Source organism: Pseudomonas sp. NCIMB 10586, assembly GCF_023127895.1.
GTDB classification, from domain to species: Bacteria; Pseudomonadota; Gammaproteobacteria; order Pseudomonadales; family Pseudomonadaceae; genus Aquipseudomonas; species Aquipseudomonas synxantha_A.
Window position 1 is genome coordinate 56,736 of the sequence record NZ_SPKQ01000053.1, and the last position, 94,304, is coordinate 151,039.

91 protein-coding genes, 3 tRNA genes and 4 pseudogenes (1 of these 98 only partly in view) are annotated in these 94,304 nt (G+C 59.7%); 34 read left to right on the forward strand and 64 right to left on the reverse strand.

What is annotated here, in order from left to right:
* A protein-coding gene (locus E4P01_RS27265) for an SDR family oxidoreductase (RefSeq protein ID WP_216091785.1) crosses the window boundary here: on the forward strand, positions 1-66 show its 3' end. It extends 738 nt beyond the left edge of the window; the window shows 66 of its 804 coding nt (coding positions 739-804); its start codon lies beyond the left edge, outside the window; its stop codon occupies positions 64-66.
* Positions 56-808 carry an SDR family oxidoreductase gene (locus tag E4P01_RS27270; protein ID WP_078821796.1) on the forward strand — a complete coding sequence of 251 codons (753 nt, stop codon included), beginning with the start codon at positions 56-58 and terminating at the stop codon, positions 806-808. Before E4P01_RS27265 ends, E4P01_RS27270 begins: the two co-directional genes overlap by 11 nt.
* A 67-nt stretch (positions 809-875) precedes the next feature.
* On the opposite strand, the gene feaR is transcribed toward E4P01_RS27270, so the two are convergent.
* The 3 genes from feaR to E4P01_RS27285 form a co-directional block, all read right to left on the reverse strand.
* Positions 876-1,817 carry a transcriptional regulator FeaR gene (gene feaR / locus E4P01_RS27275; RefSeq protein ID WP_216091786.1) on the reverse strand — a complete coding sequence of 314 codons (942 nt, stop codon included), beginning with the start codon at positions 1,815-1,817 and terminating at the stop codon, positions 876-878.
* Between the two features lie 228 nt (positions 1,818-2,045).
* Entirely contained in the window at positions 2,046-2,612 is a 567-nt protein-coding gene (locus E4P01_RS27280) for a DUF3156 family protein (protein WP_216091787.1), read from the reverse strand.
* Positions 2,575-4,074 (reverse strand): APC family permease, encoded by a 1,500-nt coding sequence (locus E4P01_RS27285; RefSeq protein ID WP_122733803.1) that lies wholly within the window; start codon positions 4,072-4,074, stop codon positions 2,575-2,577. The genes E4P01_RS27280 and E4P01_RS27285 overlap by 38 nt, the downstream gene beginning before the upstream one ends.
* Before the next feature lie 217 nt (positions 4,075-4,291).
* Here E4P01_RS27285 and E4P01_RS27290 point away from each other — a divergent pair, with 217 nt between their 5' ends.
* Positions 4,292-5,614: an alginate export family protein gene (locus E4P01_RS27290; protein WP_216091788.1), complete on the forward strand. Its 1,323-nt coding sequence runs from the start codon at positions 4,292-4,294 to the stop codon at positions 5,612-5,614.
* Positions 5,615-5,646: 32 nt separating this feature from the next.
* Here the strand turns inward: E4P01_RS27290 and E4P01_RS27295 are convergent.
* Positions 5,647-6,120 (reverse strand): annotated as a pseudogene (locus E4P01_RS27295) (flavin reductase family protein); the annotation flags it as partial.
* Positions 6,121-6,178: 58 nt separating this feature from the next.
* Complete coding sequence (locus E4P01_RS27300; protein ID WP_216091789.1) at positions 6,179-7,348, reverse strand: p-hydroxyphenylacetate 3-hydroxylase oxygenase component; 1,170 nt, start codon at positions 7,346-7,348, stop codon at positions 6,179-6,181.
* A gap of 236 nt (positions 7,349-7,584) precedes the next feature.
* Between E4P01_RS27300 and E4P01_RS27305 the strand changes: the two genes are divergently transcribed.
* Both E4P01_RS27305 and E4P01_RS27310 read left to right on the forward strand, forming a co-directional pair.
* Positions 7,585-9,072: an aldehyde dehydrogenase family protein gene (locus E4P01_RS27305; RefSeq protein WP_032880359.1), complete on the forward strand. Its 1,488-nt coding sequence runs from the start codon at positions 7,585-7,587 to the stop codon at positions 9,070-9,072.
* Between the two features lie 563 nt (positions 9,073-9,635).
* Entirely contained in the window at positions 9,636-9,911 is a 276-nt protein-coding gene (locus E4P01_RS27310) for a DUF6124 family protein (protein ID WP_078821802.1), read from the forward strand.
* Between the two features lie 222 nt (positions 9,912-10,133).
* Here E4P01_RS27310 and E4P01_RS27315 read toward each other — a convergent pair whose 3' ends face one another.
* From E4P01_RS27315 to E4P01_RS27350, 8 genes and pseudogenes are all read right to left on the reverse strand, one after another.
* The gene (locus tag E4P01_RS27315; RefSeq protein ID WP_216091790.1) at positions 10,134-11,021 is read right to left on the reverse strand and encodes a pyridoxamine 5'-phosphate oxidase family protein; all 888 of its coding nucleotides are present in this window, start codon (positions 11,019-11,021) and stop codon (positions 10,134-10,136) included.
* Positions 11,022-11,100: 79 nt separating this feature from the next.
* Positions 11,101-11,985, reverse strand: a complete 885-nt coding sequence (locus tag E4P01_RS27320) for a LysR family transcriptional regulator (RefSeq protein ID WP_216091791.1) — start codon at positions 11,983-11,985, stop codon at positions 11,101-11,103.
* The gene (locus E4P01_RS27325) at positions 11,985-12,905 is read right to left on the reverse strand and encodes a LysR family transcriptional regulator (protein WP_216091792.1); all 921 of its coding nucleotides are present in this window, start codon (positions 12,903-12,905) and stop codon (positions 11,985-11,987) included. The genes E4P01_RS27320 and E4P01_RS27325 overlap by 1 nt, the downstream gene beginning before the upstream one ends.
* Positions 12,906-12,921: 16 nt before the next feature.
* Positions 12,922-13,548, reverse strand: a complete 627-nt coding sequence (locus E4P01_RS27330; RefSeq protein WP_216091793.1) for a glutathione S-transferase — start codon at positions 13,546-13,548, stop codon at positions 12,922-12,924.
* Between the two features lie 140 nt (positions 13,549-13,688).
* On the reverse strand, positions 13,689-14,936 hold the full coding sequence (locus tag E4P01_RS27335) for an ATP-grasp domain-containing protein (RefSeq protein ID WP_032880344.1): 1,248 nt from the start codon (positions 14,934-14,936) through the stop codon (positions 13,689-13,691).
* Complete coding sequence (locus E4P01_RS27340) at positions 14,933-15,850, reverse strand: DMT family transporter (RefSeq protein WP_248090266.1); 918 nt, start codon at positions 15,848-15,850, stop codon at positions 14,933-14,935. Before E4P01_RS27340 ends, E4P01_RS27335 begins: the two co-directional genes overlap by 4 nt.
* A 22-nt stretch (positions 15,851-15,872) precedes the next feature.
* On the reverse strand, positions 15,873-16,433 hold the full coding sequence (locus tag E4P01_RS27345; protein ID WP_005789578.1) for a phosphoribosyltransferase family protein: 561 nt from the start codon (positions 16,431-16,433) through the stop codon (positions 15,873-15,875).
* Positions 16,411-17,388 (reverse strand): annotated as a pseudogene (locus tag E4P01_RS27350) (cysteine synthase family protein). Before E4P01_RS27350 ends, E4P01_RS27345 begins: the two are co-directional and overlap by 23 nt.
* 346 nt (positions 17,389-17,734) lie before the next feature.
* On the opposite strand from E4P01_RS27350, the gene E4P01_RS27355 reads away from it, so the two are divergent.
* Both E4P01_RS27355 and E4P01_RS27360 read left to right on the forward strand, forming a co-directional pair.
* Positions 17,735-18,811, forward strand: coding sequence for an aldo/keto reductase (locus E4P01_RS27355; RefSeq protein WP_216091796.1), 1,077 nt, complete (start codon positions 17,735-17,737; stop codon positions 18,809-18,811).
* Positions 18,812-19,034: 223 nt separating this feature from the next.
* The gene (locus E4P01_RS27360; RefSeq protein WP_216091797.1) at positions 19,035-20,240 is read left to right on the forward strand and encodes a DUF1835 domain-containing protein; all 1,206 of its coding nucleotides are present in this window, start codon (positions 19,035-19,037) and stop codon (positions 20,238-20,240) included.
* A 15-nt stretch (positions 20,241-20,255) separates the two neighbouring features.
* On the opposite strand, the gene E4P01_RS27365 is transcribed toward E4P01_RS27360, so the two are convergent.
* Positions 20,256-20,771: a chemotaxis protein CheY gene (locus E4P01_RS27365; RefSeq protein WP_078821812.1), complete on the reverse strand. Its 516-nt coding sequence runs from the start codon at positions 20,769-20,771 to the stop codon at positions 20,256-20,258.
* 208 nt (positions 20,772-20,979) lie between these two features.
* On the opposite strand from E4P01_RS27365, the gene E4P01_RS27370 reads away from it, so the two are divergent.
* The 12 genes from E4P01_RS27370 (at position 20,980) to E4P01_RS27425 (ending at position 37,170) form a co-directional block, all read left to right on the forward strand.
* Positions 20,980-21,663 carry a molecular chaperone gene (locus tag E4P01_RS27370; RefSeq protein ID WP_248130201.1) on the forward strand — a complete coding sequence of 228 codons (684 nt, stop codon included), beginning with the start codon at positions 20,980-20,982 and terminating at the stop codon, positions 21,661-21,663.
* A gap of 22 nt (positions 21,664-21,685) precedes the next feature.
* Positions 21,686-22,672: a fimbrial protein gene (locus tag E4P01_RS27375; protein WP_216091799.1), complete on the forward strand. Its 987-nt coding sequence runs from the start codon at positions 21,686-21,688 to the stop codon at positions 22,670-22,672.
* Positions 22,673-22,728: 56 nt separating this feature from the next.
* Positions 22,729-25,524: an ATP-binding protein gene (locus E4P01_RS27380; RefSeq protein WP_078821815.1), complete on the forward strand. Its 2,796-nt coding sequence runs from the start codon at positions 22,729-22,731 to the stop codon at positions 25,522-25,524.
* On the forward strand, positions 25,511-26,704 hold the full coding sequence (locus tag E4P01_RS27385) for an EAL domain-containing protein (protein ID WP_216091800.1): 1,194 nt from the start codon (positions 25,511-25,513) through the stop codon (positions 26,702-26,704). Before E4P01_RS27380 ends, E4P01_RS27385 begins: the two co-directional genes overlap by 14 nt.
* An 83-nt stretch (positions 26,705-26,787) precedes the next feature.
* Complete coding sequence (locus E4P01_RS27390; protein WP_216091801.1) at positions 26,788-29,937, forward strand: hybrid sensor histidine kinase/response regulator; 3,150 nt, start codon at positions 26,788-26,790, stop codon at positions 29,935-29,937.
* Positions 29,938-29,960: 23 nt separating this feature from the next.
* On the forward strand, positions 29,961-30,608 hold the full coding sequence (locus tag E4P01_RS27395) for a response regulator (RefSeq protein WP_078821818.1): 648 nt from the start codon (positions 29,961-29,963) through the stop codon (positions 30,606-30,608).
* A 192-nt stretch (positions 30,609-30,800) separates the two neighbouring features.
* Positions 30,801-31,403 (forward strand): fimbrial protein, encoded by a 603-nt coding sequence (locus tag E4P01_RS27400; protein ID WP_078821819.1) that lies wholly within the window; start codon positions 30,801-30,803, stop codon positions 31,401-31,403.
* Between the two features lie 76 nt (positions 31,404-31,479).
* Positions 31,480-32,220, forward strand: a complete 741-nt coding sequence (locus E4P01_RS27405; protein ID WP_078821820.1) for a molecular chaperone — start codon at positions 31,480-31,482, stop codon at positions 32,218-32,220.
* A gap of 85 nt (positions 32,221-32,305) precedes the next feature.
* Positions 32,306-34,816: a fimbria/pilus outer membrane usher protein gene (locus tag E4P01_RS27410; RefSeq protein ID WP_078821821.1), complete on the forward strand. Its 2,511-nt coding sequence runs from the start codon at positions 32,306-32,308 to the stop codon at positions 34,814-34,816.
* Positions 34,817-34,875: 59 nt separating this feature from the next.
* The gene (locus tag E4P01_RS27415) at positions 34,876-35,712 is read left to right on the forward strand and encodes an HAD family acid phosphatase (protein WP_216091802.1); all 837 of its coding nucleotides are present in this window, start codon (positions 34,876-34,878) and stop codon (positions 35,710-35,712) included.
* A 241-nt stretch (positions 35,713-35,953) separates the two neighbouring features.
* Positions 35,954-36,511 (forward strand): helix-turn-helix transcriptional regulator, encoded by a 558-nt coding sequence (locus E4P01_RS27420; protein WP_122733824.1) that lies wholly within the window; start codon positions 35,954-35,956, stop codon positions 36,509-36,511.
* Between the two features lie 86 nt (positions 36,512-36,597).
* The gene (locus E4P01_RS27425; RefSeq protein WP_005789605.1) at positions 36,598-37,170 is read left to right on the forward strand and encodes an HD domain-containing protein; all 573 of its coding nucleotides are present in this window, start codon (positions 36,598-36,600) and stop codon (positions 37,168-37,170) included.
* 9 nt (positions 37,171-37,179) lie between these two features.
* On the opposite strand, the gene E4P01_RS27430 is transcribed toward E4P01_RS27425, so the two are convergent.
* The 18 genes and pseudogenes from E4P01_RS27430 to E4P01_RS27515 all read right to left on the reverse strand — a co-directional run.
* Entirely contained in the window at positions 37,180-37,602 is a 423-nt protein-coding gene (locus tag E4P01_RS27430; protein ID WP_005789607.1) for a RidA family protein, read from the reverse strand.
* Between the two features lie 11 nt (positions 37,603-37,613).
* Positions 37,614-39,197: an FAD-dependent oxidoreductase gene (locus E4P01_RS27435; protein WP_216091803.1), complete on the reverse strand. Its 1,584-nt coding sequence runs from the start codon at positions 39,195-39,197 to the stop codon at positions 37,614-37,616.
* A 10-nt stretch (positions 39,198-39,207) separates the two neighbouring features.
* Positions 39,208-40,131 (reverse strand): ABC transporter substrate-binding protein, encoded by a 924-nt coding sequence (locus E4P01_RS27440; protein WP_216091804.1) that lies wholly within the window; start codon positions 40,129-40,131, stop codon positions 39,208-39,210.
* 18 nt (positions 40,132-40,149) lie between these two features.
* A complete protein-coding gene (locus E4P01_RS27445) occupies positions 40,150-40,923 on the reverse strand; it encodes an amino acid ABC transporter ATP-binding protein (RefSeq protein ID WP_216091805.1) in 774 nt (257 codons plus the stop codon).
* Entirely contained in the window at positions 40,916-41,887 is a 972-nt protein-coding gene (locus tag E4P01_RS27450; protein WP_078821826.1) for an amino acid ABC transporter permease, read from the reverse strand. The genes E4P01_RS27445 and E4P01_RS27450 overlap by 8 nt, the downstream gene beginning before the upstream one ends.
* A gap of 19 nt (positions 41,888-41,906) precedes the next feature.
* Positions 41,907-44,300, reverse strand: coding sequence for a TonB-dependent receptor (locus E4P01_RS27455; RefSeq protein WP_216091806.1), 2,394 nt, complete (start codon positions 44,298-44,300; stop codon positions 41,907-41,909).
* A gap of 915 nt (positions 44,301-45,215) precedes the next feature.
* Positions 45,216-47,342: a type II secretion system secretin GspD gene (gene gspD / locus E4P01_RS27460; protein ID WP_216091807.1), complete on the reverse strand. Its 2,127-nt coding sequence runs from the start codon at positions 47,340-47,342 to the stop codon at positions 45,216-45,218.
* A gap of 5 nt (positions 47,343-47,347) precedes the next feature.
* Complete coding sequence (locus E4P01_RS27465) at positions 47,348-47,848, reverse strand: general secretion pathway protein GspN (RefSeq protein ID WP_032880312.1); 501 nt, start codon at positions 47,846-47,848, stop codon at positions 47,348-47,350.
* Positions 47,845-48,447 carry a type II secretion system protein GspM gene (gspM, locus tag E4P01_RS27470; RefSeq protein WP_005789622.1) on the reverse strand — a complete coding sequence of 201 codons (603 nt, stop codon included), beginning with the start codon at positions 48,445-48,447 and terminating at the stop codon, positions 47,845-47,847. The genes E4P01_RS27465 and gspM overlap by 4 nt, the downstream gene beginning before the upstream one ends.
* On the reverse strand, positions 48,422-49,414 hold the full coding sequence (locus E4P01_RS27475; RefSeq protein ID WP_216091808.1) for a PilN domain-containing protein: 993 nt from the start codon (positions 49,412-49,414) through the stop codon (positions 48,422-48,424). The genes gspM and E4P01_RS27475 overlap by 26 nt, the downstream gene beginning before the upstream one ends.
* Positions 49,411-50,112 (reverse strand): general secretion pathway protein GspK, encoded by a 702-nt coding sequence (locus E4P01_RS27480; RefSeq protein ID WP_216091809.1) that lies wholly within the window; start codon positions 50,110-50,112, stop codon positions 49,411-49,413. Before E4P01_RS27480 ends, E4P01_RS27475 begins: the two co-directional genes overlap by 4 nt.
* Positions 50,109-50,717: a prepilin-type N-terminal cleavage/methylation domain-containing protein gene (locus E4P01_RS27485; protein WP_032880305.1), complete on the reverse strand. Its 609-nt coding sequence runs from the start codon at positions 50,715-50,717 to the stop codon at positions 50,109-50,111. Before E4P01_RS27485 ends, E4P01_RS27480 begins: the two co-directional genes overlap by 4 nt.
* Positions 50,714-51,046: a prepilin-type N-terminal cleavage/methylation domain-containing protein gene (locus E4P01_RS27490; RefSeq protein WP_216091810.1), complete on the reverse strand. Its 333-nt coding sequence runs from the start codon at positions 51,044-51,046 to the stop codon at positions 50,714-50,716. The genes E4P01_RS27485 and E4P01_RS27490 overlap by 4 nt, the downstream gene beginning before the upstream one ends.
* Complete coding sequence (locus E4P01_RS27495) at positions 51,043-51,468, reverse strand: GspH/FimT family pseudopilin (protein ID WP_078821833.1); 426 nt, start codon at positions 51,466-51,468, stop codon at positions 51,043-51,045. Before E4P01_RS27495 ends, E4P01_RS27490 begins: the two co-directional genes overlap by 4 nt.
* Positions 51,469-51,475: 7 nt before the next feature.
* Positions 51,476-51,886, reverse strand: a complete 411-nt coding sequence (gene gspG / locus E4P01_RS27500; RefSeq protein ID WP_087945255.1) for a type II secretion system major pseudopilin GspG — start codon at positions 51,884-51,886, stop codon at positions 51,476-51,478.
* Between the two features lie 20 nt (positions 51,887-51,906).
* Positions 51,907-53,103: a type II secretion system inner membrane protein GspF gene (gspF, locus tag E4P01_RS27505; protein ID WP_103733803.1), complete on the reverse strand. Its 1,197-nt coding sequence runs from the start codon at positions 53,101-53,103 to the stop codon at positions 51,907-51,909.
* Positions 53,100-54,797, reverse strand: coding sequence for an ATPase, T2SS/T4P/T4SS family (locus E4P01_RS27510; protein ID WP_216092180.1), 1,698 nt, complete (start codon positions 54,795-54,797; stop codon positions 53,100-53,102). The genes gspF and E4P01_RS27510 overlap by 4 nt, the downstream gene beginning before the upstream one ends.
* A 225-nt stretch (positions 54,798-55,022) precedes the next feature.
* Positions 55,023-55,586, reverse strand: a pseudogene (locus E4P01_RS27515) (substrate-binding domain-containing protein); the annotation flags it as partial.
* Between E4P01_RS27515 and E4P01_RS27520 the strand changes: the two are divergent.
* Positions 55,536-55,877: pseudogene (locus E4P01_RS27520) on the forward strand (nitrilotriacetate monooxygenase); the annotation flags it as partial. The pseudogenes E4P01_RS27515 and E4P01_RS27520 overlap by 51 nt on opposite strands.
* 40 nt (positions 55,878-55,917) lie before the next feature.
* On the opposite strand, the gene aqpZ reads toward E4P01_RS27520, so the two are convergent.
* The 3 genes from aqpZ to E4P01_RS27535 form a co-directional block, all read right to left on the reverse strand.
* The gene (gene aqpZ / locus E4P01_RS27525) at positions 55,918-56,610 is read right to left on the reverse strand and encodes an aquaporin Z (RefSeq protein ID WP_078821835.1); all 693 of its coding nucleotides are present in this window, start codon (positions 56,608-56,610) and stop codon (positions 55,918-55,920) included.
* A 235-nt stretch (positions 56,611-56,845) separates the two neighbouring features.
* Entirely contained in the window at positions 56,846-57,109 is a 264-nt protein-coding gene (locus E4P01_RS27530; protein WP_078821836.1) for a hypothetical protein, read from the reverse strand.
* 129 nt (positions 57,110-57,238) lie between these two features.
* Positions 57,239-57,436 (reverse strand): hypothetical protein, encoded by a 198-nt coding sequence (locus E4P01_RS27535; protein WP_032880294.1) that lies wholly within the window; start codon positions 57,434-57,436, stop codon positions 57,239-57,241.
* A gap of 248 nt (positions 57,437-57,684) precedes the next feature.
* Here E4P01_RS27535 and E4P01_RS27540 point away from each other — a divergent pair, with 248 nt between their 5' ends.
* Positions 57,685-59,181, forward strand: a complete 1,497-nt coding sequence (locus E4P01_RS27540; protein ID WP_216091811.1) for a trypsin-like peptidase domain-containing protein — start codon at positions 57,685-57,687, stop codon at positions 59,179-59,181.
* A 593-nt stretch (positions 59,182-59,774) separates the two neighbouring features.
* Here E4P01_RS27540 and E4P01_RS27545 read toward each other — a convergent pair.
* The 9 genes from E4P01_RS27545 to thrS all read right to left on the reverse strand — a co-directional run bounded on the left by E4P01_RS27545 (position 59,775) and on the right by thrS (position 67,231).
* Positions 59,775-59,851: transfer RNA gene (locus E4P01_RS27545), tRNA-Pro, on the reverse strand.
* Between the two features lie 90 nt (positions 59,852-59,941).
* The gene (locus tag E4P01_RS27550; RefSeq protein WP_003174972.1) at positions 59,942-60,298 is read right to left on the reverse strand and encodes a MerR family transcriptional regulator; all 357 of its coding nucleotides are present in this window, start codon (positions 60,296-60,298) and stop codon (positions 59,942-59,944) included.
* Entirely contained in the window at positions 60,279-60,581 is a 303-nt protein-coding gene (gene ihfA / locus E4P01_RS27555) for an integration host factor subunit alpha (RefSeq protein ID WP_002553164.1), read from the reverse strand. Before ihfA ends, E4P01_RS27550 begins: the two co-directional genes overlap by 20 nt.
* Before the next feature lie 3 nt (positions 60,582-60,584).
* Positions 60,585-62,963 (reverse strand): phenylalanine--tRNA ligase subunit beta, encoded by a 2,379-nt coding sequence (gene pheT, locus E4P01_RS27560; protein ID WP_216091812.1) that lies wholly within the window; start codon positions 62,961-62,963, stop codon positions 60,585-60,587.
* A 26-nt stretch (positions 62,964-62,989) separates the two neighbouring features.
* On the reverse strand, positions 62,990-64,006 hold the full coding sequence (pheS, locus tag E4P01_RS27565) for a phenylalanine--tRNA ligase subunit alpha (RefSeq protein ID WP_003192486.1): 1,017 nt from the start codon (positions 64,004-64,006) through the stop codon (positions 62,990-62,992).
* A 109-nt stretch (positions 64,007-64,115) separates the two neighbouring features.
* Positions 64,116-64,472 (reverse strand): 50S ribosomal protein L20, encoded by a 357-nt coding sequence (rplT, locus tag E4P01_RS27570; protein WP_005789679.1) that lies wholly within the window; start codon positions 64,470-64,472, stop codon positions 64,116-64,118.
* Between the two features lie 30 nt (positions 64,473-64,502).
* Positions 64,503-64,697: a 50S ribosomal protein L35 gene (gene rpmI, locus E4P01_RS27575; RefSeq protein WP_002553160.1), complete on the reverse strand. Its 195-nt coding sequence runs from the start codon at positions 64,695-64,697 to the stop codon at positions 64,503-64,505.
* 60 nt (positions 64,698-64,757) lie between these two features.
* Positions 64,758-65,309 carry a translation initiation factor IF-3 gene (gene infC, locus E4P01_RS27580; RefSeq protein ID WP_169851780.1) on the reverse strand — a complete coding sequence of 184 codons (552 nt, stop codon included), beginning with the start codon at positions 65,307-65,309 and terminating at the stop codon, positions 64,758-64,760.
* The gene (thrS, locus tag E4P01_RS27585) at positions 65,309-67,231 is read right to left on the reverse strand and encodes a threonine--tRNA ligase (RefSeq protein ID WP_005789682.1); all 1,923 of its coding nucleotides are present in this window, start codon (positions 67,229-67,231) and stop codon (positions 65,309-65,311) included. Before thrS ends, infC begins: the two co-directional genes overlap by 1 nt.
* A gap of 366 nt (positions 67,232-67,597) precedes the next feature.
* Here thrS and E4P01_RS27590 point away from each other — a divergent pair, with 366 nt between their 5' ends.
* Positions 67,598-67,912 (forward strand): hypothetical protein, encoded by a 315-nt coding sequence (locus E4P01_RS27590; protein WP_078821838.1) that lies wholly within the window; start codon positions 67,598-67,600, stop codon positions 67,910-67,912.
* 289 nt (positions 67,913-68,201) lie between these two features.
* Positions 68,202-68,414, forward strand: coding sequence for a cold-shock protein (locus E4P01_RS27595; protein ID WP_003234260.1), 213 nt, complete (start codon positions 68,202-68,204; stop codon positions 68,412-68,414).
* A 72-nt stretch (positions 68,415-68,486) separates the two neighbouring features.
* Here the strand turns inward: E4P01_RS27595 and E4P01_RS27600 are convergent, their stop codons facing one another.
* Both E4P01_RS27600 and E4P01_RS27605 read right to left on the reverse strand, forming a co-directional pair.
* Entirely contained in the window at positions 68,487-68,807 is a 321-nt protein-coding gene (locus E4P01_RS27600; RefSeq protein ID WP_032880290.1) for an I78 family peptidase inhibitor, read from the reverse strand.
* A gap of 144 nt (positions 68,808-68,951) precedes the next feature.
* Entirely contained in the window at positions 68,952-69,257 is a 306-nt protein-coding gene (locus tag E4P01_RS27605; protein WP_032880289.1) for a hypothetical protein, read from the reverse strand.
* 153 nt (positions 69,258-69,410) lie between these two features.
* Between E4P01_RS27605 and E4P01_RS27610 the strand changes: the two genes are divergently transcribed.
* Positions 69,411-69,611, forward strand: a complete 201-nt coding sequence (locus E4P01_RS27610) for a hypothetical protein (RefSeq protein ID WP_032880288.1) — start codon at positions 69,411-69,413, stop codon at positions 69,609-69,611.
* Positions 69,612-69,645: 34 nt separating this feature from the next.
* Here the strand turns inward: E4P01_RS27610 and E4P01_RS27615 are convergent, their stop codons facing one another.
* The 7 genes from E4P01_RS27615 to E4P01_RS27645 are packed head-to-tail and all read right to left on the reverse strand — an operon-like array spanning position 69,646 to position 76,611.
* A complete protein-coding gene (locus E4P01_RS27615; RefSeq protein WP_148854418.1) occupies positions 69,646-70,674 on the reverse strand; it encodes a nucleoside hydrolase in 1,029 nt (342 codons plus the stop codon).
* 27 nt (positions 70,675-70,701) lie between these two features.
* Positions 70,702-71,106 (reverse strand): D-ribose pyranase, encoded by a 405-nt coding sequence (rbsD, locus tag E4P01_RS27620; protein ID WP_005789692.1) that lies wholly within the window; start codon positions 71,104-71,106, stop codon positions 70,702-70,704.
* The gene (gene rbsK / locus E4P01_RS27625; RefSeq protein WP_005789694.1) at positions 71,103-72,020 is read right to left on the reverse strand and encodes a ribokinase; all 918 of its coding nucleotides are present in this window, start codon (positions 72,018-72,020) and stop codon (positions 71,103-71,105) included. Before rbsK ends, rbsD begins: the two co-directional genes overlap by 4 nt.
* Positions 72,021-72,043: 23 nt before the next feature.
* Positions 72,044-73,066, reverse strand: coding sequence for a LacI family DNA-binding transcriptional regulator (locus E4P01_RS27630; protein ID WP_216091813.1), 1,023 nt, complete (start codon positions 73,064-73,066; stop codon positions 72,044-72,046).
* A 3-nt stretch (positions 73,067-73,069) separates the two neighbouring features.
* Entirely contained in the window at positions 73,070-74,047 is a 978-nt protein-coding gene (locus E4P01_RS27635; RefSeq protein WP_032880283.1) for an ABC transporter permease, read from the reverse strand.
* On the reverse strand, positions 74,044-75,597 hold the full coding sequence (locus tag E4P01_RS27640) for a sugar ABC transporter ATP-binding protein (protein WP_005789698.1): 1,554 nt from the start codon (positions 75,595-75,597) through the stop codon (positions 74,044-74,046). The genes E4P01_RS27635 and E4P01_RS27640 overlap by 4 nt, the downstream gene beginning before the upstream one ends.
* Positions 75,598-75,654: 57 nt before the next feature.
* Positions 75,655-76,611 (reverse strand): sugar ABC transporter substrate-binding protein, encoded by a 957-nt coding sequence (locus E4P01_RS27645; protein ID WP_005789700.1) that lies wholly within the window; start codon positions 76,609-76,611, stop codon positions 75,655-75,657.
* Between the two features lie 554 nt (positions 76,612-77,165).
* Here E4P01_RS27645 and E4P01_RS27650 point away from each other — a divergent pair.
* From E4P01_RS27650 to E4P01_RS27660, 3 genes are all read left to right on the forward strand, one after another.
* Positions 77,166-78,254: an asparaginase gene (locus tag E4P01_RS27650; protein ID WP_005789702.1), complete on the forward strand. Its 1,089-nt coding sequence runs from the start codon at positions 77,166-77,168 to the stop codon at positions 78,252-78,254.
* A 168-nt stretch (positions 78,255-78,422) separates the two neighbouring features.
* Positions 78,423-78,674, forward strand: coding sequence for a DUF1654 domain-containing protein (locus tag E4P01_RS27655; protein WP_005789704.1), 252 nt, complete (start codon positions 78,423-78,425; stop codon positions 78,672-78,674).
* Positions 78,675-78,676: 2 nt separating this feature from the next.
* On the forward strand, positions 78,677-79,366 hold the full coding sequence (locus tag E4P01_RS27660) for an endonuclease I family protein (protein ID WP_005789706.1): 690 nt from the start codon (positions 78,677-78,679) through the stop codon (positions 79,364-79,366).
* A 31-nt stretch (positions 79,367-79,397) separates the two neighbouring features.
* Here E4P01_RS27660 and E4P01_RS27665 read toward each other — a convergent pair whose 3' ends face one another.
* Complete coding sequence (locus E4P01_RS27665; protein WP_032880279.1) at positions 79,398-79,763, reverse strand: hypothetical protein; 366 nt, start codon at positions 79,761-79,763, stop codon at positions 79,398-79,400.
* A 261-nt stretch (positions 79,764-80,024) separates the two neighbouring features.
* Here E4P01_RS27665 and csrA point away from each other — a divergent pair, with 261 nt between their 5' ends.
* The gene (gene csrA / locus E4P01_RS27670; RefSeq protein WP_003192511.1) at positions 80,025-80,219 is read left to right on the forward strand and encodes a carbon storage regulator CsrA; all 195 of its coding nucleotides are present in this window, start codon (positions 80,025-80,027) and stop codon (positions 80,217-80,219) included.
* 210 nt (positions 80,220-80,429) lie between these two features.
* The gene (locus tag E4P01_RS27675) at positions 80,430-80,690 is read left to right on the forward strand and encodes a hypothetical protein (RefSeq protein ID WP_078821843.1); all 261 of its coding nucleotides are present in this window, start codon (positions 80,430-80,432) and stop codon (positions 80,688-80,690) included.
* A 14-nt stretch (positions 80,691-80,704) separates the two neighbouring features.
* Here E4P01_RS27675 and E4P01_RS27680 read toward each other — a convergent pair whose 3' ends face one another.
* Positions 80,705-81,382, reverse strand: a complete 678-nt coding sequence (locus tag E4P01_RS27680) for an HAD-IA family hydrolase (RefSeq protein WP_216091814.1) — start codon at positions 81,380-81,382, stop codon at positions 80,705-80,707.
* Positions 81,383-81,598: 216 nt separating this feature from the next.
* Between E4P01_RS27680 and E4P01_RS27685 the strand changes: the two genes are divergently transcribed.
* Genes E4P01_RS27685 through E4P01_RS27695 form a run of 3 tightly spaced genes read left to right on the forward strand, consistent with a single transcriptional unit; the run spans position 81,599 to position 83,970 of the window.
* Positions 81,599-81,859 (forward strand): DUF2790 domain-containing protein, encoded by a 261-nt coding sequence (locus E4P01_RS27685; RefSeq protein WP_032880274.1) that lies wholly within the window; start codon positions 81,599-81,601, stop codon positions 81,857-81,859.
* A gap of 42 nt (positions 81,860-81,901) precedes the next feature.
* Positions 81,902-82,573: a heavy metal response regulator transcription factor gene (locus tag E4P01_RS27690; protein ID WP_122734617.1), complete on the forward strand. Its 672-nt coding sequence runs from the start codon at positions 81,902-81,904 to the stop codon at positions 82,571-82,573.
* Positions 82,570-83,970, forward strand: coding sequence for a heavy metal sensor histidine kinase (locus tag E4P01_RS27695; RefSeq protein ID WP_216091815.1), 1,401 nt, complete (start codon positions 82,570-82,572; stop codon positions 83,968-83,970). The genes E4P01_RS27690 and E4P01_RS27695 overlap by 4 nt, the downstream gene beginning before the upstream one ends.
* Positions 83,971-83,982: 12 nt before the next feature.
* On the opposite strand, the gene E4P01_RS27700 is transcribed toward E4P01_RS27695, so the two are convergent.
* The 5 genes from E4P01_RS27700 to E4P01_RS27720 form a co-directional block, all read right to left on the reverse strand.
* A complete protein-coding gene (locus tag E4P01_RS27700; protein WP_078821846.1) occupies positions 83,983-84,480 on the reverse strand; it encodes an anti-virulence regulator CigR family protein in 498 nt (165 codons plus the stop codon).
* A gap of 78 nt (positions 84,481-84,558) precedes the next feature.
* A complete protein-coding gene (pcp, locus tag E4P01_RS27705; protein ID WP_078821847.1) occupies positions 84,559-85,173 on the reverse strand; it encodes a pyroglutamyl-peptidase I in 615 nt (204 codons plus the stop codon).
* Between the two features lie 7 nt (positions 85,174-85,180).
* A complete protein-coding gene (locus E4P01_RS27710; protein WP_032880266.1) occupies positions 85,181-86,131 on the reverse strand; it encodes a DUF979 domain-containing protein in 951 nt (316 codons plus the stop codon).
* The gene (locus E4P01_RS27715) at positions 86,128-86,844 is read right to left on the reverse strand and encodes a DUF969 domain-containing protein (RefSeq protein ID WP_005789724.1); all 717 of its coding nucleotides are present in this window, start codon (positions 86,842-86,844) and stop codon (positions 86,128-86,130) included. Before E4P01_RS27715 ends, E4P01_RS27710 begins: the two co-directional genes overlap by 4 nt.
* A 638-nt stretch (positions 86,845-87,482) precedes the next feature.
* Positions 87,483-87,559: transfer RNA gene (locus tag E4P01_RS27720), tRNA-Val, on the reverse strand.
* A 184-nt stretch (positions 87,560-87,743) separates the two neighbouring features.
* On the opposite strand from E4P01_RS27720, the gene E4P01_RS27725 reads away from it, so the two are divergent.
* Positions 87,744-89,027, forward strand: a complete 1,284-nt coding sequence (locus tag E4P01_RS27725) for an FAD-binding oxidoreductase (protein WP_248130195.1) — start codon at positions 87,744-87,746, stop codon at positions 89,025-89,027.
* Positions 89,028-89,090: 63 nt separating this feature from the next.
* Here E4P01_RS27725 and E4P01_RS27730 read toward each other — a convergent pair whose 3' ends face one another.
* From E4P01_RS27730 to E4P01_RS27740, 3 genes are read right to left on the reverse strand one after another with little or no spacing between them, the layout of a single operon-like run.
* Entirely contained in the window at positions 89,091-90,326 is a 1,236-nt protein-coding gene (locus tag E4P01_RS27730; protein ID WP_078821849.1) for a cytochrome c, read from the reverse strand.
* 2 nt (positions 90,327-90,328) lie between these two features.
* Positions 90,329-90,868, reverse strand: coding sequence for a (2Fe-2S)-binding protein (locus tag E4P01_RS27735; protein WP_005789732.1), 540 nt, complete (start codon positions 90,866-90,868; stop codon positions 90,329-90,331).
* On the reverse strand, positions 90,861-93,692 hold the full coding sequence (locus E4P01_RS27740) for a xanthine dehydrogenase family protein molybdopterin-binding subunit (RefSeq protein WP_216091816.1): 2,832 nt from the start codon (positions 93,690-93,692) through the stop codon (positions 90,861-90,863). Before E4P01_RS27740 ends, E4P01_RS27735 begins: the two co-directional genes overlap by 8 nt.
* Here E4P01_RS27740 and E4P01_RS27745 point away from each other — a divergent pair.
* Positions 93,691-93,870 (forward strand): hypothetical protein, encoded by a 180-nt coding sequence (locus E4P01_RS27745; protein WP_032880254.1) that lies wholly within the window; start codon positions 93,691-93,693, stop codon positions 93,868-93,870. The genes E4P01_RS27740 and E4P01_RS27745 overlap by 2 nt on opposite strands.
* A gap of 206 nt (positions 93,871-94,076) precedes the next feature.
* Here E4P01_RS27745 and E4P01_RS27750 read toward each other — a convergent pair.
* Positions 94,077-94,153, reverse strand: a tRNA-Asp gene (locus E4P01_RS27750).
* Between the last annotated feature and the right edge of the window lie 151 nt (positions 94,154-94,304).

Consider the following 94,304-nt stretch of genomic DNA (forward strand, 5'->3'; position numbering starts at 1 on the left):
GGGTCCAGCATCGTCGACGTGCCGACGCTGGCGTTTACGCGCCTGGAGCCTGCTCATGCCCAATGACCTGGATTTCAGCGGCCAAGTCGTGCTGGTCACCGGCGGCGCCCAAGGGATTGGCCTGGGCATCGTCCAAGCCTTTGCCGAACGCGGTGCGCGGGTGGTGATTGCTGATCGCCTGCTGGAACAAGCTGAAAGGGTGGCCGCTGGGTTGTGCGCGCAGGGCTATCAGGTCGAGGCCGTGGGCGTTGACCTGGCGCAAGCCGAGGCGGTATTCGCCTGCGTTCAAGGGTTGGCGCAGCTGGATATTGTGGTGCACAACGCCGGGTATTTCCCTCTGACAGCCTTTGCCGACATCACCCCGGCGATCTTGCAACGCACCTTGGCGGTAAACCTTTCGGCGCTGTTCTGGCTGACCCAGGCGGCGTTACCGATGTTTCGCGCGCAAGGCCGGGGTTGCGTGCTGGTGACGTCTTCGGTCACCGGCAATCGGGTGGGTTATCCGGGGCTGAGCCACTATGCGGCGTCAAAGGCTGGGGTGAATGGGTTTATCCGCAACGCGGCGCTGGAACTGGCGCCGTTGAATGTGCGGGTCAATGGCGTGGAACCGGGCATGATCGCCACGCCGGCGATGAGCAACCTGGGCGATGCCGCGCTGAATGAGAGCATCGCCAGCCGTGTGCCACTGGGGCGTTTGGGCGCGGCTGCGGATATTGCCGGCGCCATGCTGTTTCTGGCTTCTGACCTGGCTGGCTATATCACCGGGCAGACATTGGTGGTCGATGGTGGCTCCACCCTGCCCGAATAACGGGGACCCATGTGGGAGGGGGCTTGCTCCCTCCCACATTGGATCTCCTGCAGCCTGAAGGACCTGTTTATGCCCCCACCGCCTGCAACCGGCTGGAGCGAAAATCCTTGGGCGACACCTCGAACTGCTTCTTGAACGACCGGCTGAAGTGCGCCGAGTCGGTAAAGCCCCACTTGTAGGCAATCGAGGTGATCGACTCGCTACGCAGGAAGGGGTTGGTCAAGTCGTCCGCACTGCGCTTGAGCCGCGCCCGCTGGATGTAGCGGCAGACGCTGTCGTCCTGCTCCTCGAACAAACGGTACAGGTGCCGCACCGAGATATTCAGGCGATTGGCCAGGCCAATCGGGCTCAGGCCAGGCTGGCCCAATGACTCATCAATGACCTTTTGCACATAGCTGCGCAGATTATTGCCCTGCAACGCAGCAACGCCCTCGCGGCACTCATCACCCTGCTCCAGCGCCGAGCCCAGCAGCGACACAAAGGCCGCCTGCAGCGCGTCCACTTGCGTGGCGTCGTCGTCAGTGTCGTCCTTGCACAGTTGATCCATCAGCACATGCAACATACGCCCACAGGCTTTGGTCGAGGAGATCTTGCCGAACGCCCGCGCCTGGCCGCCCAGGTGCTTGCACACCTCGGTGCGCGACAACGACAGCGAGGCATGTTCGATCAAACCAAAGGGGGTGATTTCGATCGAGCCCACCGAGTCCATCAACAGCATCTCGCCGGGGGCCAGCTGCACGGTCTGCTCGTTCTGGGTGATCTGCGAATAGCCGCTGCGCTGGCTGACCAGGAAGCACTCCTGGTCATTGTCGTGATCGGCGTGGTGCGTCGGGCGTTTGATCAGCCCGGCATTGGTGCGCAGGATGGCCAAGCCACGAGGCAAGTTGTGGATCTCGCCAATAAACAGCGAACGGTTGAAGGCCAGTTCGGTATCGAAGTGGCCGCACGCGGCGCGCAGTTCGCGGTTCCAGCTGTCGAGCCCGTCGGGTGCATGCTGTGGGATGCTCATGGGGGTGTCTCCGCAGTGGCGTTCTTTTTGTTGTTCTGATGCAATAGTTAACATGTTATCTATATGCACGCAACAACAACCTGTTTGCCCTTTGCAGAAGCACTAATGATGCCAAACGGTATGTGGGAGGGGGCTTGCTCCCGATAGCGGTGGGCCAGCCAACACATTCATTGGATGACCCGCCGCTATCGGGAGCAAGCCCCCTCCCACAGAGGTGCGTCATTGGTTTCACAGGCCAGACATCACCCGCTGCAACCCACCTATGGCTGCCAATAGATACCTGCGTTGCTCGGTGCTCAACGCAATGTAACGCCGAAACGCAGGCATCCGGTTGACCACCTCACTCCCGCCCATATGCTCCAGGCGCACACACCATTGCCGGTCCTTGAGATCAATGCGCAGGCGCTTGAAATCCAGCGGCATCAGCGCCTGGAACAACCCGCTGTCGGCCAGCAAACGCGACTGTAGCTCACACGCCAGAGCCTGGCTGCCGGAGCGCCGGCGCACGCGGATACCGTTGCGCCGAATAGCGCCGCCATGGTGCACCTCGAAGCTGCCAGCACCACTCGCTGAAGCAGGTACGCGCAGGACGCACTCGGTCAGCACCAGGTGCATCAACAACTGCGACTCGGTGCGCTCGACAATCTCGAAGTTCACACCGTCCACTTCAAGCGTCGCCAGGCCTAGATCACGCCGTAAGCGCGCCAGGGTCACCCCAGGTCGATAACCGCTCGGTGCACGGTCTGCGCTGAACAGCTCATACAGTTTTTGCCGCAAAGTCGTTATAACCGTCATGGGCAGGCCCCGGTTCGTGGCTGAATTCCTTGGCCAACACCTCCTCAACGCAGGCTGGCTTGAAGGGGTTGACCTTCTGCACCACCAGGGTCCAGAACAACGCATAGGTGGCGGTCACGCCGAGCATCACCCCAAACGGCACATAAATGTCGGCCGGGTTCATGCCTGGCGGGGTGATAAACCACATGCCCAGCAGGATGCCGATGCTGGAGACGATCTGCGGCAGCGGGAACCACGGCGAGCGATAGGCCCTGGGCAAATCCGGACGGCGAATGCGCAGGATCACCACCGACAGCGTCACCAACAGGTAAGCAAAACTCCACGCGCACACCGCCGCCAGCACCAGGTGCATGATGTTGTCGGTGTTGCCGCCCAGGTACAGCGCATGCAGGCACGGGATCAGCATGGCCACCAGGATGCACAGCAGCGGTGTCTTGAAGCGCGGGTGCAGGTAGGTGAACACCTTCGGTAACGCGCCATCCACCGCCATGCCATAGAGGATGCGCGGTACGCCAGCCATCAGGGTATTGATGGTTGCAGCGCCGGCAAACAGGAAGCCAATGCCCAGCCACAGCGGCCCGATCTGCCCCATCACCTGCTCGGCGAACCGTGGGATGGCCATGGGTGTATCCAACAGGTGCACGCCGGAGGCGGCGTCGAGCACCACGTTTTCCACCTGGCGTTTCATCGCGGCGCCATAGATGAACATGCATGTCGCCACGCCCATCAGCCCGAGCATCATCGCCCGTGGCATGACCTTGGCCGATTGGCGCAGGTCAGGTGCCAGCGGGGTGACGAACTCGCAGCCGACGAACATGAACATCGCCATGCCCACCAGCGACAGCACGGTGACCAGGTCGGTGCCCACCAGTGATTCCCCGAACCAGCCATCCAACTGCACCGCCGGCGCGGCGATCAGGCCCAGCACGCCGAACACCATCAGGGTGGTCCACATGCCGAACGTGAGGATAATCTCTGCCCGGCCAAACGCGCTGACCCCAAAGGCATTCAGCACCCCGAACACCAGCACGAACCCCACGCCCAGCAGCCACGAGCCGCCGGCCGATTCTGCCAGGGTATTGAGGTGTTCGAAGTTCACCAGGGCCATGACCCCGGCGAGGATGGTTTCGGCGGTACCGGCGAACACATGCACGATCAGATACGCCGACAAAGTGCCGGTAATCGCAAAGAACCGGCCCATGCCGCAGTTGATGTAGTCGTACACCGAGCCCGTGGTGGGCAGTATCGAGGCGGCCTCGGCGAAGGTGGTCGCCTGGGCCAGCATCATCACCACGGCGATCAGCATCGCCAGGGCAAAGGCGCTGCCACCAATGCCAAAACCCATGGTGGCGGTGAGGATCACCGGGCTTGCCATGATCAGCCCGATGGTGCTGGCCAACGCGGTGGGGAAACCTACCGTGCCCCGGTTTAGGTGCGCGGTGAGTCGGTCGTTGATCGACATGGTGGGGTCCTCGAAAGCGGTTTTTTTAGTGTGTCGGCACTCTGCGCCCCACCTGGCTCGATCGTCTTGCCCCTGTCTGCCGAAGGTTTTGTTGCTGCCTGCCACGGCGTATCGCCTGGCGGCCAGGGTCAACTGCCTGGCACGCATATGAAAGACTTGGCCTGCGACCGCTCGCCCTAATGCGCCCTCACTCTTAACCAAGATGGGGACAATAATAATGGAGCACACACTGAAAAACCGCCGCCTGCGCCAGGCGGTCGGCCTCGGCATTGCACTGCTGGTCGGCCAGGCCCAGGCCATCGAGTTGTATGCCGATACCGACACCCAGCTCACCGGCAACTTCCTTGCCGTCTACGGCCTGTTCAACAGCCCGAAGAACTACGATGGCCGCAGCGGCGGCTCCACCTGGCGCGAGGGGTTCATCAAGTACGGCCTGAGCGTCGAGCAGAGCCTGGGCAACCTGGGCGGCGTATACGGCACGGCGAACCTGGTGAGTTCCGGCACCTGGGGCGACGGCGATGCGTCGGGGTTGACCAACGGCACCGAGCGCACCACCAAGTTTGACGAAGCCTTCGCGGGCTGGCGCTCCGGCGAGCTGTTCCCGGCGCTGGGCAAGGATGGGGTAGACCTGTCGTTTGGCCGCCAGATCATCATGTTGGGCGACGGCTTCATCATCAACGACGACGGCCCCAACCTCGGCAATGGCGTAGGCGACGGCGAGTTCAATCGCGGCGGCGCCTACTACATTGCCGCGCGCCATGCCTTCGACAAGACTGCGGTGATTCGCCTGGGTGGCAAGGACGGCGTGCATGGCAGCCTGATGTGGATCAAATCCGACAACCGCGCCCAGGCCCTGACCGAGATGGCCGCCGGCACCCTGGAGTACAGCGCCGCGCCGGGCACCCTGGGGCTGACTTACATTCACGGCATCGATGTGGACGAGCGCTTCGCCACCGACCTGCAGCGCCAGCGCAAAGGCATGAACCTCTATAGCCTGCGCGGCGCCGGCAATGCAGGTATCGACAACGCGCACCTGGCTTTCGAACTGGCCCGCCAGGACAGGCGCGACAGCCAGCAAAACGCCGGTTACGTCGAAGCCGGCTACACCTTTGCCCACCTGCCCTGGTCACCGGACCTGACCTACCACTACGCACGTTATTCGAAAAACTGGGATGGCATGTTCTCAGGCTTCAACCGTGGCTACGGTACCTGGGTGCAGGGCGAAGTGGCGGGCAACTATTCAGGCCCATTCAACAGCAACACGGCGGTGCAGCACGTAGCGCTCAAGGTCAAGCCGCTGGGCAACATCACCCTCGGCGCACTGTTCTTTGACTACAACACCGTCAGCACCCGCGGCCAGTTGAACCTGGATGGCCGCGAACTGGACCTGTACGCCGAATGGGCCGTGAACGACCACCTGATCATCACGCCGCTGCTGGGCCTGTACAAACCCGATAAAGCGGCCGACACCGGCGGTAACCAGGTCGGCGGCAACGGCACCAATGTCTACAGTCAGCTGGTGGTGGCCGTGCCGTTCTGAACCACCTCGGGCGCGCACGGAGGCAGCGCCCGGACCTCGGCGTAGGCGCCCTGGTGGTAGAGCAACGGCGCACGGCCGAAGTCATCGAACGCCACCACCTTGCCGATCATGATCCAGTGATCGCCGCCATCGATCTGCTGGTACTTCTCGCAGTGAAAGCGCGCCGAGCAATCGGCGAACACTGGCGAGCCGCCCTCACCCGGCTCGTACTCGATGAGGGCGAAGCGGTCTTCACGGGGGCGCGCAAAGTTGTTGGACAGGTGCACCTGGTCCGCCGCCAGCACATTCACCGCAAAATGACTGGCCTCCTCGAACACTGCATGGCTGTTGGAGCGCTTGTCGATGCTCCACAGCACCAGCGGCGGGTCGAGGGACACCGAGTTGAAACTGTTGGCGGTCACGCCGACCTTGTGCCCGGAAGCGGTGGCGGCAGTGACCACCGTCACACCGGTGGCGAAGTTGCCGAGGGCGCGGCGAAAGGCCCGTGGGTCGAAAACGTCAGACATGCAAGACTCCCGGGTGGCCGCGAGTGGCCGCCCTTATTGTTATGGGTGATAGGCGCGGCTACACCATGCTCGGGTCGGGTTCCAGACCCATCAGCTCACGGCCGAGGATCTGCGCGCACACGTCGTAGTCGGTATAGGCATGGGCGCCTGTCATATGGGAATCGCGGAACAGGCGCTGCATCTCGTTGTGCTCGAACCAGGCATTCCCGCCCGCAGCGGCGAACAGGCGGTCTACTGCGTCGATGCACATCTTGGTGGCGTAACCCTGATTGGTGCGCCAGAACGCCAGGGTTTCCCGCGTGGGATAACGGTGGGCGGCGCTGTGTTCGGCGTGTTCCTGCCAGGTTTTTTCCAGGAACGCTCGGGCGGCGGCGACCTGGTGGGTGGACTCGGCCAGGCGCATCAACGCCGGGGTGGCTGCGCCGACGGCGGCACCGGTGTAGGCGCGCACCCGCGTCCTGGTTTTTTCGCGAAACACCTCAAGCATACGCTCGGCCACACCGAGGCTGACGGTGGAGAAGCCACTGGCAAAATATGGCCGATACGGCGCGTAGAAAATCCGGCTGTCGGGGTAGAGGCCAAAGCCCGCGGACTTGCCCTCCATCATGTCCTTGGCCTTCTGGATACGGTGTTCGGGCACCCAGGCGTTGTCGATGATCAGGGTCTTGGTGCCGCTGCCTTTCATGCCAGCGGCGAACCAGTCGTCACGAATCTGATAGTCACTGCGCGGCAACACGGCAAAGCAGTAATCCTGGGTGCCTTCGGCGTTCTGGCGACGGCAGCCGACAATCGCCCACTCGCCATGGTCACAGCCGCTGCTCCAGCCCATCTCACCGCTGAAGTACACCCCGCCCTCGCCCTCGGTCACCCGACCGAACGGCGCAATACTGCTGCTGGCCGTGGCATCCGGGTTGGCACCCCAGATTTCCTGCTGCAACTGGGCCGAGAACAGCGCCAGTTGGTGGCTGTGAGTACACAACAAGCTCATGGCCCAGGCGGTACTGGCGCAACTACCGGCGAGCAAGGCGATGCAGTCGGCGAACTCGGGCAGCGTCAGCTCCAGGCCGCCGAAGGCCTTGGGCTGAAAGGCACGGTGCAGGCCGATGCTTTTGAGCAGGGCGATATTTTCATCCGGTACCTGGCGCAGTTGCTCGGCACGGCTGGCATTCGCGGCAATGGCCGGCAAAAGGGGTTTGAGGTCTTCAAGGAGCGGGTTTGGCTTTTTCATGGACGGCCCTGCTTATTATTGGAAGTCCGACAGGCGTTCCGGATTGCGGAACGGCGCTGGATGCAGGGCCAGTATCGAACGGGCCGTGCTGGCGGGAAATGTACGTTCGGCAGGCAAGCTTGTACTTTTCACAGGCGCGGCAGGCACAGGCATAAAACCTGGCAGGCACAGTCAAGCCGCTTATCGGTGCGTTGGTTACCCTCGGGTTTTCTTTTGTGAATTGCCAGGAACCTGCCATGAGCGATATCCCGTTGCTGCCTCAAGTCGAAGCCTTTTTGCGTCGCCGCCATGGGCTGTTTATCGACGGTGTCAGCGTGCGCAGCCACGCCGATCAAACCCTGAACGTCATCAACCCTGCCACCGGCCAGGTGATCGCCGAAGTGGCCGACGCAGACCTGGCGGATATCGACGCCGCGGTCGCTTGCGCCAACCGTGGTTTCCAGCGATGGTCCCAGGCCGCGCCCGCCATACGCGGCAACGTGCTACTCAAATTGGCCGATCTGCTGGAACAGCACCGTGAAGAACTGGCGCAGATCGAAACGTGCCAGTCGGGCAAGATCATCCAGATATCCCGCGCTTTCGAGGTCGACCAGGCCGCGCACTTTCTGCGCTACTACGCTGGCTGGGCCACCAAGCTCAGCGGCCAGACCCTGACCCCATCCCTGCCGTCGTTCAATGGCGAGCGCTACACCGCCTTTACCCTGCGCGAGCCGGTGGGCGTGGTGGTTGGGATCGTGCCGTGGAATTTCTCGACCATGATCGCCATCTGGAAACTCGCCTCGGCGCTGGTGACCGGCTGCAGCATCATCATCAAGCCCAGCGAATTCACGCCTCTGACCCTGCTGCGGATCGCTGAACTGGCCATCGACGCCGGGCTGCCGGCGGGTGTGCTGAATGTGCTCACCGGCGGCGGCCATGTCGGCAAGGGGCTGGTGGAACACCCCGGCACGCACAAGGTTTCATTCACCGGCTCAGTGCCCACCGGCATCGCCGTCGGCCGCAGCGCCATGGGCGCCGGCCTCACCCGTGCAACCCTGGAACTGGGTGGCAAGAATGCCGCCGGCTTCCTACCCGATATGGACGTGGACAAGGCAGTGGACGGCATCATCGAAGCGGGCTTTTTGCATTCGGGGCAAATCTGCGCGGCGGCCGAACGCTTTTTCGTGCACCGCTCGCAAATCGACGCCGTGCTGGAAAAACTCAAGACGCGCCTCGGCCGCCTGAACATCGGCTCACCGCTGGACGAACACACCGAATTCGGCCCGGTCACGCACCAGCAGCACCAGCACAAACTGCTCGGCTACTTCAACCAGGCCCGCGCCGAAAACAACACGATCATCCACGGCGGCCACCTTATCGACCGGCCTGGTTGCTACGTCGAACCCACGGTGATCCTTGCCAACCACCTGCACGACACCCTGCTCAATGAGGAAACCTTCGGCCCTATCGCCACCTTCCTGCCCTACGATGACGAAGACGAACTGCTGGCGCTTATGAACCACGGGCCCTATGGGCTGAGCGCCAGCCTGTGGACCAACGATTTGGGCAAGGCCCTGCGCATGATCCCGGCCATCAAGGCAGGCACCTTGTGGGTGAACATGCACACCTTGCTCGACCCGGCGGTGCCGTTTGGTGGGTGCCGGTCTTCGGGGGTCGGGCGGGAGTTTGGCAGTGCATTTATTGAGGATTACACCGAACTTAAGTCGGTGATGATTCGGTATTGATTGGGGGGGCAGTGCACATCTGGTTTGGTGTACATCTGGTTTGGTGTACACCGACCCCATGTGGGAGGGGGCTTGCCCCGATGGCGGTGGGTCAGTCACAGATGTATTGACTGACACGGCCTCATCGGGAGCAAGCCCCCTCCCACACTTGGATCGCATTGCGTCAGTGAGATAGCTGTCGTTTTCAGCGCCCAGCGCCTGCGCCTCCATCTCGATCAACCTTGCGGCAACGACCACCCGCTGACGTTGATCCAAAGAGTGAGTTCATCAGACCGCTCTTACACAAACTTCGGGTTGCGTCCGATGAGTGTCGCCGCTAACCTTCGCGGGTCGCTGCAAAATCAGCGAACGGGTGTGGAAGCCCGAACTCTCCAGGCGTATAAGCGCCCATAGCCTTAGCGGGCGCTTTTTTCATGCTCGCTATAAAGTGTTATGGCGGCTGTGCGCGGGGCACTTTCGAGTGCGCCGGGGTCCTGGAGTCCGGTCTTCCACACCTGCGTACAGTCGCCACCCCATCATGTGGAAGTGATTGTGGCGGCTCCTCTAACTCCAGGAGCAACCGTATGAAGAAAGTCACACCCAATCCCCCACCATCCCCCTCGGATGACAACCCGCAACTACCTCCCGATGTCATTTTCACCGTCCGCCCCGGACTCAGCACTGAAGCGGCCTTGAGCAATGCCAGCGAAATGCTGGAGTCAGCGACTGTCTGTGCCTATGACTGTGCCGAACAGCTTGACGGCCAGAGCCGCAAGCATGTGCTGGCGGTGGTGCAGATGATTGAGATTGCGCAGTTGCTGGTCGATGAAGCGCTGAACCGGGAATGCCCGGTGGCCTGATGAACAAACGCAAACCCAACAGGCAATGATGTTCTCTGTGGGAGGGGGCTTGCTCCCGATGGCGGTGGGTCAGTCACAGCTGTGTCTACTGACACCACCTCATCGGGAGCAAGCACCCTCCCACATTTTGATCTCACTGCATCAGTGAGGTAGTTGTGCCAGGGAGAGCGTGCCAGGCTACCAGGTGCCCATTGCTAGGCTGTGCGGTGAAAACTCCGCGAACTACCACCGCAATGCCAATGCTGCCGGACGGCGGACCACGTGCTCCACCGTCACCGTCCACAAGCGTTGCGCGCCCTCGAACTCGGCCACTGGCGGCCCGCTGAGAATCAACGATGTACGCCCCGCCACTTGCAGCACGTCGCCGGTTTCAAAATCAACAAACAACAACCCCGCCACCGGGTTGGCGTGCAGGTTGCCGAGGGTGTTGAAAAACAGGTTGCCGGCAAAATCGGGGATGGTCAGCACGTTGCCTTCCACCCGCACAAACCCCGTGTTGCCGCCGCGATGGGAAACGTCCACCGAGCGTTCGCCTTGCTGGTCCACGTAGCTGGCGACGAAGAAGGTGTCAGCGTTGCGGATCAGCGTTTGGGCGGCGGCGTCCAGGCTGATGCTGCGCTCGGCTGTATCGCCAGGTTGGCGCGCAACCCCAGCGACTGGCCGCAGTTGGATGTACTTGGGGCAGTTGCCGAAAGTGTGCACCACATCAACCGCAAAGCCGTCATGATCCAGCGCTCCGATCCGACCGTTCATGCGGTTGCGACGCCGGGTGCCGAGGTCGATGCCCAGCAGGCCAACGGACGCGCCACGAGAGATGCCAGCCGAGGCCGGATCGCTTCTGGCGGGCAGGCTGTCGATTTGCAGCGCCTGTGGATCCGGTGAATGGGCAAACCCTGGCGCGCCCTCCAGCATGGTCGCCCAGGGGATACCCTGTTCGTCCACCACACCCAGAATGAGGTAAGGCAACAACGGATAAAAATCACGATGCTGCTCGGGCAAATAATCACGAATGACCTTCGGCCCGATCATGGCCATGCGTTCGGCGACGCCTGCACTTTCCTGCAATTGCCGTTCGCCGACATGCCAAGGGGATTGTTCGATCGAGTTCATGGCGATCACCTCTGGTTGGATAACCGAATGCTGCGCCTACCCAACCCTGCAGAGAATGCCCATCCCAGGCAATCCACTATTACGCCAGCTGAAATGCCGGATGTTCGCGCAACGCGGTGACGCAGTAGTCGACAAAACTGCGCACGCGCATCGGCGCATGGCGGCCTTCGCGGTAGATCACATGCACCGGCAGAGGCGGCAGTTCAAAGGCCGGCAAGACACGACGCAGTTGGCCATTTATGAGGTGATCATGAACCGGATAACTGAGGCAACGAATCACCCCCGCGCCCTGTACCGCCGCATTGATCGCGCCTTGCACCGTGGCGCAACTGAGGCGTGCGCGGGCCTTGAGGGTGTAGTAGGGGAATCCCCAGTGCACCGCTTCAGCGCTGGCAATCAGATGATGTTGCTTGAGGTCGGCCGGATGCCGGGGCTCGCCTTTGGCCGCCAAATACGTGGGGCTGGCGCACAGCAGGGTGCGCACCTGGCCGACCTGCCGTGCAATCAGCGACGAGTTGGGCAGCTCACCCACCCACACTGCCACGTCAAAGCCCTCTTCGTGCAGGTTGGGGTAATAGTCGTGGTAGTTAGCAATGACACGCACCGCCGGGTAGCGATCCATGTAGCCGGCCAGCAATGGCGCCATGACATAGCGACTGAACAACAACGGCAGGCATATCCGCAGGTTGCCCTGGGCGTGCACATGGGCGCCGTTGGCCGAGGCTTCGGCCGCATCCACCGCTGCCAGCAGGCGTACACAGTCGGCAAGATAAGCCTGGCCTGCATCGGTGAGGTTGACCCCGCGTGTGCTGCGCTGCAGCAACACCACCCGCAGGCGTGCCTCCAGGCGCGCAACCGCACGTACCAGGGTCGGGCCGGAGACCTGGGCACGGCGTGCCGCCGAGGCCAGGCTGGGTTGCCCGGCCAGCGCCGCAAACAGCTGCATATCGCGAAAGCGCTCCATCAGGTGCGCCGCTTCGTCGCCGGGTTCAGGGCCGGGTCCTGCCCGAGGTGATGGCTTAAGAAATCCACAAAGGTATTGACCTTGGCCGGTATGCGGCCGTTTTGCTGGAACACCACGTGGATCGGCAGCGGCGCCGGTTCGAAAGCCTCCAGCACCAGCTCCAGCTCACCCGCCGCCACCGCTGCCGCCACCTGATAGGACAGCACCCGGGTCAGGCCCCAGCCCAGGCGCGCCAGGGTGATTGCGGCATTGTTCGCCGTAACGCTCAGACGCGGCTCAATGGCTATCTTCAGCGGCTGGCCGGAGTCGACGAACGTCCATTCACTGACCAGTTGGCTGGACGATGAGGTGACGATCCTGGCTTCTCGCAATTGCTCAGGCCGCTGCGGGCGCCCATGTTGGTCCAGATAAGCCGGCGATGCGCACACCACCCGGCGCACTTCACCGACCTTGACCGCCTGCTGCCCGGGTTCGTGCAGATGGCCGATACGCACCGCTACATCGACGCCTTCATCGGCCATATTGACCACCCGGTCGACCAGCAAGGCACTGATGTTCACCAGGGGGAACTGGTCCAGGTACTCCCCCAGCACAGGCGCCACATACAACTCGCCAAACAGCACCGGTGCGGTCACCGTCAACTGGCCGCCAGGGATGGAGTAACTGCCTGCGGCCGCTTCCTCAGCCTCCTCCAGCTCGGCAAGGATGCGCCGGCAATCTTCCAGGTAACGCTGGCCGGCTTCGGTCAGGTGCAGGCTGCGGGTGGTACGCGCCAGCAGTTGCGTACCGATGCGCTGTTCCATAGCGGCAATGGCGCGGGTGACGCTGGGTGGCGAGGTCTTCAGGCGGCGTGCAGCAGCCGCAAAACCCTCCTCCTCGGCCACCGCCAGGAATACCTGCATCTCATGAAATCGGTCCATCGGCATCCCTTGATCGTTACTGTGATTGCAGCCCCACCGCCGTGCGCGGCATAGCGACAAACCCTGGCAAGGCTTCGATGCTGGCAAGCCAGGCACGCACCTCAGGGTAGTCGGCCAGCGACACGTTGCCTTCCGGCGCATGGGCCACGTAGGTATAGAACGCAATATCGGCAATGCTTGGCTGATCGCTGGCCAAAAAACGGCTCTCGCCCAGCTGCTGCTCCATCACGTTCAGCAGGGCATAGGCTCGGTTGATTGCGCTGACAGTGTCCACCTCGGCGCCAAACACTGTGGCCAAGCGCGCCGTGGCGGGCCCCGCATGGAGTTGACCGGCGGCGGCCGAAAGCCAGCGTTGGACCCGCGCTTGCCCGATGGGATCGCTTGGCAGCCACTGCCCTTTGCCATAGGTACTGGCAAGGTAGACCAGAATCGCATTGGAGTCGGCCAGCACAGTGCCGGCGTCGTCGATCACCGGCACCTGTCCGAAGCTGTTGAAGTTGGCGATGAACGCAGGTGCTTTGTGGGCGCCTTGTTTGAGGTCCACGAGGATGAATTCAGTCGGCAGATCCAACAGGGACAACATCAGCTCGACTCTGTGGGAGTGGCCAGACAAGGGAAAACCATACAGTTTGATAGCAGGCATGAAAGACTCCAGATCGTTGTCGACCGAGTATTCGCGTCGAGGGAAGCGATCTTCTTATGGGCAACCCTGCGATGGAATCACCAGATTGTGCAATCCAGCATTTCACAGAATGAAACAATGAGGTGATCCATGGCGAACGGCTACCTCTCCGCCAGATAAGCCCCCCGCCATTCAAGTATGCGAATCTGGTGGTAATCTGCCTCGAGCACGGCGGGGTCTTCATGTACCAGATACACCGTGCCCGGCTGACTGAAAACATCCTGCGTCACGCCGATCTGCTGGCCGTCCTCAACGTAAAACACTGCTTCGAAAAACGACTCAAGCTTGAGTAACTCCCTCAAGAACCCATCTTTTTCAAAACGCCCCTCTGAGCGGTTTATCAAGCAAACATTGTAGGTATGTTGCAGACGCTGATAATTGATCTTCCTCGCCAGTTGTTGTTCAAATAACTCAGGCTGCATGAGGGATAAAACCACAGCATCGATCTGACCAAGGCCAGTAGTTACCTTTGAAACCCCAGGCCGAAGAATGCCGTCAGTGCGGGCAGCAATTTCCACCAGTTTCGGACCGTCTTCAGTAAACATAATCTCCGCATGGCTAGGCCCATTTCGGATCCCCAGGCACTGCACCACTGCTCGTGTGTATTGGACCAGAATCGGATAAACCATCGAATCGGGCCCAATCAGTTCGTCAATGTCATAGAGTACGCCGCCGGTCGGCGTTCGCTGCTTTCGATAACGGACGACTTCAGTGACGAGTTGTTGCCCGTCGAGCGATACCATGTTCACCACATACTCCAGTCCCGCCAGGTATTCCTGAATCAGGACCCGCGTGTTAGGTATATTCAGCTTGTTGGTCGTTCCTAACAGGCGCTCCATAGCAGCTTTGCACGCGCACATATCCTCGCAAATAGACACCCCATCGGCGCCTGCGCTCTCGAGGGGTTTGATGACCACAGGAAAACGTCCGTGTTCATCGATCCACTCTTGTGCAGGACGCCAACTATCAGTAATGAACTGCCTTGCGGCCGGCAACTGCGCCTGGGTAATGCAATGGATCATTTCGTACTTGTTTCGACGTGCGTTAGTTTTGTCGAAATCATTGCGATAAGGCAGCTGCAGTTGCTCATTCAGCTCGTCAGCCAGAAGCACACCCGTTTCTGCACCCGCGAGGATGAACTGTGGCATGAAGCGTTGGACTTCAGCCAAGGTCATTCCAAAATCGCTATTGACGATCATCTGCTCATAAAGCGTGCAATCAAAACCTTGATAATAATAGCCGTCCAGTGTTGCTGATGAAGCCACATGCACCAGCACGCAGCCATCGTCGTTCAATTGCTTCGCTAAAAATTTACCCGATGAGAACCCATCGACTATCACAATTTTCATACGATCTCCCGTTTCAGCGCATGCAACGACCTGAACGACAGCAAAAAGATGATGACTGTTACGGCTGAGAGGCTGGCTACAGAAAACTCAACTCTCGAATCCAGGTACTGGAACAAAAAAACGAACACAGGAAGCGTCAGCAATACCAGGGAAACGTGAATAGGCGTGAGGTAATAGATGGTTTTCTGAATCAGGTAAATCGGCAGCAAATGTCCGGCTATCACCAAGATAGCCATAGGCAGAACCCATCCACTATCGAGTAAAAAGCTGCCTCCTGTAGCAGGAATCGCAACGGCACAGACACCCACCATCGCGATGTTTCTGACACCCAAAATCTCGTAGACCGACCATTGACGAGCGAACATCTCTTTAGAAAAAACCGTGTACATGACCGTGCCCAACGCGCACGTCAATACGCTAACGATACCGAGCACCCGCTGCACAGCGGTGGTGGTGACTACACCGCTGTCCCCCGCAAGGGAATTGAACAACATGATCGCTACCGAGATGAGCACCAGCCATGAAACCACCGCATCGACTACGGCCACCTTCACGCTACGATTGGTCAGCAGGGAGACAATCAACGTGAGTGCAGGGCCGCAGGCTACGGAGGCGACTCCCACTACTGCTGGCTCCAGATACCGGAGTGCGTAAAACAACCCGCCCCAATTGCACAGAACCGCAAGATTGATGATAACGATCAATCGCCATTGGGTTCTGAGCTTTGACCACAATGAATTGGGATTTCGATAAACCGCCCAAACACCAAAGACACAGGCTGACGTTGTAAAACAATAAAAAATAACGTTCAACGTGCTGATCGACTGCGTGACCAACGCAACATAAACATCGAATGCCGCACTGATCAAGCAAAACACCAAGCCGATAATTAACCCGGTTCGTTGCATCAACATTTAGCCACCCGCGCGCGCATTTTCATTCAACCGTTACTCGATCTTCGCTCACCAACACTTTCAAAATAGTTTTAACGGTAATCCCAGTCGCACCTACTACATTCTCAACCCCAAAATTCCCAACCTTCTCTACAGCGCAGACAACATCTGCCACTTCACCACCCGCCCCTTTCACAGCGTCTACCAGCGCAATTACCGCACCGCCGGAACTTAGCGTATCGTCAATGATGATGACTCGATCGCCAACTTCGACGCCGTTGAGATACAACTGTCCCTTGTAGTATTCGGAGTCAATATCGACCACTTGCTCATTGAAACCACCAAGACTGTAGGAATACCACCTGGCCATGGCTAAAGGTATACCCGTCAACAATGAGACCGTGGTTGCCAACGCGGCCCCCTTATCTTCCTCGGTGACAATTTTCGAAACGTCACGCTCCATGACTTTGATGATTTTATGCGCGACCTCAATTAAAACTTCCGGCCGCAAAGCAGGTATCTGATCCGTAAACTCATTGACCGTAGTCAGAGATTTTCCAGATCTCACAACTTTAGCTTTTTTATAAATCTCTTCCAGCAACATGGCGCACCTCACTGTACTCAGGATAAAACCTATCCCAGCGACTCGCATACTTCCAAGAGCTATCAAAAAATAACGTGACTATGTTCTTGCGTTTATGCGCTTGAACGATCTCGTCACACATCAGTAGATTGGCTCCGCAGGTTGGTCCAATGGGTATTTTTTCTGACGCGATGAAGTGCTTCATCCGAGCCCAAGCGTCGACATCATCAATCACTCGTATTTCATCAACTAGACCGGAGTCTGTATTCGCTGATAAAACTCCTGCGCCCAAACCCATCAAATTGTGCGAGCGATGATTGAACGCCAAATTATTTCTTTGCGCAAACAGAGGCGCAGAGTTGCTAACCTCCAGCGCTATTGTTTTAATCCCGCTGTACGTTTGCTTCAATACCTCAGCGATTCCAGAAAAAGTGCCGCCCGTACCGATTGAGCACACGAAGAAATCCGGCACGATATTTTGTGCACTCAACTGTTTCACGATTTCTTTCCCACAGCACCGCCAACTGTCTTTATTCAACAGGCTATTAGACTGATCCAGATACTAAAACTCTTCCGATGAGTTCTCGGATAGATACGCTTTTGCTTGGAGAACTGCTCCCGTCAAAAAAGACTCTTTTGGAGTCTCTACTATATCCGCCCCATAGGTACGTATTTGTGTTTTCCGCTCCTCGGTCATACCTTCAGGCATGAATATCTTTACGCCGTATCCCTTCAACCTGCCGATCCAAGCGAGTGCAGCCCCTCCGTTCCCAGTAGAACAGTCAATTAGCGTCATACCAGGTTTAAGGACGCCTGCCTTCTCCAATTTATTGATAATATTTAAATAGGTGCGATCCTTATGACTTCCCGATGGATTCAAGTACTCACACTTAGAGAAAACCCTATTTCCATTCACAGAAAGTGTTGCCAATTCGAGTAGCGGCGTATTACCAATATCTTTCAGCTCCATTTCCATGCCTCAGCGACTCGTCAATGAATTCAAACGCTAGCAAATCATTTCGACAAATAATAGCTAGCCGAACGGATAGGTAATAGAAAACATTTGGCCACCTATCCATTAAGGGAAATGTATGTAGGAACGCCCCGACAACAGCAGATAAACCACGTAATAACTAGCAATTTATTACGTACAAAAAAGACTTTTCGTACGGGACTCGCCATCTTCAATAGCAGTGCGCCCTGCCAAATCCCGTGGCCGCAATGGTGCGGCGCCCCCCTCAGACGAGTTCTCATTAAAAAATTCAAACTATCGCCCTTCCCATCGTTCACACCTTCACGTGCAACGTTAAGTAGGAGGCGACATGCAATACCGACAACTGGGTCATTCCGGCCTGCTGGTATCGGAAATCATCCTGGGCACCGTGCCCTTTGGCGGTCGTGCGGAGTTCGAAAAATGCGGCGCAGTGGACGTGCCCTTGGCCAAGCGTATGTTCGATATCGCATTCGATGCCGGGGTGAATATGGTCGACACCGCCGATCTTTACTCCCACGGCTTGGCCGAAGAGGTCGTCGGCAAAGCCTTGGGCGACAAGCGCAACGATATTCTGCTGGCGACCAAGGGCCGCAGCCCGGTGGACCAGAACCCGAACAATTCCGGCTCATCGCGCTATCACCTGATCCGCGCCTGCGAAGCCAGCTTGAAGCGTTTGGGCACCGACCATATCGACCTGTACCAACTGCATAACTGGGACGGCATGACGCCCATCGAAGAGACCCTCGAAGCCCTGCGTCTGTTAGTCGGCTCGGGAAAGATCCGTTACTTCGGCACCAGCAACTTCACCGCCTGGCAGATGATGAAAACCCTGGGCAAGGCTGAGCTGCACGGCATGCTCAAGCCCATCACCCAGCAGATCTACTACACCCCGGAATCCCGTGAAGCCGAGTACGAATTGCTGCCGTTGGCCTTGGACCAGCACGTCGGTACTTTGGTATGGGCCCCGATGGGAGAAGGCCTGCTGACCGGCACGACCCGACGCGGGCACAAGCCGCCACCCAATACCCGCCAGGGCAGCGGCTGGCCGGAACCCTATGTGCATGACCAGGAGCGTGCCCTGGACATTATCGAAACCCTTGCCGCCGTCGGTGATGAGCATGGCGTCTCGGTCGCCCGTACCTGCCTGGCCTGGCTAAAGGATCGGCCGGGAATCACTTCGCTGATCGTCGGTGCGCGTACCGAAGAGCACCTGCGCGATAACCTTGCCGCGACTGAACTGAAGCTGACCGAGGAACAATCGTCACGCATCGAGGCGGTCACCCGGCGTCAGCCGTTGTATCCCTATTGGCATCGCTTTACGGCCGGGATTGATCGTTTTGATCCTGCGGAACAGCCGTTCCTGGCCGAGCACCAAAAGACCATGGATGCGCGCAAGGACAAGTAAACTCAGCCCTTAATGTGGGAGCGAGCTTGCTCGCGCCTATAAAGAACGTTAAGCCCGCGCCCACATTTTCGGGTTGCACCGAATAGCAATGCTGCCTATATTTTCCGCCTGGCGCTCTCTACGCCACCTTCCGCGGAAAGGGCTGCGCCCAGGACATCACAGCTCTACCTCATTTCTACGACTCCCAACCTTGAAGCGGAAAAGGTTTGTGCAAGGAGATCGTATGTCGCAACGCCCTTTAGCCTCCACTACCAATGGCCGCCTCAACCTTGAGCAGCAGCGCAAGCGCGCCAAGGAACTGTTGTCGCGTCTGAAAAGCCAAGACCCCAGCGCAACCTTGTCCCAGGCTCAGTGGCAGCTTGCCAAACAGCTGGGCTTCGCCAGTTGGCCCAAGCTCAAGGCCCACGTCGACGCCCTCGACTTTGCCGCCCGCCACCCTGGTTTCGAGGCCAGCGATGAATCCCGCACCACCCACTGGCGCTGTGGCAACGATATTGCCCACAGCCTGCAACTGGCCGGGTTCAAGGGCCAGTTCCGGATGCTCACTGACCCGCTGTGCATGGGGCCAGTGCGTGAACTGCCCAGCGAAGCGTTCCGAGCGATGCGCAGTACCTTTATCAGCCAGGCCTTTGCCATTGACTCCACTGAAGTTGCGCATCGCATCAACGATGAATACAACCAACTACAAGCCTTGAACAACGCCGATCCCAGTGTGCTGTGGTGCGAGGCGGACGCCTACGATCAATTGTTCCTGGTCCGCGCCCTGGCTGGCCTTGAGCAGGCGCCGCGCAAGCTGGAGCTGATTGAGGCAGACCGAATTCCCGGAGTCGAGCGATTTATCGGCATAGGCCAATTGGCCCCCGATGTGCTGGCCTGGCTCTGGCCGCAGCGGCGCTTGATCGACGACGACGCAGTGCAGTTGGCCAAACGGGCCTGGTCGGCTTACTGCGACAGCTCACCGCTCAAGCTCGCGGAACTGGCCCATGGCAATTACCCTGCCCTGCCTTTTCTGGCACCGGCGTTACGACGCCAGTTACAGGAGTTGCCGGGTATCGAGGACGGTTTGTCGCTGACTGAACGTTTGTCCCTGAGGTATATCGCCGAGGCCGGGCCTGTGCCTTTCGGCCGGGTGTTTGCCGAGTTGATGGCCAAGCGCGAGCCACTGCCTTTCCTGGGCGACATGATGTTCCATGCGCTGCTGCGCCCATTGATTGATGGGGCGGCGCCGCTGCTGATCGAGTCCGAAACGGACGTGGAGTGGCCGCGCCGCGTATTGGCGCTGACGCCACTGGCGCAGCAGGTGCTGGATGGCAATGCCTGCTGGCTGGACCACGCCAGCCATGAGCGTTGGGTCGGCGGTGTGTGCCTGCGGCCACGGCAACCTTATTGGGCACTGGGCCTTGCTGATCAGCCCGTCTGGCGTGACTGATGCTGCGCGATACGATCAGCGCTTGGGAAACAACCCCACGGCACATGCCACCACAGTCGGGTCGCCCTGGTAGACCGCCCGCGGGCTCATCGAAGGCTGGGGCGACCGGCCGTCCACGGTGCGCAGTATCGGCCGCTCAACGGTCGGGGAACTGTGCGCCGGATCGACAATTTCCATGCAGCGACGCAGGGAGTTGAAGTCGGGCGATTGTGACAACGACAGGTGCAGGGTCTGGTTCACCGACACCACCGAGCTCTGCGCGCATTGCCCGTCATAAATCAGTGTGTGGCGAATCAGCGGGTTGTCATGGCAGTACTTCAACAGGTTGACCTGCCGCGAGTGCACCAGTGCTGTGTTGATGATCAGCAGGTCGAACGCCACACCTCCCGAGCAGGTCAACGCCTGCAGTTCGTCGAACGAGCTCAACGGGGCGATGCGGTGATAACCCAACTGGTTGAGCATTTTCTCGATCTTGAGCCGTTGCAGAAGGTCTACATCGGCAATTAGAAGGCGTAACGCTTTATTGGGCATAGGGTAAACCTGACAGTTAAGCAGCAACGTCGATCATTCAACGGTGAACACGTTAACTGTTAGCCCCGGGCAAGACTTTAAGGCGATTCTGAAAGGGTCATCGGTGGGCAGGCACATACTTTTAAGAATCGCCTGAAAGCCCTTGCAGCAAACTCCCTCTACCCTGGCATGCACCACCAAACACTCCCATGGAATTTCAGTTGTGCTGATGTCATCCCTCAGAATGCTGCTGATCGTCAGTATGCTGCTGGCCCTTACACCGCCCGCCCACGCCGCACTAAAAATCGAAGGCACACGCCTGATTTACTTCGGTCATGACAAGGCGGCCAGTATTGGTGTAGTCAACCAGGCACAACGCAAAGTGCTGGTGCAAACCTGGATCACCGGCGAAGACGAAGCGGCAAGCGCCAATGTGCCCTTCGCCGTCACCGAACCACTGGTGCAACTGGCTGCCGGAGAGCATCACCAACTGCGCATTCTGTATGCCGGTGAAGGCTTGCCCACGGATCGCGAATCACTGTTCTGGCTCAACATCATGGAAGTCCCGCTCAAGTCGGAAGACCCTAACAGCATGCAGTTTGCGATACGCCAACGGCTCAAGCTGTTTTATCGACCGCCTACGCTCCAGGGCGGCTCGGCCGAGGCAGTACAACAGTTAGTCTGGCGCAGCGACGACGGGCGCACTCTCACGGTCAGCAATCCCAGCGCATTCCACCTTTCGCTGATAAACCTGCAAACCGACAGCCAGGCGCTCAGCGATTACCTTCTGCTCAAACCCTACGAGAGCAAAACCTTGAGTGCTCCAGGCCCCTTGCCGAAAGGCGCCAGCCTCCACTTCACCGAAATCAACGACATCGGCTTGCAGTCCCCCCGTAGCGCGGTACTCAAGTGATCGATCACGGAGTGTTTCACCTATGTCACTGACTAAACGTTTTCTGCCGCTACTGTTGTGGGCCGGCGTATTATTACCCGCTACCAGCCACGCGCTGGCCTGCCGTGAAGCCGGTACCGACTCGATCATCACCAAAGAAGCTCTAGGCATTGTGACGGCGGTCGCACCCGATGCACCCGACGGCACTATCATCTGGGAATCCGACACACGTAGCATCGAAGTCATCTGCAAGGACGACCAAAAGTATGGGAACGAACACGTGTATTTTTACGTCAATCCAGACAGCGCCGACGTCGGTCAGGGCATCCGCGTAGGCATCCGCTATAAGGATCGAAAGATCACCCAAAGCATCGGCGCGGCCGCTACCGGTGAGTTTTCCGTGGCTTGCATGAAATTTACATATATCCCGGATATATGCGGCGACTCAAAATTCACCCTCAGATTTAGCGTATTCATCGAGAAGTTCGGCACCACCCCGCCAAACGGCCAGGCCAGTACGTTAAGCTCGTACCACGTATTCCAACTGGACGGCGAGCGGGGGCTCAACGGCATCGCCAATAGCAACCTCAACTACGTGCTCACCGGCCTGAATCGTATCCGCTTCGTGCCATGCTCCCCCGAGCTGACCATCAGCCCCAGCGAGGTCAACTTCCCTAAGCCGTCGCAAAAAGCATCGATTGGTCAAGTCGCCAGCAGCGCAAACTTCCGTTTGAACCTACGCAAAGATTGCGACACGCCCTACACCATCAATGCGCGCTTCGCCACCACACCGGGCGGCGGCACCGTCATCAATAATTTGTTGGTGCCGAGCAACAACAGCTCGGTGGGCATCTCGTTATCTCGTGCCGATAGCCAACAAGCACTGCCTTTCAACGCCTGGTTCACGCTACAGACATTGATGGGGCAGGGTCAGAGCAGCGATGAGTTCCGCGCGGACCTGAAGTGGCGCACCACGCCGATCCCCGGTGCATTCGACGCCGCAGTGGTGGTGGATATGTCTTACAAGTAGGCGCCTTTAAGGATCGTCTTATGCAATGAAAAAAGGCCTGCGCTTAAAGTCCTCCTATGCGAATAAAAAATTACCTGCCCCAGATCAACCCGGTCCTTTCGCGACCCGAAGCAGCCAGAAGGCTGCTTCGTATTTTTGCGACCGTGTTGCTCGTCGGCATCCTGAGTGGGGTTTATACCTTCCTGTTGTCGACGTTCAACAACGATATTTCCCAGCGGCGCGGCTACATGAGCAGCGCCATCGCCGAAGCCCATACGTTTTTTACCAACCGCAAAGCCCTGCTCGAAAGCCTGAGTCTATCGGCGGTGCGCAAACAGTCAGGGGGTTACGCGCCCCCTGCGCAAGAAAAACACTTGCAAGTGGGTGAAATCCCGGGAAACCAGTGGAGCATCTGGCTGCCCCCCCGTATGCGCGACTACCTCGAGGCCAAGCAGCTCAACCTGCTCTACGTGAACACCGACCCCATCCCGCAGGTGACGCGACTGTATGATACGAGTGCGCAGGTGCTGCCAATCAGCAAGCCTATGCTCGAACGTCTCAAGGCCCTACAGAACGCCCCTGGCAGGCTCAACACGTTGTGGCTGAGCGACAACACCGATCACCACTCACAGCTCTACCTCTTCATTCGCCTGGATGAGCGCGATGTCGAGTCCGGATGGCTGGGCCTGGAGATGGAAAGCCGCAAGGTCTCCTCATCCCTCAGCGACCAGAGCGCCGGCGAGTTCATGATGCTCAATTCCCAGGGCATGCTGATATTCACCAACAGCAATGACACACAGCTGAGCCAACAACACCTCAAGCCCAAGGAGGACAGCTTTTTCGGCTTTGTCGGTAACGGTTTCCTGCCCGACCACCTGGTAATCCGAAAGCACCTGAAGTCCTCAGACTGGCAACTGATGTACTCCATCGACCTGCGTGACGTGGTCACTGGCCTGTGGAAACAGTTGCTCGGCTCGCTGCTGTTCTGCCTGCTCAGCCTGACCCTGATCTGGCTGGTGATGCGCCGGGTCGACCAGCGCCTCATCATTCCGGCGAGCCACCGCATTCAGGCGTTGATCGAGAGCGAGGCGTTCGGCCGCGATGTGATCCAGACCGCCCCCGTCGCGCTCTGCGTACTGCGCCGCACTGACGGCCAGGTGGTGCTGGAAAACACCCTGGCCCAGCAATGGCTGGGCAACGGCCCCGAACTCGAAGCATTGCGCGCCGGCTGGATCGAGCAGGCCTTCACCGGCGAGTTGTCTGAACGCAGCGACTACTTTGAGACCGTCGACGGTCGCCACCTGTATCTGAGCAGCGCGCCTACCCGCTACAGGGGTGAGGACGTGCTGTTCTGCGCCTTCAGCGATATCAGCGCGCGCAAGCAAGTCGAGGCGGCGCTGGAGGAAGCCCGGCAGTTGGCGGATGCCGCCAACGCGGCCAAGACCCTGTTCCTGGCGACCATGAGCCATGAAATCCGTACGCCGCTGTACGGCGTGCTCGGTACCCTGGAACTGCTCGCACGCACGCAACTGGACGCCCAACAAAAGGACTACCTGCGCACCATCGAGGGTTCATCGGCGACCTTACTGCAACTGATTTGCGATGTGCTGGATGTGTCGAAGATTGAGGCTGGGCAGTTGGCACTGGAGTTGAGCGAGTTTTCGACGCTGGACCTGGTTCACGAAATCATCCAAGGCTATGCCGCAGCCGCCCAAGCTAAAGGCCTGCAACTGTATGCCTGCTTAGACCCAACGCTGCCTGAACGGCTGATCGGCGATGTGACGCGCATCCGCCAAATTCTCAATAACCTGCTCAACAACGCGGTGAAGTTCACCGATCATGGGCGCGTGGTGCTGCGAGTCAAAGTGCTCGGCCGTGACGGCGAGCGCTCGAGCCTGTTATGGCAGGTCTCGGACACCGGCAAAGGCATTGCCCAGGAAGATCAGATAAGGATTTTCGAGCCGTTTTACCAAAGCGAAGGCAACACCAACGTGGTCGCCGGCACAGGCCTGGGCTTGCCAATCTGCCAGCGCCTGACCGAGTTGATGAACGGCAATATTCGGATGGTCAGCGAACTGGGCCTGGGCAGCAGTTTCAGCCTGATTCTGCCGCTGGAAGAAGCGTCTCCCCCGCCGAAGAGACCCCTGTTGGCCGAAACCATTTACGTGGTCTCGCCCATCCCTGAATTGGCGCATTCCATCAGCGGTTGGCTACGCCGTTGGGGCGCCAGAGCCCAGGCGGGTCTGCCAACGTTGCCGGATAGTCATCTGTTGCTGCAAGTGCATCTGGAGAGCGTTGATCCGTTACTGGTGCCCGAATGGCCGGGCCCCGTGATCCATGTCAGCAGCAATGCCAGCAGCGTACCAGAAGCGGAAGACAATGCCTGGCACGTCAACCTCAACCACCTCAGCGCAATTTATCAAGCGGTGAGCCAGGCCCAGGGGCTATGGGTGGCCCGCGCCGGAGAACAGACGCGACAACGTGACCTGCACAAACTCAACCTGCACCTGCTGGTGGCCGAGGACAACATCATCAACCAGCTGATTTTGCGTGACCAACTCGAAGAACTCGGCTGCACCGTCGAACTGGCGGCCGATGGTCAGGATGCATTGCAGCTGTACACCGCCAGCAACTTCGACGTGGTGTTGACGGACGTGAACATGCCCCACATCAACGGCTATGAACTGGCGCGTGAGCTGCGGCGCCAGGGCTGTCCGTTGCCAATTATCGGGGCCACCGCCAACGCCATGCGCGGCGAGGCCGACCTGTGCCTGGCCGCCGGCATGAACCATTGCCTGGTCAAACCCTTTGCGTTGCGTGCTCTATTCAACTCCCTGGCGCCTTATGCACGGATCACCCATGAAGCCCCTTAGTATTTTGATTGTCGAAGATCATCCCCTGCAGTATATCTACCTGCAGAACCTGCTCAGCGAGTTGGGGGATTTCCTGCTCGAAACCGCCGAGGATGGCAAAGAAGCGCTGGAGCGCCTGCGCCAGCGGGACTTCGACCTGGTACTGACCGACCTGCTGATGCCCGGCATGGACGGCGTGCAGTTTATCCAGTGCCTGGCCAGCCTGCGCTGCAAGCCGGCGCTGGCGATCATGAGTGCGGCGTCACGGCGCATGCTGATGGCGGCCAGCCTGGTGGCGAAAAACCTCGATGTGGAAGTGATTGGCCTGATTTCCAAACCCGTGAACGCCGATGCGTTGCGCACCCTGGTCGACCAGCTCAGAAACAAAGTGCGCAAGCCCTCCCCCGAATTGCCCGAGCACATGGACATCGACCGTCATACGCTGGTGCAGGCCATGAGCAGCGGCGAGTTCCAGGCCTGGTTCCAGCCGAAAAAATCCCTGGCCAACGGCCGTATTGTCGCCGCCGAAGCCCTGGTGCGCTGGATGCACCCCGAGCGAGGCATGATGCTGCCCGCCGCGTTCCTGCCGGCGATCAAGGCGTTCGAACTGGAGGAGCGGCTGTTGTGGCTGGTGCTCAAGCAAGCGATCCACGCCCAGGAACACTGGCGCCAGCGCGGCTATGAAATTCCGGTGTCGATCAACCTGCCGACCCACTTGCTCAACAGCCATGACCTGGCAGACCGTTTGCTGGAGTTCGTGCTGCACCACGATGGTATCCCGGGAATGATCTGCTTCGAGTTGATGGAGTGCTCGGTGCCGCAGTACATCAGTAACTTCTACGCTGGCGCTTGCCGCCTGCGCATCAAAGGCTTCGGCCTGTCCCAGGATGACTTCGGCAAGGGCTACAGCTCGTACTTGAACCTGGTCTCCACACCGTTTACCGAATTGAAGATCGACCAGGCCTTGGTGCAGGGCAGCCACGACAACGAAGGCATTGCCCAAGCACTGGCGAGCATCATCGCACTGGGTCGCAAACTCGGCCTGACCGTAGTTGCCGAGGGCGTAGAGACACCGGAGCAACTGGCCCTGTTGCGCAAAATCGACTGCAATCAGGTGCAGGGATTCCTGATCTCCCGCGCCGTATCCTCTGAACATTTTCAACAACTTCTGAGCAATGATGGCCCCGCTACATCTCACTGACTGGCAGACACGCGAAATCTGTTCAATAGTTAAGGATAAACGGCACCCAATGCCGTTTCATCCTGCACCTGCGGAACCCCATAATGAAGCACAACACGACAGACCTCGAAGTCATCACTCGCAGTCCATGGCGCCTGAACAAAGGCCTGATGATGCTCCTCGGGATCACGCTGATGCTAGTCATGACCAACTATTGGTCACTGCAATGGGAGATCAATTCTCACTATAGCGCCGCACGCATTCAATTCGCGCGCCTGATGGAAAACCTTGCAGGACAGGAATCATACCTCAGGGGCCTGACGCACACGGGTATACAGGCCGAAATATTGCACCCCATAAACGTCTCGGTCAGCCTGGAAAGTCGCATGAACGACACAAATCGCACCCTCTACGAAGGTTTGAAGTATTCGTTTTCGGTGCCGTTTAACGTCAATATCGATGAACAACAGGTCAGCGCCACCGCCAAATCGCAGATTTTTGCCTTAGGCGCGAACCTGACGAGCTACTTCAGCGCCTTCTGGTCCCCATCGTCGTACGAGGCACCGCAAACCTTTCTGATCAATCGACAGAAGCACTACGCCCTCTCCATACCGTCGGTGGGCTACCTACGTCGGAAAACCATCGAGGAAATCGGCAACCCGATAGCACTGCTCAACGCAGTGGAACAAATTCTTGAGCAGGCGCCGCACGCGCTGGAAGACAATCGCGTGTACTGGCGGGCGGGGCCCATTCCCGAGCATCTAATGGCCTACATCGGCCTGCCACTCGGCGGCCAGGGCCCGGTGGTGGTCGGCACCCTGGTAGACGCGACTCCGATCAGCGATGTACTGCAACCCCAGGAACACTCGGTGATTGATCGCTTCACCCTGATTGCACCCGACGGCACCCAGTTGGTCGGCCCAGAGGCCAGGGCATCGCTCAGCGATGGCGTGCATTTCACCACAGACGGGATTGAATTCAAGATTACCCAGCCGGGCGACCATCCCTGGATCGCGATCTATGGCCTGAACTACTCGCACTTATTTCACGCGACCTTAAGCCCGCTGAGCACCCTAACCCTGCTCCTCGCGAGCCTGCTCCCTCTGGGCTGGGCCGGCAGCCGCTGGTACCGGCGCCAAGTCATTACGCCGGCTCGCCTGGCCCATGAACAGATTGCCGAGAGCCTGGAGTTCAGTCGCGTGATCATCGACACCGCCCCCATCGGCTTATGCCTGATACGGCGCAGCGACGGCAAGCTGTTGATCGAGAACCAACGCGCCAAGCTGTGGCCGGGCTCCGCGCGCCTGGCAGCCGCCCTGGCCGGTGTGCATGACAACAGCGAGAACGGCGAGACATACCTGGAGATCGAAGGCCGGCACCTGCAAATCGGTTACGTGTCCACCCGATATCAGGCCGAAGACGTGCGCTTGTATGCGTTCAACGACATCACTCGGCATATCGACGACGCCCAGGCATTGAAAGCCGCCGATGCCGCCAACGAGGCCAAAACGCTGTTCCTGGCGACCATGAGTCATGAAATTCGCACCCCGCTGTATGGCGTACTCGGCACTCTGGAGTTGCTCGGCCTGACCGACCTCAACTCATACCAGAAAACTTACCTGCATACGATCCAGCGGTCATCCGCCACACTTTTCCAACTGATCAGCGACGTATTGGACGTGTCGAAAATCGAGTCAGGGCAAATGGCGATTGAAGCCGTGGAGTTCTGCCCGCTGGACATACTCGAAGACACGCTGCACACCTACGCCGCCTTCGCCCAACGCAAGGGCTTGCAACTCTATAGCAACATCGACCCGACGCTGCCTGACTGCGTAATGGGCGACCCGATGCGCATCCGCCAGATCCTCAACAACCTGGTAAGTAACGCCCTCAAGTTCACTGACATCGGGCGTGTGGTGATCCGCACCAGGGTCACCGCGCACGATGCCGAGCATGTCAACCTGGAATGGCAAGTCACCGACACCGGCGTGGGCATCTGCGAGGCGCAGCAGATCAAGCTGTTCGACCTGTTTTACCAGTCACCGGACATCGCCAGCAAAGGCGGTGCAGGGCTGGGGTTACCGATTTGCCGCTGGCTGGCGCAGATGATGGGCGGCGAGATCAAGGTGGTCAGTGAGCCCGGCCTGGGCAGCAGTTTTAGCCTGAAGATACGCCTGCCGCTGTGCCACGGCACGCTGACCAACCCGCCGCTGATCGAACCCAGTGAAACACCTGTGTACGTGCAGGCGCCAGTGGGCGAGTTGGCGCAGTCGCTGTGTGACTGGCTCAATCGCCTGGGCATAGTGGCGTCCTTGGCGACGCCCACGCGGGAGCAGGACAACGGCCATGCGGTGCTGGTGGACCTGCTGCCCAACGAGCCCGCCCGGCCCTGGGCCGGCCAACGCGTACAATGCGTGCCAGGTGCGCGCACACCGCCGTTGCACACAGCACAGGGCTGGGTTGTGGATATGCACGACGTACGTACCATCGCCAGCATCGTGTCCTTGGCTCAACATGGCAAGCATGAACAACCAGCGGCAGCCCAGCCGCAAAGTATCGGGAAGCTCGGATTGCACATACTGGTGGCCGAGGACAATCCGGTCAATCAGGCGATCATCAAGGAGCAACTGGAAGCCCTCGGTTGCTCAGTGATCCTGACCGCCAACGGCGAGCAGGCGCTGCAGCAATGGCAACCGCAAGCTTTCGACCTGGTGTTGACCGACGTAAACATGCCCCTGATGAACGGCTATGAACTGACCAGTGCGCTCAGGTTGCATGACCCGCTGTTACCGATCATCGGCGTGACCGCCAATGCGATGCGCGAGGAGGGCCTGCGCTGCCTGGCGGTAGGCATGAATGCCTGGCTCGTCAAACCCTTGAGCCTGCAAACCTTGCGCGAACACTTGGCCAAGCTGTGTAAGGTCAAACCACCATCCGAGCAGTTCGACGACAGGGTGCAGCTGTCAGAGAAGATGCTCCCGCTGTTCATCAGCAGCATGCAGCAAGACTTACAACGTATCGGTGCAGCCCTGGCACAGCGCGATGCGCGCGCCCTTGGTCAACTGCTGCATTCGGCCGCCGGCGCCCTGGGTACCGCGCAGGCCTTCAACCTGGCCCAGGCCTGCATCGAACTGGAAACCGCGCTTAACCGCAGCAGCCTCAACACCACGCTTGAGCTCAAGGTGAAGGTTGTGATGCAGCGACTGTTGGCCATCCTGGAAACCCTCCAGCCCGGGCAAACTTCCCTCACTTGAACTGGCATTACGGACGGCCCTTTATGAAAAAATTCAATGTAGTTATCGCGGACGATCACCCGATCGTGCTGCTCGGGGTACGCGAAATGGTAGAGCGCGATACACGCTTTCAGGTCGTCGGCGAGGCCGTGTGTTCAGCGGGCCTGATCGAACTGTTGCAGCGCCAGGACGCCGACATCGTGATCACCGACTACAACATGCCGGGTGACTCGCCCTACGGCGATGGTCTGAAGCTGGTGGAGTACCTGAAACGGCATTTCCCGCAGGTGCAGATCCTGATCCTGACAATGATCTCCAACCACCTGATCCTCACTCGCCTGCAAGAGCTGGGCGTGATCGGCATCATCCAGAAAAGCCAGTTGCACACCGAGATTCAACTGGCACTCAAGGCCATTGCACAACAGAGCACGTATCGCAGCCTGGAGCCGCCCAAGACCTCGGTGATCGAGACCCTCACGGCCATCGACGAGCGCTTTACCAGCTTGTCGCCCAAAGAGTTCGAAATCCTGCGCTTATTTGTTTCCGGCATGAGCGTGAGTGATATTGCACGCAGCCAGAACCGTAGTTCAAAGACCATCAGCGCGCAAAAGATCTCGGCGATGCGCAAACTTGAAGTAAGCAGCGACCAAGACCTTCTCGCTTATTGCCTGGCGCGTAACGTTTTCAACTAACCCGCTCTTTGCAAGCCCTTCCTGGACAATGGCGTCCCCCCTACTTGCTGGGTTCCCCCTTTAAAGCCAACGCAAGTAAGACGCCAGTTTCGTCACTTATAAGAATCGTCTTATTCGCCCGCGCCGCGTCGCTGCTTATTCTTTGCTCGCAATTCAACAATCGCTTTTCAACTTACACTTACGGGCATCATCATGAAAAAGTTTTCCCTGGCTGTTATCGCCTCGGCGATTATCGCTGCCTCCGGCAGCACATTTGCTGCCGACCCAGCACCGAAACCGTCCATGGCTGGTAGCGGTAAAGTCACTTTCACTGGCGTGATCAACAACGACGCCTGCACGGTAGAGGGCGCCAAATCCGACCGTACCATTTCGGTCGACATGGGCAACGTTGCAATTAAAGACATGGGCACCGCAGAAAATCCAACTGCCGGCCGAGTGACAGCCAAAGATTTCAATCTGAACGTCAACTGCAACCAAGGCACCAAAGTCACCATGCTCTTCGAACCCAACAACGGCGGTTCGGGCCTGGTGAACGGCAAAAAGGTACTGGCGCTGAATCCAGGTACGGCCTCGGCGAAAAACGTCGGTATCGCTTTGCTCGACAGCAACGGCACCCTGATTGACCTCAGCTCGCCAGCCACCGCCCGTATCGAAAGCGACATGCACGGCAATGGCACTGCCGGCGGCGACGCGACCCTGAGCTTTGCGGCTGCCTACGTCACCACCGGTGCTGCCGGTGCGTCCACCGCCGGTCGCGGTGATGCCACTCTGCCGTTCATCCTGCAATACCAGTAACACCGGCGCTCTGTGCACCGAACGTGCGAGGCCATACGGCCTCGCCACTTTCTCTTAATTACACCGGATAACCCACATGCAGCCTCGTTCTATCGCCGCGTGTCTGGGGCTGTTGGGCATGCTTTTGGCTACCCAGGCCGCCGCCAGCATTTCACTGAACACCACCCGTCTCGTGTTCGATGGCGACCACAAAGAAGCCAATGTCACCGTACGCAACGGGAACCAGGAGGTTTTGATTCAATCTTGGGTGGACAGGAACGACGCTGATAGTAGCCCTGCGCCGTTTGCTGTCACGCCGCCAATAGCACGCATCTTTGTCAAGGAGCAGCAACTGCTGCGCATCCTGTATGAAGGCACCGGCATGCCCACGGACCGCGAGTCGGTGGTGTGGCTCAACGTGCAAGAAATCCCCAAGACCAGCGAAACTGAAAACTCCTTGCAGTTGGCCATCCGCCAGCGCATCAAGATTTTTTACCGCCCTGCCGGCCTAACCGGTAGTGCGCTGCAAGCCCCTGCGCAGCTTGAATGGACCCTGGTCAAACATGGCGTCCAGCACCTGTTGCGGGTGAAAAACCCGACGCTTTACCACGTGTCCATGGCCGACATCAAAGTACAGGCGCAACTGGCCAGTGACTCGACCATGATCGCGCCCGGCGAGGAAAAACAGTTCCCACTCAAAGCGCCGCCAGCGGCAGGTCCGGTTCAGCTGTCGTTTTCCAGCATCAATGACTACGGCGCTCAGAACCACTATACCGCGCCTCTGTCCGACGGCCCTTCGGCCCCCGTACGCGCCACTGAGTCGCTCCTCCAACACTAACTATTTTCTCTAACCCATAGGCTTACTCCATCGGCCTGTTTACGTACTCGCCTGCTCGCTGATCAGGGATGTCATAGGTCCTCGCATGTCTTTTAATCCCAGCAACAGTCCCGCGTGTGGCGCACTGAAGTTAAAGACGCTATCACTGGCGATCGCAGCCTGCCTGCCGGTTTTGGCGATGGCCGATGAGGCAGCGCAAACCTTCAACACCACATTCCTGCAAGGCTCGAAGTCATCGGTCGATTTGCAGCAGTTGCTCTCGGCCAACAGCGTGCTGCCGGGCAATTACCGCGTCGACCTTTACAGCAACGAAGTGCTGGTAGGCCGGCGCGATATCGACTTCAAGCGCGACCCGAAAAACGGCCGGATCGAAGCCTGCCTGACCCTCGACCTGCTCAAGCAACTGGGCGTCGACATGAAGCGCTTGCAGGCCGAGGGCAAACTCGACCCACAGCAGCCACAGGACTGCTACGCCCTCGCCGAGATGATCGAAGACGCCAGCGTGCGTTACGACAGCAGCCGCCTGCGCCTGATGGCGAGCATTCCGCAAGTGGCCATGCAGCGCGGCTTGCGCGGGTATGTCGACCCGCAGTTGTGGGACGAGGGCGTACCTGCCGCATTCATCAACTACCAGCTCAACAGCAGCCGCACTGCCGGAGACTATCAAACACGTATTGCCAATAACCTGGGCCTGCGCAACGGCATCAACCTGGGTGCCTGGCGCTTGCGTAACGAGTCGAACCTCAGTGGCGGCACCGGCCGCGCGAACACCTTCACCAGCAACCGCACCTACCTGCAGCACGACGTGACCGCTATCAAGGGCCAGTTCAGCGCCGGTGAGATTTTCTCCGACACCGACCTGTTCGACAGCGTGCGATATCGCGGCCTGAAACTGGCCTCCGATGACGGCATGCGTGCCGACAGCGAGCGCGGCTATGCGCCAGTGATTCGTGGCGTGGCACAGACGAATGCGAGGGTAGAAATCCGCCAGAACAACTACATCCTCTACACCGCCAACGTCGCGCCGGGCCCGTTCGAGATCAATGACATTTACCCGAGCGGCTCCAACGGCGACCTGGAAATCACCGTGATCGAAGCCGACGGCACGCGACGGGTGACGAGGCAGGCGTTTTCCAGCCTGCCAATTATGGTGCGTGAGGGCCAGCTCAAGTACAGCCTCTCAGTGGGCACGTTCAACAGCAATGCCGATGGCATGGCAACCCCGCGTTTTCTCAGCGGTACACTGGCCTATGGTCTGACCAGCAACCTCAGCGGCATCGTGGGTTTGCAAACCAGCGAGGACTACAATGCGTTGTCCATCGGCGCCGGCAAGAACACCTCGTTCGGTGCGTTCTCGCTGGATACCACCCATTCGTCCAGCAAGGCCCAGGGGCGAACCTCCCAGGGCAGCAGCGTGCGCGCCTTGTACGCCAAGACCTTCGCCGGCACCGATACCAACTTCACCCTGGCCGCCTATCGCTATTCCACCGAGGGCTATCGCACCCTCACCGACCATGTGGAAGACAGCAGCGAGGACGTGCGCGTGCGCACCGGCCACTCGAAAACCCGCACCGACCTGACTATCAACCAAAGCATCGGGCGCAACAGCGAGTTCGGCAGCCTGTATTTGACCGCCAGCGACCAGCGTTACTGGAACCGCGGCGGGTCAAAGAGTTTTTCAGCCGGCTACTCCAGCAACTGGGGCGACCTGAGCTACAACCTCGGCGTGACGCGCACTAAGCAAATCGTCACCTGGGGACAGCCCAGCAGCGACACACAAGTGAACCTGTCCATCTCGTTCCCGCTGGGCAAACAGGCTCGCGCGCCACGGGCATTCGTCACCACCAGCCACCAACGTGGCAACACCACCACCCAAGCGGGCATCAATGGCTACGTGGCCGACACCAGCGACACCTCCTATTCGGTGCAGGCCGGCCACAGTGACACCAGCGGCGACTCAGGTTCGGTGAACATCAACAGCCGCACCGCCGTGGCCGACGTCAGCCTCGGCTACAGCCAGGGCCAGGGCTATAACTCACAGAACTTCAACCTCGCAGGCTCGGTGGTGGCTCACGCGGGCGGCGTCAACCTGGGGCAGACGGTCAGCGAGACCTTCGCCCTGGCCGAAGTGCCAGGCGTCTCTGGGGCCAAGATCAGCAGCTACAGCGGGGTGGAGACCGGCTACAACGGCTATGCGGTGGTTCCCACTGCGCAACCCTACCGGGTCAACTGGATCAGCCTGGACACTCGCGACCTGGGTGGCGACGTGGAAATCACCAACGCCACCCAGCAGCTGGTGCCGCGCCGTGGCGCCATCGTGGTGGCGCATTACAGCGGCACCACCGGGCGGCGGGTGTTGTTTGAGTTGTTTGATGCACAGCATCAACCGCTGTCGTTTGGTGCCTCACTGGAAGACGCCAATGGCAAGCAGTTGGCGATTGCCGACCCCAATGGTAATGCCCTGGCACTGGTGGAAGAGGATCAGGGCACGCTGATCATCAAGTGGGGGGAACAGCGTTGTAGCGCGAGCTATGCGCTGGCACCACAGAACAAGGCGTTGAACTACGAGCGCCAGGCACTGGTGTGTACGCCTTGATTGTGCGGGGGAATGCGCTACTGTGCCGACCACGCACCCATCCTCCGCGAGATTTGCCCATGCGTAACCTGTTCCTTGCCAGTGCCTGCCTGCTGACCACCGCCCTGGCAGGCTGCCAGCAAACACCACCGGCTAACGACCAACTCGATGCAGTGCTCTGGACCCAGACGTCCATCGAGCACGAGATGATCTACCGCCAGCTCTTCGCCAACGCCACCCGCCAACTCGATGTAGCGCTGGCCGACCCCAACTGGGACGCACTGCCTTTGCCTGCGCGCAAGCTGACCGGTTTGCCACCGGCGGTGATCGTGGATATCGACGAGACCTTGCTGGACAACGTGCCGCTCAACGCTCGCGACATCGTCAACAATCAGGTCTATTCCTATGATCGCTGGAATACCTGGGTCGAGCAGGCCAAGGCCGAGGCACTGCCGGGTTCCGTGGCGTTCCTGCAAGCGGCCAGGCAAAAAGGCATCAAGGTGTATTACCTCACCAACCGCGAGCACAGCCAGGTCGCGGCCACCGCCAAAAACCTGCGTTTGCGCGGCTTTCCGATTGAGAGCGACGCACAGATCCTGGCGGCCAGCACCCCCACCGGCCACTGCGAAAGCGCGGGCTACGGCAAGCAGTGCCGCCGCCAGTGGGTCGCCAGCCGAGCACGCGTGCTGTTGATGGCGGGCGACTCGTTGGGCGATTTCGTGCAGGCCGAACACAACACCCTGGCTGCGCAGCGCAAGGCCGTCGAACCCTATGTGAACTGGCTGGGGCAGCGCTGGTTCCTGCTGCCCAACCCGAGCTACGGCAATTGGTACAGCGCGCCGTATGGGGATGATGAAACCTTACCGTTTGTCCAGAAGCGCAAGCTCAAGCAGCAGGCTTTGTTGTTGCAGCAATAAAGAGTAGCCATGTGGAAGGGGGCTTGCTCCCGATAGCAGTGGTTCAGTCAACACATGCAGTGACTGACAATCCGCTATCGGGAGCAAGCCCCCTCCCACATTGGATCTGCGTATCAGGAGCGATCAACACTTCAGCCCTGAGGCTTGGTGTGCCAACCCGAGGGCCGTTCATCCCACTCATTTGCACCGCTGCCCTCTTGTCATCACACTCGTCATCCACCCGTCGACTCAGGAATCGCAGATGCCTCACTCCTTGCTCAAGCCTGCCTTGCCCGGCGTTGCGCTGCGGCGATGGCGTTTGCTGCACCGCATCAAGCAAAGTCATACAGCGCAGTTGTTCAACGTCACGCAATCGACTATTTCGCGCTGGGAAAGTGGCGTACAAGCGATGGATCCGGCTGCGCACCAACAGCTTGAGCAGTTGTTGGCAGCCCGACTTGATGCAGCCGCCGATCAGGCATTGGCCCGGCTGGTCAGCGAGAGTTCGCAAGCGATGCACTTGGTGTGCGACCTGACGCACCGCCTGCTCGCGTGCTCGCCTTCCCGCGCACGCCAGTTCAGCAGCCCGCTCGCCGAGCTTATGGGCCAGTCGTTGTGGCGCTTCGCAACGCCGCAAATCCAGCTGATCGAAGCCAGCCTGGAGCATACCGGCTGGCGTGAAACCCAGGCACCACCGGCCCTTGAATTCACCACTGGAAGCAACGACTCCAATCTCGTGCCCATACGCCCAAGCCTGTGTCGCTGGACACGCATGACCCTGAGCGATGGCAGCGCAGCACGCCTGGTCGAGACACTCTGAAAGCCCACCGCGCATATTTTATGCGTGGACGATCTGCGCTCGCGCACCTAGGCTTACCTGCACAACCGACCTTGCGGGGCAGCATCATGGACATGGAAAAAATCAAAGGCCGTCTCGATTTTCTGCGCGAAGCGGAAAAACTCAAGGATGTGCTCAGAAGCGCCCACACGGCTTCGGGCCGCACTGAAAGCACGGCCGAACACAGTTGGCGCCTGTGTCTGATGGCGATGGTTTTCGCCGATCAATTGCCCGGCCTGGACCTGCTGAAAATCCTCAAGATGTGCGTTATCCATGATTTGGGCGAAGCCATCCACGGCGATATCCCGGCGGTCAGCCAGGCGGCCTTTCCCAACAAGGGCGAACAGGAGCGACTCGACCTGCTGCTGTTGGCGCAGTCCCTGGACAGCCCCCTGAAAGCCGAGATCCTGACGTTATGGGATGACTACGAGAACGCGCGCTCGCCGGAAGCAAAAGCCGTCAAGGCCATGGACAAACTGGAGACCCTGCTGCAGCACACCCAAGGGCTGAACCCGCCCGATTTCGATTACGCCTTCAACCTGGCCTACGGTAAAAAACACACAGATGCCGACCCCTTGTTCGAAGCGCTGCGGGCATTGATCGATCGGGCGACAGAGCAAAGGCTCCACGCCGCAGAGTGACGGGCGGCATCACACCGCCCGGGCAGCAATCGCCTCCACTTCCACCAACGCCCCCGGCAACGGCAGCGCCACCACTTGCAACGCGGTCCGCGCCGGTTTGTTCGGCTGCTCGGGCGTACCGAAGAACTGCGTATACCCCCGCTGCAACCCGGCAAAATCCAGCTTGCCGTCGGTTTCTTCCGCGCCGACCAGAAATACCCGCAACTGCACGATATCGCCCAGGTCCAGATCCTGCTGCTGGAGGATTTTGCGCAGTTTGTTGAACACTGAAACAGTCTGTACTTCGGTGTCGCCGTAAACCCCAGGCACATTCGGGTCGGCGAGATCGGGCAGCGTGCCGCTGACGAATATCAGACTGGCCGAGGCCGGCACGGTGACGGTTTGCGAGATGGGAAAATCGCCCACGCTGGTGCGTTGAATGCTGTCGCTCATGGTATTGCTCCTCAAGAGGCGGCCACAGCCGCAATCTGTCGTTGTTGAGTGATGCGCTCGGCCAGTTGCGCCACCACATGGCGCGCGGAGTTGGCCGCCGACTCCTGCCAGATGCCCACGCCACTTTGCACCAGGCCGTCGCCGGCAAAGTACACCCGGCCATGGGGCCGTTCCAGCAAGGCGTGGGCCTGGGCGGGGAAGTGTTCGCGTTGCAGCCACGGGCCTTCGCTGTAGGGGATCTGTTCCCAGGACACCGCCAGTGGATGACGCAAATGTTTGGAATAACCTGGATGCAACAGCTCTACGGCTTGTCGGGAGGCGGCGTGCTGCTGTTCGAGTGGCTGTGCGCCGAACACGTCGGCGCCCTCCCCGGTCACGTAACCGGCCACCAGCACGCCCTGGCGGGTGTTGAGGTCGTTGCTGGGGTACCACAGCAAGCGCGCCGGGTGCTCGACCCATGACAGGCCGCCATAGGTGCGGTAATCGGTTTCCCAGAAACGTGGGGATTGCCACGCCACCTTGGTCGCCTGGTCGCTGCGCGTGCTGAGCAAGGCGGCCTTGACCGGGTCGCTGAAGTCGCTGTCCAGCCTGGCCAGCAGGGGCAGCGGCAAGGTCGAGACCAGGTAATCGGCACGCACCACCTGTTCGCGGCCGCTGTGCTGGTCGTGATAGGTCACCGCCACGCCCTCCTCCAACTGACGGATCTGCCGCACCTGGGCGCCGAGTTGCACCTGCTCATGCACGCGTCGGTAGAGGGCGTCGGTGATGCGGTCCATGCCGCCCACCGGCTGGAACATGGTGGCTGAAAATTCCGGGAATTCGGTGTGCAACAAAGCGCCCCAGAGTTCCGGGTGCAGCAAGCGCTCCAACCCCAGCGGCTTGTGGCGGGCGGGCAAGGCGCCAGGGTGGGCGGCGGATTCAAGGTGCCCGGAACGCAGGGTGCCCTCGAAGGCCAGCTCCTGGGACAGGTCGCCATACACCTGCAGGAAACCCAGCAAGCGCGTGCGCTCTTCGCCACTCAGTAGATCATCGAGGGCGTCACGCTGCACCGCCTTGGCCAACAGCCCGGACAGGTGCCCACGGGTGTCGTTGAGCGCCTGGCCGACACTGAACGCCGGCTGCCTCAGGTCCGGCCGCACCTGAGCGCCATGGCTGCTGTTGACCAGCACTTCCAACGGCACGCCCAGCTCACTGCAATAGTCGAGGATCGTGCGGTGCTGGCTGGGAATGCGCGCCGGGCCGGCATTGAAATACTGGCCAGGATCAAACCCCACGGTTTGCAAGCGACCATCCTTGTAGTCCACGCGGTCGCCGTTGCGCAGGGTCCAGGTGCGACCACCCACGCGCTCACGGGCTTCCAGCACCTGCACGCTGAAGCCAGCGCGGCTCAGCTCCAGGGCCGTGACCAATCCGGCAATCCCGGCGCCCAGCACCAGCACGCGGGTGCCCTGCCCCAGGCCATCCTTGAGTTTCAGCGGTTGCGGTCGGCGGTGTGACGATGGGCCCAGCCCCAACACCGCCAGTGCATCCTTGACCGCCTTCTCACCGCCCACTGCGGCAATGCTCGACAGCGCTTCACGTCGTGTCAGTCCCATGTCGATGCTCCTAGTCCGGCAGGCCCGGTGGATTGATCAGCGACTTGTCGACGCGTTCGACATCCAGGCCCCAACGTTGCAGCACCTGCTCGTATTGCCCTCCGGCAATCGCGCCTTCCAAGGCAGTGTGGATCGGCTGGACCAGGCCGTTGTCCTTGCGCGTGGTCACGGCGATATCGGCCTGCAACGGCCACCCACCGTTGACAGTGCCGACGCGCTTGATGCCGCCGGTGATCGCCGCCGAATAGGCGTACACCGAGTTCGGCCCGAACAGCGCATCGCTGCGCCCTGACTGCACCGCCAGTTGCGCGGCGGCCTGGTCGTCGAAGTATTGCAACAGCGCAGGCTTGAGGCCGGCTTTTTCATTGGCCTCGTTCCAGGCCAGCAGGACCTTTTCCTGGTTGGTGCCGGAGCCGACGATGATCTTCAGCCCGGCAATGTCCGCCGCCTGCTGAATCGCGTTGATCTTGCTGGTGCTCTTGACGTAAAAGCCGAGCACATCCTGGCGGTAGGTGGCGAAGTCAAAACGCTTTTTACGTGCCTCGGTGACGGTGACGTTGCTGATCACCACGTCGTATTTGCCCGAGCTGACGCCCAGGGGCCAATCCTCCCAACTGGTCTGTACCACATTGAGTTGCAGGCCGAGGCTATCGGCGATCAGTTGTGCGGTATCGGCTTCGCTGCCGATGGTGGTCTTGTCGTCACTGGCGAGCAGTGCCAGGGGCGGCCCGGCCACGCCGGACACGGCCACGGTGAACTTGCCCGGCTGGGCGAACTTGAAGCCCGGCGGGATCTGCGCAATGGCCGCTTCATTGCGCGGCACATGGATGCGCGGGCGGTCGGGGCTGAGATCGACCTGTTGCACAGCGAAGGCGTATTGCGCGGTGCTGACGGCAAGCGCCAGCAAGGTCACGCGGGTGGTGTTGATGAACATGGGCACTCACTCCTTGAACTAAAGCACCTTGCCGAGAAAGGCCTGGGTGCGGGGATGGTGGGGTTGGCGCAGGATCTGTTCGGGCGGGCCTTCTTCGATCAGTTGACCGTCGCAAAGAAACACCACGTGGTCGGCCACTTCACGGGCAAAGCCGATCTCGTGGGTGACGATTACGAGGGTCACGCCCAGTCGGGTCAGGCCCTTGATCACGTCCAGCACCTCGCCTACCAGCTCAGGGTCGAGGGCCGAGGTGGGCTCGTCGAACAGCAGCACCTTGGGATCCAGCGCCAGGGCCCGGGCGATGGCGACGCGTTGTTGCTGACCACCGGAGAGCTGGCGCGGATAGGCGTCGGCCTTGTCCGCCAGGCCGACCTTGGCCAGCAACTCGGCAGCCTTGAAGTGCGCTTGTGCCTTGCTCCAGCGCTTGTGGGCCAACGGCGCTTCGGCGATGTTTTCCCACGCGGTGAGGTGCGGGAACAGGTTGAAGTTCTGGAATACAAAACCGACGTCGATGCGACGCTTGAGGATCTCGCGTTCCTTGAGTTCGAATAGCAGGTCGCCCTTGCGTCGATAGCCGACATATTCACCGTCGATGGTGATATGCCCGCTGTCGATTTTCTCCAGGTGGTTGATGGTGCGCAGCAGGGTGGACTTGCCCGAGCCGGACGGGCCGAGGATCACCGTGACCTTGCCGGGGTCGATAGTCAGGTCGATGTTATCGAGCACCTGCTGGTTGCCAAAGCGCTTGCCCACGCCCTGGATCTGGATGCGCCCGGCGCGTGCTTCAGCCATGGGACTTCTCCTTGAGCCACAGGCGCAGGCGCTGCAACGGCGTCGGCGGCAGCACCCGCGCGGTGCCGCGGGCAAAGTGACGCTCGACGTAGTACTGGGCGCTGGTGAGCACGGTGGTGATGATCAGGTACCACACAGTGGCCACGATCAGCAGCGGGATCACCGCCTGGGTGCGGTTGTAGATGACTTGCACGGTGTAGAACAGCTCGGGCAAGGCCAGCACGTAGACAATGGAAGTACCCTTGACCAGGCCGATGATTTCGTTGAACCCAGACGGTAAAATCGAACGCAGCGCCTGGGGCAGGATGATGCGGAAGATACGCCGCGAGGCCGGCAACCCCAGGGCCGCCGCCGCTTCATGCTGGCCGGCCTCCACACCGATCAGGCCACCGCGGATGATCTCTGCCGCGTAGGCGGCCTGCATCAGGCTCAAGCCAAGCACCGCCACGGTGAATTGACTGAGCACATCCACCGTCGACCACTCGGCGAACACCAGATCGGTGAACGGCACACCGAGCACGATGTGGTCGTACAGGTAGGCAAAGTTGTAGAGGATGATCAGCACCAGCAGCGCCGGCATCGAGCGGAAAAACCAGATATAGCCCCAGGCCAATGCGGCCAGCAACGGTGAGCCCGACAGCCGCGCCAACGCCAGCGCCGTGCCAAGGATGACGCTGAACACCGTGCTCAGCAGCGTCAGCAACAGCGTCTGCCCCAAGCCGCGCAGCACTGACGGCGAGAAGAACCACTGGCCGAACACCCCCCACTCCCACCGCGGGTTGGTGGCCAGGGAATGCACGATGGCCAGCAGCACCAGCGCGGCGAAGATCGACCCGGCCCAGCGCCAGGGATGCCGGGCGGGCACCACTTGCAGAGCCTTTATCGGCGTCGAGATACGGCGCTGACGCAGCGGTTGTACGCTGACCTCATCAAGCAGGTCGTAGGGTTTGGCGACAATGGGCATGTGCTATTCCTCGCAGGCCTTAGAAGGCGTAAGTCAGCCGGGTGTAGTAGTACCCACCGGTAAAACCGTAGGGCGAATAAGTGCCGTAGCTGGCAACCATGGTGCTGCTCGGCACCCCTTGTTTCTTGGGGTATTGGTCGAACAGGTTCTTGGCGCCGATGGCGATGTTCAGGTCTTTGGTGAGGTTGTAGCCAAGGTCGAGGTCGGTGATCCATTTGGCGCTGTAGACCCGGTCCAGGTCGCGGTTGGCCGATGAATTGACCTCCTTGTAGGAACCGTAGCGAGTCAGGGCCAGGCTGAGATTGAAGCGTTCGATGCTCCAGTCGCCACCAAGGATCAGCTTGGTATTGGGCTGCACGCCGGTGATCAGGTTGCGGGCCTCGCGATCCATCAGGTCATAAGGCCGGCCAAGGATGCTGGTGGACGCCTTGTAGTTCTGGATTCTGGTCTGGTTCCAGTTGAACGCAGCGGTCCACTTCAGCGCGCCGAACGCGCCCAGGTCCTGGTTGTAGCTGCTGACCAGGTCCAGGCCCTTGGTGCGGGTGTCGGCGCCGTTGATAAAATACTGGCCGCCGGAGGTGGAGTTGATGCCGTTGTTCTGCAGTACCTGGGTGACTTCAGGGCCAAGCAAGGTGCCGGTCAGGGTGATGCGGTCACGTAGATTGATCACGTAGGCATCGGCGGTGAAGCTCAGGCGGTCGGTGGGTGTAAGGGTGAAACCGAGGCTGAAGTTGGTGGAGCGTTCGGGCTTCAACTCTTCGGCGCCCAGCGCCTTGGCCGCCGCCGACCCCAACGGCAGCACGCCGTAATTGATCGACTGGTACACGCCGTCCACCACGCCATAGGTGGTGGAGCGCGCACTGAACAAACTGTTGGCCAGGGACGGCGCCCGAAAGCCATTGCTCACCGTGGCACGCACCGCGAACTGCGGCGTGAAGTCGTAGCGGGTGGTCAGCTTGCCGCTGCGGGTGGCACCCACGCCTTCGTTGTAATGCTCATAACGCAAAGCAGTGCCGACATACCAATCCGGCAAGGGGTTGAAGCCCACGTCCACATAACTGGCCAGGCTGTTGCGAGAAGCGCTGCTTTCTTCCTGCGGGGAAATACCGTTGGTGACCTGGGCTCCGGACGAGGCACAGTTACCCGGCGCCACGCAGTAGCCGCCGTTGGCATAAGACCCGTAGTCACCGGCCTGTACCTCGTAGGTATCGCGCCGATGCTCGAAGCCATAAGACAGGTCCAAGGGTTTTTGCAGGCCGATATCAAAGCCGCGCTTGAAGTCCAGGTTGGTGGTCAACTCGGTAGAAATCCAGGTGCCGGACGTGAAGCTGTTCGGCGTGGCCTCGCCCAGGGACGGGTTCTGGTTGTGGGTGGTGCCCTGCTCCGCTTCATTGCGCCCGTAAGTGGTGGACAGGTCCCAGTCCCACTCACCCAGGGTTCCCTTGCCGCCGAAGGCCGCCTGAAAATCGTCCTCGTCGATGTACCAGGTCGGGGTGTACCCGGCCGGATAGCCATTGGGCCCGGTGGTGATGGTGTTGGTGATGGTCGGCAGGCGGAAGTTCTGGCCCTGCTCGGCCTTGCGTCGCGAGTAGGTGGTGAAAGAGTACAGGCTGAGGCTGTCATCGATCGGCAGCTCGGCGTTGTAGCCCAGGGTCAGCAGGTTGGTCTTGGGCGTGCCGTAGCCGCCATAGGTGGACTTGCCTGCCAGGCCATACGCCTGCTCGTAGGTGTAGCCATTGGCGCTGGCCTTGTTGTCATCGTTCTGGCTACGCGCATCCAGAGCCAACTGCACGATGCCGCCGTTACCGATTTCGAAGCCCTTGTTGAGGCTTTGCTGCACCGTCTGTTTCTTCCCGTCGTAGCCAAGGCCGGTGTTGGTCACCGAAGTGCCGCTGGTGTCGGCCTTGAGGATCACGTTGATCACCCCGGCGATGGCATCGGAACCGTATTGGGCCGCGGCGCCATCGCGCAGGACTTCCACATGGTCGATGGCACTGATGGGGATCAGGTCCAGATCCGCCGGCGCCGCGCCAGTGTTGATGCCGTTGATATTCAAGGTGGCGCTGGTGTGGCGGCGCTTGCCGTTGACCAGCACCAGTACTTCGGCGGCGCTCAGGCCCCGCAGGTTCGGCGCCCGGGCAATGCCACTGGCGTCCCAGCCGGTTTTTTCCGGCAAGGTCAGCGACGGGATCACTGCGCTCAACGCCTCCATCAACCCGGGCTTGCCGGTGCTTTGCAGTTGCTTGGCGCTGACCACATCAATCGGCACCGGGCTGCTGGTGACCGTGCGCTGCTCGGCGCCACGGTTGCCGGTGACCACGACGGTGGACAGGGTGCTGTCGTCCTGGGCTTGCGTCGCTGCAGCCAGCAAGGACAACGTCAGGGCGGCGGTGGGTTGTAGAACGTGCTTCATATCCATTCCCGGCTTTTTCCAAATCGCGAAATCGAGCAGGCACGCGCCTGACGCGGCGTGACCGGTGTTCAAAAGGCGTTTCGGCTTGGGCTAGGTGTGGGGCAAGCGAGGGGTTTGAAGTGGCAACATACGTTGAGCTCCCGTCCAACGACTCTGCTGCGGGGGATAGTCACCCGGTCAGGCGCGCAGAATCTGAATCACGCTGGGTACCATCCGAGGTCAGGGGTAGGCTGTTGAGATCAAACATAACGGAATGAATTTCAAAAATATAATGCTGTTTTGGCATAAGCTAATATTCTATAATTTCATTATTTATCAATATTTTTATTCATAACGGTAATGTTTATACCATCAATAGCAGAGAGACTCTGGGCTAGGGAGGTTGCCCCCGATAGCATAGGTATCTACACAACTTTGCAGCCGCCAACCGTAACCACGATGCGAAGCGAGCCGCTCGTGATCTTGATCTGCTTTTGATCCTAGGCGCCCCGTTAAACCACGCTGGCCGGAATTCGACAGGGATTTGGGGGGTAAACCGGCAGGGATGCCGGTTTAGCCGCCCCGCGCCATGGATGGCGCGTGGCGGCGGCCCCCCAAATCCATGGCGGATTACGGGCACACCGAGCCTAGGCGAGGTGCCGAGTGGTGGGGCAAAGAGCCTTTTTGGTTACTTTTGGCTGGGCCGGCATTCCGGGCTCTTTTCCAAAAGTGACCCGCTGTAAAAGCGGAACCAATATCAGCCGTTACCACAGGAATGGATATGTACTCGGTATAACTGTGTTGGCTGTCAGGCCGTCATCGCAGGCAAGCCAGCTCCCACATTTGGATCGCGTCGCATCATTTAGGTAGTCGCTGGCAGTCAAGCCGCCATCGGGAGCAAGCCCCCTCCCACATTGGTACTCGGAGCAGCCAGGATTATTGAGCCGGCCGCAACAGTTGCATCTGCTGGCGATAATCATCAGTCACCTGCCGTGCCTGGCTGCTGCTGGTAATGACTCTTGGCGTAATGAGCACTATCAACTCTGTACGGTCCTTGGACTTGCCAGTATTGCCAAACAACCACCGCAACCCCGGTATCTTCCCCAGATAAGGCACGGCACTGACACTCTCGGCGTTGTCCTGTTTGATCAACCCACCAAGCAATACCGTCTGCCCACTCTGCACCGCCACCTGAGTCGACACCGAGCGTGTGGAAATGCGCGGGTTCACCGGCGTCTCACTGCTGCCCGCCGGGTTCTGGGCATCACTGACCTGCTGCTGGATATCCATGTACACCAGCCCGCCCGGATTGATGCGCGGCACCACATCCAGGATCACCCCGGTCTGCACGTATTCGACACTGCTCAAGGTGGTGTCGGCGTCACCGGTGTTGACGGTGGTCTGGCTGATGGGAATGTTATCCCCCACCTGGATCTGCGCCGGCTGGTTGTTCATCACCACCAGCGACGGCGCCGACAGTACCTGGGTGCGGCCGTTGGTTTCCAGCGCGTGCAAAGCCACTTGCAGGTTGGAGCTGACAAAGGAGTAGAACAACGAATCCGCCGCCCCCAGCCCCGCCCCGCCACCGCCCAGGGCGCCTTGGCTGCCGGAGGCGTTGGCCACCGTGGTGCTGGTGGAATTGCCCGCCAGGCGGCCGAGATACCACTGCACACCCAGGTCCAGTTCACCGGTGAGTTTGACCTCCAGGATGCGGGTCTCGATCTGCACTTGCAGCGGTGGGTTGTCCAGGCGCTTGATCGCCGCTTCGATCTCTTTCCATTGTGCCGGACGGGTGCGCACCAGCAGCTGGTTGCTGCTCTTTTGCGCGGTGATGCGGGTGCCGGCTTCGAGGTCGCTGGTGGGGGGCGCCTGGGTATTTTCGGCAGGTTCGGATTCGGGTTCGTCGGGTGCAGGCGCTGGGACATTGGCCTGCAGCCCAGCGCTGGTGGACGAGGACAAGGTGGTGGTACGCAACCCCGGCGCGACCTTGGCCGGTGCGTCGTCCTTGATCACGCCATTGCCGTAGATCTGCCGCAAATATTTGGCCAGGTCGGCGGCCTTCATATTGCGCACGTCGTACACATACATCTGCGGCTCGTTGCCGCCGCCCTCGTCGATGGTGCGAATCCAGTCACCCACCTCGCTGAGGTACTCGGGCTGAGACGAAATCGCCACCACCGAGTTGGTGCGCTCGACCGGCAAAAATCGCAACATACCCGCCAGGGGCGTGCCGCTGTCGGCGCCGAACATGGCTTGCAGCTCGGGCATCAGTTCGGCCACCGAGGCGCGTTGCAGGCCGAAGACCGCCACGGACATGCCCTTGAGCCAGTCCACATCGAAAGTGTCGATGGTGTCCTGGTAGTTGGCCAGCTCTTCCGGGGTGCCGGCCAGGCTCAGTACATTGCGCTCCGGGTCGACCAGCAGAAACGCATTCTCTCGGGCGAAGGGCTTGAGCAGTTTCTGCATCTCGGTGGCAGAGATGTAGCGCAGCGGGAAGAGTCGCGCCGAGAGCCCGCTGGAGGGCTGCGTCACGCGCATCTGCGGCACCAGCTTGCCCGCCACCGCCTGGCTGGCCGGCAGGATCACGTAGCGGCTGCCCTGCTTGATCATGGCGTTGTCGGTCCAGGACAGCAGGGTTTCGAGGATCGACAGGGCCTGCTGCTTGTCCACCGGTTTTGACGTGGAGAAGCTGACATTGCCCTTCACGCCCTCGGCGATGCTGTAGTTCTCGTGCAGCAAGTCGCCCATTACGCTGTTGATCACCGCTTCGATGGGCTGGCCCTGAAAGTTGAAGACGATGTCGCCGCCCTCCTCCTGGGCTTTCATCGGCGCAGTGGGTTTACGCACGAACGTCTGATTGCCACGAATCAACTGGCGCTGCGGCGGCGACTTCGCCTCGGGCAGAGCGCTTTGCATCGCAGGCGCCGTATTCGGCGGGCGTTGCGAACCGGTGCCTTGCAGCGCCTCGTTCAGCAGCTGGTCGTCCGGATCAAGGCGGTCGGGTAAGGATCCACAACCGCCCAGGGAGACGGCAGTGGCCAGGCAAAACAGCGAAGTGCGCATATCGATCAAGGGAGGGGCTCGCGGGGATGGGAAATCAGGGGTAACCGCTTGCCGTACAGGCTCAGGGTCTGGGTACGCCCGTTGAGGGCGAATCGGGCGTATTGCGGGGTCAGGTGTTCCAGGCGCCAGCCGTTGGGCAGCGTCTGGCCCAGGCGCACCGTCAGGGGTGGGCCGCCGGCTTGCTTGAGCATGGCCATTTGCAGGTTGCCGGTGATCATGATGCCGCTGAGGGTCAGGTTGGCCAGGCTCGCCACCTGGGTCTTGCCGACCACGCTGTCCGGGCGGCGATCGGGGCTGAACAGCGGCGTCTGCCAGGTGCTCGCGAGCTCTTGCAACGCCGGCGCCGGTGCGGCCTGCACAGTGACGGAGGGCTGCGCAGGTGCAGGCGCCTGCGGCAACCATCGCGGTTGATCACCGATGCTGCTGAGGATCACCGCCATCAGTACGCCCAATAGCCCGGCCAAGCCGAGCAAGCCCCACTCCAGGGGGCGCAGTGCACCGATCATGGCGCCACCTGCGCCGGTTGCAGGTAGCCACGCACCAGCAGTTGCACCGCCAGCTTGCCCGCCCCGCCAGTGGCCGGTGCCTGTTTGCTGCGGCGAATGCGCAACTCATCGACAAACAGAAACGGCGGCTGGTATTCCAGCGCGTGCAGGATCGCGGTCAGCGGTTCGATGGCGCAGTTCAGCGTAAGGCTGACCTTGACCTGCCGATAGGGCTCGCTGCTGTCCTGTTCAGTGGTGATGGGTTTGCGCTGGGTGAGGTTGCAGCCGCCGCCCAGGTTGGCGTGGCTGTTGATCAGGTCGGCCAGACGCTGCATCAGATCGGCGGCGACCACATCGGGGTCATCGCCTGGCAACAGGCTGGCGCTGCTGGCCGGGTCTTGCCGCGCCAGCTCAAGCTGTTCGCGCAATGCATCGCCCTGACGCAACACGGCGGCGTAGCGTTGCTGCTGCTCACGCAACTGCTGGGCTTGTTCGCCCATGGTGCGCAGCGGGCCGGCGAACCAGCTGTCGATCAGCAACCAATAGGCCGCACCGAGTACCACGGCCAGGAGCAACAAGGCCCCGCCACGACGTTCACGGGGTGTGAGGGGTCGGCGCATCGGCGGCCTCCGGGCGTAAGTGGGCACGCAAGGCAAACTGGTCCTTGCCGGTGCGCGCATCGGGTTGAATCACCCCTTCGAACTGGGCGTTGTCCAACCGCCGGCAGCCTTTGATGCGGGTGATCAGGCCACTGGCCTTGGCACTTTGCCCGGAGAAGGTCACCTCAGCGTCCTTGACGTCCAATTGGTCGAGCCAAGTGTCGGCGGGCAGACAAGTGGTCAAGTCATTGAGCAGCGCAGCCAGCGGCGGTTGCGCCAGTTTGCGCTGGGTGAGGTACTGCGCCGCGCCGCGGGTATTGAGCAGTTGCTGGCGCAGGGCGTGCACCTGGGCGACCTGGGCTTTTTGCTGCTGCACGGTGGCGTGCATGGCGTCGAGCACACGCTGGCGGTCGTTGAGCCACAGCAACATGGCGGCGATCAGCAAGGCACCGCACAGCCATGGCAGGCTGCGCTGCAAATCCTTGCCCGTTCGGCGTTGGCGCGAGCGTAACGGTGCCGGCAGCAGGTCGATGCCCAGGCCCGCCACATCGACGCGATGGGGATGCAGACCAAGGGCAGCGCAGTCACTCAGAATCCGATCCAGACGCTCGCGCAGGATCGCCACCAGCGTGACCTCAAGGTGGGTGGGTGTGCGCTGCTCCTGACGCGCCACGAAGTACAACTGCTCGGCGTCGAACGGGGTGTAGCGGTCCAGTTCATAGCCGACCACCGCCGTGAGATTGCGCGCGGCCGCCAGGGGCAATTGCAGGCGTTGCTGCAGCACCACGTCAGGGTCGAGCATCAGCACCTGGCAGGCGCTGCCGGGGATAACCGGCGCCGTCAGCGGCCAGTAATGGACCTGTTCAGGCGGCTCTTGCGGGGCCAGCCAGCTCGGCACACAGCCGCGCAGCTCGGTGAGCCACAGGTGCCAGCCTTGTTGCAGCAGGCTGCCGCGCCACTGGCGGGCGATAGGTTCAAGTCGATTCATTCTTGCCACCGCACCACCCGATAGGGTTGTGCACGGTCCTCCGCGGGGCTCAATAAGACGGTGAGTTGCAGGCGTGCCTGATAGCCGCCGGGGCGCTCGGCACGGCTGTCGATTTCCAGCACCTGGCCGGGGTCGGCGCCCTCGGCGTTTTGGCGTGGCAGGTTCAATGCCTTGCGCATCAAGGGGCTGGCAAATGCCGGATCGGGTCGATCCAGGTCGCTCCACAAAGTAATTTCCGGCACTAATTGGCTGTACAGCGCCTGGGTCATACCGGGCAGTTGCCGCACTTCTTCCAGCACCCGAAACGGCGCCAGGCCCTGATGGCGCCGAGCCTCAAGCGCCTGGACCAGCTGATGGGCCTGGGCCGGGGTAGCGCCGCAAGCCAGGGCCAGGTGCAGCAAGTCATCGAGGTCGGCGTTGACCAGGTACAGCTTGCCGCGCTCACTGCGCAGGCGGACCTGTAGGCGGGCGTCGTCGAAGGTCAGCGCTATGGCACGCCCGTCCGCCACCCAGTGCCGATCAGCCATGACCTGGGCAATACCGGCTTCGGCGGCCAACAGCGTCTGGGTGTGCTGGCGGTACCACAGCGCCTGGCGACTTTGCAGTTGCACCCAGGCAGCCAAACCGCCGAGCAATAGGCTGAGTAAAGCCAGCACCCACAGCACCAGCAGCAACGCCGCTCCGCGTTGGCGCTTCATTGTTCACTGCTCGCGCTGCCGAGGTTCAGGCGCAGGGCAATCACTTGCGTCAGCCACGGCACCGGCCCGTTGACGCTGGCGTCGATGCGTACTGCGACGGGCAAGCGCCGGGGCCAGGGCCACGCGCTCAACCAGCCGGTGGGCTGGCCCAAGGGCGATACGCCGCGATAACTCAATTGCAGCGCCTCGACGTTATGCAGCAGCACTTGCGGTTCAGCGCGCTGGGCGTTGGCAGCGGATTGCAACTGCGAAAACGCCACCTGAAAATCCTGTTCTACCCGTTGCAAGGTAAAGCGCTGGATGCCCCCGCCGAGCACGCCGGGCAAGGTCGCCACAAACTGCAAGCGCTCTGCCGTACCGATAAAAAAACCGTCGGCCTGGCTGTCGTCTTCAATGATATTCAAGGGCAACGCCTCGCTGATCGCGGTGCGTAGAAACTGTTGGGCGGTGCGCATTTCATCCAGGCTCACGGTGTAACTTTGGGCCTTGGCCACCGCCCGATTGGCGCCCAGCAACGCAGCGCCCACCAGCAATAACAATATCGAAAGCAGGCTGAGCACCACCAGGATCTCCAGTAAGGTGAAGCCCTGCTCGCGGCGCCTCACAGGCGGGTCTTCAAGGTGCTGAAGCGGGCCTGATGCACGCCTTCGCGCAGGTTCAGGTCGAGACGAAACAGATGGGGCTGTTGCCGGGTACTGGTCAATTGCCAATGGATGCCATCAAGTTCGCCTTGCAAGGTGCCTTCGCTCAGCGGGCCGGCCGCTTCCTGGTCCAGCAGCGTGAGCGCGGCCTGGGTTAGCCGGTCGCTGTGGGCAACCTGGGCCAACGAGCGCGCACTCTGGCCGAAGGCAACCAGCAACACGCTGCTGCACACCGCCATCAACGTCAGGGCCGCGAGCATTTCCAGCAGGGTAAAACCGGCCTGATGCTTCATGGCAGCGCCCTGGACTGCACGCTGCCGGTGAGCCAGCCAATGTCGATACGCCAACGCCGGGCGCCGCTGGCCAGCAGCAGGTTGCCGCCGGTGGAACTGCCATCGGGGTAGAACACCACGGCGGCGCCCGCCTGCTCGGCACTGTGCAACGTCACCTGCAACGGTGCCTGCCACTGTTGCGGGGCACGCCCTGGAGCCCGGAACGTCAGACGTTGCAGGTCGAATTCGGTGCGCGCCGCCTGGCCGCTGACGATCGCCCCCGCCCGCGTGGCGCGCAGTGCCTCGACCATCTGCCCCACCACCCGCCGCTCCTGAGCCACTTGCAGCCCCTGGCGCACACCCAGCCCCAACAACCCGGCGGCGATACCGATCAATACAATGACCACCAGCATCTCCAGCAAGGTAAAGCCGCGCTGGGCCATGGGCGGGTTACTCCCAGTTACCCAAATCGGCACTGTAGCCCTCGCCGCCCGGTTGACCGTCCTGGCCGTAGAAGATCAGGTCGAAGGCGCCATGCTGCCCGGGGAAGCGATAACCGAACCCGTGGCCGAACGGGTCCTTCAACTCCGAAGGCTTGGCATAGGGGCCCGCCCAGCTGGAGGCATTGGCGGGCTTGTCGAGCAGCTGTTGCAGGGTGTTGGGCGGCGCCCCCACATCCAGGGCGTAGCTGTCGATCTTCATGCTCAAGCTCGCCAACTGCGCCTTGCCTGCGCCGTATTTGCCCTTGTCCACATTGCCGCCGACCTGGCGCACGACAATGGTTGCGACGATGCCCAGCAGCACGATCACTGCGAGCATTTCCAGCAGGGTGAAGCCGTTTTGGCGGTGCCGGGTTCTCATTGATTCCACTCCATGAAGGTTCATATATGGCTGGTGAGGCTCATCAGCGGCAGCATGATCGCGAGCATGATTACCGCCACCAGCACCGCCATGATCACGGTCAGCGAGGGCACCAGCGCAGCGAGCAGGCGGTCGATCGCACGCTTGGCCTCGACGTCGAAGATGTCGGCGACCTTGAGCAACATGCCGGGCAGTTCACCGGCGTGTTCGCCGACCTCGATCATTTGCAGGGCCAACTGCGGCAACAGCGGTTGACTGCCAAACGCCTCGGCCAGGGTGCCGCCGCCTTTGACCTGTTGCGCCGCCAGAGCCACTTGCGCCTGCAATGCATGGTTGCTGCAGACCTGCCGGGCGATCACCAGCGCGGGCAGCAATGCCACGCCATTGCAGAGCAAGGTGCCGAGGGTGCGAGTCAGGCGTGCGGCTTGCACCCGTTGCAGCAGCGGGCCGACCACACGGATGCCCAGCAGGTGACGGTCGTAGCGTTCGCGGCGGCTGGGGTCGCGCAGGCGCGTCGCCAGGAGCCCGGCACTGATCGCCAACCCGGCCAACAGCACCAGGCCATAGGCCGACAAAAACTCGCCAAGCCCCAGGATCACTTGGGTGATCAACGGAATCGGCACGCCCAGATCCTGAAAAATCGGCACGAATTGCGGCACCACATAGGCCAGCAACAGCGCCAGGGAACCCAGTACGCCCACCACCAGGAACGCCGGGTAGATCAGCGCGTTGATCACCTCGCCACGCAGTCGCTGGCTGCGCTCCAGGTAGTCGCTGAGCTGGCGCAGGGTGTCTTCCAGCGCACCACCGGCTTCGCCCGCGCGCACCATGCTCAGGTACAGCGCAGAAAACGTATCGCCCTCTTCCTCAAGCGCAGCCGACAGCGGCTTGCCGGCCTTGACCTGGTCACGGATGCGCTCGATCAAGGCCCGCACCTGGGGTTGGCCGGGTTGCTTGAGCAGCAGGTTCAACGAGCGTTCAAGGGGCTGACCGGCGCCGAGCAGCGTCGCCAGTTGCTGGGTGAAACTCACCAGCGCGGCCCCCTTCAACGGCCCGCGTACACGACGTAACGAGGCACTGCCCGTCGTTTCAATATGCAGCAGCAACCAGCCACGCTTGTGCAAGATGGCGACGGCGGCGGCCTGGTCGGCAGCTTGCAGCGTGCCTCTCTGGGCGGCGCCCTGGCTGTCCAGGGCACGGAACTTGAACAGGCTCACGCATCCTCTCCACGGGTGACGCGCAACACTTCTTCCAGGGACGTGACGCCCGCCAGCGCCTGACGCAGGCCGTCTTCATACAAGGTGCGCAAACCGCCGCGACGGGCGGCTTGCTCAAGGGTGGCGGCGTCGGCGTGGGCCATCAGCAGGCCACGCAACTCATCGTTCATCACCAGCAATTCGGTGAGGGCGCTGCGGCCGTGGTAGTCGCCGTGATACAGCAGAATCGGGCGCTGCTCGGTGAGGCGATCCAGGCCGTGTTCCTTGATCAACGCCGGCGGCGCCTGGAACGCGACCCGTGTGGCCGGGTCCAGGCGCCGCACCAGGCGTTGGGCGAGAATGCCGCTGACGGTGGAGGCGATCAGGTAGCTTTCCACGCCCATGTCCAGCAAGCGTGTGATGCTGGCGGCGGCGCTGTTGGTGTGCAGGGTTGAGAGCACCAGATGGCCGGTGAGTGAAGATTGGACGGCGATGCGGCACGTTTCCAGGTCGCGGATTTCACCGATCATGATCACGTCCGGGTCCTGGCGCACGATGGCGCGCAACGCTCCGGCAAAGTCCAGGCCGATGGCGGGCTTGACCTGGATCTGGTTGATGCCTTCAAGCTGGTACTCCACCGGGTCTTCCACGGTGATGATCTTGCGTTCGGCGGTGTTGAGCCGCGCCAAGGCGGTGTACAGCGTGGTGGTTTTACCCGAGCCTGTGGGCCCGGTGACCAGCAGGATGCCGTGGGGCCGCTCGAGCAAATCAAGGAAGGCTGCCAGGCGCTGGCCATTAAAACCCAGGCTTGGAAAGTCGAACTGCACGGTTTGCCGGTCCAACAGGCGCATCACCACCGACTCGCCGAAGCTGGTGGGCACCGTGGACACGCGCAAATCCAACGCCTTGCCCTGGATGCGCAGCATGATGCGCCCATCCTGGGGCAGGCGCCGCTCGGCGATGTCCAGGCGCGCCATGATCTTGACCCGCGAGATCACCGCCGCCGACGAACTGGCGGGCGGTGCTTCGGCGTCGTGCAGCACGCCATCGATGCGGTAGCGCACCTTGAGCTGGTTTTCGAAGGGTTCGATATGGATATCCGACGCCCGTTGTTCCACGGCGCGTTGCAGGATCAGGTTGACCAGGCGAATCACCGGCGCTTCGGAAGCCATGTCCTTGAGGTGCTCGATATCTTCGAGGGCACCACTCTGCTCATCTAGGTTTTCGATCAGCGTGCCCATGGCCGAACGGCCCTGGCCGTAGTAACGCTCGATCAGGCCCTCTACGTCGGTATGTGCACCGATGGCCAGCCAGACAGGAACTTGGCAGGCATACGCCAGGGCTTGGAACGGGTACAGCTGCGTCGGGTTGGCGGCCAGCACGCGCAGACCGCCCTCGTCCCAGCCCATGGGCACCAGGTGGTAGTGACGCAGGAAACGCTCGGTAACGGCGGGTAATGGGTCGAGCAACGGCGGCGCAGCGTCGGCCGCCAGCAATGGTGCAACCAGCAGATCGGCCCAGGCGCGGGCCAGTTCGATTTCGGACACCAGGCCCAGGCGCGTGAGTAAACCCAGCAGGTCGCGAGGGTCATCGGATAAGCGCCGGGCGCGTTCCAGATCCAGCGTTTTAAGCCCGGCGTGCTGCATCAGCCACGCACACACCTGGTCGGTGTGCGGGATGTGCATCTTGCAAGCATCGATGGGGGCTGAAGACATCATTGAGGAATATCTAACGTTGCGAAAAGTATGGCTATTTGGAACTACCGAACAATGCCATTAGTTCGCCACAGCCGATGCAGGAGTTAGCCGGGGGTATCGACTGGAAGTTATAGCTCTAGTTCCGGCTGGCGGGAAATTAAATACAAAACATTGCCAAGTGCACTGATTTAGAGCGTTAGCAGCCAATAGCCACTAGTTGCACTTAGCCATACCCCGTAATGACTAGGTACTTTCCCTTTCAATTAACTGACAGTGCAAAAGATTCAAGCGTGCAACTTCACCCTCGATCGGTAATACACCCAGACTTTGCAGAACGCGGGTGGCGGCTAATACACCAATCTGCAGGGCCGGTGGCTGGATCGTGCTGAGGCTGGGCAGCAACATCTGTGCGAAGGGGTAATCGCCAAAGCCTAATACGGCGCAGTCCTGCGGGATGTTCAGCCCCGCTCGTTGACCGGCGAGCAAACCACCGGCAGCCAGGTTGTCGTTGGCAAAGAAAATCGCGTCGGGCCTGGTCACCGCCCCCATCAGCGCCTCCATGGCCTGCTTGCCCGCCTCGAAAGGCGCACGGTCGGCGTCGGGGACGAAGACCCACGGCTGCACACCCAGCTCGCTGAGGGTCGCAGTAAAACCATCACGGCGCTCCGGCACGTAGTCCCAGGTTTCCACCACCGGGATGTCCACCTCGGCGATCATCTTTTCGATGCCTGGGCTATGGAAGCGACTGGTCAGCACCAGCGCGGCCGCCAGCAACTGCGGAGCGAACTGGCCCAGCGCGAACAGCTGACACTGGCGCAACTGGGCCGACGCATTGCCGGCGGACGCGGTCATTACAGCTTGATCGGCACGCCTGTGCAGATCGCCGATGAGCTGCAGCGCTGGTTCGAAGAAGGCGCGGCGGATGGCTTCAATATTCTGGTGCCACACCTGCCGGGCGGGCTGGAGGATTTCGCCCGCCTGGTCGTTCCCGAGTTACAGCGGCGTGGCTTGTTTCGGCGCGAATACACCGGCACCACACTGCGTGAAAACCTTGGTTTGGCGCGCCCGGCCAACCGTTACAAGGCGGCTCGATCATGAAGAACACGGTCCGCTCGCCGAGCAAAGGTGGCCTGAGCGACTACTGTTTTGTCGCCAACACGAACCGGTGCACCAGCCCACCAAACACGCCACCGAGTAAAGGCACCACCCAGAACACCCACAACTGAGCCATCGCCCAATCGCCTTGAAACAGTGCTACGCCCGTACTGCGCGCCGGGTTAACCGATGTATTGCTCACTGGAATACTGATCAGGTGAATCAAGACCAGGGCAAAACCGATGGCCAGCGGCGCAAAACCGGCCGGTGCCTTTTTGTCGGTGACGCCCAGGATGATCAACAGGAAAAACGCCGTGAGTACAAACTCGGTGACCACTACCGAAAGCAGCGAGAAGCCCCCGGGTGAATGCTCGCCATAACCATTGGTGGCAAACCCCGCCGTCACATCGAACCCGGCCTTGCCGCTGGCGATCAGGTACAGCACGCCGGCCGCCGCAATCGCGCCCAGAACCTGAGTGAAGATGTAGGGCACCACATCCTTGCCGTCAATACGCCCGGCGGCGAGCAAACCCAGGGTGACCGCCGGATTGAAATGCCCGCCGGAAATATGCCCGACCGCGTAGGCCATGGTTAATACCGTCAAGCCAAATGCCAATGCCACACCGGCAAAACCAATGCCCAACTCAGGGAATGCGGCCGCCAACACGGCACTGCCGCAACCGCCCAGTACCAGCCAGAACGTGCCGAAGAACTCGGCGGCGAGACGTTTTTTCATCAGGAAACTCCTTGAAGTCAGGTCAAAGAGTTGGAGCCTAACAACAGGGTACGGGCATTGGATGTGGGAAATTTCCTTAGCGCGTAACTAATGAGCAGGTGTGATTCGCGATGAAGATTGTTCACGCGGGAAGGCATCTATTCCCGGCATGAAAAAGCCATAATCAGCAACAACAGTGGCGCATCAAGGCAAAGCCGGCCTCTTGCTGCTCAGCGTGGCCCCCCTCTGGATACCCTCACCGTAGCGCGCCCGCCTTGGCGATCAACTCACGCAATCGGGAATCCTTAGGCTCAAACACGTCGAGGAGCCCGATCGCCTTAAGAGCGGGCAGAGATTGAATAATTTCTCGCTCAGCCAGCAGTTGATCATCCATGCTCGCGCCTGGGTTACTCCAAACTCGTACGTTTGCCAAAAAGGCACCCACCGTCCCTTTACGTACGGTCACTCCCTCAAATGTTGCTTCGTTTGTATCGTCGGCAAGAACGTCTTCGGCACGCATATCCGTCTCCGCAGTTGGGTTGCTTTAACTTCTCGGGCTTTCGGAAAAGGGCATCACGCCGACAATAACGTAATTATCTTGCGCTGACATTTAAATGAAAACCCGGCGCTTGGCCGGGTCCGTTGATGCTCAGTTGTCAGGATGCTCACTGGCTACTGAATCGGCAGCGTCCACGTCCGACATATCTTCCTCGAGGGGTGCCTCGTCGTCCGGTGGCAGCGGGATATGATCCTCATCGCGCTTTGGATCATGACCGGCCTCATTGTCCGTTCCACGCGTTACTGCCTGCTGTGAAATATTGCCTGGGGCGTTCTCGTTGATTTCCATGCTGTCTCTCCGCTCTAAAGCGCGACAAATACGCACTTAAACATTGGAGCAGGCGTGTAACAGGGAGTGCCGAACTTTGGACGAACGGAAAATCCCGAGACGGTGTTGGGCGTAAGGACGCCAGCACCAGCAGCCATAACGGCGACTGAGGATCCCGCCAAGGGCTCACGCAGTAGCCCTGTATGTCATCCGCCATGGCCTGATTGAGTAGTTTCAGCCAATCAATGACTTCCTTGTCGAGGCCCCTTATGGCACTTCCTCACACCGCCTGCATCTTCCTGTATTTCCTGTTGCTCAGCACTGTCTGGCCCAGCCATGCCAGAGATCTGGCCGAGGGCCTTACCGAGCAGTCACCGTCTGTGGCCCTTGAAAATAAAAACCACCGTTATCCGCAATGGACCGGCATCGGTTCACTGGAAAACGCCTTAGGCCAGACCTGCAATGCCGTTCTGCTCGACACGCGCAATCGCCAAGGTAAGGCCATCGGGCCGGCTTATGTGCTGACCGCCGGGCATTGTGTGTTCTACAGCTACGGTACAGCGCGCGTCCACCAGGCGCTCACCGCCGACGTGACCTTCAACTACTTTCATGACACACCCGAACGGCGTGTCACCTACGCCGTCAAGACGGCGCATTGGAGCAGCATGGCGGGCACTGACCTGGCCGTGCTCGAACTGGATACGTCACTGGCGGTGCTGGTGGCCAAGGCGATCATGCCACTCAAGCTGGCCTCCCAGCGTCAGACATCGGATCGAGAGGTGATCAACGTGGGAGCGCCGACCGGCTTTCTGAAAAAGGGCCTACGCATGAGCGCCTGCGTGGAGTCGACCCTCAACAGTTTTGCCGAACATCCCGGCGTGTTCCCCAGCGCCTTGCGCAACCGCTGCAATGGTCTGCGCCCAGGCAGCTCCGGCAGTCCGATGCTGGACCGGAACACCAATGAAATCACCAGCATCATCAGCAAGGTCGCGTCTGCCATTCAGAAAGACATTCTCAATAGCTGCCAGAACAACTCGGCGTGCGAAGCCGCCAAATTCAACTACAGCTACCCCGTCAACGACTTGTACTACTGCTTTGTAGACGGTGTTTTCCGTAACGACACCCCAACCTGTCAGCTCAAGGCGGTTGAAATCACGCTGGATGAGCCGTGGAACCTGAAGCCCTATGTGCATTTAAAACGTGACGCCACCGACCAAATTACCCGTCCGACTTGGAACCTGAGGTTCTCGATCCAGGAACCGTTCTACCGATTCAAAGCCGTGAATCACATCAGCGATTGCGCACGCACACACGGCTACCAAGTCGCTGCCGCTTCTGACGAGGCCTACATCAACCAACCCATCGGCCCAGTGCTGGGGCCGCATGTGTTATGCATACTCGGGGTGCAAACGGCCGAACAGCCGCTGACCGAAGCGCTGCTGCGCAATGCGCTCACCCATTCGGTATTCCTGACCAACCCGGCACCTGCACCGCAGCTCAAGCACCGCTATCACATCGCCTGGGAAAACCAGCAGAACGGTTTTAGCCAGCATTATTACTACAGCGTGAACTCGGCGATCAGCACCATCTGCGGCGATATTGACGACGATCGCTACACCTTGGCCATGGACGGCATATCCCTTGATATAGCAGAGCTGCCGGTCACGTTATGCAGTTATGCACGCAACAACGCCGGGCAACCGTCGGCCATTCGCACAGACATGATCATAGGCGCAACGGTTCGCTCGCAGCGTCAGGCCAGGTGAGGCAGGGAGATGTTTTAAGCAAATGTTGATGAGTCAAGTCAGCGCAATCGAGGGCAATGCCCGAAAGGCACGACTTGAGCGGGATCACTGGGGTTCTCCCCCGCCGAAACGCAGCGGGGGCGACCCGGTTACCATTGACCAGAGAGCAAACAGGTTGCCGCCTCAATCATGCTGAAGTGGTACCACGGCTGAGAATCCTGGCAACTGGTGGCGAAAGACGCATGCGCACTTGAGGTCGCTAACAGGCAGGCTGCAGCCGTCATATAGACGTATTTTTTTATAGTCATCTTCACTCCCCTTCCCATCGTTAATACATTGGCTTGCGCTTCAAACTCTACTGCCGGGTTCGTGCAACGATCAATTAGGGCAGGTGTGCTAGTGGCGTATCGACATGCGCGCGACAATGCCTATCGACGTCACGCCAGTCATTTCAGGGGAGTGTCGTAGCGATTGCATGTTCGCTGTACCCCACCGGCAGATCACAGAGGTGAAACAGGCTCTCGGGCCCATAACAGCCCACGGCGCGGTAGGGGGTATTTTTCAGACATGAAAAAGCCCAATCTTTTCAGATTGGGCCAAGTCATTGAATAATATGGTCGGGACGGAGTGATTCGAACACTCGACCCCTAGCACCCCATGCTAGTGCGCTACCGGACTGCGCTACGCCCCGACTAGGCGTGTTACTGGGTTCGCTTCTTAACGAAGCGAACCGGAATATACCGCAAGCTTTTGAAATGTGGAAGTATTTTTAAAGCTTGAATCATTTCTTCAGCACCACCAGCACATCTTCCAGTTCGGAGATCATCTGGCGGATCAGTTGCTTGTATTGGGTGGTGTCGTCTTTGGCTTCATCACCGGACATACGCTGGCGTGCGCCGCTGATGGTGAACCCCTGGTCGTACAGCAATGCACGGATCTGTCGGATCATCAGCACGTCCTGGCGCTGATAATACCGACGGTTCCCGGTGCGTTTGACGGGGTTGAGTTGAGGAAACTCCTGCTCCCAATAGCGCAGCACGTGCGGTTTTACCGCACACAGCTCGCTGACTTCACCAATGGTGAAGTAGCGTTTGCCTGGGATGACGGGTAGTTCGTCGTTATGACTTGGTTCCAGCATAAGCCTCAACTCGGGCCTTCAACTTCTGCCCTGGACGAAAGGTGACCACACGGCGAGCCGTGATCGGGATTTCTTCTCCCGTTTTTGGATTGCGGCCAGGCCGCTGGCGTTTGTCCCGCAGGTCAAAATTGCCGAAACCGGACAACTTGACCTGTTCGTTGTCTTCCAGAGCGTGGCGGATCTCTTCAAAAAACAGCTCGACCAATTCCTTGGCCTCGCGCTTGTTCAGACCCAACTCTTCGTACAGACGTTCCGCCATCTCAGCTTTCGTCAAAGCCCCCATACGTCACTTCCTTAACGTGGCGTTCAACCTTTGTTCGAGCGAGGTGAGGATATTTTGTGTCGTGGTATTCACCTCATCGTCATTAAGAGTGCGCGATGGATGCTGCCAGGTCAAGCCGACTGCGAGGCTTTTTCTATGCGGATCAATGCCTTTACCCTGATAGACGTCAAATAGCCTGAGGTCTGTCAGCCATTCCCCTGCATTTTCACGGATTACATCCAGAAGGGCAGTGGCGGCGACGTCACGGTCGGCCATCAGCGCCAGGTCGCGACGCACTTCAGGAAAGCGCGACAACTCGCTGAATTTAGGCATCTTGCCCGACGCCACTTCAGCCAAGACTAGCTCAAACACGAAGACTGGACGGTCCAGCCCCAACGTTTTCGACAGTTCCGGGTGAATGGCGCCCACAAAACCTACCAGGCGACCTTCGCGCTCGATACGCGCAGTCTGGCCTGGATGCAAGGCTGGGTGACTGCCCGGCACAAACGTAAAGGCATCCAGCGCGCCGGCAAAGCCCAGTACCGCTTCCACGTCAGCCTTGACGTCGAAGAAGTCTACGACGTCGCGGCCCTGCGCCCAGCCTTCCGGCAGGCGGCTACCGCAGACCACGCCAGCCAGCATCGGCTCTTGCTTGAGGCCATCGAGCTGACCCACGAAACGCAGGCCGCTTTCGAACAGGCGCACGCGGTCTTGCTGGCGGTTCAAGTTGTGGGAAAGCGCTTTCACCAGACCCGGCCACAGCGAAGAACGCATGGCGGCCATGTCGTTGGAGATCGGGTTGGCCAACAACAGCGGTTCAACACCCGGGTTGAACAGCTCAAATTGTTTTGGATCGATGAAGCTATACGTCACGGCTTCCTGGTAACCACGAGCAACCAGCAGGCGGCGCAGCTCAGGCAGGTGCGCACGCGCTTCGGCCTTGGGTTGCGGCGCGAGGCGCGCTTGCGGGTAGCGAACCGGCAGGCGGTTGTAGCCATACAGACGTGCCAGCTCTTCGATCAGGTCGACTTCCAGGCTGATGTCGAAGCGATGGCTAGGAACTGCAACCTGCCACTGCCCTTCCCCACCTGCAGAAATACCCAGGCCGAGCGCGGACAGCAGTTGCTCGATTTCAGCCGGCTCGATGACTAAGCCGAGCATCTGCTCAACGCTTTTGGCACGCAAGGTGATCGGCGCAATCGACGGCAGGTACTGTTCGCTGACGGTTTCGGTGATCGGGCCGGCTTCGCCACCGGTGATTTCCAGCAGCAGGCCGGTGGCGCGCTCCATGGCTTCACGGGCGAGATTCCAGTCCACGCCACGCTCATAGCGGTGCGAAGCATCGGTGTGCAGGCCATAGGAACGGGCCTTGCCTGCGATGGCGATCTGGTCAAAGAACGCGCTTTCAAGGAATACGTCACGAGTGGTCGCGGATACACCGCTGTGCTCGCCCCCCATCACGCCGGCAATTGCCAGGGCGCGAGAGTGGTCGGCGATAACCAGGGTGTCGGCACGCAGGCTGACTTCCTGACCGTCGAGCAGCACCAGCTTTTCGCCTTCCTCGGCCATGCGCACGCGGATGCCACCGTTGATTTCGGCGAGATCGAAGGCGTGCAGCGGCTGACCCAGCTCCAACATCACATAGTTGGTGATGTCGACGGCGGCGTCGATGCTGCGCACGTCGGCGCGACGCAGGCGCTCGACCATCCACAGCGGGGTCGGCCTGGACAGGTCGACGTTACGGACCACACGCCCCAGGTAACGTGGGCAGGCGTTCGGCGCGAGCACTTCGATGGAGCGAACTTCGTCATGCACCGGCGGCACAACAGCAACCGCCGGACGGGTGACAGGAGCGTTGTACAGCGCGCCCACTTCACGGGCCAGACCGGCCAGGGACAGGCAGTCGCCGCGGTTCGGGGTCAGGTCGACCTCGATGCTGGCGTCTTCCAGTTCCAGGTAAACCCGGATGTCCTGACCCACAGGCGCGTCGGCCGGCAGCTCCATCAGGCCATCATTGCCCTCGCCTACCTGCAACTCAGCCTGAGAGCACAACATGCCGTTGGACTCGACACCACGCAGCTTGGCCTTCTTGATCTTGAAGTCGCCAGGCAGTTGGGCACCGATCATGGCAAACGGGATCTTCAGGCCCGGGCGCACATTAGGCGCTCCGCACACGACCTGAAAGGTTTCCGAACCGTTACTGACCTGGCACACACGCAATTTATCGGCATCAGGGTGTTGCTCGGTGCTCAGCACTTCGCCTACTACCACGCCACTGAAAACACCGGCGGCCGGGGTAACGCTATCGACCTCAAGACCGGCCATCGACAGACGCGCAACCAGCGCGTCGCGATCTACCTGCGGGCTTACCCAGCCACGCAGCCATTGTTCACTGAATTTCATCCTGCTCTCCTAAAGATTCGTTACGACTAGCGAAATTGCGCGAGGAACCGCAAGTCGTTGTCGAAGAACAGACGCAAGTCGTTCACGCCGTAACGCAGCATGGCCAGACGCTCAACGCCCATGCCGAAGGCAAAGCCCGAGAACTCTTCCGGATCGATCCCGGACATGCGCAGCACGTTAGGGTGGACCATGCCGCAACCCATGACTTCCAGCCAACCGGTCTGCTTGCAGACGCGGCAACCTTTACCGCTACACATCACGCATTCCATGTCGACTTCAGCGGACGGCTCGGTGAACGGGAAGAACGATGGACGGAAACGCACCGCCAGCTCTTTCTCGAAGAACACCCGCAGGAATTCTTCGATGGTGCCCTTGAGGTCGGCAAAATTGATATCGCGATCCACCAGCAGGCCTTCGACCTGGTGGAACATCGGCGAGTGGGTGATATCCGAGTCGCTACGGTACACACGGCCTGGGCAGACAATGCGGATCGGCGGCTTGTTCGCTTCCATGGTGCGGACCTGTACCGGCGAGGTATGGGTGCGCAACAGCATGTTCGCGTTGAAATAGAAGGTGTCGTGCATCGACCGGGCCGGGTGATGGCCTGGGATGTTGAGCGCCTCGAAGTTGTGATAATCGTCTTCTACCTCAGGGCCTTCGGCAATGCCGTAGCCGATGTGGGTGAAGAACTGCTCGATACGTTCCAGAGTCCGGGTAATCGGATGCAGGCCGCCCGAGGCCTGACCACGGCCAGGCAAGGTCACGTCAATGGACTCGGCGGCGAGCTTGGCCGCTAGATCGGCCTCCTCGAGCGACGCCTTGCGCGCATTGAGCACCTCTGTGACACGTTCCTTGGCAACGTTGATCAACGCACCGACTTGCGGACGTTCTTCAGCGGGCAAATTTCCCAGGGTCTTCATCACCTGAGTCAATTCACCTTTCTTGCCAAGGTAGTGAACCCGGATTTGCTCCAGGGCATTTACATCTTCAGCGCTTTGCACGGCCTCAAGGGCTTGGGCAACGAGCGCGTCCAGGTTTTCCATGTACAGACTCCAGATACAAAATAGGGGAAGAGCTTGAAGGCTCTTCCCCTATTTATGACGTTTACCACCTTGGGCTACAGGAGTAACCCAGGATGACTGTCGGGGGTACTTAAGCCAAGGAGGCTTTAGCTTTCTCGACAATCGCAGCAAACACCGCTTTTTCGTTCACGGCCAGTTCAGCCAGAACCTTACGGTCGATTTCGATGGACGCTTTCTTCAGGCCAGCGATGAAACGGCTGTAGGACAGACCGTTAACACGTGCACCAGCGTTGATACGAGCGATCCACAGAGCGCGGAACTGACGTTTTTTCTGACGACGGTCACGGTAGGCGTACTGGCCTGCCTTGATTACCGCTTGCTTGGCAACACGGAATACGCGTGAACGCGCGCCGTAGTAGCCTTTAGCAAGTTTCAGAATTTTTTTGTGACGTTTACGGGCAATGACGCCACGCTTTACACGAGCCATGAGTTACTTCCTCTAGTCTTGATCCAAAAATTAACGAAGGCGCAGCATGCGCTCGACTTTTGCCACGTCAGACGGATGCAGCAAGCTGCTACCGCGCAGTTGACGCTTACGCTTGGTCGACATTTTGGTCAGGATGTGGCTCTTGAAAGCGTGCTTGTGCTTGATACCGTTAGCAGTTTTCAGAAACCGCTTAGCAGCACCACTTTTAGTCTTCATCTTTGGCATGTTCGGATACTCCGCATTCAGTTGATAAACATAATCAGAAGGCCTGCCGTGCCCTGTTGATTACTTCTTCTTTTTCGGGGCGATGACCATGATCAGTTGGCGTCCTTCCATCTTAGGATGCTGTTCGACCGAACCGTACTCGAGCAGGTCAGCTTCAACCCGCTTGAGGAGTTCCATCCCCAGCTCCTGGTGGGCCATCTCACGGCCGCGGAATCGCAAGGATACCTTGGCCCTGTCCCCATCACTCAGGAAACGTACCAGGTTGCGCAGTTTTACCTGGTAATCCCCTTCCTCCGTCCCTGGACGAAACTTGATTTCTTTAACCTGGATCTGCTTCTGGTTTTTCTTGGCTGCGGCAATCTGCTTCTTCTTCTCGAAGATCGATTTGCCGTAGTCCATCAGCTTGCAGACAGGCGGTACAGCATCGGCGGAAATTTCCACCAAATCGAGCTTGGCTTCTTCAGCCTTAAGAAGCGCGTCTTCAATTGACACAATCCCAAGCTGCTCACCCTCAGCCCCAATTAACCGAACCTCGCGTGCCGAGATATTCTCGTTGATCGGGGCTTTCGGTGCAGCTCGTTTATCTTGTCTCATTTCACGCTTAATAATAATTACTCCGAATCTGGGCGACCACGCCGGGAAACCGCTTGCGCGAGGAACTCAGCGAACTGGGCGACGGGCATCGAGCCCAGGTCAGCACCTTCACGAGTACGCACAGCGACAGTCTGCATCTCGACTTCCCGATCTCCGATAACCAAAAGATAGGGAACCTTGAGCAAAGTATGCTCGCGGATTTTAAAGCCGATCTTTTCATTTCTCAAGTCGGACTTGGCACGAAATCCGCTTTCGTTGAGAGTTTTTTCAACTTCGGCGGCAAAATCTGCCTGTTTATCAGTGATATTCATGATCACTGCCTGGGTCGGAGCCAGCCACGCAGGGAACGCGCCCTCGTAGTGCTCGATCAGGATACCGACGAACCGCTCGAACGAACCGAGGATCGCCCGGTGCAGCATAACCGGGTGTTTACGGCTGTTGTCTTCGGAGACGTATTCGGCTCCCAGACGGATCGGCAGGTTAAAATCGAGCTGCAGGGTACCACACTGCCAGACACGGCCAAGGCAATCTTTGAGCGAGAACTCGATCTTCGGACCGTAGAACGCGCCCTCCCCCGGCTGCAGGTCGTACGCAAGGCCCGCACTGTCGAGTGCTGCGGCCAGTGCCGCTTCGGCGCGATCCCACAGCTCGTCGGAACCAACGCGTTTTTCCGGACGAGTGGACAGCTTCATTTCAACTTCGGTAAAGCCGAAATCGCGATAAACGTCCATGGTCAGCTTGATGAACGCGGCGGATTCAGCCTGCATCTGCTCTTCGGTGCAGAAGATGTGGGCGTCGTCCTGAGTAAAACCGCGCACACGCATGATGCCGTGCAGTGCACCGGATGGCTCGTTGCGGTGGCAGGCACCGAACTCGGCCAGGCGCATCGGCAACTCGCGGTAGCTCTTCAGGCCTTGATTGAACACCTGCACGTGGCATGGGCAGTTCATCGGCTTGATGGCGTAGTCGCGGTTTTCCGACTGGGTGGTGAACATGTTGTCGGCGTAGTTGGCCCAGTGCCCGGATTTCTCCCACAGGCTGCGATCAACGACCTGCGGGGTCTTGATCTCCAGGTAACCGTTGTCGCGCTGAACCTTGCGCATGTACTGCTCAAGCACCTGGTACAGGGTCCAGCCATTCGGGTGCCAGAACACCATGCCCGGCGCTTCTTCCTGAAGGTGGAACAGGTTCAGGCGCTTGCCGATCTTGCGGTGGTCGCGCTTTTCAGCTTCTTCAATGCGCTGGATGTAGGCGGCCAGCTGTTTCTTGTCAGCCCAGGCCGTGCCGTAGATCCGTTGCAGCTGTTCGTTCTTGGCATCACCGCGCCAGTAGGCACCGGACAGCTTGGTCAGCTTGAACGACTTGAGGAAACGCGTGTTCGGCACGTGTGGGCCACGGCACATGTCGACGTATTCTTCGTGGTAGTACAAGCCCATGGCCTGCTCGTCCGGCATGTCTTCCACCAGGCGCAGCTTGTAATCTTCACCACGCGCGGTAAACACGTCGATCACTTCGGCACGCGGGGTGACTTTCTTGATGACGTCGTAATCTTTTTCAATCAGCGCGTGCATGCGCTGCTCGATGGCCGCCAGGTCGTCCGGTGTAAAAGGACGCTCATAGGCGATGTCGTAATAGAAGCCTTCTTCGATTACCGGGCCGATCACCATCTTGGCGGTTGGGTACAGCTGCTTGACCGCATGGCCAATCAGGTGCGCGCAAGAGTGGCGAATGATCTCCAGCCCCTCTTGATCCTTGGGCGTGATGATTTGCAGGCTGGCATCGCAAGTGATCAGGTCACTGGCGTCGACCAGTTTGCCGTCGACCTTGCCGGCCACGGTGGCCTTGGCCAAGCCTGCACCAATGGATGCGGCGACTTCGGCTACGGAAACCGAATGATCGAATGAACGTTGACTGCCGTCGGGTAGAGTAATAGTTGGCATGGCGCCTCCTCTCCTAGTGGTGACCCCTACCAAAGGTCACGTGGGTTGGGATGAGCCAGTACAAGATCCAACACCAGGCCGTTCAGTGATGAACGCCTGCCTTACAGCGGCAGGAGCCTTTCGGCCAACCGATAATCGAACCAGAGTGACTGGATTGAGCTAAAAAGAAACATGGCAAGGCGGTAATTGACGCGCCTGAAACTAGCCAAGCCCACGATGCTAGCACAGATGAACGGTCATCGCGCCGACGAAGCTTTGTGTATAGCGCAATTCAAGGCTTTATAGCTGCAAAGTGAACTTGAGCTGTACGTCGGGCCTCCAACCCACTGAGAATCGCCGTTCGTCCTCGACCCAAAGGAGCATCCCATGATGCGTTTCACCTCTACCCTCGCTGTCGCCGCTACCCTGAGCCTCCTTTCCCTCGGCGCGCAGGCTGCAGCCCCGTCCAATTGGCCAGCCGGTGCCCGTGACAGCTTTGTGAGCGACTGCAGTGCCGCCGCGAGTCAGAACGTAGACGCCAAAACTGCCAAAGCTCACTGCGAATGTGGTGCTGACAAGATCAATGCCGAATTGAGCACTGCCGAGATCAAGGAACTGATGACCAATCAGAACGCCAGCCCTGAGCTTAAGAACAAAGCGGTAGCGGCTATTTCGTCCTGCAAAGTCGTGAAGAAAAAGTAAGATTGACCACTGATCTGACGACCATATCGCTGGAAAAATGGCCTGAAAACTGCCATTTCACACAAATTATGCAGGTTTTACGGCTTTTTTTAACAGTTGATATTTCAGCGCAAAGCCCCGTAGATCGGGGCTTTGCGCCGATCCAGGGATCAGATGCAACGCGATTGATTAGCAAACAATGCCTTGGGGGGGCTCCCAAGTCGAACATTTCGACTATGATAGCCCAGTGTGCCCAGTTGGCCTGAGCAGCACAGCACTACTGAAAATATATGTTTCTTGGAGATACACCATGTCTAATCGCCAAACCGGCACCGTTAAATGGTTCAACGATGAAAAAGGCTTCGGCTTCATCACTCCTCAAGGTGGCGGTGACGACCTGTTCGTACACTTCAAAGCTATCGAAAGCGACGGTTTCAAAAGCCTGAAAGAAGGCCAAACCGTTTCCTTCGTGGCTGAGAAAGGCCAAAAGGGTATGCAAGCTGCACAGGTTCGCGGCGAGTAATTCTCCGCTGAGCTAAAAAAAACCCCGTCCATGTGACGGGGTTTTTTATGGGCGATGCAAAAGCCGAAGCTGTCAGCCGCAATTGACCCGCGTGATCACCAGGTTGTTGTCAGTGTTGAGGTTCAGGCGGTCAGAACGATATTCCAGGGTAATCATATCGTTGGGCTTGAGGATGCGTGCATTCTGCGCGCCAGCACGGGTACGAGCCTGCTCCAGCAACTGCGGCGAGGCTTTCTGGCCGATTGCGAACTCGGCGGCCTTCGACTCACAGCGGCTATGACCGGCATCGGTCACGGTGGCGTCTTTGCCTGGCTCAGAGGCACCCGGGGTGCTGCAACCCGCCAATGCGAGTGCTGCCAACAAAGTACCGAATGAAGCGAGCTTCCAAGGCATGAAGCCTCCTATGATAAAAAATGGACAGAGATCGTGCGACAGCGATATGAACGATTGGTTTCAAGACGTTAATCGCCTGCGCGCAAGTCTGCCTGACTCGCGCGGGGCAATCGCCCAGTCAATCGTGACTAGATATGAACGCACTCAGTAGATGTCGATGTAGTCAGATGGTGGGTATGGCCAGTTCTGTTTCAGCGCGTTGAAGATCTGCATGACCCAGACCTCATCGCTGGCCGCCACAATGCCGACATAGCCAGAACCCTTGGCCCAGGTCTCCAGACGAAACAGCAGGCCATCTATCTGAGCTCCACCGACTACGCCGGAAGAAATATAGGCAATACCAGCCCTGGTTACCCGAAGCTGGGTATGTACGTCGTCACTGGCGTGGGCAAGCAGTTGGCGCACGGCATCCAGCGTCAGGTTCTCAGGCTTGTTCAGATCGATCTGCACGCGGTGTTTCCCGGCTGTTAAACAAGCCAACAGTGTCGCATACCCCCTCCTTCATGCCTAAGTAGCAGTGCCAAAAGCCGCGCAAAATGGTTAACTGCGCCGCTGGAACCGCGCTCCAGCGCATTGCCCAGTACTTTCAGCCGTGAGATTTCCATGACCACCGTAACGCTCCAAGCCGATATCAAAGCCAAGTGGCCCCAGGGGCAAAGCTCCTATAGCCCCGGCAGCCCCGAAGAACTGGCGATCATTGGTATCGATCTGTTGGTCAAGGAACTGGGAACCCAGGCGGCACAAGCGTTCATCGGCCAGGTATTCGAGAAATACCCGGCCGACTACATGGGCGCACAAGAATAAGAACCGGCCGACGAACGCCGACCGGTAAAACGTATTACTTCAAACGCGCCAGACGCTCGGTCAGCAGATCGAAGAAGCCCTGGGCGTCGCCGTTCTCGACCCAGTACACATTCTTCTCCTGCTTGAGGCCGTCGTACCAATCGACGATGGTCTGGCCAAAGGTTGGGCCTTCGCGGCTGTCGACGACCATATTGGCCTGACGACCGCTGAACAGCGATGGTTTGAGCAGGTAGGCAACCACGGTAGCGTCGTGGACCGGGCCACCCGGAATGCCGTAATGCTCCATGTCGCCTTTGACGTACTCATTCAGAATACTGCTGACGACCTTGCTCGCGTTGTTGTTCAGGTCCGCAATCTTCTTCAGGCGGGCGTCGCTGGTGAGGACTTTATGGGTCACGTCCAACGGCAGGTAGGTCAACTTCACTCCACTTTTGAGCACAATCTCAGCGGCCACCGGATCGGCGAACAGGTTGAACTCGGCCACGGGCGTGATATTACCGCCATTGAAGTGCGCACCACCCATCACCACCACTTCCTTGATGCCCTGGGTGATTTCCGGCGCCTGGGTCAGTGCCAGCGCGAGGTTGGTCTGCGGACCGAGCATGGCGATGGTGATGCTGTGCGGTTTGGCGGTGCTCAGCGTCTTGATCAGGTAGTCAACGGCATTACCTTCGGCCAGGCCTTTTTTCGGCTCGTGCACGGTGACGCCGGAGATGCCCTCTTTGCCATGGATATTCTCGGCGTAGATCGGCTTGCGCAACAGAGGCGCCGGCGCACCTGCGTACACCGGAATGTCCTCACGCCCTGCCCACTCGCGCGCCAGACGCGCATTGCGGGAGGTCTTGTCCAGACGCACATTACCGGCGACGGTGGTCAGCGCACGAATGCTCAGCTCCTCCGGCGAGGCCATGGCGAACAGCAGCGCCACCACGTCATCGGCCCCAGGGTCGGTATCGATGATCAGGTCGATTTTTTCCGCCGCCTGGGCGCTTGCAGCTGTGAGTGCGGACAAAAGCAGAACACTCCGGAACAGGTTTTTCAGGATGGGTAGACCACGTTGCATAAAGCACTCCTTGTCATTGGGGGGACGCTAAAACGTTACACCGGATACCAGCGCGATATTGCAGTAAGGCTGGCACTCGCCGGTACGCACAACCGCGCGTGCTGTGCGGCTCAGTTGCTTGAATTCTTCATGGCTGAGCAGCCGCCGCTCACCCAGCGCTGCCTGCTCTGTCAGCGCATTGAGCGCGCTCAGCGCCGGCGGTTGCTTGAGCAGGATTTCTTCCGCGAGCACGTGGCTTTCAACCTGCATCTCACTGAGCACAATGCGCAACGTGCTGATGAAATCCGGAATGCCCTGGGTCAGTGCCAGGTCGATCAACTCCACGCCGGGCGGCACCGGCAAACCGGCATCGCCGATGACCAGCACATCACCATGGCCCAGGGACGCGATCACGCGTGACAGGGCGATATTGAGCAAAGGTGTCTTTTTCATGAGGGCACAAAACCTTGTACGTCGTGCAGCGTAGGAATGGAAGGCTGAGCGCCGGCGCGGGTCACAGACAACGCCGCCGCTACCTGGCCAAAACGGATCGCCTCGGCTTCGCTCTTGCCCGCGGCCAGTGCAGCGGCAAAGCCACCGACGAAGGTATCGCCAGCGGCTGTGGTGTCCACCGCCTTGACCTTCGGCGCCAACAGATGCTCGAAGCTGCTACCGTCGGCGAACAGTGCGCCCTGGGCGCCAAGCGTAATGATGACTTTACCCGCCCCCGCCTTGATCAGCGCTGTCGCGGCGACCTTGGCGCTGTCGAGCGAGTCGACGGTGACACCGCTCAGGGCGGTGGCTTCACTTTCATTGGGGATCAGGTAATCGATCGAGGCATACCACTGAGCGGGCAAAGGCCCACTCGCGGGCGCCGGATTGAGGATGACTGTCTTGCCCAGTTCGCGGCCGCGCTTGAGCGCATGACCAACGGTGTCCATCGGCACTTCAAGCTGGCAGATGATCACGTCTGCCGCCTGCAGCACAGCGTCGCACGCTTGCAGAGACGCGGGCGTCAACTCACCGTTGCTGCCGGCCACAATGACAATCGCATTCTGGCTGCTGTCATCCACCACGATCAATGCCACACCACTGGAGCCCTCTACGGTGCTGACCGCCTGGCAATCGATCCCTTCCACCAGCAGTGCATCACGCAACTGACTGCCATAGGCATCGGTGCCCACGCATCCGATCATCGCAACACTGGCCCCCAGCCGCGCCGATGCCACCGCCTGGTTGGCGCCCTTGCCACCCGCAACGGTGGAAAAGCTCTGGCCGATCAGGGTTTCACCGGCACGCGGCAAGCGACTGGCCCGGGTGACCAGGTCCATGTTCAAGCTGCCTACTACCACTACTTTTGCTGGCATACATCAGTACTCATCAATTCGGTTCAGCGGTATTGGGCGAACACACCGGCCAATGGCGCCGTCGACTCACGCAAAACGATACTTGGCGTCACGATGCGTTGATCGATCGACCGTTGGGGTGTTGCTATTCGTTGCAATAATAATTCGGCCGCCGTCTCGCCCAATTGCAGGATCGACTGCCCGACCGTGGTCAGCGCAGGATAGACGTAGCGTCCCATCTGAATGTCATCGAAACCGATCACCGACAACTCGGCCGGCACGCGGATGCTGCGTTCTGCGGCTGCGCGCAGCACGCCGAAACCAATCATATCGTTGCTGGCGAAAATCGCGCTGGGCGGGTTTTGCGCTAACAATTGCACGGCTGCGGCATACCCCCCCGTGCTGGTGAAATCGCTTTCCAGGATCCGGCTGGCCAACACCTCGACACCCGCCTCGCGCAATGCACGCTGGTAACCCGCCAGGCGCATTTGTGCCACGCGGGTATGCCCCGGGCCGCCGATACAGGCGATATCCCGATGGCCCAACTCCAGCAAGTGCCAGGTCGCAAGGTAGGCGCCCTGTTCGTGGTCGATGCGCACCAGATCGACATCGATGCCATCCAGGGCCCTGTCGACAATCACCATGGGCGTGCGCACTGCACTCAAGCCCGCCGCCAGGCCACTGTCATCGCCGCCCACCGACGTCACGATCAAGCCGTCGACGCGTTTTTCGAGCAACACGCGCAAATAACTGCGCTGTTTTTCCGCGTCGTCGTCGGAGTTGCAGAGGATCACGCAGTAGCCATTACGCTCGCAATAATCCTCGATGCCCCGCGCAAGCTCGGCAAAATACGGGTTGAGGCTATTGGGCACCAACAGGCCAATGGTGGCCGTGGTCTTGGCCTTGAGCGAACGCGCCACGGCGCTGGGCACGTAGTCCAGCTGTTTGATCGCCGCCTCGACCTTGATGCGGACCGGCTCGCTGACCGGACGCGTCTTGTTCACCACATGGGACACGGTGGTGTAGGAAATACCTGCAAGCGCTGCCACATCCTTGATCGTTGCCATGACTCAGCCCCGCCGACTGGCGCGCTGGCTGCGGTAAGTATCGAGGACCACGGCGATCACGATCACAGCACCGGTAATGATGCGTTTGGTGGGTTCCGTAGCGCCGATCTGCGCAAGCCCCGCCGCCAATACCGAAATGATCAATACACCGAAGAACGTACTGATGACCGAACCGCGCCCGCCCATCAGGCTAGTGCCGCCGATTACCACCGCGGCGATTACCTGCAGCTCCAGGCCTGAACCTGCATTCGGGTCTGCCGCCTCCAGGCGCGAGATCTGGAACAGCGCAGCTACACCGGCCAACAGGCCCATCAGGCTGAACACCAGAATCTTGTATGGCTTGGGATTAATGCCAGCCAGGCGCACTGCTTCTTCGTTAGTGCCGATGCCGATCAGGTAGCGCCCGAAGACAGTGCGGGTCAGCACCAACTGAGCCGCAATGATCACCAGCAGCGCAATGATGAACGACGGGGAAATACCGAAAGCAATCGGGTTGGACAGCCAGGCAAACGAGTCACCGATATAAGCGGTGCGCGAGCCCGTCATTTGATAGGCCACGCCCCGGGCCATCTCCAGCACCCCCAAAGACACGATAAATGACGGGATACGCCAGGCCACGGTGATGGAGCCGGTGATGGTCCCGGCCAATGCAGCGCAGCCCATGCCCAGTAGCGCAGCCGGTAACACGCTCCAGCCCCAGCCCAGGATTGCCACGCTGACCGCCGATGCCGCCAATGCCAGCACCGAACCTACCGACAGGTCGATACCGCCGATGATCAGGATGAAGGTCATGCCCACCGCCAGCACCATCAGGTCCGGAATCTGGTTGGCCAGGGTGCTGAAGGTGTCGTAGGACAGGAAGTGGTCGCTGAGTACCGAGAACAGCGCAATCATCGCCAGCAAGGCACCCGCCAGCCCCAGGTAAGTACCCAGGCCATAGAAGTTGCCGCCAGTTTTACCGGAGGAAATGCTTGTTTTCATGGGGTATTCCTAGGCGCTGCCTCATTGAGCAGCGCATCACGTTTCTGATAGCCGGCAAAGGCGGCGGCGAGCAATTCGTCCTGGGTCCAGCTGTCACGCTCGAAGGTCTCGATCAGGCGCCCCGCGGACAACACCCCGATGCGATCACAGATCAGCATCAGTTCACGCAGGTCGCTGGACACCACCACCAAGGCTTTGCCCTGGCGAGTCAGTTCGCCAAGCAACGCATAAATGTCGAACTTGGCGCCGACGTCGATGCCTCGGGTGGGCTCATCGAACAGCATTACTGCGCAATCGCGCTCCAGCCAGCGGCCAATCACTACTTTTTGCTGGTTGCCACCCGACAACTCGGACACCAATTGCCCCGGGCTGGAACTGCGGATACGCATGGCGTCGATCTGGCGTTTGGCCAGGGCGGTTTCGTTGCGGCTATTGACGACGCCACCGCCGGAAATTTCCGGCATGTTGCCCAAGGCTATATTGGCGCTGATCGATTGGGTCAGCAGCAGGCCCTCGCCCTTGCGGTCCTCGGTGATCAGGGCGATACCATGACCAACCGCATCCACTGGCGAGCGAATACTGACCACCCTGGCCGGCGAACCCAGGGCCACGGTGCCGCTGTCGGCCTGGTCGGCACCGAAGATCAGGCGCAGCAACTCAGTGCGGCCGGCGCCGATCAGTCCGGAAATACCGTAGATCTCACCGGCGCGCACTTCAAAGGACACGTCGCGAACCTTGTCCGAACGGCTCAGGCCCTTCACCGTCAGGGCCGGTTCGCCGATGGTGCGCGGGCCCAGGTCAATGTGTTCGCCCAGCTCGCGACCGACCATCAAGGTCACCAGTTGCTCACTGTTGTAATTGGCCATCGGCTCGACGCAGACCAGCTTGCCGTCGCGCAGTACCGCAATGCGCTGGGCGACACGGGCCAGTTCTTCCAGCCGGTGTGAAATATAAATGATCGCCACGCCCCGGGCCTGCAGACGGGTAATTTGCTCAAACAGCATCTCGACTTCACGGGCGGTGAGCATGGCCGTGGGTTCGTCGAGAATCAGGACGTGGCAGTCGCCGATCAGGTTGCGCGCAATCTCGACCATTTGCTGGTGGCCAATGCCCAGGCTGCCAACCAAGGTGTCGGGGTCGATCGCATCCAGGCCAACTTGAGCCATGGCCTCGATCGCGGCTTTGCGCAGTTGCTTGCGGCTGATCCAGCCACAGTTGCTCGGCAGGTTATCCAGAAACAGGTTTTCAGCCACCGTCAGGGTCGGCAGCAGGTTGAGTTCCTGCATGACCATGCGCACGCCCAAGGCTTCGGCCTGGGTGCGGCTGGCGGGGCAGTACTCCTGACCGTTGAACTGCATGTGCCCGGTAGTCGGTGTGACCAGGCCGCCGATGATCTTCGACAAGGTACTTTTGCCTGCGCCGTTCTCACCGGTCAGCGCGAGCACTTCCCCGCGATTGAGCGTCAGGGTGATGTCGGACAGAACCGGCTGGGCATAGGTCTTGCCGATACCGCTGACCGAGAGGACAGCGTTCGGGGCGGAAGATGACATAGGAAAATCTCCAGGCGCCCGCTCAGGACGAGCGAGCGCTGTTGGGTACTGCCGGGATTACTGCTTGATGACGAGTTCGACCGGGGTTTCGATCACGCCATCTTTGGCATCGACCTTCTCACCCTTGACCAGCTTCAGTGCGTTCTGGATACCGAATACCGCTTGTTGCGCGGCAGCCTGGTCAGCGGTGGCCAACACACGACCATCCTTGAGCATTGGCTTGATCGCATCAATGTTGTCGTAGCCCACCACCAATACCTTGCCCGCCTTGCCTGCCGCACGCACGGCGGAGACAGCGCCCAGGGCCATGTTGTCGTTACCGGCCAGCAGCGCCTTGATGTCCGGCGTTTCGCTCAGCATCGCTGCAGCAATCTTGTTGCCCTGGTCGATTTCCCAGTTGCCGGATTGGGTGGAAACAATCTTCATGCCTGCAGCGTCCATCGCATCCTTGAAGCCTGCGGTGCGCTGCTGGGCGTTAGTCGTGGTGGGTACGCCTTCGATGATGCCAACCTTGTCACCCGCGGCCAGTTGCTTGGCCAGGTAGTCGCCCACCAGCTTGGAGCCTTTGCGGTTGTCCGGACCTACGAACGGGATATCGAGGTTTTTGCTTTTGAGTACCTCCGGGTCCAGGCGATTGTCGATGTTGACGACCTTGATACCGGCATCAGAAGCCTTCTTCAGCACACTGGCGAGCGCCTTGGAGTCGGCGGGAGCAATGACAAGCGCGTCTACCTTGGAGTTGATCATCTCGTTGACGATGGCGATCTGCGCACTGGTGTCTGTTTCGTTCTTGATCCCGTTGGAGATCAGCTTGAACTCTGCTGGGTGCGCTTTCTGGTAGTCCTTGGCACCGTCGGTCATGGTGACGAAGAACTCATTGGCCAGGGACTTCATGACCAAACCAACAGTAGGTGTTTTGGCAGCGTCATCAGCAAGTGCAGAAGAGAGAGGCAAAGCAGCGGATGCGGCAAGCACAGCGACAGCAAGAAGACGTCCAGCGAATGGCAGCTTCATGGGTTCACTCCGATCTTATGATTATTGTGAGCAACGCTTGCACCGAAGACCTCTTCGGCGGCCCTCCCACCCGGGCGGCTGATGCGAGCTGTCACGATACTCCTGGAGCGCTCGTGAAACATCTCGCAAACGTTTGCGTTGAGCAAACTATGAGAACCTTGTCGGGATTTGTCAACGGTAGAAACTGGCCTTTCAATCCCATGCCCTCGGCCTGGTCCAACCAACCTTGGGGACTGAAACGTTTAAGGCCACCTCTTTCTCGCACTCTCTAAAACGACAGGTGTTGACGCTAATCGCACTCGAATTTTGTGACAGGGCTGTCGGACTACCGAACACACCACCCCTCAACCGTTCGGAAAGCCGGACGCCACTCACTCAAAACAAGTTTAAAAAATCTCATAAGTTGTTTTAAATCAATACGTTAATTTAAGAAGAACCACACACTCAGCCTGGTACAAATCCTGCTTTTCCCCTGCACCTCGCGGCGTTCAGAACCGCCCGGGTGTTCTAGATGAACCGGCTACAGCACTCATCAAAAACCAGAGAGAAAAATAATGAAATCTGCATTGAAGAACTTTGTCCCGGGCGCCATGGCCCTGCTGCTGCTGTTCCCCCTTGCCGCACAGGCAAAAGAAGTCGAAAACAAAACCAAACTGTCCAACGTAGTGATCCTTGCCACAGGCGGCACCATTGCTGGCGCCGGCGCCAGTGCAGCCAACAGTGCTACGTACCAGGCAGCCAAAGTCGGCATCGAACAACTGATCGCCGGCGTTCCTGAGCTTAGCCAGATCGCCAACGTACGCGGCGAACAAGTGATGCAAATTGCTTCGGAAAGCATCAACAACGAAAACCTGCTGCAACTGGGTCGCCGCGTCGCAGAACTGGCTGACAGCAAAGACGTGGATGGCATCGTGATCACTCACGGCACCGACACCCTTGAAGAAACTGCCTACTTCCTGAACCTGGTAGAAAAAACCGACAAGCCTATCGTCGTGGTCGGCTCCATGCGTCCAGGTACCGCCATGTCGGCTGACGGTATGCTCAACCTGTATAACGCAGTCGCTGTCGCAGGTAGCAAGGATGCGCGGGGCAAAGGCGTGCTGGTGACCATGAACGACGAAATCCAATCGGGTCGCGACGTCAGCAAGATGATCAACATCAAGACCGAGGCATTCAAGAGCCCGTGGGGCCCGCTGGGCATGGTCGTTGAAGGCAAATCCTACTGGTTCCGCCTGCCGGCCAAGCGTCACACCATGGATTCGGAATTCGACATCAAGACCATCAAGAGCCTGCCTGACGTTGAAATTGCCTACGGCTATGGCAACGTGAGCGACACTGCCTACAAAGCACTGGCCCAAGCTGGCGCCAAGGCAATCATCCACGCCGGTACCGGTAACGGTTCGGTATCCTCGAAAGTCGTTCCCGCGCTGGTCGAATTGCGCAAGCAAGGCGTACAGATCATTCGCTCCTCCCACGTCAACGCCGGCGGTATGGTTCTGCGTAACGCTGAACAACCAGACGACAAATACGACTGGGTTGCGGCTCTGGACCTGAACCCGCAGAAAGCTCGCATCCTGGCCATGGTAGCCCTGACCAAGACCCAGGACAGCAAAGAACTGCAACGCATGTTCTGGGAATACTGATTACTGCTGATCGACCTGTGGGAGCGAGCTTGCTCGCTCCCACAATTGCTCCCCCTTCTCAACAAACTTCCCGAATCGCTGTCAGACGAACTTCTTGAAATTTAAGCAGTTGCGAAATCGCCTACAGTTAAATACTGTATGTGCGTACAGCAAATTAAGGAATGCTCCGTGGCAAAGCCCTCTTCCGCAGCACCTGCAGCGCCTGACGCCTATCAGCGCCTGGCTATTCGCGTGCAAAAGATCATCAATTCGACCAACGCACAGAAAGCCAAGGCAGCCTTGCTCTTCCGTTTACCCGATGAGCCGGAAGACGTGTGGCAACGTCTACTGGAAGAAATTGCAGAAAACGACAACGTCACCCTCGCCTATCGGGATGACGGTGGCGTGCAGATTTTTTGGGTTGTGCCGAAGGAAGATTGATTGTGAGTGCCCGTTTTATTGCTGTGTGCTGTCTGTTTTTAAGCGTAACCGCCAACGCCCAAGCCCCTCGCACCTTTAGCGAAGCCAAGAAAATCGCATGGAAGCTTTACGCCCCCCAATCGACCGAATTCTATTGCGGCTGCAAATACACCGGTAACCGCGTGAATTTGAAAGCCTGCGGTTACATCCCGCGCAAAAACGCCAATCGCGCCGCGCGCATCGAGTGGGAACACATCGTGCCGGCCTGGCAAATCGGGCATCAGCGCCAATGCTGGCAAAACGGCGGGCGAAAGAACTGCACGCGCCACGACGATGTGTTCAAGCGCGCCGAGGCGGACCTGCACAATCTGGTGCCGAGCATCGGCGAAGTGAATGGCGACCGTAACAACTTCAGCTTTGGCTGGCTGCCCGTGCAAAGTGGGCAGTACGGCTCGTGCCTGACCCAAGTGGATTTCAAGGCCAAGAAGGTCATGCCACGCCCGTCCATTCGCGGCATGATCGCACGCACGTATTTTTATATGAGCAAGCAATACGGCCTGCGCCTGTCGAAGCAGGATCGCCAGCTGTATGAAGCCTGGAACAAGACTTACCCGGTGCAAACCTGGGAGCGCCAGCGCAACCAGACCGTGGCTTGCGTGATGGGACGGGGCAACGAGTTTGTCGGCCCGGTGAATCTCAAGGCCTGCGGTTGAACGTGGGCGGGGTTGCCGCCCACTTGGCACGTCACTGCGCGGCGTTGTGTTCGATAATTTCAGACACGGTGTCGGTTTTCTTCGCGCGGGCCATTTTTTCGTTGAGCAAGGCTTGTTTGGCCTCCGCCTCGGCCTTGGTTGCGAACGGACCCAACAGCACCTCATCCTTGCCGTCGACCTTCACGATATAAAAATTGAAACCATGCTCCAGCAACCAGGCGGTCAGGTCGGTGATCGCCTGCAGCTTGTGGTCTGGCGGGCCGACGCGCACATCCCATTCCTGAGCGGCAATCGCGCCGGTTTGTGGCAGGCTTTCGGTCACGGCAGGCTTGGCCTTGGGCGCATCGACCGATTTACCTTCACCGCATCCGGCCAACGCCAACACCACAATTGCCATCGCTACTTTACGCACTGCCCTGCTCCTTTGAGGATAAAGAGGCGACTTTACCATTCACTGTCTATTCTGGCCGTCATAAACGTTGGCTTAAACAATGCGAATGATGTATCGCGACCTGTATGATGCCGCCATGGGAATTAATGTCGCCTCTATGCGTCCTAAAAGAGGCAGCCACAGGGAAGCGCTTCGCAGTAAGCTACACACATCCGACACCTGCCCTGTCTGACACATGTGTCCTTAAAAGTAATCAAGGAGAAGTCCATGCTTATACTCACCCGCAAAGTTGGTGAAAGCATAAACATCGGTGATGACATTACGATCACCATTCTGGGCGTTAGCGGCCAGCAAGTACGAATCGGCATCAACGCACCCAAGGACGTTGCCGTGCATCGCGAGGAGATTTACCAGCGCATCCAGGCCGGCCTGACTGCACCCGACAAAAACCAGACGCCTTGAAACGCCTCCAGTAGCCAGCCCTTTCGTTCACTGTAATGGCTGGCGAAAACCCAATCGGCCTGCTCGCGTCTTCCAGCCTGACCAGTGCGCTTTGAGCATGCCCCTTCGCTGCAAGATGAAACTATCTGGGCATCTGGAACTTGTTGAAGTATTCGCAGCCCAATTTCTGACATTTTATCCTGCCATCCGTGTGCATTCAGGAATACGTCGATGAGGCCAGTCGCGACGCCACCTCTTGTTTCCAGATCCTGGATGATCGCCCTGCTGATCGGGGTGGCCTTCCTGGCGCTTGGGTATGGGCTGAGAGTCGAAGTCGAGGGCGCCGATCCCGACGCCCATTCCTGGCTGGACCTGGCGCTCCTTCTCTGCGGCTACCTGCTGGTGTTCTGCCTCAAACCCATCCAAAAAGTTATCTTGCGCAAGCTATGCCAGCGCGCAGCGCATCGTGCCCATCAGAAAACCACACGCTGAGGACCTGCTGCGTATCACGGCGCCAGCTTGCGCAAAGACAACAAGCCATCAGCGCCATGCTCGGTGCATAAATCGCCATAGTCGTTGATGCAAGCGTGTGCAGTCACCATGGGCTCCAAGTGTGCCGAGGTGACAACCACAACATCCGCCCCCGCTGCTTCACCCGCTCGAATGCCAACCGTGGCGTCTTCGAACACCAGGCTGTCCTCAACCGACACCCCCAGGCGTTTCGCGCCCAATAAATAGCACGCAGGGTCGGGTTTACCGTTGGCCACATCTTCGGCCGTCACCCACACGGCCGGCACGGGAATGCCTGCCGCTTGCAGTCGACGTAACGCCAGCGCCTTGGGGGCAGACGTGACCAGTGCCCATTGATCCGCGGGCACGCCTTTCAAAAACGCCACTGCGCCGGGAATCGCTACAACGCCGTCGACATCGTTGAGCTCCGCGTCGGTAATCCACTGGGCTTCAACTTCTGGATCGACACCCGGCAACGCCTGGCGGGTGATCGTATCAATCGCGCGCGCGCCATGAATGGTAGGCAGAAACGCTTCCACATCCAGACCATGGCGCTCGGCCCAGATGCTCCATACACGTTCGGCCGCAGCGATGGAGTTGAGCAGGGTCCCATCCATATCGAACAGGAAAGCGCGGTAACGCCGGTTGAACACGGATGAAGTTGGGATGGACACTGCGCGGCTTCCTCATGAGCTGGACCCCTGCAATCTACGGATCACCTCGGCGCTTGTAAACGTAGAGCCTCCTCGACCGGACACTCATTGCCCACGCGCCAGGCTCGAACCAAGAATGACGAACTTGTCATGATCCTGTTGGTTGGCTGTTGGGGTCGCCTGGTTACTGTGAACTCACTGCTAACCCGGCAGCCCCCAGCCACGAGAGAGACCGCCATGAAACTGTTCGCCCTGGGCTTTGCCGCCTTGCTCGCCACCGGTACTGCCTTCGCTGCCGACGTAACGTCTGCCAGCGATGTCATCCACGACAAAACCGGCTTCTTCCTACACCTGGATGTCGACAAGGTGCTATCGAGCACCGACATCTCTGGCCAATGCGGGATTGTCCCGGCGCACTTGCGCTACCTGGACCATCAGGGCCGCGAACACCTACTCGATTACCAAGTCCAGGGCGTCGGTTGCGCCAGTGACAATTGATCGGGCTACACTTGCGCCACTTATTGAAGCAGGGCACTTTCCATGAACATCCTCGTAGTCGAAGACGAACCCAAGGCCGGCAATTACCTGCTCAATGGCTTGCAGGAGCTGGGCCACTCGGTGAGCCTGGCGCGCGACGGCGTAGAGGGTTTGCACCTGGCCCTGGAAACACCATACGACGTGATCGTGCTGGACGTGATGATGCCGAAAATGGATGGCTGGGAAGTGCTGCGTCGCCTGCGCAAAGAGGCCGATACACCGGTGCTGTTCCTCACCGCTCGCGATGACATCGCCGACCGCATCAAGGGCCTTGAACTGGGTGCCGACGACTACCTGATCAAACCCTTCTCCTTCGCCGAACTGGTTGCACGCCTGCGCACCCTCAACCGACGTGGCCCGAGCCGCGAAGAAGAACAGCTGCACATCGCCGACCTGCACATTGACGTGCTCAAGCGCCGTGTGACCCGCGCCGGTACGCGCATTACCCTGACCAACAAGGAGTTCGCCTTGCTGCACCTGTTCGCCACCCACCAGGACCAGGTGCTGTCCCGCTCGCTGATCGCTTCACGCGTATGGGACATGAACTTCGACAGCGACACCAATGTGGTCGATGTTGCCGTACGCCGCCTGCGCCTGAAGATCGATGACCCGTTCCAGCTCAAACTGATCCACAGCGTGCGGGGCATTGGCTACCGCTTCGATACCCAACCATGAAGCTCGATCGCCATTATTCCCTGACCCTGCGCCTGGCATTGATCTTTGCCCTGCTCGCCTTCGCCCTGCTGGCCACCCTGGGCGTGACGCTATACCACGAGCTGGAGCGTGAGCTGATCAAGCGTGACGACGCCGCGCTGATCTCGCGCGCCAACCAACTGCGCAACGTGCTCAATGACGGCAATACCCGCGAGCTGATCAAGACCAAGCCCCAGCTGTTCCAGAACATGCTGGGCAACAGTGAGTCGGTACTGAGCATCGCTGCACCTGGGCAGACTCCGTTATTGCTCGTCAACCCGGGCAACATTCAAATACCGGCCGTGCCGGCCGTGGCAAAAGACCACGCCCTTGGACTCGCCGACGTACACCATTTGCCCGGCGTAGATGGCGTGCCCTTCGCCACCGTGGCGGCTTTCATCGACACCGGTGACCTGGGGAGCCTGCAAGTCACCGTCGGGCGCCTGATGGCTGAACGCACAGCCATGCTTGCCAGTTATCGCTTGAGTGTTTTTATCCTGGCCAGCATCGCGGCGGTCATTCTCGCCTTGGTTGGTTATGTGCTGGTACACCGTGGGCTGGTGCCCTTGCGGCGCCTGGCCGGACACGCACAGGGCATCGGCGTGAACAACCTGGCCGAGCGCCTGGGCAGCCAAGGCGCGCCCAAGGAGCTGCTGCCGATGATTGACGCCTTCAACACCATGCTTGAACGGCTGGCCAAAGGTTTTATTCAACTGGGCCAGGTGTCCACCGATATGGCCCATGAACTGCGCACCCCCATCAATAACTTGCTCGGTGAAACCCAGGTCGCGCTGCAACAGAGCCGCACTATTGAAGACTATCAGCAACTGCTGGCCTCAAACGTTGAAGAGCTTGAACGCCTGGCACGGATGCTCGACAACATGCTGTTCCTGGCCCGTACCGACCCTGCCAGCGCCTTGCGCCAACGTCAGGCGCTGGACGCAGCCGATGAAGTGGAGCGCATCGCCGATTATTTCGAGGGCTTGGCCGGTGATGTGGGTATGCACATCGTTGGCGTGGGCGAAGGTGTGATCTGGGCGGAACCGATGCTGCTGCGCCGGGCCCTGGCGAACCTGTGCGCCAATGCCATCAAGTATGGCGCGCCGAACACCGAGCTGAGCATCCGGGCCGTCCCGACAGTCGAGGGCACTTGCATCAAGGTCAGCAACCAGGGTGCAACCATTGCCGCGGAGCATTTGCCCAGGCTGTTCGAACGCTTTTACCGGGTGGATGAATCCCGTGAATGTTCATCCCAGTCCAATGGACTGGGATTGTCGATTGTGGCGACCATCATGCAGCTGCATAACGGTCGGTATGGCGTCAGCAGTGAAGACGGCGTGACGTGCTTTGAATTGTTTTTCCCCGCGCAGGAGACGTGAGGGGTTTTCCGCTCAATCAAAGGCGCCATTAAGTACTTCGTAGATGATGCCGCTGGCGATGGCGACCAGAATCAAATCGGTTCCCGCTTGCTGCCATTCATAACCGTCGTAGTGCGGCAGCCGCCCCAGCAGGCGACCATCGAGTTTCTTGGCGATACCGGGTGGCAGCGGCTTGCCGCGCGCCAGGTTCTTCTGGATCCCCGGCGGCAATGCAGGCCCCGGGCTCCAGTAATCGCGATAACCGCCGAGCACATTCAATACGCTCCCTCGGTCAACGCTGGGGCCGTGACCACCTGAGCCGCCCTTGCCCTTGGGCTTGTCGTAGGCCTGCCCTGCGGGGTTATTGCCTTTGTTATTGCCCTGCCCCTGACCGCCCTTGTTACCCTGGCCCTGCCCCCCTTGGTTATTACCCTGCCCCTTGCCATTACCGGGATCGGCCAAGGCAAGACCGCTACCCGCAAACAGCGCGAGGGACAACACGACAGATACGAACTTCGGGTACTTGATCATGATGGTTTTCCAAGGTGGATACACCTGTGAACTATAGTCGAAGTTGCCCCACGAATGACTCCATTCACAGCCCGACCGTCAGCTCACCTGCCCGCCTGTTTCCCGCACATCCGTTTGGGTTAGCCAGGCCGTCGAGACCGCCAGTCGCAAGGCCTCAACCAAAGGCGGCTGGTCGGCCGGCGGCGCGCTCGGCACATGGATAAACCCACTGCGCACCCCGGCCTCGACCAGCCGGTGCTGCAAAAGGTAGAACACCTGATTGCACACGAACGTGCCCGCCGTTTGCGAAACGGCAGCCGCCACCCCCGCGTCACGCAGCGCCTTGACCATGGCCTTGATCGGCAATGTCGAGAAGTATGCAGCCGGGCCACCGGCTACCACTGGCGTATCAATCGGTTGCTGCCCGAGGTTGTCGGGGATGCGTGCGTCATTGATATTGATCGCTACCCGCTCGATAGACATCTCGCTGCGCCCGGGCGCCAGGCCGGTGGCAATCACCATTGCCGGGTTCAACTCGCTGATCAATCGGGTCAGGTGTTCACCCGCCGTGGCAAATGCACAGGGCAGGCAATGCGCGACAATGCGTGCACCCTCGCCCAGTTGCACGCCATCCAACTGGCGCGCAGCTTCCCATGACGGGTTCACAAGGTCGTTATCAAAGGGCTCGAAACCCGTCAGCAGTACAGTTTGCATAGTGACCTCACATCAACAGGTAAAGCAGCACGATATTGACCACCAGCATCATCAGCGCCGTGGGGATCTGCGCCTTGATCACCGCGTTCTTGTCGGGCAACTCCAGCAACGCCGCCGGCACGATATTGAAGTTGGCCGCCATCGGCGTCATCAACGTGCCGCAGTAACCGGAAAACATACCGATCGCCGCCATCACCGCAGGGTTGCCGCCATAAATCCCTACCAGCACCGGCACGCCGACGCCGCCAGTCATCACAGGGAAAGCCGCAAAACCATTGCCCATGATCACCGTAAACAGGGCCATGCCCAGTACATAGACCATCACCGCCACCAGCTTGTAGTCCAGGTTGATGTAGGTGGTGGTGACGTGGGCGACTGCCGTGCCCACCCCGGCCTCGTTGAACAACAATCCGAGCATCGCCAGCATCTGCGGCAACACCATGGCCCAGCCCAGGGCTTCAGTCAGGCGACGGGATTCGCGCAGGGCTTGTACCGGTGTATCGCGGGTCAGCCAGCAGGCCAGGCCCAGCGCAATCAGGCAGCCGATGCCGAGCGAGACGAAGGTGGTGTTCTTCGGGTCCAGCAACGGTACACCGCCAATTTCGGTGTGCTTGAGCAATACCGAGCCAATCACCGTAGTCAACGGAATCGCCAAGGCCGGGATAAACAACTTGTGGCCCAGGCGCCCGGCGCTGGCGCGGGACGCCTTGACGTGCAATTCGGCGTGCTGGCCGCGACCAACGCCACCCAAGCCGGCGATCAACGCCATCACCACCACACCGATGCCGATGGCCACCGAGGGCAGACGCTCCCCCACCAGGAACGGTATGGCGAACAACAACCAGAACAGCGCGCTGGACCAGCGTTTGGGATGGGTGCGATCGAGCAGGATCATGCCCGCAGTGATCAGCAACAGAACACCGGCGAGCCAATAAAGGTATTGAATGGAAATAATCATTGAGCAGCCTCCACGGACGTGGTGGCCGGGCTCATTTCGCGGGTCAATCGTCGATCAAAGCGATGCAGCCGGATCGCATGAATGATGAACGCACAAATCGCCGTCGGAATGCCCCACACCGCGATGTGCAGCGGCTCCACGTCAATCCCCGAGCCCAACAGGAAGGTGTGCATCAACGCAATTGCACCGAAGGCGACAAAAATATCCTCACCAAAAAACAGCCCGACGTTATCGGTGGCCGCACACATGGCCAAGACCTTGTGGCGCAGCTTGTCTGGCAGCTTGCCGTAGCGTTTTTCCGCTGCACCTTCGGCCATCGGCGCCAACAGTGGCCGCACCATTTGCGGATGCCCACCCAGGCTGGTCAGCCCCATGGCGGCCGTGGATTCACGCACAAACAGATAAATGATCAGTAAACGCCCAACCGTGGCGCGCTCGAAGCGGGCGATCCAGTTCTGCGCATGCAGGCGCAAGCCATGACGCTCCAACAGGCCAATCACCGCCAGCGGCAATAAAAGAATCAATTGCAGGGCACGAGTCTGAAGGAAACCATCGCCCATGGTGGCGAGAATTTTTTCCAGCGGGAACTGGGCGGCAAGCCCGGTGGCGATGGCGGCGGCGGTGACCACCAACAGCGGATTGAAGCGCAATACAAAGCCGACCACGATGACAAGCACGCCGATCAGCGGCCATAGGTTCACAACTGTTTGCATGGCACAGAGGTCCTTTAGTGCGCGCTGCGGCGCCATAACAGCAGGATGTGGGCAAAGGGCTCACAGCTTGGAAGTGGCGTGCAGTCGGCTCGGTTTTTTTATTGTTGACCCGGAAGGTCGAGCGTCAGTGGCGGCAACTTTGCTGTCTGGAGACCGGGAGTGTCCAACAAGAAAAATTGTTGCTGCACACCAATAAATTTTGTGGGGGGATGGCGCCGACGGTCGGGCGCTATCAGGAGAAAGCGTCCAGGCCTCAAGGGGAAAGTCGCGCAGCCAACCTGATGAGGAGCTCAAAATCGTTCAACCGTGTAGATTCTCAATCAGAACCTATACTCCATCATGCAGCTGTGTGTACCTGCAGTTCGTTCACGGTGTTATACCGACAATGAGGGCTCGCGCTATGTATGCCGGACAAATGAGTGATATGGCGACCACGTTTGGCGAAATACGCTGCCAGGTGTTCGTCCAGATAATTTGCCTGCTGTCGGTGGCTACGCTGTTCTGCTGATCGAGCGTTCAAACACCTGAATACACGCCTTGAGTCGTGTAGGGATGGCTATTGCCCAAATTCCAGACAACAAAAAAGGGCCCACCTTTCGGTGAGCCCTTCTAGACCGCCCAGCAGAGCGGATTTTGTTTGGTAGGCGCGATTGGACTCGAACCAACGACCCCCACCATGTCAAGGTGGTGCTCTAACCAACTGAGCTACGTGCCTGCTGTGAGGCGGCATTCTACGGAATTCCGGAGGGGTGTCAACATCTTTTTTGCAGCTAAGCCTATGAATATGCGAATTTTTTATTTATGCCGGGTACACCTGGGATTTCCAGGTGGCTGGCAGGCAATTTTCAACTCAGGTAGGATCGCCGCACTCGTAAAAAATATAAAACAGAGGTTCCAGGATGGCGAACACCCCCTACCCCCAGTCCTATTACGCCGCTTCCGCGAATGCAGCCCCACCTCGCCCGACGCTGCAAGGTGAGGTCGAAACCGATGTCTGTGTGATTGGTGCCGGCTATACCGGGCTTTCCAGCGCGCTGTTTTTGCTGGAGAACGGCTTTCGCGTCACGGTACTGGAAGCCGCCAAGGTGGGTTTTGGTGCCTCGGGTCGTAATGGCGGGCAGATCGTCAATAGCTACAGCCGTGATATCGATGTGATCGAGCGCAGTGTCGGGCCCAGACAGGCTCAGTTGCTGGGGCAGATGGCCTTTGAAGGCGGCAAGATCATTCGTGAGCGCGTGGCTAAATACCAGATCCAGTGCGACTTGAAGGACGGCGGTGTATTTGCCGCACTCAACAGCAAGCACATGGGTCATCTGGAATCGCAGAAGCGCCTGTGGGAGCGCTACGGCCATACGCAGCTTGAGTTGCTCGACGAGCGCCGCATCCGCGAAGTGGTGGCCTGTGACAACTATGTGGGCGGTTTGCTGGACATGAGCGGCGGGCATATCCACCCGCTCAACCTGGCACTGGGCGAAGCGGCGGCCGTGAAATCCCTGGGCGGTACGATTTATGAGCAATCGGCAGCGGTGCGCATCGAGCGCGGCGCCAACCCTGTGGTACACACCGCCGAAGGCAGGGTCCGGGCCAAATTCATTATCGTTGCCGGTAACGCTTACCTGGGGAACCTGGTGCCGGAGCTGGCGGCCAAGTCGATGCCATGCGGTACCCAAGTGATCACCACCGCACCCCTTGGCGATGAATTGTCCAAGACGCTGTTGCCGCAGGATTACTGTGTCGAAGACTGCAACTACCTGCTCGACTACTACCGCCTCACCAGTGACAAGCGCCTGATCTTCGGCGGCGGCGTGGTGTATGGCGCGCGGGACCCGGCGAATATCGAGGCAATCATCCGGCCAAAAATGCTCAAGGCATTCCCGCAACTCAAAGACGTGAAGATCGACTACGCCTGGACCGGCAATTTCCTGCTGACCCTGTCGCGCCTGCCCCAGGTCGGCCGTCTTGGCGACAACATCTATTACTCACAAGGCTGTAGCGGCCATGGCGTGACGTACACGCACCTGGCAGGCAAAGTACTGGCGGAGGCATTGCGCGGGCAGGCTGAGCGTTTTGATGCGTTTGCGGACTTGCCGCATTACCCGTTCCCGGGCGGGCAGATGTTGCGCACGCCGTTTGCAGCGCTGGGGGCTTGGTACTACGGGTTGCGCGATAAATTCGGAATGTAAACACAACCCGTGTGGGGGCGACTTGCTCGCTCCCACACCAGTTATGCGCTTCACACGCTGCCGTCAATGCGCCTTGTGTTCGACGGAAGGCGCCTCGGCTTGCAGCTTCTGCACATCGCCTACGGCCAGCTCAGCCGATTGGCCGCCCCAACCTTGACGCAGGTAATTGAGCAGATCAGTCAGCTGTTGCGCACTGAGCTTCTCGGAAAACCCCGGCATCGGTTGCATGTGCTCGAACCCGGAAAATTTCTGCTCGCCAATACCGTCCTCGATCACACGCAGCAGGTTGCGCGGGTCTTCCAGTCGCAACGTGGTGTTGCCGCGCATGGCCACCGCGATGTGCGGCTTGCCTTCGCCACCTGCGGCGTGGCAACCGGCGCAGACGTTCAGGTATTCCTGGCGGCCGCGCTGAGCGCTCTGGCTGAGTTTATCCACCGGCACGTCGACCAGCGCTTTGGCGGCCGGCGGGTTATCGCCCAGCAGGAACGTGGCCATCGCGGCCAGATCCTGATCGCTCAGGCCCTGGGTGCTGTTGTGGAACACCGGGAACATCTCGTTGAACATCGTGCCCTGGGCGCTCATGCCGTGCTTGAGGAATGTGGCCAGGTCCTGTTCATTCCAACCGCGCGCAGCCAGGTCAGTGGCGAGCAGGCTGGGCGCCAGGTAACCATTGAGGATGCCGCCGGTCAGGCGCTTGTCCAGCTCCATCGCGCCCGGCAGGCCGCGTGGCGTGTGGCATTCGCCGCAGTGACCAAGCACTTCGACCATGTACTGGCCGCGTTTCCAGGCTTCGCTTTTACCTTCGGTCGGCTCCAGTTTCAGCGCTTTGCCGTACAGCACATTCCAGCCCATCAGGCCCAGGCGCACGTTGAACGGAAAGCTCAGGCTCGTCACCGGCCCTGCGCGCTCGATCGGCTCGATGGTTTTGAGGTACGCATGAATCGCATCCGAATCTTCGCGCGGCATCAGGTGGTAGGAGGTGTACGGCATCGCCGGGTACAGATTCGCCCCATCGCGACGCTTGCCTTGCGTCAGCGCAGCGAAGAACTCGTCATCGTTGTACAAGCCGATGCCGTGCTCTTTGCTCGGCGTGATGTTGGTGCCGTAGATCGTGCCGAACGGCGAGACGATCGGCAGCCCGCCCGCAAACGGCGCGCCGCCCGCCGCAGTGTGGCACGCCATGCAGTCGGCGGCGCGGGCCAGGTATTCGCCGCGCTTGACCTGATCATCGGCATGAGCAAACAGCACCGGCGCAGCCAGGCCGACCGCCAGGGTCATTCGGGTCAGAAAAAGCTTCATGCTCAACCCTCCTTGACCAGGCCGAGATCGGTCAGCACGTTGCGAGTAGCGTTGTAATAACGCACGTACCCGGTGCAACGGCAGACGTGATGCCCAAGGCTGTCCTCGATGACTTGTTCCAGTTTGCTGTGTACGGTCGGCTGGCGCTGCAGCTTTTCCACCAGCACGGTCGCTGCGTTGACGAAGCCCGGCGCGCAGTAGCTGCACTGGAACGCAAACTCATCCACGAAGCGCTGCTGGATCGGGTTCAGTTCGATGACCTGCCCCGACTCGTCGCGCTTGGCGTGGGATTCGATGGTGCGCACTCGCTTGCCTTCAAAGTAATGCGCGCCGGTGATGCACGTGCGCACTTCTTCGCTGGTGCCGTCCGGGTTGTCGACGATGACCACGCAAGCGTGGCAAATACCCTGGCCGCAGCCAAGACGCGAGCCAGTGAGGTTTTTGTATTCGTGCAGGTAGTCGATCATCGGCAGGTCATCAGGGATGTCCACTGGGCCGACGGATTGACCATTGAGGGTCAGTTGAAGCGGACGGTTAGGCATTGAGGGCTTCCTTGATGCGCGCAGCAGTGATTGGCAGGTCGCGAACACGTTTACCGATGGCGTGCGCCACGGCATTACCGATGGCCCCGACGATCGGGATCATCACCACTTCAGCGATACCCTTGGATGGATCGCTCGGCGACAGCGCCGGCAAAATCTCCGACGTCTGTTTCCACACGGCAACGTGACGCGCCATCGGCAGACGGTAACGGTTGAAGTTCCAGTCACCCTCCCCCGGCCCGCCTTCATACAGCGGCATTTCCTCCATCAATGCGTGGCCGATGCCCATGGCGACACCGCCCTCAAGCTGACCTTTGACTAACTCCTCAACCAGCACGCGACCGCACTCGATCCACGAATGGTGATTGAGCACCTCCACCTGCGCCGAGCCCTTATTGACCTTCAGCTCGACCAATGTGGCGACCGGGCTGTAGTAAGTCACGGCAGCGTTGTTCAACTGCGTCGCGGGGTAGCTGATGTTCTGGCGATCCAGCAGATGGAAGCCGGCAGTGCTCATCAGCGCCTGCTTGGCTTTTGGCGCGCCGTCGCCGTACTTCACGGCCAGGCCGTCGAGCGGCAGGCGCTCACGCACGCCGTCGATGCTGTATTCAGCCTCGGCCCAACTCCAGCGGTTGAAACCGTGCACAGTGGCCGCGGTGACCAGGCCGCGCTCGTGGGCACGCTTGGCCAATTCTTCAAAACTGAGTGGCTGCATGCCGTTGGCGGTGAGCTTGCCGTCGACCCAATGCGCATCTTCGCGGCGCACCACATACGGGTTGGCCTGACCGCCGAACGGGCCCTGACGCCAGATCTCCAGCGCCGCCGGCCACAAACCATGGTTGAACAGCACGCGCGCCGCTTCACGGGTGGCGTGGCTGAAGTAGTACGCCGAGTTGGTGGCCGAAGATGCCGAAGCGAGCTTGCCCACCCAGCGCGGGTTGCGCAGCAGGTTGTCCTGCTCGGCCTGGCTCATGATGTAAGGGTTGCCGCTGGTGATCAGCTGCATTTCCTTCCACTCTGTTTCGCCGGTCTTCACTTCGTGGGCCGGGCTGCCAAGGAAATCGGCAACGACCAGCGATTGCGAGGTAGACATACCGGTGCCGATTTCGATACCGATATGACGCAGGCTGATGCGACCGTCAGCGCTGAATTCGATACTGGCCATCGGTGCTTCGGAACCAGTGCCAAAGTCTTTCTGGCAGATAGCGAAACCCACGCCGTACCAGTTATCCGGGTCCGCGGCTTCGCGTTGTTGCTTGATCGCGTCGCGGTTTTTCCAGACCTCGTGCACAGAGGCTTTGTCGAGGATTTCGTGCAGGCGCAACGCACCGGCAGGAATGGCGCCCTGGGTGTTTTTCATGCCCGAACGCAGTGCGTTCTTGCGGCGCAACTCGATAGCATCCACACCGAGACGACCGGCGATTTCGTCGACCATCATTTCCGTCGCGGCCATGCTTTGCAGGGTGCCGTAACCACGCATCGAACCGGCTTCAACGCCCCGCGAGTGATACGCGGTGACTTGCAGGTCGTTCTGCGGCATGTAGTAGATCGACTGTGCGGCCGTGGCGCCTACAGCGGCTACCGAGGGGCTGTAGTTGATCCGGCCACCGCCGTCGACGCTCATGTCGGCGAGGAAGATCTTGAAGCTGTGATCGTTCTTGTCGACAGCCAATTGGTAACGAATGTCGAACGGATGACGCTTGATGCCACTCTGGAACTGCTCGTAACGGTCATTGGCCAGACGCACCGGCACGCCGGCGCCGTACAACGCCGCGAGGGCGGCGTAGTAGACAAAGATGTTGTGGTCTTTGGAGCCGTACCCCACGGTGTAACCGGGGTGCATGTTCAGGTTGGCCAGGCCGAAGCGCGACGGCGAGATCATTTTCGCAGTCTCGGTGGCCACCTCCAACGGGCACTGGGTGGCCACCACGAAGTGCAGGGTCTTGGTTGCCGGATCGTACCAACCGTTGCCGTTGTCCGGCTCCATGGCGGCCGGCTCGATTGACGGGGTCTTGTAGCGCTCGTCAAACACCAGCCAGTTGTCCGGCGGTGTGTTGATCTGACTCTTCATGCGGTCGGCGTAGAACAGCCCGCGCTCGGTCAGGTTGCCGTGCAGATTCGGTTGTGAGTTCCATACCGGGCGACGGTTTTTCAGCATCGGAAACAGAATCGAATCCTTGAGGCTGGCAAATTCGTCTTCATCGGCCGAGGTGGGGCCGCCAACGCGCACATAGCGGAAGCTACCGTAAGGGTCGCCTTCGTAGTACGGCACCTTGGCGCCGTAACGAATCGCCTTGTCGTTGAATTTGAGTTTGTTCTTGGCCTGGCGGAAACGCTCGAAATCGTTCCAGATCAGGATCGCCACCGGGTGACCGATAAACATCGGCACCTTGCCCTCAGGCAGCAGCGGATCCGGGGCATGTTCTTCCGGGAAAACGATACCGTCCTTGTCCAAGTCGGCAGCGGTAACAATACGGTCCGGCTGCAGATCGGCGCCGAGCCACGCCAAGTCGTAGCCCGCATAAATATGGTCGGCCTTGATGGTTTTCAGCAGCATGGCGTGACCTTGCTGCACGGGCCAGCCGGGCATGTCCTTGGAGCGGATGTCGCGGGCGAAGACTTTGCTGCCGCACACTTTGGACAACGCATCGTTACGCTGGCGCGCCTTGCCGTTATTGCCCAGCCATTTTTCGGACGGCACGGTAACGCTGTTTTCCATCAGGGCAGCCAGCGCCTGGGAGCTCAGCGGTGTCAGCGTGACGCTCACACCCGCCACCAGGCCGCCCTGGAGGAACGAGCGCCGGGTTATTTCACGGTTGGACATGGATCATCCTCTGAGCGGTTATAAATCCGCCCTTATGGTTAAGTACACCGAATATCGAGACTTGCAGAAGCCTTTTTACGACGAATCAAAAGGCCATGATGACAGTGCAAAGTTGACCGAAGGGTTAACTTTAAAGGTTTCTGCGCCTGCGGCAAATAACCACATTGAAATTTTTTGACACAACAACGCAAAACGGCCGACAAGATCGAGACGATCTGTCAGCCGCTTGCCTATAAATGAGGACGATGTCACAAACACCATGACGTTTTTTCAAACGCCAGACACAAAAAACCCCGGTCTTTCGACCAGGGTCTTTGCTATCGGATCAAGTCAGCCAGTGGCTTTCTTGTGCTTCAAGGCGTTCAGTGGGCCTTGAGGCAGATATGGCGCAGCGGACGGGACTCGAACCCGCGACCCCCGGCGTGACAGGCCGGTATTCTAACCGACTGAACTACCGCTGCGTATCGCTTGGCTGATTGAGCGTAAAGCCTCAACCACCTTTGAACATCTGATCGATCAACCTGGGTTGTTCAATCTCAAGCCCGACACATCGAACCTGGAAAATATGGCGCAGCGGACGGGACTCGAACCCGCGACCCCCGGCGTGACAGG

Excerpts from the sequence above, each read along its gene's own strand:
- E4P01_RS27270 (WP_078821796.1), top strand. The coding sequence starts at position 56 with ATGCCCAATGACCTGGATTTCAGCGGCCAAGTCGTGCTGGTCACCGGC.
- feaR (WP_216091786.1), bottom strand. The coding sequence starts at position 1,817 with ATGAGCATCCCACAGCATGCACCCGACGGGCTCGACAGCTGGAACCGC.
- E4P01_RS27280 (WP_216091787.1), bottom strand. The coding sequence starts at position 2,612 with ATGACGGTTATAACGACTTTGCGGCAAAAACTGTATGAGCTGTTCAGC.
- E4P01_RS27285 (WP_122733803.1), bottom strand. The coding sequence starts at position 4,074 with ATGTCGATCAACGACCGACTCACCGCGCACCTAAACCGGGGCACGGTA.
- E4P01_RS27290 (WP_216091788.1), top strand. The coding sequence starts at position 4,292 with ATGGAGCACACACTGAAAAACCGCCGCCTGCGCCAGGCGGTCGGCCTC.
- E4P01_RS27300 (WP_216091789.1), bottom strand. The coding sequence starts at position 7,348 with ATGAAAAAGCCAAACCCGCTCCTTGAAGACCTCAAACCCCTTTTGCCG.
- E4P01_RS27305 (WP_032880359.1), top strand. The coding sequence starts at position 7,585 with ATGAGCGATATCCCGTTGCTGCCTCAAGTCGAAGCCTTTTTGCGTCGC.
- E4P01_RS27310 (WP_078821802.1), top strand. The coding sequence starts at position 9,636 with ATGAAGAAAGTCACACCCAATCCCCCACCATCCCCCTCGGATGACAAC.
- E4P01_RS27315 (WP_216091790.1), bottom strand. The coding sequence starts at position 11,021 with ATGAACTCGATCGAACAATCCCCTTGGCATGTCGGCGAACGGCAATTG.
- E4P01_RS27320 (WP_216091791.1), bottom strand. The coding sequence starts at position 11,985 with ATGGAGCGCTTTCGCGATATGCAGCTGTTTGCGGCGCTGGCCGGGCAA.
- E4P01_RS27325 (WP_216091792.1), bottom strand. The coding sequence starts at position 12,905 with ATGGACCGATTTCATGAGATGCAGGTATTCCTGGCGGTGGCCGAGGAG.
- E4P01_RS27330 (WP_216091793.1), bottom strand. The coding sequence starts at position 13,548 with ATGCCTGCTATCAAACTGTATGGTTTTCCCTTGTCTGGCCACTCCCAC.
- E4P01_RS27335 (WP_032880344.1), bottom strand. The coding sequence starts at position 14,936 with ATGAAAATTGTGATAGTCGATGGGTTCTCATCGGGTAAATTTTTAGCG.
- E4P01_RS27340 (WP_248090266.1), bottom strand. The coding sequence starts at position 15,850 with ATGTTGATGCAACGAACCGGGTTAATTATCGGCTTGGTGTTTTGCTTG.
- E4P01_RS27345 (WP_005789578.1), bottom strand. The coding sequence starts at position 16,433 with ATGTTGCTGGAAGAGATTTATAAAAAAGCTAAAGTTGTGAGATCTGGA.
- E4P01_RS27355 (WP_216091796.1), top strand. The coding sequence starts at position 17,735 with ATGCAATACCGACAACTGGGTCATTCCGGCCTGCTGGTATCGGAAATC.
- E4P01_RS27360 (WP_216091797.1), top strand. The coding sequence starts at position 19,035 with ATGTCGCAACGCCCTTTAGCCTCCACTACCAATGGCCGCCTCAACCTT.
- E4P01_RS27365 (WP_078821812.1), bottom strand. The coding sequence starts at position 20,771 with ATGCCCAATAAAGCGTTACGCCTTCTAATTGCCGATGTAGACCTTCTG.
- E4P01_RS27370 (WP_248130201.1), top strand. The coding sequence starts at position 20,980 with ATGTCATCCCTCAGAATGCTGCTGATCGTCAGTATGCTGCTGGCCCTT.
- E4P01_RS27375 (WP_216091799.1), top strand. The coding sequence starts at position 21,686 with ATGTCACTGACTAAACGTTTTCTGCCGCTACTGTTGTGGGCCGGCGTA.
- E4P01_RS27380 (WP_078821815.1), top strand. The coding sequence starts at position 22,729 with ATGCGAATAAAAAATTACCTGCCCCAGATCAACCCGGTCCTTTCGCGA.
- E4P01_RS27385 (WP_216091800.1), top strand. The coding sequence starts at position 25,511 with ATGAAGCCCCTTAGTATTTTGATTGTCGAAGATCATCCCCTGCAGTAT.
- E4P01_RS27390 (WP_216091801.1), top strand. The coding sequence starts at position 26,788 with ATGAAGCACAACACGACAGACCTCGAAGTCATCACTCGCAGTCCATGG.
- E4P01_RS27395 (WP_078821818.1), top strand. The coding sequence starts at position 29,961 with ATGAAAAAATTCAATGTAGTTATCGCGGACGATCACCCGATCGTGCTG.
- E4P01_RS27400 (WP_078821819.1), top strand. The coding sequence starts at position 30,801 with ATGAAAAAGTTTTCCCTGGCTGTTATCGCCTCGGCGATTATCGCTGCC.
- E4P01_RS27405 (WP_078821820.1), top strand. The coding sequence starts at position 31,480 with ATGCAGCCTCGTTCTATCGCCGCGTGTCTGGGGCTGTTGGGCATGCTT.
- E4P01_RS27410 (WP_078821821.1), top strand. The coding sequence starts at position 32,306 with ATGTCTTTTAATCCCAGCAACAGTCCCGCGTGTGGCGCACTGAAGTTA.
- E4P01_RS27415 (WP_216091802.1), top strand. The coding sequence starts at position 34,876 with ATGCGTAACCTGTTCCTTGCCAGTGCCTGCCTGCTGACCACCGCCCTG.
- E4P01_RS27420 (WP_122733824.1), top strand. The coding sequence starts at position 35,954 with ATGCCTCACTCCTTGCTCAAGCCTGCCTTGCCCGGCGTTGCGCTGCGG.
- E4P01_RS27425 (WP_005789605.1), top strand. The coding sequence starts at position 36,598 with ATGGACATGGAAAAAATCAAAGGCCGTCTCGATTTTCTGCGCGAAGCG.
- E4P01_RS27430 (WP_005789607.1), bottom strand. The coding sequence starts at position 37,602 with ATGAGCGACAGCATTCAACGCACCAGCGTGGGCGATTTTCCCATCTCG.
- E4P01_RS27435 (WP_216091803.1), bottom strand. The coding sequence starts at position 39,197 with ATGGGACTGACACGACGTGAAGCGCTGTCGAGCATTGCCGCAGTGGGC.
- E4P01_RS27440 (WP_216091804.1), bottom strand. The coding sequence starts at position 40,131 with ATGTTCATCAACACCACCCGCGTGACCTTGCTGGCGCTTGCCGTCAGC.
- E4P01_RS27445 (WP_216091805.1), bottom strand. The coding sequence starts at position 40,923 with ATGGCTGAAGCACGCGCCGGGCGCATCCAGATCCAGGGCGTGGGCAAG.
- E4P01_RS27450 (WP_078821826.1), bottom strand. The coding sequence starts at position 41,887 with ATGCCCATTGTCGCCAAACCCTACGACCTGCTTGATGAGGTCAGCGTA.
- E4P01_RS27455 (WP_216091806.1), bottom strand. The coding sequence starts at position 44,300 with ATGAAGCACGTTCTACAACCCACCGCCGCCCTGACGTTGTCCTTGCTG.
- gspD (WP_216091807.1), bottom strand. The coding sequence starts at position 47,342 with ATGCGCACTTCGCTGTTTTGCCTGGCCACTGCCGTCTCCCTGGGCGGT.
- E4P01_RS27465 (WP_032880312.1), bottom strand. The coding sequence starts at position 47,848 with ATGATCGGTGCACTGCGCCCCCTGGAGTGGGGCTTGCTCGGCTTGGCC.
- gspM (WP_005789622.1), bottom strand. The coding sequence starts at position 48,447 with ATGCGCCGACCCCTCACACCCCGTGAACGTCGTGGCGGGGCCTTGTTG.
- E4P01_RS27475 (WP_216091808.1), bottom strand. The coding sequence starts at position 49,414 with ATGAATCGACTTGAACCTATCGCCCGCCAGTGGCGCGGCAGCCTGCTG.
- E4P01_RS27480 (WP_216091809.1), bottom strand. The coding sequence starts at position 50,112 with ATGAAGCGCCAACGCGGAGCGGCGTTGCTGCTGGTGCTGTGGGTGCTG.
- E4P01_RS27490 (WP_216091810.1), bottom strand. The coding sequence starts at position 51,046 with ATGAAGCATCAGGCCGGTTTTACCCTGCTGGAAATGCTCGCGGCCCTG.
- E4P01_RS27495 (WP_078821833.1), bottom strand. The coding sequence starts at position 51,468 with ATGGCCCAGCGCGGCTTTACCTTGCTGGAGATGCTGGTGGTCATTGTA.
- gspG (WP_087945255.1), bottom strand. The coding sequence starts at position 51,886 with ATGAGAACCCGGCACCGCCAAAACGGCTTCACCCTGCTGGAAATGCTC.
- E4P01_RS27510 (WP_216092180.1), bottom strand. The coding sequence starts at position 54,797 with ATGTCTTCAGCCCCCATCGATGCTTGCAAGATGCACATCCCGCACACC.
- aqpZ (WP_078821835.1), bottom strand. The coding sequence starts at position 56,610 with ATGAAAAAACGTCTCGCCGCCGAGTTCTTCGGCACGTTCTGGCTGGTA.
- E4P01_RS27530 (WP_078821836.1), bottom strand. The coding sequence starts at position 57,109 with ATGCGTGCCGAAGACGTTCTTGCCGACGATACAAACGAAGCAACATTT.
- E4P01_RS27535 (WP_032880294.1), bottom strand. The coding sequence starts at position 57,436 with ATGGAAATCAACGAGAACGCCCCAGGCAATATTTCACAGCAGGCAGTA.
- E4P01_RS27540 (WP_216091811.1), top strand. The coding sequence starts at position 57,685 with ATGGCACTTCCTCACACCGCCTGCATCTTCCTGTATTTCCTGTTGCTC.
- E4P01_RS27550 (WP_003174972.1), bottom strand. The coding sequence starts at position 60,298 with ATGCTGGAACCAAGTCATAACGACGAACTACCCGTCATCCCAGGCAAA.
- ihfA (WP_002553164.1), bottom strand. The coding sequence starts at position 60,581 with ATGGGGGCTTTGACGAAAGCTGAGATGGCGGAACGTCTGTACGAAGAG.
- pheT (WP_216091812.1), bottom strand. The coding sequence starts at position 62,963 with ATGAAATTCAGTGAACAATGGCTGCGTGGCTGGGTAAGCCCGCAGGTA.
- pheS (WP_003192486.1), bottom strand. The coding sequence starts at position 64,006 with ATGGAAAACCTGGACGCGCTCGTTGCCCAAGCCCTTGAGGCCGTGCAA.
- rplT (WP_005789679.1), bottom strand. The coding sequence starts at position 64,472 with ATGGCTCGTGTAAAGCGTGGCGTCATTGCCCGTAAACGTCACAAAAAA.
- rpmI (WP_002553160.1), bottom strand. The coding sequence starts at position 64,697 with ATGCCAAAGATGAAGACTAAAAGTGGTGCTGCTAAGCGGTTTCTGAAA.
- thrS (WP_005789682.1), bottom strand. The coding sequence starts at position 67,231 with ATGCCAACTATTACTCTACCCGACGGCAGTCAACGTTCATTCGATCAT.
- E4P01_RS27590 (WP_078821838.1), top strand. The coding sequence starts at position 67,598 with ATGATGCGTTTCACCTCTACCCTCGCTGTCGCCGCTACCCTGAGCCTC.
- E4P01_RS27595 (WP_003234260.1), top strand. The coding sequence starts at position 68,202 with ATGTCTAATCGCCAAACCGGCACCGTTAAATGGTTCAACGATGAAAAA.
- E4P01_RS27600 (WP_032880290.1), bottom strand. The coding sequence starts at position 68,807 with ATGCCTTGGAAGCTCGCTTCATTCGGTACTTTGTTGGCAGCACTCGCA.
- E4P01_RS27610 (WP_032880288.1), top strand. The coding sequence starts at position 69,411 with ATGACCACCGTAACGCTCCAAGCCGATATCAAAGCCAAGTGGCCCCAG.
- E4P01_RS27615 (WP_148854418.1), bottom strand. The coding sequence starts at position 70,674 with ATGCAACGTGGTCTACCCATCCTGAAAAACCTGTTCCGGAGTGTTCTG.
- rbsD (WP_005789692.1), bottom strand. The coding sequence starts at position 71,106 with ATGAAAAAGACACCTTTGCTCAATATCGCCCTGTCACGCGTGATCGCG.
- rbsK (WP_005789694.1), bottom strand. The coding sequence starts at position 72,020 with ATGCCAGCAAAAGTAGTGGTAGTAGGCAGCTTGAACATGGACCTGGTC.
- E4P01_RS27630 (WP_216091813.1), bottom strand. The coding sequence starts at position 73,066 with ATGGCAACGATCAAGGATGTGGCAGCGCTTGCAGGTATTTCCTACACC.
- E4P01_RS27635 (WP_032880283.1), bottom strand. The coding sequence starts at position 74,047 with ATGAAAACAAGCATTTCCTCCGGTAAAACTGGCGGCAACTTCTATGGC.
- E4P01_RS27640 (WP_005789698.1), bottom strand. The coding sequence starts at position 75,597 with ATGTCATCTTCCGCCCCGAACGCTGTCCTCTCGGTCAGCGGTATCGGC.
- E4P01_RS27645 (WP_005789700.1), bottom strand. The coding sequence starts at position 76,611 with ATGAAGCTGCCATTCGCTGGACGTCTTCTTGCTGTCGCTGTGCTTGCC.
- E4P01_RS27650 (WP_005789702.1), top strand. The coding sequence starts at position 77,166 with ATGAAATCTGCATTGAAGAACTTTGTCCCGGGCGCCATGGCCCTGCTG.
- E4P01_RS27665 (WP_032880279.1), bottom strand. The coding sequence starts at position 79,763 with ATGGCAATTGTGGTGTTGGCGTTGGCCGGATGCGGTGAAGGTAAATCG.
- csrA (WP_003192511.1), top strand. The coding sequence starts at position 80,025 with ATGCTTATACTCACCCGCAAAGTTGGTGAAAGCATAAACATCGGTGAT.
- E4P01_RS27675 (WP_078821843.1), top strand. The coding sequence starts at position 80,430 with ATGAGGCCAGTCGCGACGCCACCTCTTGTTTCCAGATCCTGGATGATC.
- E4P01_RS27685 (WP_032880274.1), top strand. The coding sequence starts at position 81,599 with ATGAAACTGTTCGCCCTGGGCTTTGCCGCCTTGCTCGCCACCGGTACT.
- E4P01_RS27690 (WP_122734617.1), top strand. The coding sequence starts at position 81,902 with ATGAACATCCTCGTAGTCGAAGACGAACCCAAGGCCGGCAATTACCTG.
- E4P01_RS27695 (WP_216091815.1), top strand. The coding sequence starts at position 82,570 with ATGAAGCTCGATCGCCATTATTCCCTGACCCTGCGCCTGGCATTGATC.
- E4P01_RS27700 (WP_078821846.1), bottom strand. The coding sequence starts at position 84,480 with ATGATCAAGTACCCGAAGTTCGTATCTGTCGTGTTGTCCCTCGCGCTG.
- pcp (WP_078821847.1), bottom strand. The coding sequence starts at position 85,173 with ATGCAAACTGTACTGCTGACGGGTTTCGAGCCCTTTGATAACGACCTT.
- E4P01_RS27710 (WP_032880266.1), bottom strand. The coding sequence starts at position 86,131 with ATGATTATTTCCATTCAATACCTTTATTGGCTCGCCGGTGTTCTGTTG.
- E4P01_RS27715 (WP_005789724.1), bottom strand. The coding sequence starts at position 86,844 with ATGCAAACAGTTGTGAACCTATGGCCGCTGATCGGCGTGCTTGTCATC.
- E4P01_RS27725 (WP_248130195.1), top strand. The coding sequence starts at position 87,744 with ATGGCGAACACCCCCTACCCCCAGTCCTATTACGCCGCTTCCGCGAAT.
- E4P01_RS27730 (WP_078821849.1), bottom strand. The coding sequence starts at position 90,326 with ATGAAGCTTTTTCTGACCCGAATGACCCTGGCGGTCGGCCTGGCTGCG.
- E4P01_RS27735 (WP_005789732.1), bottom strand. The coding sequence starts at position 90,868 with ATGCCTAACCGTCCGCTTCAACTGACCCTCAATGGTCAATCCGTCGGC.
- E4P01_RS27745 (WP_032880254.1), top strand. The coding sequence starts at position 93,691 with ATGGATCATCCTCTGAGCGGTTATAAATCCGCCCTTATGGTTAAGTAC.
- E4P01_RS27740 (WP_216091816.1), bottom strand. The coding sequence starts at position 93,692 with ATGTCCAACCGTGAAATAACCCGGCGCTCGTTCCTCCAGGGCGGCCTG.